98 protein-coding genes and 1 pseudogene (2 of these 99 cut by a window edge) are annotated in these 113,461 nt (G+C 69.6%); 65 read left to right on the forward strand and 34 right to left on the reverse strand.

The window, feature by feature from the left end; genetic code table 11:
• The 3 genes in view from ubiU to ubiT are tightly spaced (each overlapping or abutting the next) and all read left to right on the forward strand, a layout consistent with a single transcriptional unit that may run on beyond the window.
• Nucleotides 1–470, forward strand: the 3' end of a protein-coding gene (gene ubiU / locus I6I07_RS22720) for a ubiquinone anaerobic biosynthesis protein UbiU (protein WP_198483815.1). 547 nt of this gene lie to the left of the window's left edge; the window shows 470 of its 1,017 coding nt (coding positions 548–1,017); its start codon lies off the left edge, out of view; it ends in the stop codon at nt 468–470.
• A complete protein-coding gene (locus tag I6I07_RS22725) occupies nt 467–1,357 on the forward strand; it encodes a U32 family peptidase (protein WP_061074307.1) in 891 nt (296 codons plus the stop codon). Before ubiU ends, I6I07_RS22725 begins: the two co-directional genes overlap by 4 nt.
• Nucleotides 1,354–1,788: a ubiquinone anaerobic biosynthesis accessory factor UbiT gene (gene ubiT / locus I6I07_RS22730; protein ID WP_198483816.1), complete on the forward strand. Its 435-nt coding sequence runs from the start codon at nt 1,354–1,356 to the stop codon at nt 1,786–1,788. Before I6I07_RS22725 ends, ubiT begins: the two co-directional genes overlap by 4 nt.
• Nucleotides 1,789–1,809: 21 nt before the next feature.
• Here ubiT and I6I07_RS22735 read toward each other — a convergent pair whose 3' ends face one another.
• Together I6I07_RS22735 and I6I07_RS22740 are read right to left on the reverse strand one after the other, a co-directional pair.
• Entirely contained in the window at nt 1,810–3,969 is a 2,160-nt protein-coding gene (locus I6I07_RS22735) for an ABC transporter permease subunit (RefSeq protein WP_198483817.1), read from the reverse strand.
• Between the two features lie 95 nt (nt 3,970–4,064).
• On the reverse strand, nt 4,065–5,090 hold the full coding sequence (locus tag I6I07_RS22740; RefSeq protein ID WP_198483818.1) for an amino acid ABC transporter substrate-binding protein: 1,026 nt from the start codon (nt 5,088–5,090) through the stop codon (nt 4,065–4,067).
• 169 nt (nt 5,091–5,259) lie between these two features.
• Here I6I07_RS22740 and I6I07_RS22745 point away from each other — a divergent pair, with 169 nt between their 5' ends.
• The 3 genes from I6I07_RS22745 to I6I07_RS22755 are packed head-to-tail and all read left to right on the forward strand — an operon-like array spanning nt 5,260 to nt 8,557.
• Nucleotides 5,260–6,399 carry an aminotransferase class V-fold PLP-dependent enzyme gene (locus tag I6I07_RS22745; protein WP_198483819.1) on the forward strand — a complete coding sequence of 380 codons (1,140 nt, stop codon included), beginning with the start codon at nt 5,260–5,262 and terminating at the stop codon, nt 6,397–6,399.
• Nucleotides 6,400–6,437: 38 nt separating this feature from the next.
• Nucleotides 6,438–7,733, forward strand: coding sequence for an O-acetylhomoserine aminocarboxypropyltransferase/cysteine synthase family protein (locus I6I07_RS22750; RefSeq protein ID WP_006395225.1), 1,296 nt, complete (start codon nt 6,438–6,440; stop codon nt 7,731–7,733).
• Nucleotides 7,734–7,738: 5 nt separating this feature from the next.
• Entirely contained in the window at nt 7,739–8,557 is an 819-nt protein-coding gene (locus tag I6I07_RS22755; protein ID WP_232625689.1) for an alpha/beta fold hydrolase, read from the forward strand.
• Nucleotides 8,558–8,584: 27 nt separating this feature from the next.
• Here I6I07_RS22755 and I6I07_RS22760 read toward each other — a convergent pair whose 3' ends face one another.
• Nucleotides 8,585–9,508: an AraC family transcriptional regulator gene (locus tag I6I07_RS22760; protein WP_198483820.1), complete on the reverse strand. Its 924-nt coding sequence runs from the start codon at nt 9,506–9,508 to the stop codon at nt 8,585–8,587.
• A 209-nt stretch (nt 9,509–9,717) separates the two neighbouring features.
• Between I6I07_RS22760 and I6I07_RS22765 the strand changes: the two genes are divergently transcribed.
• Genes I6I07_RS22765 through I6I07_RS22785 form a run of 5 tightly spaced genes read left to right on the forward strand, consistent with a single transcriptional unit; the run spans nt 9,718 to nt 14,203 of the window.
• A complete protein-coding gene (locus I6I07_RS22765) occupies nt 9,718–10,275 on the forward strand; it encodes a carboxymuconolactone decarboxylase family protein (RefSeq protein ID WP_198483821.1) in 558 nt (185 codons plus the stop codon).
• Complete coding sequence (locus tag I6I07_RS22770; RefSeq protein ID WP_198483822.1) at nt 10,272–11,384, forward strand: acyl-CoA dehydrogenase family protein; 1,113 nt, start codon at nt 10,272–10,274, stop codon at nt 11,382–11,384. The genes I6I07_RS22765 and I6I07_RS22770 overlap by 4 nt, the downstream gene beginning before the upstream one ends.
• Entirely contained in the window at nt 11,381–12,193 is an 813-nt protein-coding gene (locus I6I07_RS22775) for an ABC transporter ATP-binding protein (RefSeq protein WP_198483823.1), read from the forward strand. Before I6I07_RS22770 ends, I6I07_RS22775 begins: the two co-directional genes overlap by 4 nt.
• On the forward strand, nt 12,183–13,373 hold the full coding sequence (locus tag I6I07_RS22780) for an ABC transporter substrate-binding protein (RefSeq protein ID WP_198483824.1): 1,191 nt from the start codon (nt 12,183–12,185) through the stop codon (nt 13,371–13,373). Before I6I07_RS22775 ends, I6I07_RS22780 begins: the two co-directional genes overlap by 11 nt.
• Nucleotides 13,370–14,203 (forward strand): ABC transporter permease, encoded by an 834-nt coding sequence (locus I6I07_RS22785; RefSeq protein ID WP_198483825.1) that lies wholly within the window; start codon nt 13,370–13,372, stop codon nt 14,201–14,203. The genes I6I07_RS22780 and I6I07_RS22785 overlap by 4 nt, the downstream gene beginning before the upstream one ends.
• A gap of 18 nt (nt 14,204–14,221) precedes the next feature.
• Here the strand turns inward: I6I07_RS22785 and I6I07_RS22790 are convergent, their stop codons facing one another.
• Complete coding sequence (locus I6I07_RS22790) at nt 14,222–14,794, reverse strand: surface-adhesin E family protein (protein WP_198483826.1); 573 nt, start codon at nt 14,792–14,794, stop codon at nt 14,222–14,224.
• Between the two features lie 173 nt (nt 14,795–14,967).
• On the opposite strand from I6I07_RS22790, the gene I6I07_RS22795 reads away from it, so the two are divergent.
• Nucleotides 14,968–16,344 carry a hypothetical protein gene (locus I6I07_RS22795; protein WP_198483827.1) on the forward strand — a complete coding sequence of 459 codons (1,377 nt, stop codon included), beginning with the start codon at nt 14,968–14,970 and terminating at the stop codon, nt 16,342–16,344.
• A gap of 40 nt (nt 16,345–16,384) precedes the next feature.
• Here I6I07_RS22795 and I6I07_RS22800 read toward each other — a convergent pair whose 3' ends face one another.
• Entirely contained in the window at nt 16,385–17,074 is a 690-nt protein-coding gene (locus I6I07_RS22800) for a GntR family transcriptional regulator (protein ID WP_198483828.1), read from the reverse strand.
• 156 nt (nt 17,075–17,230) lie between these two features.
• On the opposite strand from I6I07_RS22800, the gene araD reads away from it, so the two are divergent.
• The 3 genes from araD (at nt 17,231) to I6I07_RS22815 (ending at nt 20,773) form a co-directional block, all read left to right on the forward strand.
• Nucleotides 17,231–18,961, forward strand: coding sequence for an L-arabinonate dehydratase (gene araD, locus I6I07_RS22805; RefSeq protein WP_198483829.1), 1,731 nt, complete (start codon nt 17,231–17,233; stop codon nt 18,959–18,961).
• A gap of 47 nt (nt 18,962–19,008) precedes the next feature.
• Nucleotides 19,009–19,719, forward strand: coding sequence for a ribonuclease activity regulator RraA (locus I6I07_RS22810; protein ID WP_198487631.1), 711 nt, complete (start codon nt 19,009–19,011; stop codon nt 19,717–19,719).
• 64 nt (nt 19,720–19,783) lie between these two features.
• On the forward strand, nt 19,784–20,773 hold the full coding sequence (locus tag I6I07_RS22815) for a Bug family tripartite tricarboxylate transporter substrate binding protein (protein ID WP_198483830.1): 990 nt from the start codon (nt 19,784–19,786) through the stop codon (nt 20,771–20,773).
• Between the two features lie 77 nt (nt 20,774–20,850).
• On the opposite strand, the gene I6I07_RS22820 is transcribed toward I6I07_RS22815, so the two are convergent.
• The 3 genes from I6I07_RS22820 to I6I07_RS22830 form a co-directional block, all read right to left on the reverse strand.
• Nucleotides 20,851–21,438, reverse strand: coding sequence for a hypothetical protein (locus I6I07_RS22820; RefSeq protein WP_232625690.1), 588 nt, complete (start codon nt 21,436–21,438; stop codon nt 20,851–20,853).
• A gap of 218 nt (nt 21,439–21,656) precedes the next feature.
• Complete coding sequence (locus I6I07_RS22825; protein ID WP_054416944.1) at nt 21,657–22,631, reverse strand: tripartite tricarboxylate transporter substrate binding protein; 975 nt, start codon at nt 22,629–22,631, stop codon at nt 21,657–21,659.
• Nucleotides 22,632–22,644: 13 nt separating this feature from the next.
• Nucleotides 22,645–23,547, reverse strand: a complete 903-nt coding sequence (locus tag I6I07_RS22830; protein ID WP_198483831.1) for a dihydrodipicolinate synthase family protein — start codon at nt 23,545–23,547, stop codon at nt 22,645–22,647.
• 279 nt (nt 23,548–23,826) lie between these two features.
• Here I6I07_RS22830 and I6I07_RS22835 point away from each other — a divergent pair, with 279 nt between their 5' ends.
• Entirely contained in the window at nt 23,827–24,549 is a 723-nt protein-coding gene (locus tag I6I07_RS22835) for a GntR family transcriptional regulator (protein ID WP_232625691.1), read from the forward strand.
• 1 nt (nt 24,550) lies between these two features.
• Here I6I07_RS22835 and I6I07_RS22840 read toward each other — a convergent pair whose 3' ends face one another.
• Both I6I07_RS22840 and I6I07_RS22845 read right to left on the reverse strand, forming a co-directional pair.
• Entirely contained in the window at nt 24,551–25,537 is a 987-nt protein-coding gene (locus tag I6I07_RS22840) for a tripartite tricarboxylate transporter substrate binding protein (RefSeq protein ID WP_198483832.1), read from the reverse strand.
• Between the two features lie 82 nt (nt 25,538–25,619).
• Nucleotides 25,620–26,744 carry a muconate/chloromuconate family cycloisomerase gene (locus I6I07_RS22845; RefSeq protein ID WP_198483833.1) on the reverse strand — a complete coding sequence of 375 codons (1,125 nt, stop codon included), beginning with the start codon at nt 26,742–26,744 and terminating at the stop codon, nt 25,620–25,622.
• Between the two features lie 107 nt (nt 26,745–26,851).
• Here I6I07_RS22845 and I6I07_RS22850 point away from each other — a divergent pair, with 107 nt between their 5' ends.
• Both I6I07_RS22850 and I6I07_RS22855 read left to right on the forward strand, forming a co-directional pair.
• Nucleotides 26,852–27,736 (forward strand): LysR family transcriptional regulator, encoded by an 885-nt coding sequence (locus tag I6I07_RS22850; protein ID WP_198483834.1) that lies wholly within the window; start codon nt 26,852–26,854, stop codon nt 27,734–27,736.
• A 99-nt stretch (nt 27,737–27,835) separates the two neighbouring features.
• Nucleotides 27,836–28,333, forward strand: a complete 498-nt coding sequence (locus tag I6I07_RS22855) for a hypothetical protein (protein ID WP_061071109.1) — start codon at nt 27,836–27,838, stop codon at nt 28,331–28,333.
• Between the two features lie 52 nt (nt 28,334–28,385).
• On the opposite strand, the gene I6I07_RS22860 is transcribed toward I6I07_RS22855, so the two are convergent.
• From I6I07_RS22860 to I6I07_RS22880, 5 genes are all read right to left on the reverse strand, one after another.
• Nucleotides 28,386–29,054, reverse strand: coding sequence for a class I SAM-dependent methyltransferase (locus tag I6I07_RS22860; RefSeq protein WP_198483835.1), 669 nt, complete (start codon nt 29,052–29,054; stop codon nt 28,386–28,388).
• A 124-nt stretch (nt 29,055–29,178) separates the two neighbouring features.
• Entirely contained in the window at nt 29,179–30,360 is a 1,182-nt protein-coding gene (locus I6I07_RS22865) for a hypothetical protein (RefSeq protein ID WP_198483836.1), read from the reverse strand.
• Between the two features lie 235 nt (nt 30,361–30,595).
• Entirely contained in the window at nt 30,596–31,714 is a 1,119-nt protein-coding gene (locus tag I6I07_RS22870; protein ID WP_198483837.1) for a siderophore-interacting protein, read from the reverse strand.
• A gap of 3 nt (nt 31,715–31,717) precedes the next feature.
• Nucleotides 31,718–32,833 carry an ABC transporter substrate-binding protein gene (locus tag I6I07_RS22875; protein WP_232625692.1) on the reverse strand — a complete coding sequence of 372 codons (1,116 nt, stop codon included), beginning with the start codon at nt 32,831–32,833 and terminating at the stop codon, nt 31,718–31,720.
• Between the two features lie 10 nt (nt 32,834–32,843).
• Nucleotides 32,844–34,994, reverse strand: coding sequence for a TonB-dependent siderophore receptor (locus I6I07_RS22880; RefSeq protein ID WP_232625693.1), 2,151 nt, complete (start codon nt 34,992–34,994; stop codon nt 32,844–32,846).
• A 210-nt stretch (nt 34,995–35,204) separates the two neighbouring features.
• Between I6I07_RS22880 and I6I07_RS22885 the strand changes: the two genes are divergently transcribed.
• The gene (locus I6I07_RS22885; RefSeq protein ID WP_198483838.1) at nt 35,205–35,906 is read left to right on the forward strand and encodes a TetR/AcrR family transcriptional regulator; all 702 of its coding nucleotides are present in this window, start codon (nt 35,205–35,207) and stop codon (nt 35,904–35,906) included.
• Nucleotides 35,907–35,910: 4 nt separating this feature from the next.
• A complete protein-coding gene (locus tag I6I07_RS22890) occupies nt 35,911–36,519 on the forward strand; it encodes a class I SAM-dependent DNA methyltransferase (RefSeq protein WP_232625694.1) in 609 nt (202 codons plus the stop codon).
• Nucleotides 36,520–36,545: 26 nt separating this feature from the next.
• On the opposite strand, the gene I6I07_RS22895 is transcribed toward I6I07_RS22890, so the two are convergent.
• On the reverse strand, nt 36,546–37,121 hold the full coding sequence (locus tag I6I07_RS22895; protein ID WP_198483839.1) for a hypothetical protein: 576 nt from the start codon (nt 37,119–37,121) through the stop codon (nt 36,546–36,548).
• 57 nt (nt 37,122–37,178) lie between these two features.
• Nucleotides 37,179–38,138 (reverse strand): LysR family transcriptional regulator, encoded by a 960-nt coding sequence (locus I6I07_RS22900; RefSeq protein ID WP_198483840.1) that lies wholly within the window; start codon nt 38,136–38,138, stop codon nt 37,179–37,181.
• 137 nt (nt 38,139–38,275) lie between these two features.
• On the opposite strand from I6I07_RS22900, the gene I6I07_RS22905 reads away from it, so the two are divergent.
• Nucleotides 38,276–38,674: a RidA family protein gene (locus I6I07_RS22905; protein WP_006395193.1), complete on the forward strand. Its 399-nt coding sequence runs from the start codon at nt 38,276–38,278 to the stop codon at nt 38,672–38,674.
• Between the two features lie 83 nt (nt 38,675–38,757).
• On the opposite strand, the gene I6I07_RS22910 is transcribed toward I6I07_RS22905, so the two are convergent.
• The gene (locus I6I07_RS22910) at nt 38,758–40,299 is read right to left on the reverse strand and encodes a hypothetical protein (protein ID WP_198483841.1); all 1,542 of its coding nucleotides are present in this window, start codon (nt 40,297–40,299) and stop codon (nt 38,758–38,760) included.
• A 252-nt stretch (nt 40,300–40,551) separates the two neighbouring features.
• Nucleotides 40,552–41,118: a hypothetical protein gene (locus tag I6I07_RS22915; RefSeq protein WP_198483842.1), complete on the reverse strand. Its 567-nt coding sequence runs from the start codon at nt 41,116–41,118 to the stop codon at nt 40,552–40,554.
• A 307-nt stretch (nt 41,119–41,425) separates the two neighbouring features.
• On the opposite strand from I6I07_RS22915, the gene I6I07_RS22920 reads away from it, so the two are divergent.
• Nucleotides 41,426–42,259 carry a DUF4189 domain-containing protein gene (locus I6I07_RS22920; protein ID WP_198483843.1) on the forward strand — a complete coding sequence of 278 codons (834 nt, stop codon included), beginning with the start codon at nt 41,426–41,428 and terminating at the stop codon, nt 42,257–42,259.
• Between the two features lie 84 nt (nt 42,260–42,343).
• Here the strand turns inward: I6I07_RS22920 and I6I07_RS22925 are convergent, their stop codons facing one another.
• Nucleotides 42,344–43,270, reverse strand: coding sequence for a LysR family transcriptional regulator (locus tag I6I07_RS22925; RefSeq protein WP_198483844.1), 927 nt, complete (start codon nt 43,268–43,270; stop codon nt 42,344–42,346).
• Nucleotides 43,271–43,363: 93 nt separating this feature from the next.
• Here I6I07_RS22925 and pcp point away from each other — a divergent pair, with 93 nt between their 5' ends.
• The 20 genes and pseudogenes from pcp (at nt 43,364) to I6I07_RS23020 (ending at nt 63,900) form a co-directional block, all read left to right on the forward strand.
• Nucleotides 43,364–44,011 carry a pyroglutamyl-peptidase I gene (gene pcp, locus I6I07_RS22930; RefSeq protein WP_198483845.1) on the forward strand — a complete coding sequence of 216 codons (648 nt, stop codon included), beginning with the start codon at nt 43,364–43,366 and terminating at the stop codon, nt 44,009–44,011.
• 13 nt (nt 44,012–44,024) lie between these two features.
• Nucleotides 44,025–44,912: an alpha/beta fold hydrolase gene (locus tag I6I07_RS22935; protein ID WP_198483846.1), complete on the forward strand. Its 888-nt coding sequence runs from the start codon at nt 44,025–44,027 to the stop codon at nt 44,910–44,912.
• 108 nt (nt 44,913–45,020) lie between these two features.
• Nucleotides 45,021–46,046, forward strand: a complete 1,026-nt coding sequence (locus I6I07_RS22940; protein ID WP_420094517.1) for a Bug family tripartite tricarboxylate transporter substrate binding protein — start codon at nt 45,021–45,023, stop codon at nt 46,044–46,046.
• 105 nt (nt 46,047–46,151) lie between these two features.
• A complete protein-coding gene (locus I6I07_RS22945) occupies nt 46,152–46,991 on the forward strand; it encodes a transporter substrate-binding domain-containing protein (RefSeq protein WP_198483847.1) in 840 nt (279 codons plus the stop codon).
• A 31-nt stretch (nt 46,992–47,022) separates the two neighbouring features.
• Nucleotides 47,023–47,883, forward strand: coding sequence for a transporter substrate-binding domain-containing protein (locus tag I6I07_RS22950; RefSeq protein ID WP_198483848.1), 861 nt, complete (start codon nt 47,023–47,025; stop codon nt 47,881–47,883).
• Nucleotides 47,880–49,301, forward strand: a complete 1,422-nt coding sequence (locus I6I07_RS22955; protein WP_198483849.1) for an FAD-binding oxidoreductase — start codon at nt 47,880–47,882, stop codon at nt 49,299–49,301. The genes I6I07_RS22950 and I6I07_RS22955 overlap by 4 nt, the downstream gene beginning before the upstream one ends.
• On the forward strand, nt 49,298–50,542 hold the full coding sequence (locus I6I07_RS22960) for an aminotransferase class I/II-fold pyridoxal phosphate-dependent enzyme (RefSeq protein WP_198483850.1): 1,245 nt from the start codon (nt 49,298–49,300) through the stop codon (nt 50,540–50,542). The genes I6I07_RS22955 and I6I07_RS22960 overlap by 4 nt, the downstream gene beginning before the upstream one ends.
• On the forward strand, nt 50,539–51,276 hold the full coding sequence (locus I6I07_RS22965; protein ID WP_198483851.1) for an amino acid ABC transporter permease: 738 nt from the start codon (nt 50,539–50,541) through the stop codon (nt 51,274–51,276). The genes I6I07_RS22960 and I6I07_RS22965 overlap by 4 nt, the downstream gene beginning before the upstream one ends.
• 137 nt (nt 51,277–51,413) lie before the next feature.
• A pseudogene (locus I6I07_RS31940) lies at nt 51,414–51,467 on the forward strand (hypothetical protein); the annotation flags it as partial.
• A gap of 23 nt (nt 51,468–51,490) precedes the next feature.
• Nucleotides 51,491–52,084, forward strand: coding sequence for an amino acid ABC transporter permease (locus I6I07_RS22970; RefSeq protein WP_420094594.1), 594 nt, complete (start codon nt 51,491–51,493; stop codon nt 52,082–52,084).
• On the forward strand, nt 52,071–52,922 hold the full coding sequence (locus I6I07_RS22975) for an amino acid ABC transporter ATP-binding protein (RefSeq protein ID WP_198483853.1): 852 nt from the start codon (nt 52,071–52,073) through the stop codon (nt 52,920–52,922). Before I6I07_RS22970 ends, I6I07_RS22975 begins: the two co-directional genes overlap by 14 nt.
• Nucleotides 52,923–52,946: 24 nt before the next feature.
• Nucleotides 52,947–53,573: a cysteine dioxygenase family protein gene (locus I6I07_RS22980; protein WP_198483854.1), complete on the forward strand. Its 627-nt coding sequence runs from the start codon at nt 52,947–52,949 to the stop codon at nt 53,571–53,573.
• Nucleotides 53,570–54,775: a cystathionine beta-lyase gene (gene metC / locus I6I07_RS22985; RefSeq protein ID WP_198483855.1), complete on the forward strand. Its 1,206-nt coding sequence runs from the start codon at nt 53,570–53,572 to the stop codon at nt 54,773–54,775. Before I6I07_RS22980 ends, metC begins: the two co-directional genes overlap by 4 nt.
• Nucleotides 54,776–54,897: 122 nt before the next feature.
• Nucleotides 54,898–55,245 (forward strand): VOC family protein, encoded by a 348-nt coding sequence (locus tag I6I07_RS22990; protein ID WP_198483856.1) that lies wholly within the window; start codon nt 54,898–54,900, stop codon nt 55,243–55,245.
• 40 nt (nt 55,246–55,285) lie between these two features.
• On the forward strand, nt 55,286–56,215 hold the full coding sequence (locus I6I07_RS22995; RefSeq protein ID WP_006395174.1) for a CysB family HTH-type transcriptional regulator: 930 nt from the start codon (nt 55,286–55,288) through the stop codon (nt 56,213–56,215).
• A gap of 140 nt (nt 56,216–56,355) precedes the next feature.
• Nucleotides 56,356–58,563 carry a rhodanese-like domain-containing protein gene (locus tag I6I07_RS23000; RefSeq protein WP_198483857.1) on the forward strand — a complete coding sequence of 736 codons (2,208 nt, stop codon included), beginning with the start codon at nt 56,356–56,358 and terminating at the stop codon, nt 58,561–58,563.
• A 239-nt stretch (nt 58,564–58,802) separates the two neighbouring features.
• Nucleotides 58,803–59,732, forward strand: a complete 930-nt coding sequence (locus I6I07_RS23005; RefSeq protein ID WP_198483858.1) for a sulfurtransferase — start codon at nt 58,803–58,805, stop codon at nt 59,730–59,732.
• Nucleotides 59,733–61,028, forward strand: a complete 1,296-nt coding sequence (locus tag I6I07_RS23010; protein ID WP_232625695.1) for a YeeE/YedE family protein — start codon at nt 59,733–59,735, stop codon at nt 61,026–61,028.
• A 269-nt stretch (nt 61,029–61,297) separates the two neighbouring features.
• Nucleotides 61,298–62,500: a hypothetical protein gene (locus I6I07_RS23015; RefSeq protein WP_198483859.1), complete on the forward strand. Its 1,203-nt coding sequence runs from the start codon at nt 61,298–61,300 to the stop codon at nt 62,498–62,500.
• Complete coding sequence (locus I6I07_RS23020; RefSeq protein WP_198483860.1) at nt 62,500–63,900, forward strand: hypothetical protein; 1,401 nt, start codon at nt 62,500–62,502, stop codon at nt 63,898–63,900. The genes I6I07_RS23015 and I6I07_RS23020 overlap by 1 nt, the downstream gene beginning before the upstream one ends.
• Nucleotides 63,901–63,933: 33 nt before the next feature.
• Here I6I07_RS23020 and I6I07_RS23025 read toward each other — a convergent pair whose 3' ends face one another.
• The 5 genes from I6I07_RS23025 to I6I07_RS23045 all read right to left on the reverse strand — a co-directional run bounded on the left by I6I07_RS23025 (nt 63,934) and on the right by I6I07_RS23045 (nt 69,740).
• A complete protein-coding gene (locus I6I07_RS23025; protein ID WP_198483861.1) occupies nt 63,934–64,596 on the reverse strand; it encodes a PepSY-associated TM helix domain-containing protein in 663 nt (220 codons plus the stop codon).
• Nucleotides 64,593–65,729, reverse strand: a complete 1,137-nt coding sequence (locus I6I07_RS23030) for a YncE family protein (RefSeq protein ID WP_198483862.1) — start codon at nt 65,727–65,729, stop codon at nt 64,593–64,595. Before I6I07_RS23030 ends, I6I07_RS23025 begins: the two co-directional genes overlap by 4 nt.
• Before the next feature lie 2 nt (nt 65,730–65,731).
• The gene (locus tag I6I07_RS23035; RefSeq protein ID WP_198483863.1) at nt 65,732–68,137 is read right to left on the reverse strand and encodes a TonB-dependent siderophore receptor; all 2,406 of its coding nucleotides are present in this window, start codon (nt 68,135–68,137) and stop codon (nt 65,732–65,734) included.
• Between the two features lie 128 nt (nt 68,138–68,265).
• Nucleotides 68,266–69,213: a FecR domain-containing protein gene (locus I6I07_RS23040; RefSeq protein WP_198483864.1), complete on the reverse strand. Its 948-nt coding sequence runs from the start codon at nt 69,211–69,213 to the stop codon at nt 68,266–68,268.
• A gap of 11 nt (nt 69,214–69,224) precedes the next feature.
• Complete coding sequence (locus I6I07_RS23045; protein WP_198483865.1) at nt 69,225–69,740, reverse strand: sigma-70 family RNA polymerase sigma factor; 516 nt, start codon at nt 69,738–69,740, stop codon at nt 69,225–69,227.
• Between the two features lie 272 nt (nt 69,741–70,012).
• On the opposite strand from I6I07_RS23045, the gene I6I07_RS23050 reads away from it, so the two are divergent.
• Both I6I07_RS23050 and I6I07_RS23055 read left to right on the forward strand, forming a co-directional pair.
• Nucleotides 70,013–71,194, forward strand: a complete 1,182-nt coding sequence (locus I6I07_RS23050; RefSeq protein ID WP_198483866.1) for a hypothetical protein — start codon at nt 70,013–70,015, stop codon at nt 71,192–71,194.
• Between the two features lie 162 nt (nt 71,195–71,356).
• The gene (locus I6I07_RS23055; RefSeq protein WP_198483867.1) at nt 71,357–72,706 is read left to right on the forward strand and encodes a hypothetical protein; all 1,350 of its coding nucleotides are present in this window, start codon (nt 71,357–71,359) and stop codon (nt 72,704–72,706) included.
• A 121-nt stretch (nt 72,707–72,827) separates the two neighbouring features.
• Here I6I07_RS23055 and I6I07_RS23060 read toward each other — a convergent pair whose 3' ends face one another.
• The 5 genes from I6I07_RS23060 to I6I07_RS23080 all read right to left on the reverse strand — a co-directional run bounded on the left by I6I07_RS23060 (nt 72,828) and on the right by I6I07_RS23080 (nt 77,274).
• Entirely contained in the window at nt 72,828–73,316 is a 489-nt protein-coding gene (locus tag I6I07_RS23060) for a GlcG/HbpS family heme-binding protein (RefSeq protein WP_198483868.1), read from the reverse strand.
• A gap of 123 nt (nt 73,317–73,439) precedes the next feature.
• Nucleotides 73,440–74,054 carry a response regulator transcription factor gene (locus I6I07_RS23065; protein WP_006395159.1) on the reverse strand — a complete coding sequence of 205 codons (615 nt, stop codon included), beginning with the start codon at nt 74,052–74,054 and terminating at the stop codon, nt 73,440–73,442.
• Nucleotides 74,051–75,490, reverse strand: coding sequence for a sensor histidine kinase (locus tag I6I07_RS23070; protein ID WP_198483869.1), 1,440 nt, complete (start codon nt 75,488–75,490; stop codon nt 74,051–74,053). The genes I6I07_RS23065 and I6I07_RS23070 overlap by 4 nt, the downstream gene beginning before the upstream one ends.
• Before the next feature lie 63 nt (nt 75,491–75,553).
• Nucleotides 75,554–76,714: an HPP family protein gene (locus tag I6I07_RS23075; RefSeq protein ID WP_420094518.1), complete on the reverse strand. Its 1,161-nt coding sequence runs from the start codon at nt 76,712–76,714 to the stop codon at nt 75,554–75,556.
• 107 nt (nt 76,715–76,821) lie between these two features.
• Nucleotides 76,822–77,274 carry a MarR family winged helix-turn-helix transcriptional regulator gene (locus I6I07_RS23080; protein ID WP_198483871.1) on the reverse strand — a complete coding sequence of 151 codons (453 nt, stop codon included), beginning with the start codon at nt 77,272–77,274 and terminating at the stop codon, nt 76,822–76,824.
• Between the two features lie 121 nt (nt 77,275–77,395).
• Between I6I07_RS23080 and I6I07_RS23085 the strand changes: the two genes are divergently transcribed.
• Entirely contained in the window at nt 77,396–79,177 is a 1,782-nt protein-coding gene (locus I6I07_RS23085) for a chloride channel protein (RefSeq protein ID WP_198483872.1), read from the forward strand.
• 94 nt (nt 79,178–79,271) lie between these two features.
• On the opposite strand, the gene I6I07_RS23090 is transcribed toward I6I07_RS23085, so the two are convergent.
• A complete protein-coding gene (locus I6I07_RS23090) occupies nt 79,272–80,168 on the reverse strand; it encodes a LysR family transcriptional regulator (protein WP_198483873.1) in 897 nt (298 codons plus the stop codon).
• A 143-nt stretch (nt 80,169–80,311) separates the two neighbouring features.
• On the opposite strand from I6I07_RS23090, the gene argC reads away from it, so the two are divergent.
• Both argC and I6I07_RS23100 read left to right on the forward strand, forming a co-directional pair.
• Nucleotides 80,312–81,256, forward strand: coding sequence for an N-acetyl-gamma-glutamyl-phosphate reductase (gene argC, locus I6I07_RS23095; protein WP_198483874.1), 945 nt, complete (start codon nt 80,312–80,314; stop codon nt 81,254–81,256).
• Between the two features lie 92 nt (nt 81,257–81,348).
• Entirely contained in the window at nt 81,349–81,867 is a 519-nt protein-coding gene (locus I6I07_RS23100; RefSeq protein ID WP_054430527.1) for a DUF6622 family protein, read from the forward strand.
• Between the two features lie 74 nt (nt 81,868–81,941).
• Here the strand turns inward: I6I07_RS23100 and I6I07_RS23105 are convergent, their stop codons facing one another.
• Nucleotides 81,942–82,823 carry an MBL fold metallo-hydrolase gene (locus I6I07_RS23105; RefSeq protein ID WP_198483875.1) on the reverse strand — a complete coding sequence of 294 codons (882 nt, stop codon included), beginning with the start codon at nt 82,821–82,823 and terminating at the stop codon, nt 81,942–81,944.
• Nucleotides 82,824–82,918: 95 nt separating this feature from the next.
• Complete coding sequence (locus I6I07_RS23110; protein WP_006395150.1) at nt 82,919–83,827, reverse strand: LysR family transcriptional regulator; 909 nt, start codon at nt 83,825–83,827, stop codon at nt 82,919–82,921.
• A 160-nt stretch (nt 83,828–83,987) separates the two neighbouring features.
• Between I6I07_RS23110 and I6I07_RS23115 the strand changes: the two genes are divergently transcribed.
• Genes I6I07_RS23115 through I6I07_RS23130 form a run of 4 tightly spaced genes read left to right on the forward strand, consistent with a single transcriptional unit; the run spans nt 83,988 to nt 88,402 of the window.
• Nucleotides 83,988–85,571: an ATP-dependent acyl-CoA ligase gene (locus tag I6I07_RS23115; protein WP_198483876.1), complete on the forward strand. Its 1,584-nt coding sequence runs from the start codon at nt 83,988–83,990 to the stop codon at nt 85,569–85,571.
• Between the two features lie 31 nt (nt 85,572–85,602).
• On the forward strand, nt 85,603–86,916 hold the full coding sequence (locus I6I07_RS23120; RefSeq protein ID WP_198483877.1) for an MFS transporter: 1,314 nt from the start codon (nt 85,603–85,605) through the stop codon (nt 86,914–86,916).
• Entirely contained in the window at nt 86,913–88,055 is a 1,143-nt protein-coding gene (locus I6I07_RS23125; protein WP_198483878.1) for a thiolase family protein, read from the forward strand. Before I6I07_RS23120 ends, I6I07_RS23125 begins: the two co-directional genes overlap by 4 nt.
• The gene (locus I6I07_RS23130; protein ID WP_198483879.1) at nt 88,052–88,402 is read left to right on the forward strand and encodes a zinc ribbon domain-containing protein; all 351 of its coding nucleotides are present in this window, start codon (nt 88,052–88,054) and stop codon (nt 88,400–88,402) included. The genes I6I07_RS23125 and I6I07_RS23130 overlap by 4 nt, the downstream gene beginning before the upstream one ends.
• A gap of 51 nt (nt 88,403–88,453) precedes the next feature.
• Here the strand turns inward: I6I07_RS23130 and I6I07_RS23135 are convergent, their stop codons facing one another.
• Nucleotides 88,454–89,278, reverse strand: a complete 825-nt coding sequence (locus tag I6I07_RS23135; RefSeq protein ID WP_198483880.1) for a TlpA family protein disulfide reductase — start codon at nt 89,276–89,278, stop codon at nt 88,454–88,456.
• Between the two features lie 142 nt (nt 89,279–89,420).
• On the opposite strand from I6I07_RS23135, the gene I6I07_RS23140 reads away from it, so the two are divergent.
• From I6I07_RS23140 to I6I07_RS23205, 14 genes are all read left to right on the forward strand, one after another.
• Nucleotides 89,421–90,494: an NAD(P)H-dependent flavin oxidoreductase gene (locus tag I6I07_RS23140; RefSeq protein ID WP_198483881.1), complete on the forward strand. Its 1,074-nt coding sequence runs from the start codon at nt 89,421–89,423 to the stop codon at nt 90,492–90,494.
• Between the two features lie 135 nt (nt 90,495–90,629).
• Nucleotides 90,630–91,421, forward strand: coding sequence for an amino acid ABC transporter substrate-binding protein (locus I6I07_RS23145; RefSeq protein WP_006384525.1), 792 nt, complete (start codon nt 90,630–90,632; stop codon nt 91,419–91,421).
• Nucleotides 91,422–91,538: 117 nt separating this feature from the next.
• Nucleotides 91,539–92,192, forward strand: coding sequence for an amino acid ABC transporter permease (locus I6I07_RS23150; RefSeq protein ID WP_198483882.1), 654 nt, complete (start codon nt 91,539–91,541; stop codon nt 92,190–92,192).
• 25 nt (nt 92,193–92,217) lie between these two features.
• On the forward strand, nt 92,218–92,970 hold the full coding sequence (locus I6I07_RS23155) for an amino acid ABC transporter ATP-binding protein (protein WP_026383076.1): 753 nt from the start codon (nt 92,218–92,220) through the stop codon (nt 92,968–92,970).
• A gap of 273 nt (nt 92,971–93,243) precedes the next feature.
• Nucleotides 93,244–93,756: a sigma-70 family RNA polymerase sigma factor gene (locus tag I6I07_RS23160; RefSeq protein ID WP_061071151.1), complete on the forward strand. Its 513-nt coding sequence runs from the start codon at nt 93,244–93,246 to the stop codon at nt 93,754–93,756.
• Nucleotides 93,753–94,742, forward strand: a complete 990-nt coding sequence (locus tag I6I07_RS23165) for a FecR domain-containing protein (protein WP_198483883.1) — start codon at nt 93,753–93,755, stop codon at nt 94,740–94,742. Before I6I07_RS23160 ends, I6I07_RS23165 begins: the two co-directional genes overlap by 4 nt.
• A gap of 123 nt (nt 94,743–94,865) precedes the next feature.
• Complete coding sequence (locus I6I07_RS23170; RefSeq protein ID WP_232625696.1) at nt 94,866–97,250, forward strand: TonB-dependent siderophore receptor; 2,385 nt, start codon at nt 94,866–94,868, stop codon at nt 97,248–97,250.
• Nucleotides 97,251–97,314: 64 nt separating this feature from the next.
• On the forward strand, nt 97,315–97,839 hold the full coding sequence (locus tag I6I07_RS23175; RefSeq protein WP_198483884.1) for a sigma-70 family RNA polymerase sigma factor: 525 nt from the start codon (nt 97,315–97,317) through the stop codon (nt 97,837–97,839).
• Between the two features lie 152 nt (nt 97,840–97,991).
• Nucleotides 97,992–98,219 carry an MbtH family protein gene (locus I6I07_RS23180; protein WP_061071155.1) on the forward strand — a complete coding sequence of 76 codons (228 nt, stop codon included), beginning with the start codon at nt 97,992–97,994 and terminating at the stop codon, nt 98,217–98,219.
• A complete protein-coding gene (locus I6I07_RS23185; protein ID WP_198483885.1) occupies nt 98,216–98,956 on the forward strand; it encodes a thioesterase II family protein in 741 nt (246 codons plus the stop codon). Before I6I07_RS23180 ends, I6I07_RS23185 begins: the two co-directional genes overlap by 4 nt.
• A gap of 254 nt (nt 98,957–99,210) precedes the next feature.
• Nucleotides 99,211–100,227 carry a TauD/TfdA family dioxygenase gene (locus I6I07_RS23190; protein WP_198483886.1) on the forward strand — a complete coding sequence of 339 codons (1,017 nt, stop codon included), beginning with the start codon at nt 99,211–99,213 and terminating at the stop codon, nt 100,225–100,227.
• A gap of 4 nt (nt 100,228–100,231) precedes the next feature.
• Nucleotides 100,232–104,659: a condensation domain-containing protein gene (locus I6I07_RS23195; RefSeq protein WP_198483887.1), complete on the forward strand. Its 4,428-nt coding sequence runs from the start codon at nt 100,232–100,234 to the stop codon at nt 104,657–104,659.
• A gap of 4 nt (nt 104,660–104,663) precedes the next feature.
• Entirely contained in the window at nt 104,664–107,804 is a 3,141-nt protein-coding gene (locus I6I07_RS23200) for an amino acid adenylation domain-containing protein (RefSeq protein ID WP_198483888.1), read from the forward strand.
• Nucleotides 107,801–113,461: the 5' portion of a non-ribosomal peptide synthetase gene (locus I6I07_RS23205; RefSeq protein ID WP_198483889.1), read on the forward strand. 2,205 nt of this gene lie beyond the right edge of the window; the window shows 5,661 of its 7,866 coding nt (coding positions 1–5,661); its start codon is at nt 107,801–107,803; its stop codon lies off the right edge, out of view. The genes I6I07_RS23200 and I6I07_RS23205 overlap by 4 nt, the downstream gene beginning before the upstream one ends.

Below are 113,461 nucleotides of genomic sequence, written 5' to 3' on the forward strand. Positions count from 1 at the left end.
GCCTGCTGTCGTCGTACGCCACCGGCGACTCGCCCAACAACAAGGGCGTCTGTTCGCCCGCCAGCGCGGTGCGCTGGGTCGAGGAAGACGGCCGCCTGGACGCGCGCCTGAACGGCATCCTGATCGACCGCTATGCGCCGGGCGAGGCCGCCGCCTATCCGACGCTGTGCAAGGGCCGCTTCGAGGTCGACGGCGTCGCCGACCACGCGCTGGAGGAGCCCACCAGCCTGAACGCCATCGGCCTGCTGCCCAAGCTGGCCGAGATGGGCGTGTCGGCGATCAAGATAGAAGGGCGCCAGCGCAGCCCGGCCTACGTGACGCAGGTGGTGTCCACGCTGCGCGCCGCGCTCGACAGCGCCCACCTCGACCCCAACCGCTATTCCCCCCGTCCCGAATGGAACGCCACGCTGGCGCGCCATGCCGAGGGTTCCCAAGTCACGCAAGGCGCATTTGAACGTCCATGGAAATGAAACCCAAGGCTTTCCGCATCTCGGTCGGACCGCTGCTGTACTACTGGCCGCGCCAGCACACGCTGGCCTTCTACGCGGAACTGGCCGACAGTCCGGCCGACATCCTCTACATTGGCGAAACCGTCTGTAGCCGGCGCCACGAACTGCGCGCCGACGACTGGCTCGACCTGGCGCGCGACCTCGCGGCCACGGGCAAGGAAGTGGTGCTGTCCGGCCGCACGCTGATCGAGACCGGCGCCGAGGCCTCGGCGCTGAGGCGCCTGTGCGAGCAGCCGGACTTCCTGGTCGAGGCCGGCGAGGCCGGCGCGCTGCGGCACCTGGGCGGCCGGCCGTTCGTGGCCGGGCCGCACATGAACGCCTACCATGGCGGCACGCTGGAGTGGTTGGCCTCGCGCGGCGCGACGCGCTTCGTGGCGCCGCTGGAAATGCACGTCAACACGCTGGCGCGGCTGCTGGCGGAGCGGCCGGCGGGGCTGGAGGCCGAGATCATGGTGTGGGGCCGCATGGCCCTGGCTTTCTCGGCGCGCTGCTTCACGGCGCGCCATTTCCGCCTGAAGAAGGACGACTGCGGCTTTCGCTGCATCGAGCATCCGGACGGCCTGGACATGCGCACCCGCGAATCCCGTGAATTCCTCGCGATCAACGGCATCCAGGTGCAGTCGGCGGCCTGTCTCGACCTGCTGGACCAGGCCGGCTACCTGGCGCAGATGGGCGCCGACGTGTTGCGCGTCAGCCCGCAATCGTCCGGCACGCTGGAGGCCATCGCCGCGCTCGATGCCGCGCGTGGCGGCCGCGCCCAGGAGCCCGTGGCGCCACCCGCCGGCATCGGCCGCTGCAACGGCTACTTCCACGGGCAATCGGGCATCGCCTGGCAGGAGGCGCCATGAGCGCCGCCGGATTCACCGTGCCGGGGCTGGTCGCGCGCCTGGGCCGACGCCTGCCGGCGCCGCTGGTGTCGCTGCACTTCGTGGCCGGGCTGGAACTGGCCCGGCGCCTGAACTGGCTCAGCCCGCCCGCGGAACTGGATGGCCGCAGCTTCGCCATCACCATCGAGGACCTGGGCGTGCGCAGCAGCTTCATGGTGCGCGGCGGCGTCTTCCGCCCGCTCTGGAATGGCCAGGCCTGCGAACTGGAACTGGGCGCCAAGGTCGCCGACCTGCTGGCGCTGATGCGCGCCGAGACCGACGCCGACACGCTGTTCTTCCAACGCCGGTTGCGCATCTCGGGCGACACCGAGCTGGGCCTGATCGTGAAGAACTGGCTGGACGCCGCGCCGCGTCCGGCCTGGCTGGAGCGGCTGGGTGCCCGCGGCCACTAGGCGGCAAGCCCGGTGCGTGCCTCAGGCCGCCGCCGGTCCTTCCATGCGCCGCGCCACCCGCGACAGCGCCAGGCTGGCCGTGAAGTACAGCAGCGCCACCGCCAGGTAGACCTCGACGTGGTAAGGCCGCCAGTCGGTGCCGGCCACCACCGCCTTGGCCGCGCCCAGCACGTCGAACACGCCGATGATGCTGACCAGCGAGGTGTCCTTGACCGCGCCGACGAACACGCCCAGCGCGGCCGGCGCGGCGATGCGGCGCGCCTGCGGCCAGATCACCGTCCAGTACGCCACGGTCGGCCGCATGCCGAGCGCGCGCGCCGCCATCATCTGGCCGGGCGGAATCGCCTGCAACGCGCCGCGCAGCACCTCCGCCAGCAGGCAGGCGGTATGCAGCGTCAGCGCCGCCAGCGCCATGCCGAACTTGGACACGCCGCCGCCCAGCAGCAGCGGCAGCACGAACGACGCGAACAGCAATTGCGTCACCAGCGGCACGCCGCGCACCGCCTCGATCAATGCCGCGGCCGCGAGGGATCCGCCAGGGCTGCCGGAACGGCGCAGCAACGCCAGGCCGAAGGCCAGCGGCAACGCCGCCAGCAGCGCCGCGATCGCCAGGATCAGCGTCACCAGCAGGCCGCTCCAACGCAGCGGACCGATGGCGCCGCCGCCCCAGGGCCAGCCGCCCAGCGCGGCCGCCGTGATGGCCACCATCAGCGCGATCCACGCCAGGCGTGGCCGCGCGGCGAGCCGGCCCAGGCCCAGCGCCACCGCCACGCCGGCCAGCAGGGCGCCGCAGGCGACCAGGGCCTGGGCGCGGTCGGCCTGCGCCATGGCGCCGAACAGCAGCAGCGGCAGGTTCTCGCCCACCGCGGCCCAGCAGGCGCCCGCCGCGGCGGCGCAGGTGGCGGGGCTGCCGCTCCAGACGGCGCGCAGCAGCGCCCAATCGAACAGCGCCCAGCCCGCGGCGGCGAGCAGCAGCGCCATCAGCGCCGAACCCAGCCGGCCGCCGATGCCGCGCGTGTCGCGGTCCAGCAGGCGCAGCGCGGGCCGCTCGCCCAGGCGCGCGCCGTGGCTGTCGCCGGGGCCGTGGCGGGCGTGGCGCGCGTTCCAGGCCGACAGCGTGCCGCCCAGCGCCAGGGCCAGCCCCAGGTAGACGGCCACGGCCAGCGTGATGCCTTCCAGCGCCAGCCCGGTCTGGGTGATGGCGGTATTGATGACGGCCATCAGTTCCTGGTAGCCGATGGCGATGGCCAGGGTGCTGTTCTTGACCAGCGCCAGGCACTGGTTGGCGTAAGGGGGTAGGGCCACGCGCACGGCGTAAGGCGCGACGACGTGGCGCAGCACGCCCCACGGCGTCAGCGCCATGGCCTGGCCGGCTTCCACCAGCCCCACCGGCACCGCCCGCACGGCGGCGCGCACGATGTCGGCGATGTAGGCGGCGTGGAACACCACCAGGCCGATCACCAGCGCGGCGAATTCGATGCTGGGCTGCCAGCCGCCTTGCAGGCCGAGCCCGCGCCTGGCGGGCAGGTCCACGGTCATGCCGGGCAGCAGCGTCCAGGCCAGCGTGGCCAGGCCCAGCGCGGCCCAGGGTGCGGCGCGGCCCAGACGGTGGCGCAGGCGCCAGTAGAGCAGCAGGGCGCCGGCCGCCGCCAGCGCGTAAGGCAGCCAGCCGTGCAACGCCGGCAAGGCCAGGCCGCGGTTGGACAGCAGCACCGAAGGCAATGGCGACCACGCCTGGCGCGCATCCGGCAAGCGCAGCAACAGGCCGTACCAGACGAACAACTGCAGCAGCACCGGCGTGTTGCGCAAGGGCGCGATGACGACGGCGGCGGCGCGCGCGGCCAGCGGCCGTGACGACAGCCGCAGCAGGCCCAGGCCGATGCCCAGCAGCGTCGCCACCGGAATCGCCACCAGCGCCACCGTGAGGGTATTGACCAGGCCGGCGGCGATCGACATCCAGTAGGGATCGTCGGGCGTGACCGGCAGCAGGCTTTCCGAAATGCGGAAGCCCGCCGGCTGTAGCAGGAAGCCGAAGCCGCCGCGGATGCCGCGGGCCGCCTGCGTGGCCTCGATGTGCAACAGCAGCACCGCCGCCAGGGCGCCCAGCCCCAGCGTCCAGGCGGCGGCGGGCCACCAGCGCCGCAGGGCGGCGCTCCAGGGCAAGGGGGAGATGGCGATCATGTCTGTCCTCGCGGACGCCGGGCGCGCCGGCGGCTTCCGAAAAAGGCGCAGGCGGGCCCTCGGCCCGCCTGGCGGTGTGTCACGCGCGTGCCGGTTTACTGGAACGGCGGCGCGTACAGCAGGCCACCCTGGTTCCATTGCCGGCTCAGGCCGCGCTCGAGCTTGAGCGGCGTGGCCGCGCCCAGGTTGCGATCCCAGACCTCGCCGTAGTTGCCGACGGCCTTGATCACGTTGCGGGCCCAGCCTTCATCCAGGCCGAAACCCTTGCCGATGCCGGGGTCCAGGCCCAGCAGGCGGCGCACCTGCGCATCGGTGCTCTGCGCCTGGCTGTCGACGTTCTTCGAGGTGATGCCCAGTTCCTCGGCGGCGACCAGCGCATTCACGGTCCAGCGCACGATCGCGGCCCAGTTCGGATCGTCCTGGCGCACGAAGGGGCCGAGCGGCGACTTGTTGATGCGTTCGGGCAGGATGACGAAGTCGTCCGGATTGGCGGCGCGCGCGGCGCGGCTGGCGGCCAGCGTCGAGGCATCCGACAGATAGACGTCGCAACGGCCGGCGTAGAACGCCTGTTCCAGTTCGACCAGGTTCTCGATCACCACCGGGCGGTAGCTGAGCTTGTGCTTCTTGAAGTAGTCGACCAGGTTCTGTTCGTTGACGGTGCCCGGCTGCACGCAGACCTGCGCGCCGTCCAGTTCGGTGGCGCTTTTCACGCCCAGCTTCTTCGGCACCAGAAAACCCTGGCCGTCGTAGAACACGATGCCGGCCGACACGATGCCCAGGCCCGCGTCGCGGCTGGAGGTGATGGTGGTGTTGCGGTTGAGCACGTCGATCTCGCCGCCTTGCAGGGCGGGGAAGCGCTGCTGCGAACTGAGCGGCACGAAGCGCGTCTTTTCCGGATCGCCCAGCACCGCCGCCGCCAGCGCGCGGCACAGGTCGGCGTCCAGTCCGGTCCAGCGGCCCTGCTTGTCGGCGATCGACAGGCCGGCCGAGCCCTGGCTCACGCCGCACACCAGTTCGCCGCGCTTCTTGATGGCGTCGACCGTGACGCCCGCCGAGGATGCGCCAGCGTAAGCGAGCGCCGCCGCCACGCCGGCGGCCTTGAGTAGAGAGATCAACCGCATGCCGTTCCCGTATTCGATGTATGCAAGAAAGGCATGAATTCTATGGCTGCGCATCGCCATCGTGAGCGACTGTATCGTCATATGGTTATGAGAACTTAGCCTTATCCAAATTCGCGTCATATACCTAGAATCCGTCCATACCAAGTTGCACCATCGAGAAGGTTTGCGCATGAGCTGGCAGGACGAATTCAGGCAGTGGTTTCCCATCACCCGCGACAAGGCCTACGCCAATATCGCCTACACCAGCCCGCTGTCGCCCAAGGTGGCCGACGCCGTGGCCGCCTTCTTCGATGGAATCACGCATGCCCGCAGCGACAAGCCGCAATGGCTGCGCGACGCGGGCGCCTTGCGCACCCGGCTGGCCCGGCTGATCGGCGGCGACGCGCGCCGGCTGGCCTTCACCAAGAACACCACCGAAGGCCTGAACACCGTGGCGCAAGGCCTGGCCTGGCAGGACGGCGACAACCTCGTGGTTGACGACCAGGAACATCCCACCAACGCCTTGCCCTGGCTCAACCTGCGCCGCCGTGGCGTGCAGGTGCGGGTGGCGCCGGCGCGCGCGCACCGCTACACGGTCGACGACCTGTGGCAGCACGTCGATGCGCGCACGCGGCTGGTGGCGGTGTCGTGGGTGCAGTACGGCACCGGCCTGCGCACCGATATCGCGGAACTGGGCCGACGCTGCGCCGAGCGCGGCATCTGGCTCGTGGTCGACGGCATCCAGGGCGCGGGGCTGTTGCGCGCGCAAGTGGACGCGTGGGGCGTGGACGCCTTCGCCAGCGGCGCGCACAAAGGCTTCCTGGGGCCGCTAGGGGTGGGCCTGCTGCACGTGTCGCCGCGCCTGCTGCAGGCGCTGGAGCCGCCGCACATCGGCCCGTCGGAAGTGACCACGCTGGACAAGTCCGGCCTGCAATGGCAGCTGGGCGTGGCCGATGCCGGCGATGCCCGGCGCCTGGAAACGGGCAACCTGAACTATCCCGGCATCGCCGGCTGGGCCGGCGCGCTGGACCTGATCGAATGGGCGCAGCCGGACCGCATCGAACCGTGGGTGCTGGAACTCTCCACGGCGCTGAGCGACGGTTTACGCGCCCAGGGCCTGCAGGTAGTATCGCCGGTCGACGAGGCGTTGCGCAGCACCACCACCGCATTGCGCGTGCCGGATCCGGCCGCGGCGCTGGCGCACCTGACCCGCGAGGGGGTGGTGGCCAGCATCGTGGAGTATGGTTACCTGCGCCTGTCCGTCGGCGCCTATAACAATCACGGGGACATCGACCGCATCCTGCGCGCCACGCGCGGGCTGGCCGCCTGACTCCATCATCGATAACGCATTTCGAGGAGCACTACATCATGACCGAAGCGAAGAAGCCCGAGTGGCGGCTGGAAACCATCGCCGTGCACGGCGGCTACAAGCCGGACCCGACCACGCGCGCGGTGGCCGTGCCGATCTACCAGACCGTGGCCTACGCCTTTGACGACACCCAGCACGGCGCCGACCTGTTCGACCTGAAGGTGGCGGGCAACATCTACACCCGCATCATGAACCCGACCACCGACGTGCTGGAACAGCGCGTGGCGGCGCTGGAAGGCGGCATCGCCGCGCTGGCGCTGGCCTCGGGCCAGGCCGCCGTCACCTACGCCATCCTGACCATCGCCGAGGCGGGCGACAACATCGTCTCGTCCAGTACGCTGTACGGCGGCACCTACAACCTGTTCGCCCACACGCTGCCGCAGTACGGCATCACCACGCGCTTCGCCAACCCCAGCGACCTGGCCGCCTTCGAGGCGCAGATCGACGAGCGCACCAAGGCCATCTTCGCCGAATCGGTCGGCAACCCGCTGGGCAACATCACCGACATCGCCGCGCTGGCCGAGCTGGCCCACCGCCACGGCCTGCCGCTGATCGTCGACAACACCGTGCCGTCGCCGTACCTGCTGCGTCCGATCGAGCACGGCGCCGACATCGTGGTGCAGTCGCTGACCAAGTACCTGGGCGGCCACGGCACCAGCCTGGGCGGCGCCATCATCGACTCGGGCAAGTTCCCGTGGGCCGAGCACAAGGCCCGCTTCAAGCGCCTGAACGAGCCCGACGTCAGCTACCACGGCGTGGTCTACACCGAAGCCTTCGGCCCGGCCGCCTACATCGGCCGCGCCCGCGTGGTGCCGCTGCGCAATACCGGCGCGGCGATCTCGCCGTTCAATTCGTTCCAGATCCTGCAGGGCATCGAGACGCTGGCGCTGCGCGTGGACCGCATCGTCGAGAACGCGGTCAAGGTGGCCAGCTACCTGCGCGAGCATCCCAAGGTCGAGTGGGTCAACTACGCCGGCCTGCCGGATCACCCGGACCACGCGCTGGTGCGCAAGTACCTGGGCGGCAAGGCGCCGGGCCTGTTCACGTTCGGCGTGAAGGGCGGCCGTGAAGCCGGCGCGCGCTTCCAGGACGCGCTGCAGCTGTTCACGCGCCTGGTCAACATCGGCGACGCCAAGTCGCTGGCCACGCACCCGGCGTCCACCACCCACCGCCAGCTCAATCCCGAAGAGCTGCAGAAGGCCGGCGTGCGCGAGGAAACCGTGCGCCTGTCGATCGGCATCGAGCACATCGACGATCTGCTGGCCGATCTGGACCAGGCCCTGGCGCAGGTGTGAGCGGCATGAGCATGCTTTCCCGCAGGACCTTGCTGCAACTGGCCGCCGGGTTGCCCGCCCTGGCGGCGGCGCCCGCCATCGCGGCCAGGCCGGCCGCAGGCCGCGCCAAGACCTACGTGCTGGCGCACGGCTCGTGGCACGGCGGCTGGTGCTGGCGGCCGGTGGCCGACCAGCTGCAGGCCGCCGGCCATCGCGTCTACGCGCCCAGCTTCACCGGCATGGGCGACCGCGCCCACCTGCTGCACAAGGGCATCACCATCGACACCTTCGTCGAGGACCTGGTCCAGGTCATCCAGAGCGAAGAGCTGAACGACGTGATCCTGGTGGGCCACAGCTTCGGCGGCATTCCGATCTCGGGCGTGGCCGACCGCATTCCGGAGCGGCTGGCGCACCTGGTGTACTTCGATTCGATCGTGCTGCAGAACGGCCAGGATGCGTTCTCGGTGTACCCCAAGGCCGACGCCGAGGCGCGCATCGCGGCCGCGTCCAAGGCCACCAATGGCCTGGCCGTGCCGATCCCGGACCCGCTGCCCGCGGCCTGGGGTTTCAAGCCCGGCAGCGCCGACGAGGCCTGGGTCAAGCGCCGCCTGACGCCGCACCCGCTGGCCAGCTACACCACGCCGCTGACGCTCAAGCATCCCATCGGCAACGGCCGGCCGCGCACCTACATCCATTGCACCCAGCCCGAGCTGCCGGTGCTGGAGCAGTCGCGCCAGCTGGTGAAGTCGCAGCCGGGCTGGAACTGGGTCGACATCGCCGCCCCGCACGAAGCCCACATCACCCATCCGCAGTTGCTGGCGGAGTTGTTGCTGGGCCTGTCCTGAGGCGCGGCCTGCCTGGGCGCGCTCCGCTCAGGCGCCGCCGCGGCGCCAGGCCGAGGGCGCCACGCCCTCGGTGCGCTGGAACACCCGGCTGAAGGCCGCCTGCGAGCGATAGCCGACCCGTTCGGCGGCATCCGCGATGGCGGCGCCCTGCGCCAGCAGGCGCCGCGCCACGCGCATGCGCAGCAGCTGCAGCAATTGCGCCGGCGTGGTGCCGCTTTGCAGCGTGAAGCGGCGGTGGAAGGTGGCCTTGGACATGTGCACGTGGCGCGCCATGTCGTCCATGCTCCAGGGATCCGCCGGCCGCGCCAGGATCGCCTGCAGCAATCCCGCCATGGCCGGATCGCGCGCCAGCACGAACAGGCCATGGGCCTGGCGGTCGTGGATCGCCAGGTGGCGCAGCATGAAGAAGATCAGCATGTCGGTGAGCCGTTCCAGCACCACCTCGGAGGCGCCGCCGTCGCGCGCGGTCTCGCCCAGGATCAGGTCGAACACGCCGCGCGCGCTGGCGTAGCGGGCATCGTCGGCGCGCAGCACCAGCACGTCGGGCAGGGTCTCGGCCACCAGGTCGGCCAGGCCCGGGCGGAACTGGAAGAAGCCGCAGGCCAGTCCGGTGCCGTCGGCCTGGCGCGGCAGCAGCGGGCGCATGTCCCGACACTCCGGCGCGGCCGGCGCAGGCGCGTCCAGCGGCGTCAGCGTGTGCGGCAGGTCGCGCAGGAAGAACACGCCGTCGCCGGCCGCCAGGGTCAGCGGCGCCTGGCCCGGCCCCAGGTCGACGCGGCAGCGGCCATGCAGGATCAGGTGGAAGCTGGCGCGGGCGCGGCCGCTGGTGCTGGCCGACCAATTGCCGCAATACTGTCCCAGGTGATACAAGCTGGATTGCACCTCCAGGCTCGACAGCAGCAGGGCGTCGACGGCGGCTTGATCGGCGTTCGGGGCGGGCGAGGGCGGCATGGCAAAGGCGGTTCGGCAGGGGCCGGGCCGCGCTGGTATGGCGGCACGACCGGATCAGTTTGGCGCGATGATACGCGGGGCGTCCTGGTTATAAGCGCATAGCTGAAAGTCGATAAGATCGAGCATCAGCTTGCGATCCCCGTGCATTGTCGCGCGGGGCCGGGCGCCCGCACAATCGAGTTTTCGTTGATCGTCTTCTGGAGACCTTCATGGCCCGTTTGCCCGTCCATACCGCGCAGAGCGCTCCCGAACCCACCCGCGCCGCCCTGTCGGCCGCCGAACAAGGCGCGGGCTACCTGTCCAACCTGCTGGGCGTGCTGGCCAATGCGCCGGTCGCGCTCGAGGCCTACCAGACGCTGTCGCAGATCAACGCCCGCGCCGGGCTGACGCTGCAGGAGCGCGAGGTGGTGCAACTGGTGGCCGGCACCCGCCACGGCTGCACCTTCTGCGTGGCCGGCCATACCGCGCTGGCGCGCAACAAGGCCAGGCTGTCGCCCGAAGTGGTGGACGCGCTGCGGGCCCAGGGCACGCTGCCCGACGCGCGCCTGCAGGCGCTGGCCGCCTTCACCGAAGCCGTGATCCGCAGCCGTGGCCGCGTCAGCGACGCCGAATTGCAGGCGCTGCGCGAGGCCGGCTACAGCGACGGCAACGCGTTGGAAGTGATCGTCGGCGTGGGCCTGGCGACCATCTGCAATTTCGGCAACAACCTGGCGCAGACGCCGCTGAACGAGCAACTGGGCGCCTACGCCTGGAGCGGCGCGCAATGACGGCGGGACAACCGGACCCGCGCCTGACGCCCGGATTGACCGCCTGGCTCGACGCCCACGCCGGCGCGCTGGACGATGGCAGCCATGACGCCGCCGAGGTCCTGCCGCAATTGGCCGCGGCGGGCGTCTTCCGCCTGGGCGTGCCGGCCGCGCAGGGCGGTACGCCGGGCTCCGACATCGGCGATGCCATCGAGGCCGTGTCGCAGGTGGCCGAGCATTCCGTGGCCGCGGCCTTCGTGGCCTGGGGCCAGCGCGTCTTCATCGAATACCTGCTGCGCAGCCCCAACACGGCCTTGTCGCAGGCCTGGCTGGCGCCCTTGCTGGCGGGCGAGGTGGCCGGCGCCACCGCGCTGTCGAACGCCATGAAATTCCTCAGCGGCATCGAGTCGCTGCAGATCGGCGCGCGCCAGGACGGCGCCGATTGGCTGCTGGACGGCCGCATGCCGTGGGTGACGAACCTGCGCAAGCAGGGCTTCCTGGTGGCCGCGGCCGTCTCGGCCCCCGATGGCACGCCGGCCGTGGTGGCCCTGCCGCATGATATCGACGGCCTGACGCGCAGCGCCGACCTGGACCTGCTGGCGCTGCAGTCCAGCAACACCGCGGCGCTGGACGTGCGCGGCGTGCGTATCGATCCGCAATGGCTGATCCACCCGGATGCGCGCCAGTACCTGCCGCAGGCGCGGCCGGCCTTCGCCGGGCTGCAATGCGGCCTGTCCATCGGCCTGGCGCGACGGGCGCTGCGCGCCGCGGGCGAAGCCGGGCAGGGCCAGGCCTCGCGCGGCATCCTGGCCGAACCCTTGCAGGCGCTGGCGCGGCAACTCGACGATGCCACCGCCGGCCTGGTCGGCGGCGTGCGCAGCGCGCGTTTCGTCGCCGAACCCTGGCTGCTGTTCGAGCACCGCATCGCGCTGGCCGAGATCGCCAGCCAGGCGGTGCAACTGGAATTGCAGGCCAGCGGCGGCGCGGCCTACTTGCGACCCGCCGGCGACGGTTTCGCGCGGCGCTGGCGCGAGGCGGCCTTCCTGCCGATCGTCACGCCCAGCCTGGTGCAGCTCAAGACCGAGCTGGCCAAGCGCCAGGCGCGGCTGGCGGCCGAGGCCGCCGCATGAGCGCGCCGCCGCGTCCAGTGTTGCAGGCGCATGGCCTGGCGCTGCGCTACGCGCAGGCGCCGGCCGATGTGTTCCAGGACGTGGACCTGGTGCTGGACCGTGGCGAGGTGGTGGCGGTGCTGGGCGCCAGCGGCGCCGGCAAGTCGAGCCTGCTGCGGGTGCTGGCCGGGCTGCAGCCGGCCAGCGCCGGCACGCTGCTGATGGAAGGCGCGCCGCTGACCGGCGTGCATCCGCGCGTGGCGGTGGCGTTCCAGGATCCCGGCCTGCTGCCGTGGCTGTCGCTGGAGCGCAATGTGGCCTTCGGCCTGGATTTCACCCACCAGCCCAGGCTGACCGCCGCCGAACGCCGGTTGCGGATCGACCAGGCCATCGACGAGGTCGGCCTGTCGCACGCGCGGCACCTGCGGCCGGCGCAGCTGTCCGGCGGCATGGCGCAGCGCACCGCATTGGCGCGTTGCCTGGCGCGCCAGCCGGCGGTGCTGCTGCTGGACGAGCCGTTCGGCGCGCTCGACGAAGTCACGCGCGGCGAAATGCAGGCGCTGCTGCGCAAGGTGGTGGCCGACTTCCATACCGCCGCCGTCCTCATCACCCACGATATCGACGAAGCGCTGCTGCTGGCGGACCGCATCGTGCTGCTGGGCGGCGCGCCGGGACGCATCCTGGGCGTGTGGCCGGTGGACCTGCCGCAGCCGCGCGCCGACCTGTTGCCGGAAATGGGCGCGTTGCGCCTGGAAATCCTGACCCGCCTGCGCGCCGCGCTGCGGGTCGCACGCGGCGAAGCCGCCAAGGAGTCTATCGATGTGCCTTGAACACATGTCGCGTCGCGACTGGTTGAAACTCTCGGCCCTGCTGACGGCGGGCGGCGCCGCGCCGCTGCTGGCGGCCTTCAATGCGCGGGCGCAGAGCGAGCCCGACGCGCCGGTGCGCATCGGCTACCTGCCGATCACCGACGCGGCGCCGCTGCTGGTGGCGCACAACAACGGCCTGTTCGACAAGGCCGGCGTCAAGGCCGAAAAGCCGACGCTGTTGCGCAGCTGGGCCCAGGTGATCGAAGCCTTCATTTCCGGCCAGGTCAACGTGGTGCACCTGCTGTCGCCGATGACGGTGTGGGCGCGCTTCGGCAGCCAGGTGCCGGCCAAGGTGGTGGCCTGGAACCACGTCGGCGGCTCCGGCCTGACGGTGGCGCCGGCCGTCAATAGCGTCAAGGAACTGGGCGGCAAGACCGTGGCGATCCCGTTCTGGTATTCGATCCACAACGTGATGCTGCAGTACCTGCTGCGCGAGAACGGCCTGACGCCGGTGTCGCGCAAGGACGGCGCGCCGGCCGCCAACGAGGTCAATCTGGTGGTGATGGCGCCGGCCGACATGCCGCCGGCGCTGGCGCAGAACCGCATCGCCGGCTACATCGTGGCCGAGCCCTTCAACGCCGTGGCCGAGACGCTGGGCGTGGGCAAGGTGCTGCGCTTTACCGGCGACATCTGGCGCAACCACGCCTGCTGCGTGGTGTTCATGCACGAGCGCGACCTGCAGCAGCGGCCCGAGTGGTCGCAGAAGGTGGTCGACGCCATCGTCCAGGCGCAGCTGTGGATCCGCGACAACCGCGAAGAGACCGCCAAACTGCTGTCCAAGGAAGGCATCAACCGCTACACCCCGCATGGCCTGCCGGCCTTGAGCAAGGTGCTGGCGCCGCCGGCGTCGGACCGCGAGCAGTACCTGGCCAGCGGCGCGATCCGCCACGCCGACTGGGACGAACGCCGCATCGACTTCCAGCCGTATCCGTTCCCCAGCTACACCGAGGAACTGGTGCGGCGCCTGCGCGACACGCTGATCGAGGCCGATCGCGGCTTCCTGGCCGGGCTGGATCCCGCCCGCGCCGCGGCCGAACTGGTCGATGACCGCTACGTCAAGCGCGCCATCGAAGCCGCGGGCGGCCTGCAGCGCTTCGGTTTTTCCGACGCCTACACCCGGACCGAGACGGTGCAGGCGTGACGGCGCGCGAGTCTGTCGCCGCGGCGGGCGCGCGCGCCGTGGCGCCCGCCGTCGGTCCGGCCCGCGCGCGGCCGCCGCGCCACGGGCTGGCGGCGCGGTGCGCGCTGGGCCTGGCCGGCCTGGCGGCGTTGCTGGCGCTGTGGTGGCTCGGCACCGATGTGCTGGCGCCCGCCGGCGGCATGGCAAGGCGCTTCGCGCCGGGGGCCACCTTTGTCAGCCTGTGGCAACTGCTGACGGACTCCGATCTGCCGCTGCACGTGCTGGTGAGCCTGCGCCGGGTGGCGGTGGGCCTGGGGCTGGCGCTGGCGATCGGCGTGCCGCTGGGCCTGGCCATCGGCAGCTACCGGCGGCTGGAGGCGGCGCTGTCGCCCGCCATGCAGTTCCTGCGCATGATCTCGCCGTTGTCGTGGATGCCGATCGCGGTGATGGTGTTCGGCGTCGGTGACGACCCGGTGTATTTCCTGCTGGCCTTCGCCGCGGTCTGGCCGATCGTGCTGAACACCGCCGCCGGCGTGCAGCAGCTGGACGCGCGCTGGCTGCTGTTGGCGCAAAGCGTGGCCGCGACCCGCTGGGAGACCCTGCGCCACGTGATCCTGCCGGGCGTGCTCGGCCATATCCTGACGGGCGTGCGGTTGGCCATCGGCATCCTCTGGATCGTGCTGGTGCCGTGCGAAATGCTGGGCGTGTCGGCCGGCATGGGCTACTTCATCCTCGACACCCGCGACCGCCTGGCCTATTCGGAACTGATGGCCATGGTGCTGTTGATCGGCGCGCTGGGCTTCCTGCTGGACGCCGCGGCGCGTGGGCTGTACCGCTGCTGGCGCGGGTAGGCCGGCGCCGCGCCGCCGCTATTTGCGCGAGGACTTGCCGGCCGGGCAGATCACGCTGCGCAGTTGCCGTTGCACCGGGTCGCGCGCCACCGGCGCGTTGGAAATCCCGGCCACCGGCAGCGATTCCACCAGCTCGCCGGTGGCGTCCGGGCCGGCATAGTGCTGGGTTTCGGTAATCGTGTAGGTGTTGTTGCTGCAGTTGATGGTCACGGGCTGGGTCACCGAGCCATAGGGCTGGCCGTTGGCCTCGGAGACCCGCGGCTGCGCATAGAACCAGGCGACCGTTGCCAGCATCACCAGCGGCCGTTCGGTCAGTTGCACGATCGAGTCGCGGTCGTAGAACACCCCCGGCATGGTCTGCGGCGCCAGCGGCTGCCAGGCGGGGCCGCCGAAGACGATGCCGCGGGTATCCGGCGTGGCCGGCACGATGCTGACGGCGCAGGCGTCGAGCGGCACCGGATCGCCCTCGCGCACGGTCACCACCGCGCAGGTATCGGCCGGGGTGGCCGGCGCCGCGCTGCCCGCCTGCGCCCAGGCAGGTCCCGCCAGTACAGCCAGGACGAGGGTGAGTTGCGCTTGCCTTGCTGTCATGGGGCCTTCCCTGTGGGACATCGGTATGGAGTCACCCCAGTATAGAGAAAGATTTCGTGACGGCCGGAACCCGGCGGCGAGCGCGGCGCGGGGGTATAGTCTCGTCCGTTCGACAAGCGATGCCGACGCCGCGCCACGGGGCGCCGGCCGGGGTCGGAGGAGAGGCGACGACGATGAATATCAGGGTGCTCGCCGGTGCGGCGGCCATCGCCGTGACCGGGGTGCTGGCTTACGGGTTCTACCAGCTCGTGCCGGAAGGCGAGCCGCTGGCCCGCAGCGAAGTCATCGGCGAGCTCGACGGCCCGCCGCTGGCCGGCTATTCGCGCACGCGGCTGTACCGCTACGGCGAGCATCAGTTCCTGGTCGGGCAACTGATCGCCGGCGACAAGGATATCGCCGGCCTGATCAAGGCGCCGGTGCTGGACGCATTGCGGCCCATCGCCTCGGACTGCTGCCAGCCGGACGGCGCCGCACGCGCGGAGGCCGCCTCGGCCGATCCGGCGCAGGGCATGCTGCAGGCCGCCGCGACGGCTCGCGACGTGCGCAACCTGGTCTATGGCGGCCGCGACAATGGCCGCTACGCGCTGCTCGGCTCGATCGGCGGCGATACCGGCGTCACGCTCCTCGGCGGGCCGCAGGGGCAGGCCATCTACCTGGTGGGCGGCAGCCAGCGCCGCGGCCGTGACGGCGACGCGTCCACCGGATGGGACGTCTGGCGTTCCGACGACCAGGGCGCCAATTGGCACTACGCGCCTGATTTGCAGCTGGGCGCGCCACGCCGGTTCACCGTGTTCCTGACCGATGAGCGGGCCATGGCGCTGACCGACGGCAGCAATGGCGCCGGGGATGAACGTCTGCTGGTCAGCGAGGACGGCGCGCGCCACTGGTCGGCGCTGTCCTTGCGCGAGCAGGTCTGGCCCGACGCCGATAGCTACGGCAAGGCGTTCCAGGAGCATCTGGGCCAGGTCCGCGCCACGGCGGACCAGCTGGTGTACGGCTGGTCGCTTTACCCGCTGGCCGCCGACCGCGCGGTGGGCTGGAGCTGGCGCGACCGGGTCACGGCCGGCACGGTGCGCCGCATCGAGACCCGGCGCTTCGAGGTGCGGTTCCAGGACGGCGCTTCGCCCGCATTCCGCATCACGCATGACGTGGCGGCCGTGCCGCCGCAGGACCCTCGCTCGCAGCCGCGGGTGGGGCAGCCCGAGTACGCCACGGCCGACAACCGCATCTACCGGCTCGATCCGGCCGACAGCAACTGGCACGAGCTGGCGACCCTGCCCGCGGTGCGCGGCCAGCGCACCTGGATCGGCCAGGCCTGGTTCGGCCGCAACGGCTGGGTGGTGCAGACCTATGCCGACCACCTGTTCTCGTTCAACGACTACACCCGCACCTATTTCCACACGCGCGACCAGGGCCGCACCTGGCGGCCGTTCCAGCTGTCGCCCGACCAGGAGCGCGGCCTGCTCGGGCTGGACGCGGCGGGCGGGGGCCTGCTGGTGCACGTCGACCGGGGCGGCAAGACCATCATCGTGCGCTATGCGCTGGAGTGAGGCGTGGCGCTGACGATACGCGCGGCGGACGCCGCCGGCCTCAATCGGCCTGCACGTAGTCCGGATAGCGCTTGCAGATCTCTGCCACCTGGCTGAGCGTGCCCGACAGGTGTTCGCGCAGCGCCTGTTGCGCACGCGGCGCATCGCCCGCGGCGATGGCGTCCAGCACCCGCTGGTGGTCGTCCATGATGCGCTCGGCCTTGCCGGCTTCGGGCAGATGCAGGCGGCGCAGGCGGTCGACGTGGCCGCTATAGCGCTGCTCCATGTCCCACAGCGCGGTGACGCCGGCGGCCCCGTGCATGTCGCGGTGGAAGGCCTGGTCGGCCTCCATGAACTGCTGGTATTGGCCGGCGGCGTGGCAGACGCGCTGGCGGTCGATGCTGGCCTGCAGCCGCTGGACCAGCAGCGGATCGGGCGCCTGCGCCAACAGGTGCACGATTTCCAGCTCGATCGAGCGCCGCAGGAAGTGCGCCTGGCGCGCCGCGGCGATGTCGATGCGGCTGACCACGGTGGTGTGCTGCGGGTAGATCTCGACCAGCGCTTCCTCGGCCAGCTTCATGAGCGCGTCGCGGATCGGCGTCTGGCTCAGGCCGTAGGCTTCGGCCAGCGTCACGCGCGACAGCGGCGCCCCGGGCGCCAGTTCGAGGGACATGATCTGTTCGCGCAGATGTTCGAAGACCTGCGGCGCGGCGTGCCGCGAGCGGTCCAGTCGGAGCTTGTGGCTGGGCATCGGAGCGAAGTTCGGTAAAGGGTCGGAACGGTCGGGGGTGGAAGCGGAGTGTAGCGGGTTTTCACCTAGCTGACGCACTAATGTATTAGTGTTTAAATGGTCCGGTCAATGATTTCGTCTCTTTCATTTCACCGCATCCCAGGATCCGCTTCCCCCATGAAACGCACCTACGAAAGCCTGCGCAGCGCCGCCTGGATGGCCAAGGACGACCTGCGTTCGTTCGGCCATCGTTCCCGCATGATGCAGATGGGCTACGGCCCGGACGACTGGGTCGGCCGCCCGATCATCGCCATCATCAACACCTGGTCCGACCTGAACCCCTGTCACAGCCACTTCAAGCAGCGCGTCGAGGACGTCAAGCGCGGCGTGTTCCAGGCCGGCGGCTTTCCGGTGGAACTGCCGGCGATCTCGGTGTCCGAATCCTTCGTCAAGCCCACCACCATGCTGTACCGGAACATGCTGGCGATGGAAGCCGAGGAACTGCTGCGCAGCCACCCGGTGGATGGCGCGGTGCTGCTGGGCGGCTGCGACAAGACCACGCCGGGCCTGCTGATGGGCGCCATCAGCGCCGGGTTGCCCTGTGTCTACGTGCCCGCCGGCCCGATGCTGCGCGGCAACTGGAAGGGCAAGATCCTGGGCTCCGGCTCGGATGCCTGGAAGCTGTGGGACGAGCGCCGCGCCGGCAAGATCACGCAGGAACAATGGACCGAAGTCGAAGGCGGCATCGCCCGCAGCTACGGCACCTGCATGACCATGGGCACGGCCAGCACCATGACCGCCATCGCCGAGGCCATCGGCATGACGCTGCCGGGCGCCTCGTCGATCCCGGCGGCCGACGTCAACCACATGCGCATGTCGGCCGAGTGCGGCCGCCGCGTGGTCGAGATGGTGTGGGACGACCTGACGCCGCAGCGCATCCTGAGCCCGGCCTCGTTCCACAACGCCATCAACGTGGCCATGGCCATGGGCTGCTCCACCAACGCCATCATCCACCTGGTGGCCATGTCGCGCCGCGCGGGCCACCCGGTGGGCCTGGACGACTTCGACGCCGCCAGCCGCAAGGTGCCGGTCATCGCCAACATCCGGCCCAGCGGCGACAAGTACCTGATGGAAGACTTCTTCTACGCCGGCGGCCTGCCGGCGCTGATGTCGCGCCTGGAAGGGCACCTGGACCTGTCGGCCATGACCGTCACCGGCAAGACGCTGGGCGAGAACATCGCCGGCGCCGAGGTCTACAACGACGACGTCATCCGCAAGCTCGACACCGCCATCTACGACGAGGGCGCGCTGGCGGTGCTGCGCGGCAATATCGCGCCGGGCGGCTGCGTCATCAAGCCCAGCGCCTGCGCGCCGCAATACCTGCAACACACCGGCCCGGCGCTGGTGTTCGATGACTATCCCAGCATGAAGGCCGCGGTCGACGACGAGAACCTGGACGTCACCGCCGACCACATCATGATCCTGCGCAACGCCGGCCCGCAGGGCGGCCCCGGCATGCCGGAATGGGGCATGCTGCCGATCCCCACCAAGCTGGTCAAGCAGGGCGTGCGCGACATGCTGCGCCTGTCCGACGCCCGCATGAGCGGCACCAGCTACGGCGCCTGCATCCTGCACGCCGCGCCCGAGGCCTACATCGGCGGCCCGCTGGCGCTGGTCAAGACCGGCGACCTGATCACCGTCGACGTGCCGGCCCGCAGCATCCACCTGAACGTCAGCGACGAGGAACTGGCCGCGCGCCGCGCCGCCTGGACGCCGCCGCCCAAGCGCTACGAGCGCGGCTACGGCTGGATGTACTCGCAACACATCCTGCAGGCCGACGAGGGCTGCGACTTCGACTTCCTCGAGACCAGCTTCGGCGCGCCCGTGCCGGAACCGGAAATCTTCTGAACCCGCCATCCCCTGAATCGCTTTCCCTGGAGTTTTCCGTGTCAGACATGAATCCCGCCACCCGCGCCAAGCTGGGCGGCATCAGCACCGCCACGCTGTGCACCGCCTTGTTCAAGCGCGGCCTGCGCAATCAGTTCATCCAGGACGTGCGGCCGCTGAACGCGACGCTGCCCAACATGGTCGGCCCGGCCTTCACGCTGCGCTACATCCCGGCGCGCGAGGACCTGAACACCATCAAGGTGTTCGAGGACCGCGCCCACCCGCAGCGCGCCGCGGTCGAGACCTGCCCGCCGGGCGCGGTGCTGGTGATGGACAGCCGCAAGGACCCGCGCGCCGCCTCGGCCGGTTCGATCCTGGTGACCCGTCTGATGAAGCGCGGCGTGGCCGGCGTGGTCACCGACGGCGGTTTCCGCGACTCGCCCGAGATCGCCGAGCTCGGCTATCCCGCGTACCACAACCGTCCGTCCGCGCCGACCAACCTGACGCTGCACCAGGCGCTGGACATCAACGCGCCCATCGGCTGCGGCGACGTGGCCGTGTTCCCGGGCGACATCGTGGTGGGCGACCGCGAGGGCGTGGTGGTGATCCCCGCGCACCTGGCCGACGAGATCGCGGCCGAAGCGGTGGAGATGACCGCGTTCGAGGACTTCGTCACCAGCCAGGTGCAGGCCGGCGCGTCGATCCTGGGCCTGTATCCGCCCACCGACCCCGGCACCAAGGACAAATTCGCCGCCTGGCGCAAAGAACAGGGCCGTTGAGCCTTGGCGCCGGCCGTCCGGCCGGCGACCCATGCCTATAAAACACAGAGGGCAGGAGACAAGCATGAACAAGCAACGTCGCAGCGCGCTGGCCGCGCTGCTGGCAGGACCGCTGCTGGGCGCGTGGGCGCTGCCGGCCGCGGCCGCCGAGTGGCCGGCGCAGAAGCCGATTTCCTACGTGGTGCCGTTCACCGTGGGCGGCTCCACCGACGTGGTCGGCCGCGTGCTGGCGCAGAAGCTGGGCGACCGGCTGCACCAGAACGTCATCGTCGAGAACAAGCCCGGCGCCGCCGGCGGCATCGGCGCCACCTACGTGGCCAAGGCCGCGCCCGACGGCTACACGCTGTTCGGCGGCACCATCAGCACCCACGCCATCAACGCCAGCCTCTACAAGAACCTGAAGTACGACCCGGTCAAGGACTTCGAGCCGGTCTCGCTGATCGCCTACCTGCCCAACGTGCTGCTGGTCGATCCGAACCTGGGCGTGAACTCGGTGGCCGACCTGATCGCGCTGCTCAAGAAGGATCCGTCCAAGCGCACCTTCGCGTCGTCCGGCGCCGGCACCTCCACCCACCTGGCCGGCGAACTGTTCTCCAGCATGATCGGCGTGCCGCTGACGCACGTGCCGTACAAGGGCACGCCGCCCGCGATGGTCGACGTGTCCTCGGGCGCGGTGACCTTCATGTTCGACCAGATGACCGCCGCCTTGCCGCTGCTGCAGACCGGCAAGCTCAAGCTGCTGGCCGTCACCACCAAGGACCGCATCTCGCTGGCCCCCGACGTGCCCACCATGCAGGAGGCCGGCGTGCCCGGCTTCCAGATGGCGTCGTGGCAGGCGGTGTACGCGCCCAAGGGCACGCCCAAGCTCATCCTCGACAAGCTCGCCGCCGAGATCGCCGTGATCGTGAAGGAACCCGACGTGCAGGAAAAGCTCGGCAAGACCATGGGCATGGAACTGGTCGGCAGCACCCCCGACGAACTGCGCGCCCTGATGGCCACGGAGATTCCGCGCTGGGCGGAGGTGGTGAAGAAATCGGGGGCGACGGTGGAGTAGCGCGTCGTCGCAATGGTGAATAGCCCTTCCGGGGAACGTTGGATGCGATCCCCGGGGCTAGCTTCAGTGGGGCAGGATCAGGAATCGCCGTCGCCGCCGACCCGAACGCATGCCCGCCGCGCGGCTTGCGGCAATCCATTGGCTTGCAATACCCGCAGCGCGTCGGTTTCAGTCGAAACGCCATAACGCTTCCAGATTGGTTCGTGGTGGGACAGGCGATTGCGGAAGTCCCGCAAGGTCGAGACGAGACGACGGGCATGATCCAGCACAACGCCCGCCCGAGGGGCTGGCCACTGTCCGCGGAAGACCTGGGGCATGTGCTTGGGCCACACCAGGCCTCGTCCCCGGAATTCGCGGTCCAGGATGAACTCCCATGTCGAGAATGCCGTCTTGGCAATGACGCCGCTGTGCGGGATGGCCTGCGCGCGCTGCGTCTCGGGACGCCGGCGTTGTTCCGCGAGGTGGGCCCGGGTAGCCAAGGCGAAGTTCTCTCGCAGTGCCTTGACGGCATGGGGCGCTTGCGCCTGGGTGACGAATGAGCGGTAGTGCAGTTTGTTGCTTGTCCACCAGAAGCGTCCCAGGCTGGCCACGAACGCATGGTCGATTGCGTTGCGTAGTGTGACCTCGGCGGCACTGAATGCGTTCGTTGCTGATGAGCGTATCAATCAGGATGGGCCGGTACGGCAGCGTGTGGGGCATGTCGCAGAAGCGCGTAAATGACAGACTGATCGTCCTTTGACCGCGCTGGTTCCAAGCGTCTAGAATAGCGACTAGGTTGGTGATGGCTGCCAATGGGCGCAAGCCTACGCCCCATCATGTAAGACCTGATTCCCACCCCGGCCTGGAGCCGGGGCTTTTGTTTTCCGCGCCCGGATTCGCCGCGTCAGGGTTTCAGGTTCAGCTTCGGCACCAGCGCATTGAAGGCCTGTTCCTGCCGCGCCACGTCGGCCGCGAATTGCGGCTGGTCGGCGTATGACGGCGTCAGGTTCTGCTTGCGCATCAGCGCCTGGAAGTCCTGCGACTGCGCCACCTGGCGCGCGGCGGCGCGCCATTTCTCGATGGCGTCGGCCGGCGCCGACTTCGGCAGGCCGATGCCGCGCCAGACGCTGAACTGCAGGTCGGCGCCGCGTTCCTTCATGGTCGGCACGTCCGGCAGGGTGTCGAGCCGCTTTGGCGCCATCACGGCCAGGGTGCGCAGCTTGCCGGTGTCCACGTGCTGCTGCAACTCGGCATAGGCCACCGTGGTGGCCTGCACGTCGCCGGACAACAGGCCCATGATGGCCGGGGCCGATCCCTGGTAGGGCACGTGCACGAACTTCACGCCGGTCTGCTCGCCCAGCGCCGCGGCCGCCATGTGCGGCACGGTGCCGATGCCGGCGTTGGACACCGCCACCCGTTCCGGATTCTTCCGGGCGTAGTCGAGGAATTCCTCCACCGTCTTCCACGGCGCGTCGGCGCGCACCGTGACCGACGAGGGATCGTCGGTGAAGCGGGCGATGGGCTGGAAGTCCTTGACGGTGGTCTTGCCGATGCCCATCAGCGGCACCACCAGCATTTCCGGCGTCATCAGCACCAGCTTGTAGCCGTCGGGCTGGGCGTTGGCCACATACGACCAGCCGATCGAGCCGCTGGCGCCGGGCTTGTTGATGACCACGGTCGGTTGCGCCAGCAGCGGCGGACGCACCGCCTCGGCGATGGCGCGGGCGGTGTTGTCGCTGCCGCCGCCGGGCTGGTAGGCGACCACCAGCTCCATCGAGCGGCTGGGGTAGTCGGCCGCCATCGCGGCGGGGGCGGCCGCGACGCAGGCCAGGAAGGAGAGGGCGCTGAAGGCCAGCGCGGGCAGGCGGGTGCGGGTCATGGTGGCTCCGGTATCAGTAGCCCAGGGCTGAGAGGTCCGCCAATGTCTGGCGGGTGATGGCAAGGGTGCGTTCGCGTTCGGCGCCGGCCAGGTCCAGGCGCGGCGGCTTGACGGTTTCGGCGCTGCCGGTGATCAGGTGCTCGGCCAGCTTGATGTGCTGCACCAGCTTGACCACGGTGTCCAGGTGGAACAGCGGCGTCAGCGCCGCATACAGCTTGCGGGCTCGCGCGAAATCGCCCTCGGCCGCCAGCCGCAGCAGGTCGACCGAGGCCTTGGGCACGGCGTTGGCCATGCCCGAGACCCAGGCGGTCACGCCCAGCGCGGCGCTTTCCAGCACCAGGTCGTCGACGCCGCAGACCACCGCCAGGCGGTCGCCGAAGCGCGTGATCAGGTCGGTGACGCGGGTGGTGTCGTAGGACTCCTCCTTGATGGCGACGATGGTCGGCTCCTCCAGCAACTGCGCCACCAGGTCAGGCGTCAGGTCGACGCCGTAGCCGCGCGGGTTGTTGTACAGCAGGATCGGCAGGGGGCTGGCCTGCGCCACGCTGCGGTAGAACGCCACCGTCTCGCGCTCGTCCGACTTGTACGTCAGGCCGGGGAACACCATCAGGCCATCGACGCCGATCTGCGCGGCCTGCCGCGCGAAGGCCGCGGCGCGCGCGGTGCCGGTCTCGGCCACGCCCGACACCACCGGCACGCGGCCGCGCACGGTCTGGACCGCGGTGCGCAGCACCTCCAGTTTTTCTTCCGGGGCGAGTTGGGCGTTCTCGCCCACCATGCCCATCATCACCACGCCGCCCACGCCGTTGGCGATCAGGCGCTCCAGGCCCTGGCGGATGGCGTCCAGGTCGAGGGAGAAATCGGGCTTCAGTTTGGTGGTGACCGCGGGAAATACGCCTTGCCATTGAATGCTCATGCTGCCGCTCCTGTTGCGTGATCCGTCCGGTCCGTACCGTCGGAGTATTGATTGGATATTGGATCCAAAATAAAAACACCAGAAAAACGAGGCGCGAGGCCTCGGCCCGCCGCCCGTGTAACGGCGGCGATATCTGCTGGATCATGGATCCAATATACTCACATTAAACGGGCTGTGGATGCCGGCTGTCTCTCGGGGTTTTCCTGGGCGTGCAGCGCGGTGGTCGCGGACCCGCCGCCGTCCGGCGTCCGCCGGGCGGGATTTCCCACCGGATGTGACGTGTCCCAGAATTCCTCTCCCGCCAGCGCCGCCCAACCCCGTCCCGCCGCCGGCGCCACCGGCCGCCTGGTGCGCAAGACCGCCGTCGACCTGGTGGTCGACGCCTTGCGCGACCGCATCCTGTCCGGCGCGATTCCGCCGGGCTCCGCCTTGCGCCAGGAACTGCTGGCCGAGGAACTGGGCGTGAGCCGGCTGCCGGTGCGCGAGGCCATCCGCCAGCTCAGCGCCGAAGGCCTGGTCGACATGATCGCGCACCGCGGCGCATACGTCTCGATGCTGTCGCGCGCCGAAGTGCAGGAGTTCTTCGATATCCGCCTGCGGCTCGAACCCTGGCTGCTGCGCCTGGCGGTCTCGCAGCATGCGCCCGAGGACCTGGACGAGGCCGCGCGCATCGTGGCGCAGATGGACAGCGCCGAACCACAGCAGTGGGGCCGGCTCAACTGGCAGTTGCATGAACTGCTGTACCGCGCCGCGCAGCGGCCGGCGGCGCTGGCCATGGTGCGGGCGCTGCATGAAAAATCCGAGCGCTACTTCCGCTTCCAGATCGTCAACGCGCCGATCCGCCAGCAGGCCCACGACGAGCACAGCGCGCTGATCGCGTTCTGTCGACAGGGCCGCGCCGGCGAGGCCGAGGCGGCGCTGGAATGCCATATCGCCGAGGCCGCCGAACAGATCCTGGGCATCGTCGATCACCTGCTGGATACGACCGCTGCGCCGGCGTAACTCAGTTGATCTTGATGTTGCGTTCCTTGACCAGCACCTTCCACTGCGCGGTTTCCTTGGCCAGGTAGTCGCGCAGTTCGTCGGGCGTGCCGCCGATGGATTCGGCGCCGATCGAGTCCAGCGTCGCCTTGACCTTGGGCTCGTTCAGGGCCTGGCGCATGGCGGCGTTGAGCTTGGCCACGACCTCGGGCGGCGTGCCGGCCGGCGCGAAGGCGGCGAACCAGGGCATCAGCTCGTAGCCGGGCAGGCCGCTTTCGGCCACGGTGGGCACGTTGGGCAGCGCGGCCGAGCGCTTGGCGGTGGTCACGGCCAGTGCGCGCAGCTTGCCGGCCTCGATGTGCGGCTTGGCCGAGGTGACGCTGTCGAACATGTAGTCCACCTGGCCGCCCAGCAGGTCGGCGATGGCCGGGCCGCTGCCCTTGTACGGCACGTGCAGCATGTCGATCTTGGCCATCGACACGAACAGCTCGCCCGCCAGGTGGATCGAGGTGCCGACGCCGGCCGAGGCGTAGGTGTAGTGGTTGGGCTGCGCCTTGGCCTTGGCGATGACTTCGTCCACGCTCTTGACGTCATTGCGCGCGGGGTTGGTGACCAGCACGTTCGGCACCACCGCCAGCAGCGAGATCGGCGCGAAGTCCTTGATCGGGTCGTAGTTCAGGTCGGCGTACAGCGCGGGGTTGACCGCCATGCCGTTGGCCACGATCAGGATGGTGTAGCCGTCCGGCTTGGAGCGCGCCACGCTGGCCGCGCCGATGTTGCCGCCGGCGCCGGCGCGGTTCTCGACGATGAACGAGGTGTTCAGTTGCTTGCCCATCGACTCGCCCAGCGTGCGGGCGATGCTGTCCATGGCGCCGCCCGGCGGGAACGGCACGATCCACTTGACGGGCCGGTCGGGGTAGCCGTCGGCCAGGGCGGCGCCGGCGGCGCCGAGCAGGGCCAGGCCCATGCAGGCCCGGGCGAGGTGTTTGAAAGCGTGGCGCAAAGGCATGGTGTGTCTCCGTGTGCTTGAATTATTTTTCCGCGCGCCGATGCGTGGCCGGCGCGCGGGAACAACCGTGGGGCAGGGCGCGTCAGCGGTCCCTGCGGTAGAAAGCCAGTTTGTCTTCGTCCAGTTCCAGGCCCAGGCCCGGACCGGTGGGAATCTGCATCTCGAAATCGCGGTAGCTGGGCGGGTTGGCGACGATGTCGTCCTTGAGCAGCAGCGGGCCGAACAGCTCGGTGCCCCACGACAGCCGCGGCAGGCAGGCGAAGCCGTGGGCCGAGGCGATCGAGCCGACCGAGCCTTCCAGCATGGTGCCGCCGTACAGCGACATGCCGGCGGCGTCGCCGACCGCGGCGGTGCGCAGCATTTCGTGAATGCCGCCCGACTTGGCGATCTTCAGCGCCAGCACGTCGGCCGCGCCCAGGCGCGCGATGGCCAGCGCGTCCTCGGGGCCGTTGACGGCTTCGTCGGCCATGATGGGCACCACGAAGCGCGCCGCCAGCCGCGCCATGCCGGCGAGGTTGGCGCGCGGGATCGGTTGTTCGATCAGGTCGACGCCGGCCGCTTCCAGGCGCGCGATGGCGCCGGCCGCGTCGGCCTCGTTCCAGGCCTGGTTCACGTCCACCGTGACGCGGGCGCGGTCGCCCAGCGCCTGCTTGATGCGCGACACGTGGGCCACGTCGTCGGCCACCGCGCGGCGGCCGACCTTGAGCTTGAAGGTGTTGTGGCGGCGGCTGGCGAGCAGCGACTCGGCTTCCTCGATGTCGCGCGCGGTGTCGCCGCTGGCCAGGGTCCACAGCACCGGCAGGCTGGCGCGCACGGCGCCGCCCAGCAGGGTCGAGACCGACACGCCCAGGCGCTTGCCCTGGGCATCGAGCAGCGCGCTTTCCAGCGCCGACTTGGCGAAACGGTTGCCGCGCGCCACGCTTTCCAGGCGCCGCATGGCGGCGTGGATGTTGGCGGCGTCCAGGCCGGCCAGCGCCGGCGCCAGGTAGGTGTCGATGGCCAGCTTGATGCCTTCCGGGCTTTCCTCGCCGTAAGACAGGCCGCCGATGGTGGTGGCCTCGCCGATGCCCTCGATGCCGTCGCTGCAGCGCAGGCGCACGATCACCAGCGTCTGGCGCTGCATCACGGCCATGGCGAGCTGGTGGGCGCGGATGGTCGGCAGGTCCACCAGGATCGCCTCGACCGAGTTTATCGTTACCGGATTCATACTTTCCAAAGCAGGTTCTTCAGGTGAAGCGCAGTATCGCTTGCGTTACGCCGCCAAGTCCAAGACTATATGGGTCTCCATTGATACCTTTAAGGTTTGAATCAGCCATGGAACTCAGGCACCTGCGGTACTTCCAGGCGGTGGCGCGCGAGGGCAGCTTCACCCGCGCCGCCGAAGCGCTGCACATGGCGCAGCCGCCGCTCAGCCGCCAGATCCGCCAGTTGGAAGAGGAACTGGGCGTGGCGCTGTTCGAGCGCACCACCCGAGCGCTGCGGTTGACCGAGGCCGGGCGCTTCCTGCTGGAACAGTCGCGCCTGCTGACCGCGCGGCTGGACGAGGTGCTGGAAGGCACGCGCCGGCTGGGCCAGGCGCGGCGCCGCTGGTTCGGCATCGGCTTCGTACCGTCGACGTTGTACGGCTTCGTGCCCGAACTGATCCGGCAACTGCGCGGGGCCGACGCGCAGGTCGAGGTCGGCTTGATGGAGATGACCACGCTGCCGCAGCTGGAGGCGCTCAAGGCCGGCCGCATCGACCTGGGCATCGGCCGCATCCTGCTGGATGATCCGGCGATCGAGCGCCGCGTGCTCATGACCGAGCCGCTGATGGCGGCGGTGCCGTTGCATCATCCGCTGGCCGCCTGCGCCAGCGTCTCGGTCGACCGGCTGGCGCAGGAGCCGTTCCTGCTGTATCCGGCCCGGCCGCGGCCCAACTTCGCCGACCACGTGCTGGACCTGTTCCGCGCCGCCGGCCATGCGCCGCAGGTGGCGCAGGAAGCCAACGAACTGCAGACCGCGATCGGCCTGGTGGCGGCCGGCCTGGGGGTGACGGTGGTGCCGGCGTCGGTGCAGCGCCTGCAGCGGCGCGACGTGGCCCACGTGCGCATCGACGCCGAGGCCTTCGTGTCGCCGGTGATCGCCAGCTATCGCAAGGACGACGCTTCGCCGTTCCTGGCGCAGGCGCTGGCCCTGGCTGCGCAACTGGCGAAGGGGTAACAAAGCGTAGACATGGCGGTTGCGGCGAGCCGGCTTGCGGCACACTACGCGCGTGCCAATCCCGTGCTTCCAATAACAATCGTCATAGGGACCCTAGCAATGCTGATCGTCAACATCCAGAACAAGGCCAAATGGCTGTTTTCCCAACTGGGGCAGCTGGTCATCGCCGTGGGCCTGCTGTCGCTGGTCTTCAACTACGCCTACCGCTACACGGTCGATCGCCATATCGATACGCCGGTCTTCTACGTGGCGACCGTGGCGCTCGGCCTGATCACGTTCCTGCTGATCCGCAAGGACTACGTGTTCGTGAACCGCTATGCCTTCAGCGACAGTGAGATCCAGGTCAGCACGTTGCTGGGCGTGAAGAAGAACTACCCCACGTCGCGCTATGAATTCGTGCCGTCGCTGCACAAGGCGATCAACCTGCCCGAGCAGAAGGCGTCGCTGTCGTTCTACGTGCGCGACGCGCAGAGCAAGAAGAACGTCCGCAATTATTCGTGGGCCGGTTTCTCGCCCGAGGATTTCCAGGCCGTCTCGCGCCTGTACGGTTATCGCGGCGAGACCGATTTCAAGCAGAAGGATTTCGGCAAGCGCTAGGGGCCTTTCACACGCAAAGGCGCCTGGCAGAGGTCGCCAGGCCGCGGGCGCCTTATGCCTTGCGGCAGACCCAGCCCTTGAACGTCAGCGCCGCGTAGAACAGTTCGACGTCGGTGAAGCCGGCCTCGCGCAGCAGGGCTTCATCCGCTTCGGGCGCCAGCACGGGCAGTTTTTCCTTCATCGCCTGCATGCCGCTTCGCGCCTGTTCGGCCGGCACGCCCGCCGCCACCACGAAGGCGGCATTGCGCGCCAGCCAGGCGTCGCGCCGTTCGAGCGGAAAGCTGTGGTGCGCGACGATGAACGGGGCGCCGGGCCTGAGCCGGCGCGCGACCTCGCGGACGGTCCTGAGCCGTTCGGCGGCCGGCAGGAAATGCAGCGTCAGCAGGCAGGTGGCGCCGTCGAAAGGGCCTTCGGGCGCGTCGTCGATATAGCCCTGGTGCAACGTCGCGCGCGAGGCCAGCTCGCCCAGCGTGGCGCTGGCCTGGCGCAGCATGTCGGCCGAGGGATCGACGCCGTCCAGCCGCCAGCCCGGCCGCGTCCCGGCCAGGGCCTTCAGCTCCAGCCCGCCGCCGGCGCCCAGCACCAGCAGGCGGCCATCGTCCGGCGCCTGCTCGGCCATCAGCACGCCGATCATGCGGTGCAGGTCGCGCAGCCCGGGGACATGGCGCGCGACGCGTTCGGCGTAGTCTTCCGAGGCGCCGGGCGTATTGGTGAAGGACATGGGATCTCCGGGGCGGGGGCGCCAAGGGGCGCGCCATTATCAAGAAACATATGATGTTGCATGATGGCCCGGCCGTCAAGCGGCGCGCCGTGCCGGCCGCCCGCAAGGGGAGATCAGGGGAGACTCAGGCCGCGATGGACAGCGCCCGCGCCGCGCCGGGAAAATCCGGCAGCACGATGTCGCAATGGCCGGGACGGACCCAGCGCACCCGTTCGCGGGTGGCGTCGATGCAGCCGCCCGCGGCGTACACGCCCTGCGGGTCGCGGATCCGCATCATGCGTTCGAGGATGACGGCCGTGGCCTCGGGATCGGCCAGGGTGGCGTGCACGTGTTCCTTGACGATCTGCTCGTCGATGTAGCGCTTGCCGGCGGCATCGGTGCGCAGGCCGTGCCGCCAGTGGTAGATCTCGACGCACTTGGACGTCAGCGTGTACGGCACGCCGCGTTCCCAGAAATTGTTGAACAGGCCGCCGCCCAGGTAGAACACCCAGGACCCCTCGTAGCCTTCGACGTCCGACGATTCGGCGTCGGGGTTGCGGAACCAGAGCCGGTCGCCGGGCACGTAGAAGCGCTGCGGCAAGGGCGCGTCGAGCGCGCCGTACTCGTGCAGGAAGGTGTCGTGGAAGCTGCCGGACATGACGGCGCGCGTTTCCCACTGGCGTTGCAGCCGGCGGCCCAGCTCGGGGTTGGCCGCCTGCAGTTCCTGCGCGATGCCGAGCACGGTGACGTATTCGGTGGCGCGATAGCACGAGAACGAATACAGCTGGCCCGAGGCCTCGGGCTGGGTGGCCTTGCGCAGTCCGTCGATCAGCGAGCGGCCCGGCAGCACGGTGAAGCCGCGCGCCTCGTCGTAGGTCCAGTAATCCTCGGGCCGTTCGGCGTGTTCGGTGTCGAAGGCCAGGGCCGTCTTGCCGGCGGCCTGCACGATGTAGCGGCGGATGCGCACCGCCGACGCCAGTTCCGCGACGCTGGGGAAGTCGAAGGCGACCGGACTGGCCAGCATCGCCAGGACGATTTCGCGGTCCAGGTCGGCCTCGTTGGCATCGGGGCGCAGGCTCAGCGCGCGCGCCACGCGGGTCGTGTCGTGATCGGGCAGGTAGCTGGCGGCGAAGCCGCGATTGAGCGTGGCGTGCGCGCCGGGCGCGGCGTCCTTGAGCAGGTCGCAGCGGGCGGCGGCGCGCAGGCCGAGGTCGGACAGGAATTGTTGCGTGGCCTCGAGCACGGCGCCGGCCTGGCCGGCGTCGGCGGCGAGGATGCGGATCCCGCCCTGATCGGGATGATTCGGTGACTGCTGGGAAGACGGCATGGGAAGCGAATCGGTAGCGGCGGACAGGGTATGGATAGGCGCGAGGCGGGGTGAGTTCCCGTCAAGCTGCAAGAGGGGGTGAAGAACTATTTCAGCCCCTCTGGCGCCTTGCGGCCGGCCCCTGGCGAACCCTTGTGGGGCCCGCCGGATTGTAGGGGCGCTTCCTTAATAATAGCTGTACGAAACGGGCCGCAACGGTCACCGTTCTGTCATCCCGCTGTCATGCCGGCCGGGCTTATTCGGCCAGATAGGCGGGCGCGCCGATCTCGATGATCTGCTCTTCGCTCAGCGTGCGGTGCCAGTACGAATACAGCACCTGCCGGTCGGCGGGCAGGCCCAGATCGTGGCGCAGATAGCGGTGGATGGCGCGGAACGCCTTGTGCTCGCACCCGCCCCAGAAGAAGGCGTCGTCGAGCGCGTTTGGCCATGACACCGCGCGCACCGCGTCCGGCAGCAGCGTGGTGGCGCCAGCGGGCGCGCCATCGCGGTGCAGCCAGCGCAATGCGATGCCGGCGGGCGCGGCCAGCGGCAGTTCCTCGCTGGCGTCGCGCACTTCGATGAAGGCGTGGCCGCGCGTGTCGGCCGGCAGCGATTCAAGGATGCGGGCGATGCCGGGCAGACCGGTTTCGTCGCCCGCCAGCACATGGAACGAGGCCGGCTTGGGGCCGCCGGCCGCGGGGCCGACGACGCCGACGCGGTCGCCCGGCACGGCCGCCTGCGCCCACCGCGTGGCGGGCCCGGCATCGGCGTGCAGCGCGAAATCGATGGTCAGCGCGCCCGCGGCCGGATCGATGGCGCGGATGGTGTAGACGCGGGTCGGCATCTTGCCGCCGGGCCAGGTGACGCGGCCGTGGCCGTCCAGCATCGGCCAGGCGACGTCGGCGTCGCCCTTGGGCGCGAAGATCAGGCGGCAATGCAGCTGGTCGGCGCGATCCAGATGGGCCAGGTCGACGCCTTGCAGCACGATGCGGCGCAAGTGCGGCGTCAGGTCGCGCACCGAGGCCACGCGCAGGATGCGCAGATCGTCCAGCGGCGTCAGGCCGCCGGCGTCGCCGCGCCACTGGATGTCGAGCCGCTCCTGCGCGGCGATGAAGCCGATCGGGCCGGCCAGCGCGTGCTTCATGCGGTTCAGGGCGGCGGGGTTTTCGGCCTCGACCTGGATGTGCAGCGCGCCCGGGCGGGCTTGCAGGGTGGCGTGCCCGAAGGGCGCGGTGACGATGTGCTGGTCGTGGTCGGCCTGCACGCTCATGTCGTGCGTGGCGATGGCCGCCAGGATCGGCTCGAGATAGTCGGCCAGCTTGGGAAAGGCGATGATGGCCGACGCCGTACAGGACGGCGTGGAGGGCTTGGACAAGATTTACTCCTGGAGGGAGACCCACAGCGGGCCGTCGATCGGCTCCTGCAAAAAGCGGCGATTGATCGTCGCCAGGGTCTCGGCGGGGTCGAAGTCGGCAAAGCGGTCGGGATGCAGCCACTTGGCGGCGGCCTCGACGAAAAGCGGATTGAACGGCGCGACCGTGATGAGGCCGGTCCAGATGCCGTGCACGCGCCCCTGGCGCACGCTGGGCAGCGCGGAAAAACCGGTGCGGGCCACCAGGCGCCGCAGGCCGGCGCGGCCCTGGGCCGGGTCGATGCCGGGACCGATGGCCGGGCGTCCGCCCGAGACCCAGCCGCCGCCCGAGGCGATGTAGACATCGTGTGGCGTGGCCAGCAGGTATTCGAGCTGCAGCTTCTGGTACCAGGGCGCGGTCACGCCAGGCAGGCTCTGGCCGCCGGCCAACGCCAGCAGCTCGCCCCAGACCTGCTTGCCGGCAGCCCAGCAGCAGTCGTCGGGCGTGGATTGCACTTCCAGGTAGGTGGTCACCGGTTTGGCGCCGGCCAGCCGCCGCGCCACCTCGGCCAGGCGTTCGTCGGCGAAGGCCGAATAGGCCGCGGCCCGGTCGCCGGCATCGAGGATGTCGCCCCACATGCCCAGGTTGCGGTGCAGCGTGTCGATCGGGCCGGCCCCGGCGGGCGCGACGGCGTTGCTGGCGACATCGCTGAAGGCCACCGGGATGCCCAGCGCGGCCAGGCGCTGGAGCAGGCCGCTGGCGCCGTCCTGGGGCGCCATGAAGGCGCTGGCCACCACCAGGTCGGGCGCCAGGTTGACGATGCCTTCCAGCGAGATCGTGGTGGGCGCCTGCTTGCCGATCACGGCGATCGGCCGCTTGCGCTCGAAGCGCGCCTGCAGCGCGTCGCTGTCGATGCGGTCGGCGGCGGCCCAGCCCACCACCAGTGACGCCGGATCGGGGTGCAGCAGCGCCATGGTGAGGATGTCGCGCGCCTCCAGTAGCACGATGCGGCGCGGCGCGGCGGGCAGCCGCAAGGTGCGTCCGGACATGTCGGTCAGCGTGCGCGGTTGGCTGGCAAGGGCGGGCAGGGCGCCGCCCAGTCCGGCCAATGCGAGTCCCGCGCAGAAGCGGCGTCGATCCATGGTCAGGTCCTTACCAGCGGTAGCTCAGGCCGGCGATGATCTGGCGGCCGTTGCCGTACTGGCAGAAATAGTCGGAGCTGCAGCTGGAATAGTAGGTCTTGTCGAACAGGTTGTTGATGTTCAGGCGGCCTTCCAGCCCCTTCAGGCTGGGGATGGTGGCGCCGAAGTCGTAGCGCAGCGCGGCGTCGATCAGGGTGTAGCCATCGGCCTTCACCTTGTTGGCGTTGTCGGCGTAGCTCGAGCCCACCGTGCGCACGCCGGCGCCGACCTTCAGGCCTTCCAGCGCGCCGGAACCGAAGCGGTAGTTGGCCCACACCGAACCGTAATAGGTGGGCACCGCCTGCGGCCGCTTGTCGTTGTTGGCCTCGACCGCGGCCTGCGTGACTTTGGTGTCCAGCAGCGTCAGGGCGGCGATCAGCTCCAGGTTGGAGGTGACCTGTCCGCGCGCCTCGAATTCCAGGCCGCGCGAGCGGATGCGGCCGTCCTGGGTATTGAAGCCGAAGGTGTCCGGCACCAGCGCGGCGCGCTGGCGGATGTCGAACGCCGACACCGTGAACAGCGCATCCACGCCGGTCGGCTGGTACTTCAGGCCGACCTCGTATTGGCTCGCCTTGCTCGGCACGAACGGCGCGCCGCTCGAATTGACGCCGACATTGGGCTCGAACGAGGTGGCGTAGCTGACGTAGGGCGCGAGGCCGTTGTCGAACAGGTACAGCAGGCCGGCGCGGTAGCTGGTCGCTTCGCTGGACTGGTTGGTGCTGGACCTGGCCAGGCGGTTGTCGGAATCCTGTTCGGTCCAGTCGTGGCGCACGCCCAGCAGCGCCCGGAAGCCGCCGAAGCGGAACTGATCCTGCACGTAGGCGCCGGTCTGGCGCAGCGTCTGGCCGCTGTCGATGATGGTCATCAGCGGGCCGATCGGCTGGCCGTACTGCGGATTGGTGACATTGAGGGACGGCGCCGGCCCCCAGTTGTATTGCCAGTTGCTGCGGGTGTGCTGGTAGTCGATGCCGGTCAGCACGGTGTGCTGCACCGCGCCGGTGGCGAAGTCGATCTGGGCCTGGTTGTCGAGCGCGACGCCCTTGACGTCCTCGATCGAGCGCAGCGCCTGGCGCGCGATGGTGCCGTCGGCGGCCAGCGGCGCGGCCATCTGCAGCGAACGGAAATCGACGTCGACGTCCGAGTAGCGCAGGCGCGAGCGCAGCGTCAGCGCCGGGCTGACGCGGTGCTCCAGCTGGTAGCCGATGCCGTGCTGTTCGCGCTCGAAGGCGTCGAACTTGGGGTCGCCCACGTTGAAGCGGCGGCCAAGATCGTCCTTGTACCGGGACGGCGCCAGGAACTTGGGATAGACCGAGTTGAAGTAGCCGCCGTCCGGATCCTTCTGGTAGTACGCGGACAGCGTGAAGGTGGTGTCGGCGTTGGGCCGCCAGGTCAACGACGGGGCCACCGCGTAGCGGCTTTCGTGCACGCCGTCGTAGCGACTGTCGGCGTAGCGGCCGACCCCGGTCAGGCTGTACTGCAGCGTGCCGGCCTCGTTGACGGCGCCCTGGCTGCTGAAGCCGGCGCGGGCGCGGCCATCGTTGCCGCCTTCGAGCAGGATCTCGTGCGTGGCCTGGTCGGACGGCCGGCGGCTCACCTGGTTCACCAGGCCGCCGGGGCTGACCTGCCCGTACAGCAGCGCCGACGGCCCCTTGAGCACGTCGATGCGGTCGAGCAGATAGGGGGCGATGGCCGCTTGCGCGAAGGCCTGGCCGCGCGGCAGCTTGAGGCCGTCGAGGAAGTTGACGTAGTTGGTGGCGGTGCCGAAGGCGCCGAAGCCGCGCAGGAAGACCGAGTCGTAGCGTGAGTTGGTGTCGCGGTCGGACAGCACGCCGGCGGTGTAGCGCAGGGCTTCGCTGACGGTCTGCGGCGCCTGGTCGTCAAGCTGCTTGCGGGTGATGGTGGAGATCGACTGGGCCGTCTCGAGCACCGGGGTGCCGGTCTTGGTGGCCGACGTGGTGGTCGGGAGCAGGATGCGGTCGCTGCTGTCGGCCGGGTCGGCGGACTCGCCCTTGACCACCACCGGACTGAGTTGCACTGCTTCCTGCTGCGCCTGGGCCGCGCCGGCCGCCAGCAAACCAGAAACCGCCCCGAGGATCACGGCTTCCCGGACATCAATCGCCATTTCAACACCTGTTGCAAATGAAAAGAAATCTCAATTGCAATCATCATCACATAAACGGGACGGTAACGTCCAGTTAATTTGGAAAAAATAAAACCCTTGACGCCCGTCTCTGCGGGGTGATAACGGGACTTTTGCGTTTGGTTGTTTGCCGTGCGGCGCCCGCTGGGGGACAATGGCGGCCATCAAGACTGCCACCCACGGACCGATTGGATGACCACCACCCAGCCCAGCAAGACCGCCACCCCCGCCCGCCGCATCGCCGCGCCGTCGCCCGCCGGCGAGACGGCGCGCAAGGCGCCGGGCGGGCGGCCGACCCGGGAAGCGGCGGCGCAGCTGGAGCGCCGCATCCTCGAGGTCGCGGCCGAGCTGTTCGCCGCGCAGGGCTACGCCGCGACGTCGATGGAGCAGGTGGCCGAGATCTGCAAGGCGGGCAAGGACACGCTGTATCGCCGCTACGCCTCCAAGGCCGCGCTGTTCGGCGCGTTGATGGACACGTTCCGCGGCGCGATCGTCGAGGAACTGAACGCCTGTATGGCTGAAGCGGGCGCGCCCGAGCAGCGCCTGCGCCGCTACGCGCGCGCCTTGCTGGACATCAACCTGCGTCCGCAACTGGTGGCGCTGAACCGCGTGGCGCTGGGCGAGGCCTTGCCGGCCAAGGGCGTGCAGCCCACCCCCGGCGCCGACGATCCCTTCCTGCGGCGCCTGGCCGATATGGTGACCGAGGCGCAGGCGGCCGGGACGCTGGGCGGCGGCGACGCCGCGTTCATCGCCGAGCAGCTGCTGTACGCCACCTCGATCAAGCCGCTGGTCGCCACCATGCTGGGCGAGACGCGCTTTGCCGATCCGGCGGCGCAGCAGGATTACTTCGACCGCGCATGGGACCTGTTCATGCGCGGCGCCGCGCCGGGTTGAGGCCGTGTCCAATCCCTTGTCCCGCGACGTGATGGCGCTGTACCAGGCGCATGCGGCAGCGTTCGAGCGCGACCGCGGCGCCGCGTTGATCGAGCGCGCCTGGCTGGCCGATTTCCTGGCGGCGTTGCCGACGGCCGCGCCGCGGGTGCTGGACATCGGCTGCGGCACCGGCGTGCCGATCGCCGGCCACCTGATCGAACACGGCTGCCGGATTACCGGCGTCGATAGTTCGACCGCATTGCTGGCGCGCGCCGCGGCGCGCTTTCCCGAGCAGGCGTGGATCGCCGCCGACATGCGCCAGCTGCCTTGCGCCGGGCCGTTCGACGGCCTGATCGCGTGGCACAGCTTCTTCCATCTGTCGCCCGAGGACCAGCGGCCCATGTTCGCGCAGTTCCGGCGCCTGGCCGCGCCGGGCGCGGCGCTGATGTTCACCAGCGGCACGACGCTGGGCGAGGCCATCGGCCAGCTCGACGGCCAGCCGCTTTATCACGGCAGCCTGGACAGCGCCGAATACCGCGAGCTGCTCGCCGCCAACGGCTTCGAGGTATTGCGCCACGTCGAATGGGACGCCGCTTGCGGCAACGCGACGGTGTGGCTGGCCAGGCGGACCTGAGCCAGGCGGTGCGACGGGCCGTCAGGTCATAGATGCGGATCGCGCAGGATCGCCCGGATCCTGAGGAAGGCGTAGGCGGCGCAGCCCAGCGCGATCAGCACCACGAGCCAGGCATACGCGTTCTTGCGCTGCTTGGTGGACCAGGCTCTATCGTAGGTGGCCACCGGATCCCACAACACCTTGCCGTCCATCTGGCGCAGCCCATAAACCCTGATGGGCACGTGCACGCTGAACATCTGGCCCTCGTAGACGTTCTTCAGGTCGTCCGGCTCGCGGTCGGTCAGCAGTTCCAGGGTCCGTGGCAGGACGAGGCCGGTCACAACGGCGCCCGCCTCGAACGCCACGTCGGGATAGTCGTTCGAGAAATAGCAAAGGGGCCTGTAGCCGCTGTTCTGCCGGGAGCCGGCGGTCCGCGAGTAGGGGCATACGGCCAACTTGTCCACGCGCACGGCGATGGCGTGCAGCGTGGCGGGATCGGGCGGCAGGTACGCCCTGTTCGCGGCGTCGAAGAGATCGCGGGACAAAATCAGTAGCATCAGGCAGAGGAACAGCGCACTTAGCGGGCGCTTGAAGCGCGCCTTGATCTCGCTCCATTCGCTCATCGGTGTGGCCTCGTAGCGCGGGGGGTTGCGGTAGTCATGCACATCCTTGGTTCAGGCTCAAGGCCTCTTCGATTGCCGTATTGTAGGTGGCGGGTGTATGCGAGCGAATTCGGGCGGCGCATGCAGCGCCATCAGTTCCGCCACCCAGTCGATGAACACCCGCAGCTTGGCGCTGACGTGGCGGTTGGGCGGAAAGGCGATGTACAGCGGCATCGAATCCAGCCGCCAATCCTCGAACAACGGCGTGAGCTCGCCGCGCGCGGCATGCTCGCGCGCCATGTAGTCGGGTAGCCACAACACGCCCATGCCCGCCAGGCCCGCCGCCAGATAGGCGTTGCCGTCATCCACCGCGACCACGTAGCGGCCGTGCACATGGACGCGCTCGTCGCCGCGCCGCATGGCGTAGGGCAGGGGCTTGCCGCTGCGCGACCAGAGGAAGCCGACGATGCGGTGGTGGCTGTCCTCGAGATCGCGCGGATGGCCGGGCGCGCCGGCCCGCTGCAGGTAGGCGGGCGCGGCATAGACGCGCAATTGCAGGTCGCCGACGCGCCGCGCCATCAGTGATTGGTCGGTCAGCTCGCCGCCGCGCACCACGCAGTCGACGTTCTCGCCGATCACGTCGACGATGCGGTCGCTCACGCCCATATCCAGCTGGATGTCCGGGTAGCGCGCATGGAAGGCGGGCAGGGCGGGCACCAGGATCATGCGCGCCAGCGGGCTGGGCACGTCGACCCGCAGGCGGCCGCGCGGCACGGACGCGGCGCCGGACAGGCTGGTCTCGGCGTCGTCCATGTCGGCCAGCAGCCGCAGCACGCGTTCGTAGTACACAGCGCCGTCGGCGGTGACGTTGACCTTGCGGGTGGTGCGGTTGAGCAGGCGCACGCGCAGCCGCGCCTCGAGCTGCTGCACCAGCTGGGTGACGCTGGTCTTGCTCATGTGCAGCGTGTCGGCCGCCTTGGTGAAGCTGCCGGTTTCCACCACCCGGGCGAAGGCCTGCATTGCGTCGAAACGGTCCATCGCCACTCCAGGGATCAGGGGATTGTTTGCATTTTACAAACAGTGATGGACAGGCTTGCCCGTTTATCGGCGGCGGCGCCGTCCGTACAGTGACTGCATCATCAATACGGGCCGAGGCCCGGGACAGGAGTACTTGAATGGCAACGCGTGATGTGGTTTTTCCGGCCGGGCGCCAGGCGCTGTACGAGCGCAACCGCTATTCGCCGGCGGTGCGGTCGAACGGCTTTCTGTTCGTGTCGGGCCAGGTGGGCAGCCGCGAGGACGGGTCGCCCGAACCCGATCTGGAGGCACAGGTGCGGCAGGCGTTCGACAACCTGAACGCGATCCTGAAGGCGGCGGGCGGCAGCTTCGAGGACGTGGTCGACGTGACCGTGTTCATGGTGGATCCCGCGGCCAAGTTCGAAACCATCTGGAAGGTGGTGCCGGAATACTGGGGCCAGGCGCCGCATCCGACCCTGACGGCGGTCGGCGTGACCTGGCTGTACGGCTTCGATTTCGAGATCAAGGTGATCGCGAAGCTGCCGCAGGACGGCTAGCCGCGCCTGGAGACGGCCCAAAAAGCGACGGGGCAGGCCGGCATAAGCGCCGGACCTGCCCCGTTGTACGTGCAGAGGCGGGATCAGCCGCGCAGGCGGGCCACGGCCTGGGCCAGGTCTTCCTGCTTGCGGACCAGGGTGGCCTCGACCTGGTCGCGCGGGGTGCGCGCGTCTTCGCGTGCCGAGTTCAGGTCGGCGGCGCGCAACAGGCCCATCAGGTCCTCGGAGCGCGTCTGGGTCGTGGGGGTGATGCTGCTCTGGTCGACCAGCTTGCCCTTGATGAACTTGGTCACCAGGGTGGACATCGTGCTGGATTCGGTGAACGAGGCCTTGGCCAGTTCGCCGTCTTCGTAGGCGATGTCGGTGCGACTGCTGTGGTCGTCGCGGATCTGGTAGAACGCGTAGTTCTGCGACTCGGGATCCGTGGTCAGGTTCAGCTTCTGATCGGGCGTGAGCGCGCGGTGGAAGCTGGCGTTCAGCGACGATTGCTGCTGTTGCGAGATCGCCAGGTCGAGTTGCGGCCGGCCGCTGGACGTGGTGTTCTGCGACGTCTCGTACGAGAAGGTGTCGAGCTCGCGCGCCTGCAGCGGATTGGACGCGACCGGCGCCTGGTTGATCGAGGCGGAAAAGTCGGCCAGGCCCGACAGCATGGTGCGATGCACCTCGGCCGGCATGCCCAGGCGCGTCGTGGTCTTGCCTTCCGGGGCCCACTCGCCGTAGCTCTTGTGCAGGTCCGAGAAGCCCGACTTGAACAGCGTCATGAGCGCGGCATCGCCCTGGCCGCGGTTCTGGGCGCTGTCGAACTTGGTCAGGTAGCTGTTGATGGCGGCCGTCTGCTGCTGGGCGCTGCCGAACTGGCTGGGCTTGCTGGCGTCGACGTTGATCTGGGCCGAGCCGGCCACGGTCTTGATCGTCAGCGAGCGTTGGCCCGCGTCGGCCTGGAAGTTGAAGCTGACGCGGTCGGGGCCTTCGGCGCCGACCGTGGCTTCGAGCGAGACCGACGACAGCACGCTGCTGTTGAACTTGGCCAGCGCGCCCAGCGCCAGCTTGGGCGGCACGGCGGCCAGGCCGTCGACGGCTTCCTGGAACGATTTGGACAAGCCGGCGATGGCGGTGCGTTCTTCCTCGGTGAGCTTGGCGTCGCCCACGTCGATCTGCACGCCCAGGCCCTTTTCGTTGCTTTCCAGCGTGACCGTGACCTTGGCGCCGCTGGCGGTGGTGATGCGCAGCGCGACCGAATTGTCAGCCACGGCCGGACCCTGGGGCGCGGCGACGCCGTCCACCGGCGCGGCGGCGCGGGCCAGGGGCATCGATAGCGAGTAATTGCCGCCATCGTTCTGCATGCGGCCCAGCAGGGCCGCGGCCAGGCCCTTGAACTGGCCGGTCAGCGACGAGGCGCGGACGTTGTCGGACATCAGCGAGGACAGGGCGTCGGGTTCCTGCACCTGGCCAGCGGCGACGGATTCGGGCGAATAGGTCAGCACGTTGGCCGGCTGGCCCAGCGTCACCGAAGTGGACGCGGGGATGTCGGGACTGCGGTTGACGGTGGTGACGCGGGACACCCCGGTCGCCGGCGCCTGCGGGGCGATGACGAGCGGCGGGGTGTAGCTGGAGATCGTGGTCATGTCAGTGGTATTCCTGGCGGGCAACAGCTGCCCATGAGGCTTGCCGGGGAGTATCACCACCACTAACGGCACAGGCGCCGGGAAATTAATCGACCAACGATATTTATTTTTTCTTTTTCGTAATTAAGGCTTTTTCATTCAGCTTGATGGCAGTCTTGGAGCAGGATTGATAATAATGTCGACAAAATGAATATCCCCGCCGCCATTATCTGCCTGCATGGGCGGCGTGTTTCACACGGCCGCCCGGGGCCCTTATTTCACGACATAATTCTTGGCTTCGTTTTCACCGGCCCATTTGCGCAAGGCGGCGATGAATTCCGGGCAGACGTTGCCGTCGACGGTGGAATCGACGATGACGCTGTCCTTCATGCGCATCAGCACCTTGCATTCGTAAATACGGCTGCGGCCCTGGTAATAACCGCTGCTGCTTTGCTGGAATACCGGCGTCGCCGCGGTCGTGTTGGTGGCCGGGATCATGCCGACCACCTGCTGGCTGGTGCCGGTCGTGACCCATTCCTGGTACGGCGCCGACTGGTAGTCGGACCACTCCAGTTCCATGGTGTTGCCGATCGCGCGCTTCTTGGAAGGCTCGCCCAGCGCCGCGATGGCGTCGTCGATCGAGCGGCCCTGCATGTTGCGGGCGACGTTGACGCTGGGAGAGAACGACAGGCCTTCCGAGAAAACCCGGCTCAGCGACGGCAGCGACGAACTGCCGCCGGAGGGCATCGGCGCGCACCCGGCCAGGCTGGCGGCGGCGATCAGGCTGGCGGCCAGGCGCAGCGGCGGGCGGCGGGCGGAAAGGGGCAGGGGGAACGTCATGGCGTGCGGTCGGTGCTCCGTGGCGGCCGGGCGCGGCGGCTGCGATCGCAGGCCGGGCGCGCCGGGCGTTTTGTGTCTCTTCGTGACAGGCCGGATCTGCACGGCATGTGACGGGAGAGTGATTGCAGACTGACAGCCTGCTTACGAAATGTCCGCCATTTTCACCGGAAAACGGGGCCAGCTTCCCCCTGTCAGCTGTGAAATTTGTTACTCAATATGCCTGGGCGGCGTCGGCAAAGGGGACGGACCGGGGAAACCGCTTGCTAAGATCGTGGCCGCTGAATCCACCCGATCCGGAACCCGAACGATGATATTTGCCCGATTTTCTCCGATTATCCGCGCCGCGCTCGGCGCGCTGGCGTTGATGGCGGGCCTGTTCGCGCCGCAGGCGCATGCCGACAAACTGTACGGCGGCATCGCGACGGATGGAAAACACGCCAAGATCTATTGGGCGCTGCCGGAGGATTCCGAAAAGGCGGCCGAATCGGCGGCGCTGGCGGCGTGCCGCAAGGGCGGCGGCAAGGACTGCAAATCGCTCAGCTGGTTTTCGGACAGCTGCATGACCTATGCCCGCAACACCTCGAACGACCTGTTCCCGGGCAACAGCGTGTCGCCGGAAATGGCGGCCAAGAAGGCGATCCGACGCTGCACCGCCGGCAGTCCCAACGGCAAATGCTGGCTGACCACGATGCCGCTGTGCGTGGGACCCGGCTACAGCGCGCAGGACGTGGCCGCGGCCAGGCAGGCCACGCCGGCCGAGCTGGAGGCGCTGTCCGCCAAGCTGAACGACCGCGAGTACTGGGGCGCCGTCGCCGAAATGGAGTCGGGCGACCTGACCTACGCGGATGGCTATCCCAACGAGAAGGACGCCATCAGCAAGCTGCTGGATTGGGAAGAGTGCGTCGGCTGCACCAAGGTGCTGACCTACCGCGACAGCTGCGTCGGCCTGGCCTGGATCAAGGGCGTGAAGGGCCGTGGCACCAGCTACACCGCGCTCGATCCCGATCCGAAGGCGGCGCGCGACGCGGCGCGCAACACCTGCAGCGCCAAGAGCGGCCTGCCCAATTGCGTGGCGATGGTGCGCTGCTCGGGCCGTCCCTACATCAGCGGCTATGCCGGCGAGGACGAAAAAGCCAATTGATTTCGCCATGAGGCGGCAGCGCGCCGCGTGGCACGGCGAGCCGGCACCCGGGAACGGGGCCGGCTTTTTTCATGCCGGCCCGGTTCATTCCCGCAAGCGCGCGGCGGCGTCCCGGACCACCTGCTGCAGCCACGCCAGCGCCGCGTCGCCGGGCGCGCGCCGGCTGCACACCATGTCGATATCGAAAGGGCCCGGGTCGACTTCGGGCGGCAGCGGCCGCAGGGTCAGGCCGTCGCCCGCCAGCCGCAACGCGGCGCGCCGCGCCAGCGTGGCGATCAGGTCGGTGCCTTGCACCGCATGCGGCAGCGCGACGATGTGGGCGAAGGTGCAGGCCACCCGGCGCCGCTGCCCCAGCCGCGCCAGGCTGGCATCCACCACCCCGCGCGCCGAGCCATCGTCGCTGGGCGTGAACAGCGCATGCGGTAGCGCCACGTAGCGCGCCAGGTCCAGCTTGCGGCCACGCAGCGCGGGGTGATGCTTGTCCGCGATGCAGACGAAATGCTCCTGGTACAGGCGTTCGCGCAGCATGCGCTTGGGCGGCGCCAGGTGGCCACCGATCGCCAGGTCGACGCTGCCGTTGTCCAGCTGTTCATACAGGGCGGCGCGGTCGAGCCGCGCGATGCGCAGGTCGATGCCGGGGGCGTCGCGCCGCAGCGCCGCGACGATGTGCGGCACGATCACCACGTCGGCGTAGTCGCTGGCCGCCACGGTGAAGCGGCGGCCGGCCGCGGCCTGGGGATCGAAGCCGGCGCCTTGCGCCAGCGCCTGGCGGATCTGGTCCAGCGCTGCGCTCACGGCCGGCATCAGCGCGACGGCCTTGGGCGTGGGCTGCATGCCGTCGGCGGTGCGCAGGAACAGTTCGTCCTGGAACAGCAGGCGCAGGCGCCCCAGCGCGCTGCTGACCGACGGCTGGGCGCGGTTGATGCGCTGGCCGGCCAGGGTCACGTTGCGGGTGTCGTAGAGCGCCTCGAAGGCGACCAGCAGGTTCAGGTCGACGGCGGAAAGATTCATGCCATCAATAATACGAATAGCGATTATGGATTTCAACAATTCCATGGCGCGGTCCTACCATGGCTGGCAGCAATTGAATCGAAGGACTGCGCAATGACGACCGTATTGATTACCGGCATCGAACCGTTCGATGGCGAAACCCTGAACCCGTCGTGGGAAGCCGTGCGGCGGCTGGATGGCACCCAGGTGGCCGGCGCCACCCTGGTGGCGCGCCAGCTGCCATGCGTGATCGGCAAGGTGGTGGGCGTGTTGCGCCAGGCCATCGAGGACACGCAGCCGGACCTGGTGATCTGCCTGGGCCAGGCCGGCGGGCGCAGCGACATCTCGATCGAGCGCGTCGCGATCAACGTGGTCGACGCCCGCATCCCCGACAACGAAGGCCGCCAGCCGATCGACGAGCCGGTGGTCGCGGGCGGCCCGGCCGCCTATTTCTCGACCCTGCCGATCAAGGCCATCGTGCGCGATCTGCGCCGCGCGGGCGTGCCGGCGTCGGTGTCGTCGACGGCGGGCACCTACAACTGCAACACCATCTTCTATGGCCTGGCGCACTACATCGCCACCGAGCGCCCGGCGTTGCGCGGCGGCTTCGTGCACGTGCCGTACCTGCCGGAGATGGCGGCCCATCACCCCGGCCAGCCCAGCCTGGCGCTGGAGACGCTGATCGAGGGCGTGAAGGTGATGGTGGCGACCTCGCTGGCGGTGACGGCGGACATCAAGACCAGCGGCGGCGCGCTGCATTGAACGGAGACGGACGATGGATACTTTCAAGGACGCCGACGCCTTCGCGCTGGACGGCGTGCCGTTCCGCCACCGGCAGGTGCGGGTGGACGGCCTGGGCTATCACGTGGTGGAAGGCGGCGCCGGGCCGGCGCTGATCCTGCTGGCGGGGTTTCCGCAGAGCTGGTACGCGTGGCGCCGGGTCATGCCGCTGCTGGCGCCGCATTTCCGCCTCTATGCGGTGGACCTGCCCGGGCAGGGCGACTCGGACAAGCCGCTGGACGGCTACGACACCCGCACGGCGGGCGAGCGCCTGCGGGCGCTGTTCCACACGCTGGGGCTGACGCGCTACGCGCTGGCCGGGCACGACATCGGCGCCTGGATCGCCTATCCGTACGCGACGCGCCACGCCGACGAGGTCGAGCGGCTGGTGCTGTTGGACGCGAACATCCCCGGCGTGACGCTGCCCGCCAGCTTCGAGCTGGGACCGGACAACTGGAAGCGCTGGCATTTCCTCTTCAATACCGTGCCGGACCTGCCCGAAGCGCTGCTGCAGGGCCGCGAGCGGGTGCTGATCGAGTGGTTCTTCAGCCGCAAGACCGCCAATAAGCCGGGCGTGTTCAGCCGCGCCGACCTGGATGAGTACGAGCGGGTCTACCAGACGCTGGGCGGCTTGCGCGGCATGCTCGGCTATTACCGCGCGGCGCACCAGTCGGCCGAGCAGAACCGGGCGCTGCGCGAGACGCCGTTGACGCTGCCGGTGCTGGCGCTGGGCGGCGAGCACGGCAGCGCGCCCGACCTGCACCAGGCGCTGGGGCCGCTGGCGCGCGACTTGCGCGGCGGGGTGCTGGCCGATTGCGGCCACTATCTGCCGGAAGAGCAGCCGCGCGAACTGGCGCGGCGCATGCTGGCGTTCCTGGCGTAGCCGCCGCAGCATACGGCTGCCCCAGCATTTCCACATTGCGTATCGGTATTTGTCCGGCGCACGGCGCGCTCCTATCCTGGCCTGCTTGGAATTTCCGCAGGGAGCAGGATGATGGGCAATCGACGCAGGTCCCTCTTGAAGGCCGCGTTCGGCCTGGCCGGTGGCGTGGTGGTGGGCGCGGGCCTGTTGAGCAACATGACCGGCGCCGCGCCGGCCGCCACGGACGACGCCACGCGCTATCCGAGCCGGCCGGTCAAGCTGATCGTGCCGATCGCGGCCGGCGGCAGCGCCGACAAGCTGGCGCGCACCGTGGCGCAGAAACTGAGCGAGAAGTGGGGGCAGAGCGTGGTGGTGGAGAACCAGCCGGGCGCCAGCAGCGCCATCGGCAATGCCGCGGTGGCGCATGCGCGCGGCGACGGCTACACGCTGCTGCTGGGCGGCGATGCCTTGTCGCTGAACGCGCTGCAACCCGCCAAGCCGCTGTACGACCCGTTGCGCGACCTGCGCGGCGTGACCAAGGCGGTGGTGAATCCGCAGCTGCTGGTGGTGCGTCCGGGACTGGGCGTGAAGACCTTCCAGGAATTCGTGGCGCTGGTGCGCAGCCGGCCCGGCGAGATCTCGCTGGCGCTGCCTGGCGGCAACGGCAGCCTGCAGCACCTGGCGGTGGAACTGCTCAACGAACGCATCGGCGCCAAGACCAACCAGATTCCCTATCCGGGCGGCGGGCCGGCCACGCTCGACGTACTGGGCGGCCACGTGGATGCCATGCTGATCACGCTGGCCGCGGCCACCGAGAACGTGCGCTCGGGCAAGCTGGTGGCGCTGGCGGTGACCACGCCGTACCGCTCCAAGGCGCTGCCGGAGGTGCCGACCATGCAGGAGGCGGGCCTGGCCGATTACGCGGTCGAGAGCTGGCAGGGCTTCGTGGTGCCGGCCTCGACCCCGGCGGCGTTGGTCGAGCGCATCCATCGCGATGTGGTGGCCGTGCTGCGCGAACCGGAGACCGCCACGCTGCTGGAGAACCTGGGGTTCGCCATCGCCGCCAGCACGCCCGAGGCGGTGGACCAGACCGTGCGCGACGACATCGCGACCTATCGGCGCGTGATCGCCACCGCCGACGTCAAGCTCCAGTAGGCGCGCCGCAACAGGGGTTTCATATTCATATCTGAAAGTCTTCTTTGTGTTGTGCGGCGGCGGACCGCAGCATAGAACTCCGTTCAATGCCTACGACACAACAACATGAAGACTCGCAATATCTCCGGCCGTATCCTGCAGGCGGCCGTCGCGCTGGCCCTGGCGGCCGGCGCCGCCGGCGCCCATGCCGATGCCACGCTGAACAAGATCAAGGAACGCGGCACCGTCACCATCGGCGTGCTGGCCAACGGCGGCGTGTTCGGCTCGATCGACCCGGCCACGCAGCAGCTGGTCGGCTGGAATCCCGACCTGGCGCGTGAACTGGCCAAGGGCCTGGGCGTGAAGGCCGAGCTGGTGCAGGTGCAGACCGCCACCCGCACGCAGTTCCTGATCTCGGGCAAGGTCGACCTGCTGATCGCGTCGATGGAGCTGAACCCCGAACGCGCCGAGATCCTCGGCTACGCGCCGACGCCGTTCTTCCGAGTGGGCGGCGCGGCCGCCACCCGCAAGGACAGCGGCATCGCCAAGTGGGAAGACCTGCGCGGCAAGCCGGTCTGCGTGTCGCAGGGCAGCAGCTTCGCGCGGCCCCTGCAGGCCGACTACGGCGCGGTGGTCAAGGGCTACAAGAGTTCTTCGGACTCCCTGCTGGCGCTGCGCGGCGGCCAGTGCGTGGCCGCGGTGCACGATTCGACCCTGATCCATCCGCTGCTGCGCAGCAATCCCGAATGGGCCGACTATCACGCGCCCATCGCCACGGAAGTGCTGCCGGCCAATTCGGTGGTCTGGACCCGCAAGGGCGAGGCCGACACCATCGCCGCCGTCGACAAGGTGATCCAGGGCTGGCACCGCAGCGGCTGGCTGATCGCCACCGAGAAGCGCCTGGACATCCAGCCGCCGCAGCCGCTGCTGCAGGAACTGCACGACAAGTACAAGCAGGGCAGCTGAGCCTCGCGCCCGCCCGTGTTGGAAAAGACCGATGAATAGACAAGCAATCAAGTGGGCCGCCGCGCTGGCGCTGGCGTCCCTGGCGACGGCGGCGCACGCCGACGCCACCCTGGACCGCGTCAAGCAGCGCGGCAAGCTGGTGGTGGGCGTGGACGGCGCCAGCCCGCCGTTCGGCCTGCTCGATCCGGCCACCGGCAAGGTGGGCGGCTTCCAGACCGAGCTGGGCCGCGATATCGCCCAGCGGCTGGGCGTGACGCTGGAAACGGTGCCGGTGACGGCCTCGACCCGGGTGCAGTTCCTGCAGGCCGGCAAGGTCGATCTGCTGATCGCCAACATCCAGTGGACCCAGGAGCGCAGCGAGATCCTGAGCTACGCGCCGACGCCCTACAACCTGGTCGGCGGCGCCGCCATGGTGTCCAAGCGCAGCGGCATCAAGCGCTGGGAGGACCTGAAGGGCAAGGTGGCCTGCGTGTCGCAAGGCAGCAATTTCGCCAAGCCGCTGCAGGACACCTATGGCGCGGTGGTCAAGGGCCTGCGCAACATCCCGGAATCGCTGCTGGCGCTCAAGGGCGGCAGCTGCGACGCCTCGGTGCACATCCAGCCGGCGCTGTACGAGACGCTGCACGGGCCCAATGGCAAGGAATGGGAGGGCTTCGAACTGGCCACCCCGGACCAGCTGATCCCGTCGCCCACGGTGATCTGGACCCGTCGCAACGAGGCCGATACGCGCGCCTTCGTCGATGGCGTGATCCGCGACTGGCACAAGTCCGGGCTGCTGGTGCGGCAGGCCGACAAGTTCGGCGTGCCGGCCGACTACCTGCGGCAGGCCAACCGCGACGCGCAGGCCGGCAAGTTCGACAGCGCGCCGCCCGAGGCGCAGGCCAAGCCATGACCACGGCCGCCGACGACACCTTGCTGGCCGCGCTGCGAGCGCGGCTGGGCGCGGACTGGGTGCTGACCGGCGCGGAGGCGGCGCCGTTCCTGACCGACCAGCGCCGCGTGCTGCACGGACAGGCGCTGGCGGTGGCGCGCCCGGCCGATGCCGACGGCGTGGCGGCGGTGCTGCGGTTGTGCAATGCCGCGCGCGTGCCGGTGGTGCCGCAGGGCGGCAATACCGGCCTGATGGGCGGCGCCACGCCGGACGCCAGCGGCCAGGCCGTGGTGCTGTCGCTGGGCCGCCTGAACCGGGTGCTGGGCATCGATACCGACAACGACACCATCACGGTGCAGGCCGGCTGTGTGCTGGCGCAGGTGCAGGAGGCGGCCAGCCAGGCCGGCCGCCTGTTTCCGCTGAGTCTGGGATCGGAAGGCAGCTGCACCATCGGCGGCAATCTCGCGACCAACGCCGGCGGCACGCAGGTGCTGCGCTATGGCAACGCGCGCGAGCTGACGCTGGGGCTGGAGGTGGTGACGGCCGAGGGCGAGGTCTGGAACGGCCTGCGCGGATTGCGCAAGGACAACACCGGCTATTCGCTGCGCGACCTGTATATCGGTAGCGAGGGCACCCTCGGCGTGATCACCGCGGCCACGCTCAAGCTGTATCCGAAGCCGGCCGAGCAGGGCAGCGCCCTGGCCGGGCTGCCGTCGATCGAGGCGGCGCTGGGGTTCCTGTCGCTGGCGCGGCGGCGCCTGGGCGCGCAGCTGACGGCGTTCGAACTGATCGGCCGGCCGGTGCTGGAACTGGTGGCGCGCCACGTGCCGGACCAGCCGCAGCCGCTGCCGGCGCTGGCGCAACCCTGGTACGCCTTGCTGGAGGTCTCCGCCAACGAGGCCGGCGCGGCGGACGCCTTGCAGCGCCTGGCCGAGGCGGCGCTGGGCGAGGGCTTGCTGGAGGACGCGGCCATCGCCCACAGCCTGCAGCAGGCCGCGGCGTTCTGGCGGCTGCGCGACGAGGCCATCGGCCTGGCGCAGGCGCGTGACGGCGGCAACGTCAAGCACGATATTTCGGTGCCGGTCTCGCGGATTCCGGCCTTCCTGCAGGGGGCCGCGCAGGCGCTGCGCGCGCTCGACCCGGGCCTGCGGCCGATGGCGTTCGGCCACCTGGGCGACGGCAACCTGCACTACAACGTGTCGCACGACCCCGCCGGCCCGGTGGCGCGCCTGTTCGCCAACGAGGCCCGCATCCATGACCTGGTGCACGCCCAGGCCCATGCGCAGGGCGGCTCGATCAGCGCCGAGCATGGCATCGGCCAGGTCAAGCGCGACGCCTTGCCCCATTTCAAGAGCCCGCTGGAACTGGCGCTGATGCGCCGCGTCAAGCAGGCGCTCGATCCCCTGAACCTGATGAATCCCGGAAAGGTCCTGTCATGACTGAATCCCTGTTTCCCGGCGTGTTCTCGCGCCGCGCCCGCGGCGTCGAATTGTCGCCCATCGCCGCGGCCGGCGCGCGCGCCGCGCGGCTGGCGGCCGAGGGCCGCTCGATCGTGGTGCTGACCTCGGGCGAGCCCGATTTCGACACGCCCCAGGCCATCAAGGACGCCGCCGCGCTGGCGCTGGCGCAAGGCCAGACCAAGTACACGCCGACCGCCGGCACCGCCGCGCTGCGGCGCGCCGTGGCCGATGGCTACCGCCAGCGCCATGGCCTGCCGACCGAGGCGGCCAACGTCATCATCTCCAACGGCGGCAAGCAGGTGATCTACCTGGCGCTGGCCGCCACGCTGGACGAGGGCGACGAGGTGATCGTGCCGACGCCGTACTGGCCCACCTTCCTCGATTCGGTGCGGGTCAACGGCGGCACGCCGGTGCTGGCGCCGACCGCCGAGGCCGATGGCTTCAAGCTGACGCCGCAGGGCCTGCGCCAGGCGCTGACCGCGCGCACCAAGTGGCTGATCCTGAATTCGCCCGGCAATCCGTCGGGCGCCGTCTACAGCGAGGCCGAACTGGCGGCGCTGGCGGCGGTGCTGCGCGAGCATCCGTCGGTGCTGGTGCTGTGGGACGAGATGTACGAACAGATCTGGTTCGAGCAGGCGCCGGCGCACCTGCTGCGCGCCGCGCCGGACCTGGCTGGACGCACGCTGGCGGTGAACGGCGTGTCCAAGGCCTACGCCATGACCGGTTGGCGCATCGGCTGGGGCGTGGGCCCGGCGGCGCTGATCGGGGTGCTGGAGGCGGTGCAGTCGCAGGTGTCGTCGGGCCCCAGTTCGCTGGGCCAGGCCGCCGCGCTGGTGGCGCTGCAGGGCGTGGCCGACGATTTTGTCGATAACGCGCGGCTGGCCTATGCGCGCCGGGCGCGGCTGATCGTGGACGGCCTGGGCGCGGTGCCTGGCTTGAGCGTGGCGGCGCCGCGCGGCTCGTTCTTCGCCTGGATCGGCGTGGCCGGCCTGATCGGCCAGGTCCGGCCCGATGGCGGCGTCATCGCCGACGATGGCGACGTGGTCGACTGGCTGCTGGAGGCCGAAGGGGTCGCGGTGGTGCGGGGCGCGGCCTACGGCCTGTCGCCGTATTTGCGGCTGTCGTTCGCCGCGTCGGACGCCAAGCTGGCCGAAGCCGTGACGCGTATCGGCCGCGCGGTGGCGGCCCTGCGGCCGGCGGCATTGGAGGCGGCCGCATGATCGAACAGGCATTGCAGGCCTGGGTGCATTTCTTCAAGCCCCTGGGCCTGAACTACAGCTTCGTGCTGGACCCGGGCGAATTGTCGGCCTTCGGCCACGGCCTGCTGGTGACGCTGCAATTGTGCGCCTGGACCATTCCCGTCAGCCTGCTGTTCGGCGTGCTGATCGCGGCCGGGCTCACCAGCGGCCGCGGCTGGCTGGCGCGGCCGCTGCAGGCGTTCGTCGAACTGACCCGCAACACGCCGACGCTGGTGCAACTGTATTGCGCCTTCCTGGTGCTGAACATGCTGATCACGCAGAAGCTGGGCGGCGGCAGTCCGATCACGCCATTCATGTGGGTGGTGATCGTGGTGGCGCTGCACAAGGGCGTGTTCCATGCCGAGGCGCTGCGCGCCGGCATCGAGGCGGTGCCGTCGGTGACGCTGGAGGCGGCGCGCTCGCTGGCCTTTTCGCGCCGCCAGATCCTGGCGCAGGTGCAGTTGCCGCTGGCGCTGCGCTTCGCGCTGCCGGCGCTGGTCAACAACCTGGTGGACCTGGTGAAGATGACCGCGATCGCCTCGGCCATCGCGGTGGGGGATGTGACCTACGAGTCCATCATGATCTGGTCGCACCGCGACAACGTGCTGGAGCTGCTGCTCCTGATCCTGCTGTATTTCGGCCTGCTGACCTGGCTGGTGAGCGTGGGCGGACGCTGGCTGGAAACGCGCTTGAGGATGCCCGGCTATGGCCAATGAACTGGCATTGAATGGCGCTAACGCGCGCCGCGCGGGCGGCGGCTGGCTGGCGCTGCTGCGCGATCCGTGGGTGGTGCTGCTGCTGGCGCTGGTCGCGCTGGGCGTCGCCTGGGCGCTGACCGACAGCGCGCCGGCCGCGGTGCGGCACCTGTGGCATTGGTCGCCGGCGCTGCTGCGCGGCCTGGGCATGAACGTGCAGATCAGCGTGCTGGCCATGGCGCTGGGCACGGCCGCGGGGCTGGTGGTGGGCGCGCTGTCGCTGTCGCCGTCGGCGCTGCTGCGGCGGTTGACGCGCGTCTACGTGCTGGCGTTTCGCAACGCGCCGATCCTGGTGCTGGTGTACTTCACCACCTATGTGTTCCCGTTCGAACTCAACCTGGGCGGCTGGAACCTGCCGTTCCCGGACTGGATCAAGGTGGTGATCGGGCTGGGCCTGCCGGCCAGCGCCAATGTCGCCGAGATCTTCCGCGGGGCGATCCAGTCGATCCCCGAGGCGCAATGGGAAGCGGCGCAGTCGCTGGCGTTCCGGCGTTCGCAGATCTTCCGCATGATCGTGCTGCCGCAGTGCGTGCGGCGCATGTTGCCGTCGTGGATGAACCTGTACGCCAGCATCACCATGAGCACCTCACTGGCCTCGCTGGTCGGCGTGCACGACCTGGTCGACACGGCCACGGTGGCCAGCAACACGGTGGCGCGCAGCGACTTCACCATCCTGGTCTATTTCACGCTATTGGCGCTGTTCTTCGCCTATTGCTATCCCATCGCGCGCTGGACGCGCCATCTGGAACGACGCTATGCGCATCACTGACCGCGGCGGCCACGCCGCCACCGACACCCCGCTGGTGCGCCTGCGGGACGTGCACCTGGCATTCGGCCAGACCGAAGTCCTGAAGGGCATCGACGTCGAGGTCCGGCCCGGCAACGCCGTGTCCATCATCGGTCCGTCGGGCTCGGGCAAGTCCACCATCCTGCGCTGCATCACCGGCCTGTTGCGGCCACAGCGCGGCGAGATCGAGGTCGGCGGCGTGCGCGTCGACGGCCTCAAGACCGAGTCCGAGCTGATCGCCTTGCGCAAGCGGGTGGGCTTCGTGTTCCAGCAATACAACCTGTTCCCGCACCTGAGCGTGCTGGAGAACCTGGTGATCTCGCCCATCAAGGTCAACGGCCAGCCGCGGGCCCAGGCCCAGGCGCTGGCGCGCGAGCTGCTGGCCAAGGTGCGCATGGACCACAAGGAAAACGCCTATCCGGGCGAGCTGTCGGGCGGCCAGCAGCAGCGCGTGGCCATCGCCCGCGCGCTGGCCCTGCGGCCCGAACTGATCCTGTTCGACGAAGTGACCTCGGCCCTGGATCCGGAAATGGTGGGCGAGGTGCTGACCGTGATCCGCGACCTGGTGCAGGACGGCCTGACCTGCGTGCTGGTGACGCACGAGATGCGCTTCGCCCAGGAGGTGAGCGACACGGTGTACTTCACCGAGGCCGGCCGCATCGTCGAGCATGGCCCGCCGGCCCGCATCTTCGGCCAGCCCGACAGCGAGCGCACCCGCGCCTTCCTGCAGCGCGCCTCGGCCGAACCGCCGGTGCGGCGCGCGCAAGCCGATCCGATCGATGCCTACCTGACCTTTGACCCGCTGCGCCTTGCAGTGTGACGCCTTTCCGACCCCGGAGCCGACATGACCACCGAATCTTCCGTTTCCCTCGAACGCCGCCAGCGGGTGCAGGACGCCCTGGCCGACATCCGCGGCCTGCTGGCCGCCGCGCCGCTGACCCGCGACCTGCTGGCGCAGGTCACCACCCGCCTGGAACAGCTGGCGCAGCAGCGCGCGCTGTTTCCCGCGGCCGAATTCGCGCCGCCGGCGCCGGGGCAGGGCGTGGGCGCCTCGACCCGTTATCGCCTGAACCCGGACGACGCCGCTGGCGAGCCCGCGCTCTACCTGAATTCGATCAACCCGGGCAAGACCACCTTGCCGCACAACCACACCACCTGGGCGGTGATCGTGGCGTTGTCGGGCCAGGAACTGAACCGCGTCTACCGCCGCAGCGACGATGGCTCGCAGGCGGGCCGCGCCACGCTGGAGCAGGTGCGCGAAGTGGTGGTGCAGCCGGGTCAGTCGGTGTCGTTCCTGCCGGACGACATCCACAGCATCCACGTCACCGGCGACGAGCCGACCCTGCATTTCCACCTGTACGGCCAAGCGCTGGAGACGCTGTCGGGCCGCATCGGCATCGACCTGGCCACCGGCGAGATCGTCAACTACAACGCCACCCAGATGAAGCCCGGCCAGGAGCAGCGCGCATGAGCCTCGATCACGCCCACGTGCAGACCCGGCTGGTCCACGCCGGCAGTCCCGACCTGAAGCAGGGCGCCGGCCCGGTCAACGTGCCGGTGGTGCGCACCAGCACCGTGCGCTTTGCCGACACCGCCACCCAGGCGGCGCTGAGCAGCCAGCGCGCCGCCGGCGAACGCGTCGCCACCTATGGCCGCCACGGCCTGGACACGCACCAGGCGCTGGAGGCGGCGGTGGCCTCGCTGGAAGGCGGGCATCGCAGCATCCTGGCGCCGTCCGGCCTGTCGGCCATCGTGCTGGTGCTGCTGGCCACGCTGGCCCCGGGCGAGCACGCGCTGGTGTCGGACAGCGTCTATTCGCCGGTGCGCCGCGTCGACAAGGCGCTACTGCAGCGCTACGGCATCGAGGTCGAGTACTTCTCGCCCGGCCGCGACGACCTGGCCGAACGCTTCCGGCCCAACACGCGGCTGCTGTACCTAGAGTCGCCCAGCTCGCTGCTGTTCGAGGTGCTGGACCTGCCGGCGCTGGCGTCCGAGGCGCGCAGCCGCGGCGTGGTGGTGGCCACCGACAACACCTGGAGCGGCGGCCTCTACTACCAGCCGCTGGCGCTGGGCGCCAACATCTCGATCCAGGCCGCCACCAAATACCTGGCCGGCCATTCGGACGTGATGATGGGCGTGGTCACGGTCGACAGCCCCGAGCTGGCGCGGCGGGTCGGCGCCACCTACGACGCGCTCGGCCTGGCGGTGGGCGCGGACGACGCTTACCTGACGCTGCGCGGCCTGCGCACGCTGGACGTGCGCCTGGCGCGCCACCACCAGAACGCGTTGAGCGTGGCGGAATACCTGTCGCGCCACGCGGACGTCGAGCGGGTCTATTACCCGGCCTTGCCGCAGGATCCCGGCCATGCGTTGTGGCGGCGCGATTTCAGCGGCGCCAGCGGCCTGGTGTCGTTCGCGTTGCGGGCGGACCAGCCGGGCGCGGCGGCGCGCTTCATCGACGCGCTGCGCTACTTCTCGATCGGCGCGTCGTGGGGCGGCTACGAGAGCCTGGCGCTGGAGGCGGCGCCGGAGCGGCTGGCCGAGCACAGCGTGTGGCAGGGCGGCCATGAAGTGGTGCGCCTGCACATCGGCCTGGAGCATCCGCTGGACCTGGTGGAGGACCTCGACCGGGCCTTCGGCGTGGTCCGCGACGGCCTGCGCCGCAGCGCCTGACGCATATGCAAATGACTGCATTTCCTTAGGGATTCTGATTATGTAGAAGCAATTACAACCTCTTTGTCCGGTTGGACCCCCGGGGTCTAGAATTTGCCTTGTTCCAAGGTTGGCGGCAGGGCATGTCCTCTATTTCTTCGATCGGATCGGTACAGCTTTCCTTCGCGGCGCGGCAGCTGGACGCCGTGCGCGAGTTCTACCGCGGCACCCTGGGGCTGGATGAAATGCCGGTCCCGGACGGGCGCCTGCTATTCGCGCTGGGCGACGCGACCCTGTCGCTGTCGCCCGTGGCCGAGGTGAACCGCGAGGTCAGGGCCGACTACCTGGCCATCCGCACTGGCGCCTACGACGACATCCTGCTGCGCCTGCGCGACGCCGGCTATCACCCGGTCTGTTCGCTGCCCGACGCCTCGCCGCGCGTCATGTACGTCAAAGATCCCAGCGGCAACCAGCTGGCCTTTCTCGGCTAGGCCTCGTGCTCGGCTCCCTCACACAGGCCTCGGCGATTCCATGAACTTCCAGCAACTGCGTTCCGTGCGCGAAACCGTGCGCCGCGACTTCAACCTGACCGATGTGTCGGAAAGCCTGCACACTTCGCAGCCCGGCGTCAGCCGCCAGATCCGCGAACTCGAGGAAGAGGTCGGCGTCGATATCTTCGTGCGCTCGGGCAAGCGCCTGATCGGCCTGACGCCGCCAGGCGAGCAAATCCTGCCGCTGGTCGAGCAGATCCTGCAATGCGCCGACAACATCCGTCATGCCGGCGCCGAATACGCCGACAGCCGCAAGGGCGTGCTGTCGATCGCCGCGACCCATTCGCAGGCGCGCTATGCCTTGCCGCCGGTCATCAAGGAATTCCGCCAGCGCTATCCCGAGGTGGTGCTGCACCTGCACCAGGGCTCGCCGCGGCAGGTCTCGGAAATGCTGCTCGAAGGCGAGGCCGACATCGGCGTCGCGACCGAGGCGGTGGCCGACTATCCCGGCCTGCTGAACCTGCCGTGCTACCGCTGGAGCCACAGCATCATCGTGCCCAAGGGGCATCCGCTCGCCGCGGTGGAAGGCGGCATCAGCCTGTCGCAGCTGTCGCGCTATCCCATCATCACCTACGGCCGCGGCTACACCGGCCGGGCCCACATCGACGAAGCCTTCGCGCGCGCCGGCATCACGCCGGACATCGTCATGACCGCGATGGACGCGGACGTCATCAAGACCTACGTCGAGCTGGAACTGGGGGTGGGCATCGTGGCCGCCGTGGCCTGGGACGCCGAGCGCGACACGCGCCTGTGCGCCATCGACGCGCGCCACCTGTTCGAGATCAACCTGACGCGGCTGGCCATCCGCCGCGGCGCCTGGCTGCGGGGCTACGCCTTCCATTTCATCGAGATGTTCGTGCCGACGCTGACGCGCGCGGTGGTGGACCAGGCGCTCAAGGGCGAGGCCTGACCACGGCGGGCGCGCCGTCGGCCACGCGCCATCGCGCGCCGCGCAGCCGCCGCATATCCATAGACGCATTTCTACGTTGTCCGCGCCGGGCCGCGGACGTAGGCTGATCCGGTTATTCAACCCCAGGAATTCCGGATCCCATGAGCACCCATTCCGACGCGGCCGCCGCCGCTTTCCGCCACGATACCGAACGCGCCCGGGCCGTGCGCGACTTCATCGCGCAGGTCAAGGCGCTGGTGCCGGACCCCGCGCGCGCCACGCCCGATCAATTGGCGCCGGTCGCCCGCCTGCTCGAAGCGCTCGGCCGCCGCGCGGAACTGTTTCCCGCGCAGGCCTTCGAGGTGGTGCCGGGCCGGCCCACCGCGATCTACCGCCTGGCCGAAGACGCCGACGGCGGCTATGCGCTGTACCTGTCGCTGGGCGAGTCGGGCAAGGCCCAGCCGCCGCACGACCACACCACCTGGGCCATCATCGCCGGCGTGTCGGGCAAGGAACGCAACGAGGTCTATGCGCGCAGCGTCGGCGCCAAGCCGGGCCGCGACGTGCTGACCCATGTGCGGCGCGTCGACGTGGCGGCGGGCGATTCGATCGTGCTGGGGTCGACCGACGTGCACACCATCGAGCTGGTGGACGGCACGCCCGGCGCGCACCTGCATTTCTATGGCCTGGCGCTCGACCGCCTGCATGGCCGGGTGGTGTTCGAGAGCACCGCCGGCGGTTCCTATCGCACGTTCTCGCCGCCCGCCGCGATCTACCACGCGCGCCTGTCGCCCGCCGGCTTGCAGGAGGCGCTGCGCGGCGAGGCCGAGATCGCCGTGCTCGACGTGCGCGAGGCCGGTCGCTACGCCCGTCGCCACCTGCTGTATGCGGTGCCGGCGCCGCTGTGGCGCCTGGAGGCGCTGGCCGACCGCCTGGTGCCGCGCCGCGACACGCGCATCGTGCTGGTGGATGACGACGAGACGCTGGCCCACCAGGCCGCCGCCAAGCTGACGCGCCTGGGCTGGACCGACATCTCGGTGCTGGCGGGCGGCACCGACGGCTGGGAGCGCGAGGGGCGCGAGCTGTTCTCCGGCACCAACGTGCCGAGCAAGGCCTTCGGCGAAGTCATCGAGCACGAGAAGCACACGCCCTGGATCGACGTCGACGACCTGCACGAGCGCGTCGCGCGCGGCGACGACATCGTGGTGGTCGACAGCCGCACGCCGGAGGAATTCCACAACTTCACGCTGCCGTTCTCGCACAGCCTGCCGGGCGCCGAGCTGGTGTACCGCATCCGCGAACTGGCGCCGGATCCCAAGACCTTCGTGGTGGTGAACTGTGCCGGCCGTACGCGCAGCATCGTCGGCGCGCAGACGCTGATCGACGCCGGCATCCCGAACCGCGTGGCGTCGCTGCGCAACGGCACCATGGAATGGTTGCTGTCCGGGCGCGAACTGGCCTACGGCCGCCAGGCGGCCTTACCGGAACCGTCCGCCGACAGCGCCGCCGCGGCGCGCGAGCAGGCGCGCGGCCTGGCCGCGCGTGCCGGCATCGGCCATATCGATACCGCCACCTTGCGCGCCTTCGAGGCCGAGCAGGGCGCGCGCACGCTGTACAAGTTCGACGTGCGCACCCGCGAGGAATACGAAACCGGCCACCTGCCGGGCTGGCGCTGGGCCCCCGGCGGCCAGCTGGTGCAGGCGACCGACGAATACCTGGCGACGCGCCGTGCGCGGGTGGTGCTGGTCGACTGGGACGGCGTGCGCGCGCAGACCACCGGCGCCTGGCTGGCGCAGCTGGGCGCGGTCGAGGTCTACCTGTACCAGCCGCCGGCGCTGGCGGCGCTGGAACGCGGCGCCGAGCCGCGCCGCGTGTTGCGCCACCGGCCCGACGCGCCGGCGCTGCGGGCCCAGGCCCTGCAGGCGGCCATCGACGCGGGCAGTGCCGAGGTGTTCGATATCGAATCGCGGCTGGCCTACGAGCGCGGCCACGTGCCGGGCGCGCGCTATGCCGCGCCGGATCGCCTGCAGGAGTTCCTGCCGGCCGATGCACAGCGGACGATCGTGCTGACCTCGCCCGACGGCGTGCTGGCGGCGGTCGCGGCGGCCGAGCTGGCGTGGCGCACCGGTCGTCCGGTGCACTACCTGCTGGGCGGCACGCGCGCCTGGCAGGCGCAGGGCCTGCCGTTGGACCGGGGCGCGGATGGCGTGCTGACGGGCGATGACGACCAGAGCATCAGTCCGTATCTGTTCGATGACCTGTCGGCGCGCGACCAGGGGTTCCGCGATTATCTCGACTGGGAGCTGGGCCTGGTGGCGCAGCTGGAGCGCGATGGCAGCGCGGATATCCGGTTGATCGCGGCGGCATAGACAGGGTGTGGCGGGCGGCGCCCAGTCAGGGCGTCCGCATCGCGGCGCAACGGCGTCGGCCCTTCGTGAAGGCAGGCGTCGCGCCGGCCTCGCGCCCGGAATCCGCGGGCGCGGGTCGCGTTCGATCACGAACTGCGCATTCCGGTAATCAGGATATGACCAGTAAATTGTTCCTGACTGTAAGCTGAACAAATATGCTCCGGATTTCCAGGTGCGCATTGCGCCTGCTTCCGGAGAGCATGATGTCCCTTTCGAAACTGCTGGCGGGCGCCTTCGCCACGCTGGCCAGCCTGATGGCCTTTCCCGCCACGGCGCAGCACGCCAAGTACCTGGTCACCACCGAGTGGCTGGAGAAGAACCTGAACGACCCCAAGGTGCGCGTCATCGAGGTGAGCGTCAATCCCGGCCTGTTCGAGCGCGGCCACATCCCCGGCGCCAGCAACGTCAACTGGCACACCGACCTGGTCGACACCGTCAACCGCGACATCGCGCCGCCCAAGCAATTCCAGGCGCTGCTGGCGCGTTCCGGCGTCAACACCGACAGCACCGTGGTGCTGTACGGCGACAACAACAACTGGTTCGCCGCCTGGGGCGCGTGGATCTTCGACATCTACGGCATCGACAACGTCAAGATCCTCGATGGCGGCCGCAAGAAATGGGAGGCCGAGGGCCGTCCGCAGTCCAACAGCGTCAAGGCGCAGCCCGCCGGCAACGCGCGGCCGAAGGACGCCAACCCGGCGCTGCGCGCCCACCTGCAGGACGTGTTGGCAGTGGCGCGCAAGGACAAGGCCGGCGTGCTGGTCGACATCCGTTCGGCCGACGAATACAACGGCAAGATCTTCGCGCCCAACGGCGTGCCGGAACTGGCGGTGCGCGCCGGCCACGTGCCGGGCGCGGTCAACGTCACCTGGAGCAAGCTGGTGGCGGAAGACGGCACCTTCAAGTCGGCCGACGAGCTGCGCGCCATCTACCAGGCGGCTGGCGTGGATGGCAGCAAGCCCATCATCACCTATTGCCGCATTGGCGAGCGCTCCAGCCATTCCTGGTTCGCGCTGCGCAAGCTGCTGGGCTACGACGTGCGCAACTACGACGGTTCGTGGACCGAGTACGGCAACAGCGTCGGTTCGCCGATCAGCAATCCCTCGGGCACCGTGTGGGGCAAGACCTGAGTGAGCGCCCTGGAAACCCGCGCGCCGCTGCAGCGCGCGCAGACCGGCGCGCCGCTGCGCTACACGCTGGCCGCCGCGCTGCTGGCCCTGGTCGGCGTGGCCGCCTGGCGGCTGGCGCCGCTGCCGGACGGCGGCCGCGACCTGTCCTTGTCGTTGCTGTTGGGCGCGGCGTTCGGCATCGTGCTGCAGCGTTCGCGTTTCTGCTTCTACTGCATCGCGCGTGACGCCATCGAGCGCCGCGACCCGCGTGGCGCCTACGCGGTGCTGGTGGCGCTGGCGGTCGGCACCTTGGGCTATCACGCGGTGTTCGGCGCCTTCCTGCCGGTGCCCGGAGCCGAACGGCTGCCGCCGGGCGCGCACATCGGGCCGGTCAGCCTGGCGCTGGGGGCCGGGGCGTTCGTGTTCGGCGTGGGCATGCGGATCTCGGGGTCCTGCATCAGCGCGCATTTCTACCGGCTGGGCGAGGGCGCGTTGGCGTCGCCGTTCGCATTGCTGGGCGCGGGCGCCGGCTTCGTGCTGGGCTTCGCGTCCTGGAACACGCTGTACCTGGCGATGATCCAGCCGGCGCCGGTGGTGTGGCTGCCGCATCATCTGGGGTACGGCGGCACGGTGTTGCTGCAAGGCGCGGCGTTGGGGTTGCTGGCGTTGGGCCTGAGCCGGCTCGGCCGCGGCGGGCGCGAACCCGCCTCGCGCTTGCCCGTAGGCGCTCGGGACGCCGCCGGCCAAGGCCCGGACGGTACTCGCGTCGACCCCCTTGCGAGGGACGTTTCGCCACCCGTCGCCACGGCCCCGCCGCCATGGCGCGCGCTGCTGCAAGACCGCTGGTCGCCCGCCGTGGGCGGCCTGCTGGTGGCCTTCATAGGCGTCATCGCCTACTTGCGCATCGCGCCGCTGGGCGTGACCGCCGAACTGGGCAGCGTGGCGCGCACGGCGGCTTCCGCCGCGGGCATGCTGCCGTCGCGGCTCGAAGGGCTGGACACCTTCGCCGGCTGCGCCACCGCCGTCAAGAATGCGCTGCTGTCGAACAATGGCGCGTTCGTGCTGGCGCTGGTCGCCGGCGCCTGGGCCGCCGCGCTGACCGCGAACGCCTTCCGGCCGCGCCTGCCGACCGGCCGCGAGATCGTTCGCAACTTCACCGGCGGCGTGCTGATGGGGTGGGGCGGCATGACCGCGCTGGGCTGTACCGTCGGCACCTTGCTGTCCGGCGTGATGGCGGGCGCGGCGTCGGGCTGGATCTTCGGCGTGGCGTGCGTGGCGGGGATCTGGGTGGCGTTGAAGCTGCGGCCGACGCGCTGAGCATCCGTCCGCTTTCCACCGACAACCGCTTCCGCTCGACCGTTTTCGCCGATACGTTATCGCAGATCGGCAATAACGGCTCCGTGCGTGGGCCACTCAAGGCGGGCGGCGCGCCTCGTGCGGCGCCAGGGACGTTCGGTTGCCGGATGGCGGCGTGGAGGCGGCGGTGGTGCGGCATCGGAAATACGGGGCGGGGTGTTCGGCGTTGTCGCTGAAATCCAGTTATTGCATCTGTGGGTCAGACTCGGCGCTGAGATGAGGCGACGGCGATGAAGCGACATCAATCACGTCTGCTCGTGATCGCGTCGGTACTGGGGATGCTCCTGCTGGTGCCGTTGTCATGGTTGCTGCCGTTCCCGCACGGGTTCTCCAAGCCACCCGTCAAGCCGGACGAGTGGGTACAGGAGACGCCAACGATACGGACGCCGTTCTCCCCACCTAATGGCGGCCGGGAGATCCGTTCGCTTAGCGTGCATCCCGAGGGCAACGATTGGCTGTTCGTGGAGTGCGCCCGGACCGGCGACAACCGGTGCGACGTCATGCGCTATCAATGGAAGACGGGAAAGCTGTATCGCTACGGTCTGCCCACAGGGTACACCTATCCCTACGCCCACTATTCACCGCAGGGCAACTACATCGTGATGTCGCGGCGGCGGATCTCCGGGCACTCCGACGATGAACAGCGCCGTTCGCTCGATGCCATGCAGATCCTGCTGATGCGCAGCGATGGCGGGGGCCTGGAGGTCCTTCCATTGGCGCGGGGCAACAAGCTCTCGCCTTTCATGTCGCGGGACGAGAGCCGGATTGCATTCTGGAGGACGGGACGCATCCTTCCGCCCGGCCAACGCCTGGGCCTGCTCGATTTCGATATCTGGGAGTTCGATCGGGCTCACGCGACAGAACGGCCTTTCGCGGGCATCTTCAAATTCGTTTCCGGCGGCCAGGCGCAGTATCTCTCGGGTGACGAGATCCTGTTTCGAACGTTCGGGCCAGCGGGACATCTCTGGAGCTACGAGCCCCTGTATGGTGGAAGTCGCATTCATCGCATGCGGCGTGGAGATACGCGGCTACCCGAACCGCATGTCTTCAGCGGCATCAAGTACGCCGAGATGCCGACGATGGACCGCGCGGGGAACCTGTATCTCTGGGGGCAGACACCGCGGTATGGCCTGAGCGTGATCCGTATTGAAACTGGAGGGCAGCGCAGCGCATGGCAGCCGGGCGTGCGATTCGTTCCGCAGGAGCTGATCTGCGATCCGGCTGGCACGTATCTCGCGACGATCTATTGGGACCAGCCGATGGATGTCACGAACCGTCCGGGCGGGTTGGCCATGCTGGATATCGCGACGGATACCTGGACCGCGATTTCCCTGCCGTTGTGGCGGGATGCGGAAACCATTCCGGTGAGCACAAGTGCGTGCGGCATGCATAACGGCGCGCAGGGCTGTTCGATAAATTCGAGGAGCGACTGATGGCAATGGAGCATGACGCAATAGGATTGGTGGATCTGGATTTCTGGAGTCCAACAAGCTACATGCCCGTGTATGGTCTTTGGTGCGGGCCAAATTGGTCCGCGGGGGAGAGAGGCGGGGAGAAAACCAGGGCGCAGTTGGTCGAGAGCGAGGTGCTGACGCGCATCGGTATCGACGGGGTGACACCAGAGATCAGCCCCGTCGATTCGTTCTGCAAGGACCATGACATTGCCTATTTCGATGCGCGGGGGCAGCCGGATGAAGCCATGCGGAAGCTGGAAGCGGACCTTGTCTTGATGGCCAGGCTCGAACAGCTTGATTTCGACCAGCTTCCGGAGACCGAGCGCCTGTATGGCCGCCTGATGTCGTTTGCATTCTTCGAGAAAATCCTATGCGTTGATCTGCCCAACGCTTCGAGCGAGTGGATGGGGAACCGCATTCTCGAACTCTCCAAGTCCTTCGAAAGGCTCTTTCAGAAAATCGATGGTCTGACCTACACCGATCAGTTCGGTACCAAGATGACAGGCGTGGCCCTCGATGGCAAAGTTGGAGGACTCTCCTATCAAATGTACTGGGTGACCGACAGGCAGGCGGACGGATCAAGCCGTATGTGGAGCTATTACAAGGATGCATTCGAAGAGGCCCATGGCGTTAGTTCTATCATGAATGAAGAGATCTTCGGAGAATCTCTAATAGAGATCACTGTCATGCGCGATGGTTCGGTCTCGGAACAAGTGGGGGACTCAGAGCCCATTACCCTGATTACGCCTGGCTACCATCCTGCTCCGGAGTGGGCCGTGGCGTCAAATAACCCGTTGGCGCCGCACGAATCCGGGCAACTGTCCTCGGGGGGAGGATTCGGGATGCCGCCAGATGGCTTGGGAGGGGGGGCATACGATTCCTATTTGCCCTTCTGGATGTCTGTGCCACCAGAAGGGCAGGCGGATGCGCCGGTGCTAGCAGAGAGCCCAGAGGTGTCCACGCCACCAGATTCCGGGACGAGGTATTTCGCCGAGGTCGTGGAGCCGTCGGGCCCGGGCGATCTGATGGGCCGGCCATCTCCACCGATCAAGGTGGTGAGCGATGACCCCATGGTCGCATGGACGCCATCCCCTTGGGATCCCGACCCCTTCGGGTGCCTTTCATGGGAAGGCTCGCCCGAGTTTGATGACTGCTGGAGGCTTTTTTCTCGGAGCCTGTTCGCCGTATCGGGGCCAGATCCAATAAACGGATTCGAACTTGTGGCCATTCAAAGCGGCGAGCCTGGAGGGGTTGAGGACTCTATGTATCGCCATGAACTCAACAACGAGCAAGAGGCGCACGATCTCGTCTATGCGCCGGTTCTGGGATTGTCATTGCCTCAACCCGGCGATGTCCTGGTTGGGCAGGACATGTATTGAACTCGCCCGCACTGCAGCCCGCCTTATCCCTCGTCAGCCCCACGACTGCGCCACCGCCGCCAGGCACGCGACCACCGACGCGAACGCGATGCCCAGCCCGATCAGCTTGCGTTTTTCCAGTTCGGTCCAGAGCAGCACCCCGGTCAGGCACAGCGCGATCAGCGCGCCGCCGATGGTGTCCGACAGCAGCACCCAGGCCACGCCGGTGCCATTGGCGCGATGGAAGTTCTGGATCACGCCCCACCAGCTGGCGCTGCTGCGGCGCGCGCTGGCGGCGCCGCTTTGCGGCCAGAACTCCACCTGCACCTGATAGCCCGGCGCGCGGAACAGCGCCTGCCAGCGCTCGGGCTGGCGCGCGGTGACGTCGCCCCAGCGCACGTCCTGCGCGGCTTCCTTGCGGATGCGTTCGACCGGTTTGTCCAGGTTCAGGGCCTGCTGCAGCCACTGGCCGACCGCCGCGTCGGTGCGCGGCAGGCCGGCCGGGGCCTGCAATTGCAGGGTCTCGACCACCGGGCCCGGCATGTCGATCTTGAGCACGGCGCGATGGTTCTGCAGGATGCCGCTGGCGCCGAACAGCAACCCCAGCAGCGCGCCCCACAGGCCGAGCCAGCCGTGGGCCTTGCGCAGCGCCTTCAGGTACTGCCCGCGTCGGGCTGGCGGGCGCGGCCGGGCCGTGGCGGACGCGGTGGCGGTCATGGCCGCGCCTCGCGCAGGCGCAGCGCGGTGATGGTGAAACTGTTGGCGGCGAAGTGGCGTTGCGCCTCGCCGCCGCCCGCCGGATAGACCTCGGTGTCATCCATGCTGGGCAGGTAGGCGACGCCGCGGCCGGCGTCGTAGGCCATGTTGTGGGCCCAGGGCCGGGTGCCGATGGCGGCCAGGCGGCGCAGTTGGCCGGCGGGGCTGGCGTCGTGGATCGACAGCCGGGCGTCGGCGCCGCTGGGCGCCAGCAGCCAATCGCGGCGGGCGTCGTAGGCCAGGGCGTTGATGTCGCGGCCGGCGGCGACGCTGGCCAGGACCGCGCCGCTGTCCGCGTCCAGGCTCAGCAGGCGCGGTTCGGCGCCGCGGCAGGCGACGAACAGCCGCTTGCCGGCGGGATCGGCGGCCAGGGCGCTGGGGCGCGGGCATTGCGCGGGCTGCCACAGGCGGGTCAGGGTCAGGCGGCGCAGGTCGATGACGGCGATGCGGCCCTCGTCGCGCAGCGGCAGCGCCACCATGCCCGGGCCCAGCAACACCGGCGCATCGAGCTTGGCCGCGGGCAGGTCGAGGCTGGCCCGCACGCAATCGCAGGCCGGATCGAGGCGGTAGACGCGCGACACGGCGCCGCGCCGGCCGCTGGTCACCAGCACCTGGCCGCTGTCGGGGTCGTACAGCACGTTGTTGAGATTGCCGATGTCGAGCGGCACGTGCTTGAGTACCTGCCGATCGGAGGCTCGCACGACGATCACGCTGCCGTCCATGCTGGCCACGTAGAACCGGTCGGCCGACGGCACGGCGACGACGGCGTTGGCGCCCTCGGTGCCGGGTATCCGGGCCAGCGCCTGGCGATTGGCGGTGTCGTAGACGGTCAGGCCGTTCTCGCGGCGCGCCAGCAGCAGTTCGCCGCCGTCCCGCGCCAGGGCGGCGAAGCCCCAGCTGTGGCCGCTGCCGGGCAGCACGGTGGCGCTGCGCTCGGCCACGATGGGATCGCGGGCGGCGGCCGTTTCGGCGCCGGCCGGGGCCTGGGCGATCAGGGCCGCGGCGGCGCAGGCGGCGGACAAGGCGGCGCGCAGGCGCGGCGCGGCTCGGCGCGGGAACGCGGCCGGCGCGGAGGCGGTGATAGGGGGTTGCATGCTCAGAATTCCATCCGCGTCGACAGCACGAACTGGCGCGCGTCGCCCATGGAAATGAAGTACTGGTTGGCGCTGGAGGTGTAGTAGGTGCGGTCGAACAGGTTGTTGACGTTCAGCTGGAACTGCACCTTGCGGCCGGCGATGCGGGTGTCGTAGGTGGCGAAGGCGTTGACCACGGTATAGGCCGGCAGCACGAACGAGTTGGCCGAGTCGCCGGGGCGCGTGCCGACGTAGCGCGCCGCGGTGCCCAGGCGCAGGCGGCCTTCGCCGATCTGGCCGGCGTTGTAGACCAGCGCCAGCGACCCGGTGTGCTGGGCCACGTTCCACAACCGGTTGCCCTGGTATTGCGGGTCGTCGGTGGTGCGGGCGTCGAGATAGGCGTAGCTGGCCATGAAGTCCCAGCGCGCCGACAGCGAGCCGCTCACGTCCAGTTCCACGCCGCGCGAGCGCGCCGCGCCGCTGGTGCGCCAGTCGGTCAGCTTGGTGACGTCGTTGTACTGCGACACCAGTACGTTGCGTTTGCGGATGTCGAACAACGCCAGCGTGCCGGTGGTCTGCCCCGGCATGTCCCATTTCAGGCCCAGCTCCCACGACTTGGCCTGTTCCGGCGCCACGCCGGAATCGATCACCGTGCCGCTGGTCAGCGGCGCGATGGTCGAGGTGGGCTTGAGCGATTCGGTGTAGCTGCCGTACAGCGACACCTCGGGCGTCCACTTGTAGACCAGGCCGGCGCGCGGCAGCCACTTGCCGCCCTCGATGTCGGTGTTGGTCTTGAGCGGCCGGCCGCGCCCGGCCAGCTGTTCGTAATGCTGGTAGCGCAGGCCGCCGACCAGGATCCAGCGCTCGCCCAGGTGCAGCGAGTCCTGCAGGAAGAACGAGGTGGCGCGCAGCTTGTCGGTCTGGTCGCTGTCGCTGGCGACCACGGTGTTGCCGGGGTCCTGCTGGTCGTAGACCGGATTGACGTAGCTGAAGGGCTTGGACAGGTTCTGCCGGATCAGGTCGGAACGGAAGATCTTGCGGCGTTCGTAGTCGGCGCCGACCTGCAGGTCGTTGCGCAGGCCGCCGATATCGACGCGGCCGTCGACGTAGCCGATCACGTAGTGGTCGGTGGACAGCGCGCCGCGGGTGCCGTCGTTGCTGCGCTTGAGCGTGCCTGCCACCGGATCGATGGCGGTCACGCGCACCTGGTTGGCGTCGTAGCGTTCCTGGTTCCAGCTGTAGCCCAGGTGCGCCTTCCAGTTGTCGGTGACGCGCTGGTCCACCGTCACCTGGGCCAGCTCGGTGCTGCCCCACATGTTGTTGTAGGGCTCGTCCAGGCGGCGGCGCGACGGGATGTCGAGCGGCTTGCCGGTGGTGGGATCGAGCGCGGTGCCGCGATCGAACGGGTACAGGTAGTCGCGGTGTTCGTAGGACGCCACGATCTGCGTGTCCTGCCCGTACCAGGCCAGCGACGGCGCCACCAGCGTGTCGCGGCGGCGGCCGAAGTCGCGCCAGTAGTCTTCATTCATGGTGTCGACCACCAGGCGGTAGGCCAGCCGCGAGTCGCCGATCGGCCCGGTGCTGTCGAGCGTGGCGCCGACGCCGTCGCGGCCCTGGGCGTAGCTCGAACCCGTCAGCGTGAGGGCGTGGTACGGCGTCAGCTGCGGCCGCTTGCTGACGATGTTGATGACGCCGCCCGGGTCCATGATGCCGTACAGTAGCGACGCCGGGCCCTTCAGGACTTCGACGCTGTCGGCGGCGGCGTTCAGGCCGCGGCCCTGCACCAGCGGCATGCCGTTGTGCATGATCGAGCCGTCGCGGTTGGCGCCGAAGCCGCGCTTCATCAGCGTGTCCTGGGTGCCGGCGAGCGTGTTGCCCTGGGTAATGCCGCTGACGTTGGCCAGCGCGTCATCCAGGTTGCGCGGGCGCTGGTCGCGCAGTACCTGGGCCGGCACCACGTTGACGGCTTGCGGCTGGTCCAGCACCGCCAGCGGCGAGCGTGTCACCGAGGCCACCGGTTCCGGCTGGTAGGCGCCTTCGGCCGTCGACGCGCCCACGACGGTCACCGGCTCCAGCTGGGCGGCGCTGTCGCCGCTGGTCAACGGGCGCACCGTGTAGACGTTGTCCGAGCGCCGTTCGGCGCGCAGGCCGGTGCCGTCCAGCAGCCGGCCGAAGCCCTGGTCCACGCTGTAGGCGCCGGACAACCCGGGACTCTGCTTGCCGGCGACCAGGCGGCCGTCCAGGGACAGCGTCACGCCGGCCTGGCTGGCGAACTGGCTGAGCGCCTGCGACAGCGGGCCGGGCGCGACCTGGAAGCCGACGGGCGCCTGGGCCTGCGCCGGCGCGGCGGCCAGCAGGGCCGCGGGCGCGGTCAGTGCGGTGGCCAGCGCGCGGGCCAGGAGCGGATAACGGAAGGGACGGACGTGCATGGGTTTCCTTGGCGGCGGACGCGCGAAACGCGTCGTACATCTGCCATGCCAAGCGAAAAGGAAAAAGGGGAACTGGAAATCCGCGGCTGTTACAAAATAGTCCTGACACATGCCCGCGCCGGGCGGCGCTAGGCGGCCTCCAGCCTGACCCAGCCGGGCAGCACGCGCCGCACGCGCACCGGCAGGGTGGCTTCAAGCGCGCGCAGGATGCGGTCGGTATCGGCCAGCGGAAATACGCCCACCAGCGGCAACTGCGCCACCTCCGGCGTACAGGTGACGAAGCCGCGGCGGTAGCGCGCCAGCTCGGCCGCAAAGCGCGCCAGCGGCTGGCCGTCGGCCACCAGTTCGCCGCGGGTCCAGGCATCGCGGGCGCGGTCGAGCGGTTCGGCCGCATCGATGGCGCCGCCGCTGAAGCCGGTGCGGGTGCCGGCCTGAGCGACACGGGCAGGCGCGGCGTCGGGGCGGATCTCGACCGCGCCGGCATAGACGTCGAGCCAGGCGCGGCCGCCGTCGCGCAGCACGGCAAAGCGGGTGCCCAGCGCCCGCAGTTGCGCATAGCCCACGTCCAGCAGGAACGGCCGGGCCGGCGCGCGGGAATCGGGATGGGTGTCGATCAGGGTTTCGCCGTCCACCAGCACGACCCGGCGGGCCTGCGCGTCGAACCGCAGGTTGACCGCGCTGGCGGTGTTCAGCCACAGCCGCGAGCCGTCCTCCAGCGTGGCCTGGCGAGTCTGGCCGACGTCGGTGCGCAAATCGGCCAGCTGGCGACGGGTGGCCGGCTGGTTCCAGGCGGCGGCGCCCAATCCGCCGGCGCCGGCCAGCAGCATCAGCGTGCGCAGCGCGCGGCGGCGGCCCTGTCCGGCGCCGGTCAGCGCTTCCAGCGCCGGCTGGCCGGCCACGGATTCGAAGCGCGCGCTGATGGCGGCCACGGCGTCCCAGGCGCGGCGGTGTTCCGGCCGGGCGTCGAGCCAGGCCTGCCATTGACGGGTGTCGTCGGCGCTGGCGCGTTCGTCGCCCAGGCGCGCGAACCAGTCGGCCGCGGCTTCCAGCACGCGGCGGTCGGGCAGGGCTGGCATCGCGGCCGGCCTCACCAGACGCCGTCCGCGATCAGCAGGCATTGCAGCATCACCTGCGCCATGTATTTCTTTACCATGCGCTCGGACACGTCCAGGCGCTGGCCGATCTCGGCATAGGTGTAGCCGCCCAACTGCGCCAGCAGGAAGGCCTCGCGGGCGCGGGCCGGCAGGCGCTGCAGCATGGCATCGATCTCGACCAGCGCCTCCAGCACCAGCGCGCGCCGCTCGGGCGAGGGCGCGCAGGCCTCGGGGCGCTGGGCCAGGGCTTGCAGATAGGCGTGTTCGAGATCGCGGCGGCGCCACAGGTTGACCACCAGGCCATGGGCGATGCGGGTCAGGAAGGCGCGCGGTTCGCGCAACCCCGGCGTGTCGCGGGCGGCGATCAGGCGCACGAAGGTGTCCTGGGCCAGGTCGGCGGCGTCATGGTCGTCGCGCAGGCGACGCCGCAGCCACGCCGTCAGCCAGGCGTGGTGCGAGCGGTAGAGCGTGTCGACGGCGTGGGGAGCCGGGATGTCGCCGGGCGGCACGGAGAGTCCAAACCTGAAAGAATAATGGGAATGGTTCCTATTATAGCTATTCGGGCCTGGAGTTCCAGGGGGGAATGTGCTTAGCCGTTGTGTTGGGCGCAGGAACCGTCGCTGTTCCGCGCGCGGCGGAAGGCTGTCGACGCGCCTGGCCATTTCCTGAGTATTCGTCCGCTTTCGCCGAGCAGCTTCTTTCGCCGCCAGGATCATCCATATACGTTGTCGAACATTGCTCCGCTGCCTTGGCGGGCTTCTGAACGTATGCGGAAGCGACGATGAAGCGAAATCGCGCGTGGATCTTCGTGGCAACGGTGGCGCTGATTTGCGCGCTGCCGTTGTGGTGGTCGCTATGGACTTCGGCCTCCCCGGTCGCGAACGAGAAAAGGGCGCCCGTCGCTGTGGTGGAAACGCCGACCACGCGGACGCCGTTTTCTCCTCCGAACGGTGGCAGGGATATCCGCTCGCTGAGCCTGCATCCGAATGGCGTGGATTGGCTGTTCGTCGAATGCGCCCAAAGCGGCGATAACCGGTGCGACGTCATGCGCTACCAACTCGATTCCGGCCGGCTGTATCGCTATGGGCTGCCGCAAGCCTATTCCTATACCTACGCGCACTATTCACCCAAAGGCAATTTCATCGTGATGTCGCGCAGGCCTGTCTATGGCGGGTCGGAAGACGCCTTGGAGTGCTCGCTCCATGACAGTGAAATCGTGTTGATGCACCAGGACGGCCGCGGGCTGGAGGTCATCCCGACAGCGCCCGGCAACAAGCTGTGGCCGTTCATGTCACTGGACGAGACGCGCATCGCGTTCTGGCGAGCCGCTCGTCTGGTGCCGCCTGGCAAGCGCATCCGCCTGTTCGATTTCGATATCCGGGAATTTGATCGACGCGACAGAGTGGAACGGCCCTTTGCCAGCGTCTTTCATTTTGTCGACGGTGGGCAGGCGCAATACATCTCGGACGACGAGATCTTGTTTGAATCTTATGGGCCGATAGATCATTTCTCGGAATACCACCGTCGCTATGACGGCAATGAAATCTATCGAATGAAGCGAGGGGTCGACACGGTGCCGACTCCTGATGTGTTCGATGGAATCGAACATATCAGGATGCCGTCCATGGATCGTGCAGGCAGTCTGTGCCTGTGGGGCCAGACGCCCCGTTATGGCCTGACGATTATTCGTATTGCGGCCGACGGTGAGCGCAATGGATGGCTGCAAGAAGACGGGTCGGAGGCGTCGTTCGATCCCAGGGAAGTGGTCTGCGATCCGAACGGTAAATATATCGCGTCCATTTATCGGGATCATCCCCTACGTTTTGGTGGCGGGGCAGGGGGGCTCGCCATGCTCGACATTGCTGCCAACAAATGGGTCACATTGCCGTTGCCGCCACGGGCGGAGGCTGAGGAAATTCCGGTGGTCATCTCCAACGAGGAGATGCATCGAGTCGCAGAGTAGTTTTCAAAAGCAGTGCATTGACGAGTGGGAAATGACATGGCAACAGATGATGGCAGCATCAGTGTGCAAAACCCGAGTTGGAATCCCTCCAGCTGGCTTCCGGTATACGGTCGATGGTGCGGGCCGGATTGGTCCGCGGGAGCGCGCGGAGTAACGAAGACTGTGGAAGAGCTTCTTCGAGAGCCCGTATTCAAGCGTGTCGGCCCCGGTGGAGGGGTGAAGGTGGACAGTCCGCTGGATGAGCTCTGCAGGGCGCATGATATTGCCTACGTTAAGGCCATGGATCATCCGGACCACGAGGCAGCGCAGAAATTTCATGCGGATCTGGATCTGTTAAACGACCTCGTGGCGCTGGACCAGACCAAGCTCACGAAAGATGAGAAAACCTACAGCAAACTGATGGCGGTCGCTTTCGCCGAGAAGATCTTCAACGTCGATGTCCCTGCGCTTGGCTACGAGGTGGTCATGACGGCTATGAAAGATCTGATGCTATCGCTCGCAAGCCTCTTCGACAAGATTGAGGGGCTCTCCTATATGGATCAGTTCGGCGCCATGATGTGGGGGGCGGTCAATGAAGGAGACCTCCACGGCGGATTCGGTGATCAGGAGTTCTGGGACATCCCGTTCACACGATTCACGCTGATCGCGACCGATACGGCTGGGGCCGGTGCGGTAATTTCGTATTACAAAGATCCGTATCGGGAAGCGCACGGTATCGCAGCCGTTGTCGCGGGCGAAATAGTCGAAGAATCGTCCCGAATGATCACCATCTATGACGGGGGCTTTGTCACTGCGCAATCCGGTCTGCAGGACCCTGTCGTGCTGGCGGAGCCTCCAACCATGGCCTGGCCTGGGCTGTATCTCGACGATTTTCAGGTCTTCCCTGACCTGATCCCTGGCAGGCCGCCTGCGGCGGCATCGGCGCCTCCAGCAAGCCATCCGGATCCGGATATGGCGAGTATGCCGATACCTTCGATCATCGGCATCGGGCCGATAACCTCATATCCCTTGCCGTCGGTCCCGTTACCGTCTTTACCCGAACCCACCGCTCCTTCCGGGGAGCAGTCGGCGCCGCCCGGCAGCACTGATGGCGGTCCGTTTTACGCAGTGTTGGTGGACCCTCCGTTTCCCGACGACGGAACGGGATTGAAGGGGCCTCCGTCGCCGCCCATCGTGGTCCAGGGCAGTCCCGTCAATGACTGGATCAACGCGACCTGGGATCTGTTCCAATGCAACAGCCCCGATTTTTTCACGAAGACTTTCTGCGATGGCCTGCTGCGCGACGCACATCCCATGGCGATCGACCGGGCCGCTGACCTCCTGATAAGGCAGGACCTCAATCAGCTCGTTACAGCCGATTCCGGTGTGACGGCGACGCTGGCGCAGGGAGATTTTCAGTCCAGTGCGCTGCTGTCCGATACGGGCAATGCGTGGCTGTTCGAAGAAGGTTGGGCGGTCGCGGATACCGGTTGCGCCTTGGTGGGCAATAACCTCGATGATGTGGGTTGGTGATTCGCATTTGCGAGCCCCGCAGGCCGGCAAGCGCGGACAATCCACCTTTGAGTCAGAGCGCGGAGCCGGCCCTTGATTGGCCGATATGCGGCGGCAGTCAGAGGCCGGCTCCGCTCGCCGCTTACTTGAACAGCGCCGCGTTCTCTTCCAGCACCGCATCCGCGCACTGCGCGTCCAGGTTGCCGCCGGGCGCGCCGGCCACGCCGATGGCGCCGATGACACTGTTGCCGGCCTTGATCGGCACGCCGCCGCCCAGCAGCAGGTAGCCGGGGATGTCGGTCAGGTTGGCGGCGCCGGGGTTCTTCTGCGCGTTCTCCATGATGGCCAGCGTCGGCGCCTTGGCGGAGGCCGAAGTGAAGGCCTTGGCGCGGCTCGCCTCGATGGTGTGCGGGCCGGCGTTGTCGGCGCGCACGAAGGCCTTGAGCAGGCCGGCGCGGTCGACCACCGAGGCGCTGACGTTGTAGCCCTTGGCCTGGCAGGCGGCGACGGCGGCGGTGGCCAGCTTCTGGGCGTCGGCGGTCGAGATATTGCTTTCGGTGAGCACGGCGGCGTGGGCGGCGCCGCTGACGGCGAGCGTGGCAACCAGGGCGGCGAGCGTGTGGCGGGTCATGGTCTGCGTCCTATTTTCGTGTGGGGATCAGGAGCAGTCAGTGTGGCCAAAAGGCCCGTGGCGCGGTATACGCCCGATTACCCACGCGCCTCCGTAGCGCTACGGAGGCGGCCGGGCGATGCCTCAGTCGAGCAGCGTGGCGTACTGGCGGATCAGCTGCGCCAGCGAGTCGGCCTCGAGCTTGGCGAAGACGTTGGCGCGGTAGGTCTCGACGGTGCGGGGCGACAGGTCGAACTCGCGCGCGATCTCCTTGTTGCTCAGGCCCTGCACGATGCGTTCGAAGACCTCGTGTTCGCGCGTCGACAGGCGCGCCAGGCGTTCGGCGGCGGCCTGCGTCACGGCCAGCCGCTCGCGGCTGGCGATGTGGCCGCGCACGGCGGTCTGCACCGCGTCCAGGAAGATGTCGTCGTCCACCGGCTTTTGCAGGAATTCCATGGCGCCGCCCTTGAAGGCGCGCCGGCACAGGTCGACGTTGGCATGGCCGGTCAGCATCACCACCGGCAGGTCGGACGCCTCGGCCAGCCGCGCCAGCACGTCGAGCCCGCTGATGCCGGGCATGCGGATGTCGAGCACCACGCAGCCGATGGTCTGCGGCGCCAGCTGCGCCAGGAACTGCTGGGGATCGCCGAAGCCCGCGCTGCGCAGGCCGACGCTGCGCAGCAGCAGCGCCAGCGCGTCGCGCACGGCGTCGTCGTCGTCCACCAGGTAGACCAGCGGCGATTGGTCGGGCAGGTTCATGCGGGGCCTCCAGCCAGGGGCAGGGTCAGGCTGAGGCAGGCGCCCGACGGTTGCAGGTTGCGCGCGGCCAGCCGGCCATCCATCGCGCCGGCCAGCGTCTCGCACAGCGCCAGTCCCAGGCCCATGCCCTGCGCGCGGGTGGTGTAGAACGGGGTGAACAGCCGTGGCAGCGCGTCGGCGGCGATGCCCGGCCCGTTGTCGCTGACGCTGAAGACGTAGTGGGCGCCGTCGGCGCGGCCTTCGAGGGTGATCTGGCGCGGCCCCGCGGTGTTGGCCAACGCGTCGGCGGCGTTCTGCACCAGGTTGTGCAGGATCTGTTCCAGCGCCACCCGCTCGGCCAGCGGCCGCGCCTGCGGGCTGGCGTTGTGCCAGTGCAGGCGGATGCCCAGGCGCGCCAGTTCGGGTTCGCGCAGGAAGCGCAGCGAGGCCGCCAGGGCGTCCGGGTCCAGCGCCTCGCGCCGGCCGGGCGCACTGGGCTGCACCAGCGCCCGCATGCGGCTGATGATGTCGGCGGCGCGCTTGGCCTGTTCGGCGCTGGCCATCAGGGCGCGGCGCACGCTGGGGCGTTCCTCCTCGTCGTCCAGCAGCCGTTGGGCGGCGCGGGTCTGCGCCAGGATCGCGGTCAGCGGCTGGTTCAGTTCGTGGGCGATGCCGGCGGCCATTTCGCCCAGCGTGCTCAGCCGCGCCATGGCTGCCAGCCGCGCCTGTTCCTGCTGGCGCCGGGCTTCGGCGCGCGAGCGCCGCGTGGCGGCCACGCCGGCCACCAGCAGCGCGCTGGTCAGGCCCCACAGCCCCCACGTCAGCCACGGCCAGGACGCGGGCGTGAGGGTGCGGGTGCTGCGCAGCACGAACGGCTGGCTGGCCGCGCCCAACGGTTTGGCGAGCGCGAGCGGCCATCCCGGCCCGGTCGGCGCCGGCTGCCGTTGCAGCAGGGCCAGCGGCTGCTGGCCGATGGCGAGGGTCAGGTTGGCCAGGCTGGCGGGGAAATCGGTGGCGGCGATGAAGTCGCGGGCGTCCACCAGCAGGCTCCAGCTGGAGGGCGCCACCAGCCAATAGCGGGCGGCGTCCAGCGGCAGCGCCACCGGGCGGCCGAGCGTGCGGGCCTGCTCGACCGCGGCGCGCAGGCCGGGCGGTTCGGCGGCGCTGCCGGCCCAGACGCCGTCGGGCAGGTAGCCGAGCGCCTGCAGTTGCGGCATGGCCGGCCGCAGGCTGGGAAACAGCCGTTCGGGCGCGGGCGGATGCGACAGCGCCGACAGCGTCGCCAGCACGGCTTCGTGCTGCACCGTCTTCTGGCTCAGCATGCGCTGCGCCACGCTGGTGTCCTGGAAGAAGCGGTCGTACTGGTCGACGTAATGCTGACGCCCGATCCAGAGGGCGCCCAGGCAGAACAGGACCAGCCAGGCGAGGAGGGCGCGGTGGCGCAGGGGCGGATTCACGCTGGGATTATGCCCCGCGGCCGCGCCCCGGCGGAATCCGTAGGGCTACGGAGGCGCCGCGGTTCACGCCGCCAGGCGGCTGTCGTGGCCGGGCGCGGCCTGCGCGGCGGCCGACAGCGCCATCTGGTGCAGGGCGGCCACCAGGTCCGACTGGGTCACCAGGCCGGCCAGCACGCGGCCTTCGGCCAGCACCGGCACGCAGTGCAGGCTGTCGGCCATGGGCCGCGCCAGCTCGATCGCGGGCAGGTCGGGCGTGGCGAACGGCACCTCGGAACGCATGCAGTCGGCCACCAGCAGGTCGGCGGGCGCGCCGCCCGCGGCCGCCACCTGGGCGGGTCGGTTCCTGCGGGCCAGCGCGTCGGCCTGCGCCAGCATGCCGACATAGTGGCCGGAGGAATCGAGCACCGGCAGCCATTGCAGGCGGTGCTTGTCGAACAGGCGCACGGCGTAGTCCAGCGGATCCTGCTGCTGCACCACGACCACGTCGCGCGACATGATGTCGGCGCAGCGCACGTCGCCGAAGCGCCGCCGGCTGGCGCGCAGTTCGGCGGCCAGCACGATTTCCTCGAGGTCATCCTTGCTGATGTCGAGCAGCTCGCCGCGCTGCGCCAGGGCCTCGTCCAGATCGGCGCGCGAGAAGCCCAGGCGGGCACTGGGCGCCGGGTCGCGGGTCTGGTGGCCGGGCGCGGCTTCGACGTGGCGGCGCGGATAGTTGCGCCGGAGCAGGCCATTGAAGACCACGGCGATGCACAGCAGGATGGCGGAATTCAGCGCCACCGGCCACAGCACGAAGCCATAGCCCAGCGCCGCGACCTGCGGCCCGCCCAGCACCGCGGTCAGCGCCACCGCGCCACTGGGCGGATGCAGGCAGCGCAACGAGAACATGGCGGCGATGGCGAGCGCCGCCGCCGTGGCCGCGGCCACGCCGGGATCGTATATCGCCTGCGCGCAGAACACGCCGATCAACGCCGACACCAGGTTGCCCGCCATGATCGACCAGGGTTGCGCCAGCGGGCTGGCCGGCGCGGCGAACAGCAGCACGGCGGATGCCCCCATCGGCGCGATGAACCAGGGATTGGCGTTGCCCAGCGCGTGGTGGCCGACCCATTCGGTGCAGAACAGCCCGACCAGCGCGCCCAATGCGCCATAGAGCTTTTCGCGCATGTTGACGCCGACCGGCGCCGGCGCGAACGCACCGAGCCAGCGCTTGATAGCCACAGCCAAAACCTTTACCTCGCCGCTTCAAATATATCGGGGGACGACAATTTATCACGCGGCGCACCGGTTGGCGGCATGAGCTTATGCCCAGCGGTAATGAAGAGGGGGCCGGATCAGCGCTCGCCGGCGTCGTCGTCGATGCGCGCCAGCAGCCGGGTCAGCAGCGGGCGCATGGCGCGCAGCTCTTCCAGGTGCGAGGCCGACAGGCTGGCCAGGATGCGCTCGGCCTTGTCGGTCAGCACCACCTCGACGCGGCGGCCGTCTTCGGGATCGGGCTCGCGGCTGACGAGGTCGAGCCGCTCCAGGCGGTTGACCAGTTCGGCGGCGGTGTGCGGACGCACCAGCAGGCGCTCGGCGATCTCGCCGACGTACAGGCCGCGGCGGCCGGGTGCGCCGGGCCGGCTGCCCTTGATGGCCAGCAGCGCCTGGTGCTGTTGCGGCATCAGGTCGAGGCCGGCGGCGGCGTTTTCGCTGAAGGCGGCGAACTTGCGCAGCGCGTAGCGGAAATCGGCCAGCAGTTCGTAGTCGGTGGCGGACGGCAGGTCGGGGGCAGGGGAACGTTTCACCCGGCCGATTCTAATATATGTCGTGATACGATATATTTGATTTTTCGCAAACACCGGCCTGTCGCCGTCCCCCGTGGACGCGTTGGCCGCGGGTTCCGTTCCCACCTTTTCTCCTCGTACCATGCCTCCCGTTTCCTCTTCCGTGCGCGCCTTGCGGCTGGGCGACTTCACCACCGACAAGCGTGTCGTGCTGCTGATGGCGCTGGCCGTGCCGACCGGCCTGGCCAGCGTGGCCGCCGCCTGGGCCCTGTTGCGCCTGATCGCGCTGTGCACCAACCTGGCCTACCACGGCCTGTTCTCGTTCGCCGACCTGCCCATCACCACTGGCCGCCTCGGGCCGGCCTCGATCTTCATTCCGGTCATCGGCTGCCTCATCATCGGCCTGATGGCACGCTACGGTTCCGAGAAGATCCGCGGCCACGGCATCCCGGAGGCAATGGAAGCCATCCTGATCGGCAAGAGCCGCATCGCGCCCAAGGTGGCGGTGCTCAAGCCGGTGTCGTCGGCCATCTCGATCGGCACCGGCGGCCCCTTCGGCGCCGAAGGCCCGATCATCATGACCGGCGGCGCCATCGGCTCGCTGCTGGCGCAGACCATCCACCTGAACGACGGCGAGCGCAAGACGCTGCTGGTGGCCGGCGCGGCCGCGGGCATGACGGCGATCTTCGCCACGCCGTTGGCGGCGGTGCTGCTGGCGGTGGAACTGCTGCTGTTCGAATGGAAGCCGCGCAGCTTCCTGCCGGTGGCCACCGCGGCGCTGGTGGCGGCCGTGGCGCGCGCCTTCGCGCTCGATGCCGGGCCGGTCTTCAGCTACGCCGGCGTGATCTCATTCACCCCGTGGCACCTGCTGGCATGCGCCGCCGTGGGGGTGCTGGCGGGGTTGGGCTCGGGCGTGCTGACGGCGCTGGTGTACGCGGCCGAGGACCTGTTCGAGAAACTGCCGCTGCACTGGATGTGGTGGCCGGCGCTGGGCGGCCTGGCCATCGGCATCGGCGGCCTGATCGAGCCGGCCGCGCTGGGCGTGGGCTACGACAACATCCGCCATCTGCTGGCGGGCGACCTGGTCTTGCAGGCGGTGTTGCTGCTGCTGGTGGTCAAGGTGGCGATCTGGTCGATCGCGTTGGGCTCGGGCACCTCGGGCGGGGTGCTGGCGCCCTTGCTGATCTTCGGCGGCGCGCTGGGCGCGCTGGCCACGCCGCTGTTGCCGCCGGCCGCGCCGGGCTTCTGGGCGCTGGTGGGCATGGCGGCGATGATGGGCGGCACCATGCGCGCGCCGCTGACGGCGACGCTGTTCGCGGTCGAGCTGACCGGCAACCTGGGGGCCTTGCTGCCGGTGCTGGCGGCCTGCGTGTTCGCCTACGGCGTCACGGTGCTGCTGCTGCGCCGCTCGATCCTGACCGAAAAGATCGCGCGCCGCGGCCACCACATCAGCCGCGAGTACCGCGTCGATCCGTTCGACTTGCTGCGCGCCAGCCAGGTGATGACCACGCCGGTGCAGACGCTGCCCGACAGCCTGACGGTGGCGCAGGCGATCGCGCATTTCACCACCGCGCAGCCGGTCCACACCAGCTATCCCGTGGTCGATGAGGCCGGCGTGGCGGTGGGCGAGGTGACGCGCGCCGACAGCCTGGCCTGGGCCCTGGAACCGGCGTTGCACGGGCAGACCCTGGCGCAGGCGCTGCAGGGGCGCGAGCTGGTCTACGGCTTTCCGGAGGAACTGGCCAGCCAGATCGCCGACCGCATGGCGCTGTCCGGCGCCGGCCGCGTGCCGATCCTGGACCGCGCCAGCGGCCGGGTGCTGGGCATCGTCGGCCGCAAGGACCTGTTCCGCAGCCGCGCCCGGCGCCTGCGCGAGGAAGCCGAGCGCGCGGCGTTCCTGCGGCGGGCGTCGTCTTCGAGGTGATGCGCGAAGGCCCGCGTCCGGCGCCGGGCGGCGTGCGGGGGGCTGGCCGCGGTCAGTCCCCGCGAGCGGGCCTGGCCTGGCGCGGTGGGCGGGATCAGGCCTGTCCGCCGGCCGCGCGCAGCAGCCACAAGGCATCCAGCACGTGCTGGGTGGCGCGTTCGACCTGGCCGTCGCGATGGGCGATGCCCAGCGGCCGCCACAGCGCCGGGCGCAGCGGCCGCATGGCGATGCGCGGGTCGGCCTGCGGCGCTGTGGCTTCGTGCGGCAGGAGCGTGGCGCCATAGCCGGCCGCCACCAGGCTCTTGATGGCGTCGTTGTAGTTCAGCTGGATGCGCGGCCGCGGCTGCAGCCCGGCGGCGGCGAACCATTCGCCGGTCTGGCGCGACAGCCGCGTGCTGGCGTCGTTCAGGATCAGCGGCCGTTCGCCCAGCCAGGCCGGCGTGACGCGCGCCGGCGGATTCCAGGCGGCGGGCAAGAAGGCCATGATGGGGTCGCGCCGCCAGGGCCGCAGCACCAGGCCCGGCACGGGCGGCTGCGGCAGCGCGACCAGGCCCACGTCGAGCGTGCCGTCGCCCAGCTGTTGCAGGGTCTCCTGCGAGGTCAGCACGGCCACCTGGACGTCGATGCCCGGGTGTTCGCGGCCCAGCGCTTCCAGTGCCTGCGGCAGCAGGTGGGCGATGGCGCCGGTCGACGCCCCCAGCCGCACCCGGCCGGCCAGGCCCTGCACCTGCCGCTGCACGTCGTCCAGAGCCTGATCGGCCTCGGCCAGGAGGCGGCGCGCGCGTTCCAGCAGGGTGTCGCCGATGGGCGTGGGCCGGACCTGGCCGCGCTTGCGCGTCAGCAGCGGCGCGCCGACGCGCGCCTCCAGGTCGGCCACGTGCAGGCTGACGGTGGGCGGCGCCAGGTGCAGCGCGCGGGCGGCGTCGGCGAAGGAACCGAGGTCGGCGATGGCGACCAGGGTGCGCAGGCGGTCGAGGTTGATTTCACGCATGGCGGTTTCGTTCAGGATTTCTGAATCTCGTCGTCATGATATTCGACTTTTCGTATGTGGCGCGATGGGCAATGATGGACGCCTGGATCCACTTTCGATCCCATCCGCCGGCGCCGCGCCGGCTCTTTCGCAAGGCCACGCACATGACGCATCCCCTAGTATTCATCGACGGCGACCAGGGCACCACCGGTCTGCAGATCCACGAACGGCTGCGCGGCCGCGCCGACCTGCGCCTGCTGACGCTGGCCGAGGGCGACCGCAAGGACCCGCAACGGCGCGCCGAGGCCATCAACGCCAGCGACATCGCCATCCTGTGCCTGCCCGACGAGCCGGCGCGCCAGGTGGTGGCATCGATCGTCAATCCGGACGTGCGGGTGATCGACGCCAGTTCGGCGCACCGCACCACCGCGGGCTGGGTCTACGGCTTTCCGGAAATGGCGGCCGGGCAGGCCGAGCGCATCGCCCAGGCCAAGCGCGTCAGCAATCCGGGCTGCTACCCCACGGGCGCCATCGCCTTGCTGCGCCCCCTGGTGCGGGCCGGCCTGGTGCCGGCCGACTATCCGCTCAGCGTGCACGCGGTGTCCGGCTATTCGGGCGGCGGCCGCGCCAGCGTCGACGCCTACGAGGGCCCGGGCGCCACCGGCGGGCTGGCCTTCCAGGTCTACGGCCTGGGCCTGGCGCACAAGCACACCCCGGAAATCGAACGCCACGCGGGCCTGACGCAGCGGCCGGTGTTCGTGCCGTCGTACGGCGCGTTCCGCCAGGGCATCGTGCTGACCGTGCCGTTGCAGCTGCGCCTGTTGCCCGCCGGCGTCAGCGCCGCGCAACTGCAGGCATGCCTGGCCCGGCACTATGCCGGCGCCCGCCACGTGCAAGTGGTGGCCCCGCAGGACGCGGCGGCGCACACGTCGCTGGATCCGCAGGCGCTCAACGGCACCAATGACCTGCGGCTGGCCGTTTACGGCAACGCCGATCATGGCCAGGTGCTGCTGAGCGCGGTGTTCGACAACCTGGGCAAGGGCGCGTCGGGCGCGGCGGTGCAGAACCTGGACCTGATGCTGGAAGCGCTGGCCCTGGCCGAGGCCTGAACCGCCAGCGATCTGTCAGGAGATTTCTGCTCAACTGGGCAGGCGCTGCCGTTCCGGTCGCGCCTGCCCGGAATCCCTTGCCTGGAATCTTCATGAGCCTGGAAATCCTGCATCGCACGCCGCTTTGGGTATGGGCGCTGTTCGCGCTGTTGCTGTATCGCGGCATCCGCGCGCTGCGGCCGCGCCAGCTGTCGGTGTCGCGCACTTTCCTGTTGCCGGTGCTGTTCCTGGTCTGGGTGCTGGTGTCGATCCACGGCGAAGTCACCGACCTGCGCGCCGCCTACGAGGCGTTCGCCGCCAGCATGGTGGCGGGCGGCGTGCTGGGCTGGATGCTGTGGTCGCGGGCCGGCCGCGCCACCTATCACCCGCAGACGCGCATGATCGAGCGGCCGGGGTCGCCGATCACGCTCGTCCTGCTGGTGCTGGCCTTCGCGTCCAAGTTCGTGCTGATGACCATGTTGGCGCGCGATCACGGGCTGGCCGCCGACGCGGCGTTCTCGGCGGCATTCGGCGGCGTGTCCGGGCTGATCGACGGCATGTTCTGGGGCGGCACGCTGTCGCAGGTGTGGCACCTGCGGCATCTGGCGCTGCCGCCGCTGGCGCGGCGCTGACAGGGCGGGCGCCCGCCGAACGCGTTGTCCGGCGGGACCGGCCGTGATGCTTGTGCGCGGCGGCTACCGCCGCATCACCACTTCATTTCACCCTTGGCGACCTTGGCGCTGATCTCCAGCGAGGCGGCCGCGCCGGCCTGCGGGTAGCGGGCGCGCATGGCCTGGATCAGCGCGGCGCTGTCCGGCGCGCGGGCGGCCTCGGCCTCGAAGGCGCGCAGGTAGCCCTGAGTGTAACGCACCGATTCCAGCGTCAGCGGCGCGCCGGGCGCGTAATGGCCGGGCACCACCGTGGCCGGCTTCAGGGCATCGATGCGGGCCAGCGTGGCGAGCCAGTCGGCGCGCGATTGCGGCGACTGCGTGTCGGCGGTCCAGACGTGCAGGTTGCCGAACACCACCACGCCGCCGACCACCGCCTGGCGCGACGGGATCCAGACGAAGGTGCGGTCGGGTTGCGGGCCGTCCAGGCCGGTGATTTTCAAGGCCTGGCCTTCGAGCGTCAGCGTGTCGCCTTCCAGCACTTGCGGCACGACGGCCTTGCGCGGCGCGTCGGCGCCCAGCTTGGGGCCCCAGAACGCCAGCTTGGCGTCGACCGTTTCGCGGATGTGGCGCACGGTGGGCGCGGTGGCCACGACCTTGGCGTCGGGGAACGCCGCCTGGAGGGTATCGAGGCCGAAGTAGAAATCGGGATCGCCGTGGCTGATATAGATGGTGGTCAGGCGCTTGCCGCTGGCGCGCACCATGGCCACGACCTGGTCGGCCTGGGACTTGCCGAATTGCGCGTCGACCAGGATGGCGTCGCGTTCGCCGCTGACCAGCACCGAGGCGACCTGGAAGATGGCGTCGTTGCCGGGGTTGTAGGGGGTGATCGTCAGTTCGGTGGCGGCGAGGGCGGGCGCGGCGGCCAGGGCCAGCGCGAGGGCGGGAATCAGGCGGCGCAGGGCGGGCAGGGTGGGCATGGCGGTGTCCTGGAAAAGAGGGAGTGACGGCAGTCTAGTTGCGTCATCCGGCCAGATAAACCGGCATCCATGCGTGAGTCTGTTGCTTGATTCGATCAAATCAGGGCGCCAGCCGCCGTTCCGCCCGCGTCCCGGTCCGCCAGGGTGTCCACCACCAGCGTGCGCAGCCAGCGCGTGCCGGGGTCGCTCTCGAAGCGCGGATGCCAGTGCACCGTGACGCTCAGCGGCGGCAGCGTCAGCGGCAGCGGCCGGATCTCGAAGGCGTTGTCGCGGTTGAACCAGACCGCCGCGCGGTGCGGCAGGGTGACGGTCAGGTCGGTGCGCCGCACGATCTCGGCGGCGGCCGAGAAATGCGGCAGGGTCAGATACGGCTGGCGATGCAGCCCGGCCTCGCCGAGCACGTCGTCCAGCAGCCGGTGGGCACTGGCGCGCGAGGCCACCAGGATGTGGTCGAGCCGCTTGAACTGGCCGCGCGTCAGGCCGGCCGACAGCACCGGGTGGCCGCGCCGGCCCATGCAGGCATAGCGCTCGCTGAACAGATCGGCGTGGCGCGTGTGGCGGCCCAGGCCGGCCAGGTTGCCGATCGCCAGGTCGATGTCGCCGTCCTTGAGCGCCTGCGCCAGCTGTTCCAGCGGCACCTCCACCACCTCGACCTGCAGGCGCGGCGCCAGCGCGTGCACGCGTTCCATCAGGCTGGGCAGGAACACCATTTCGCCGATATCCGACATCGACAGCCGGAACCGCCGCGTGCTGCTGGCCGGCTCGAAATGCTGCCGCAGGCTGACCGCCTCGGCGAAGCTGTTCATGCCGCGCTCGATCGGGCCGGCCAGGGCGAAGGCCACCGGCGTGGGCCGCATCCCCGACGGCGTGCGCACGAACAGCGGATCGTCGAATTTCTCGCGCAGCCGGGCCAGGGCATAGCTGACCGCGGGCTGCGTCAGCTGCAGCCGTTGCGCGGCGCGGGTGACGCTGCGCTCATGCAGCACGGTCAGGAAAACCCGCATGAGATTCAAGTCGAAGTCCACGTCCGCCCTTGTTATCAGTCTGGTTTATGCAATGAATAATACCCATAAATTTGACACATAAATAGTTGATTCCTAGACTAATTTTCACGAGCCGCGGCAGTGACCAGGCGGCCGCCGACAACAAGGGGAAGAGCACGTCATGCATGCATTGACTTTGCCGTCGCTGTTGCGCGACCAGGCGGCACGCCAGGGAACGCGGCCGTGGATCCAGGCGCCGGGCGGCGCGTTGCGCTATGCCGAGGCGCCCGGCCAGGCGGCCCGCTGGGCGGCGCTGCTGGCGCAGGCCGGCGTGGCCCGCGGCGACCGCGTCGGCCTGATGGCGGGCAACCGCATCGAATTCATGTCGCTGGTGCTGGGCTGTGGCTGGCTGGGCGCGGTGGTGGTGCCGATCAACACCGCCTCGCGCGGCATGCAGTTGCAGCACATCCTGGCCAACAGCGGGTGCGTGCTGCTGGTGGCCGACCGGGCCTCCTGTCCGGCCCTGGCCGGGGTCGACGCCGCCGGCCTGGCGCTGCGGCAGATCTGGCTGCTGGAGGACGGCGCGAACGACACGGCCGCGGTCCCGTCCGGCCTGCCGGCGCCGGCCGCCGCGCTGCCGGCCTTGCCGGACACGCCCGCGCCCGAGGCCGACCTCGGCCCCGGCGATACGCTCGCGATCCTCTATACCTCTGGTACCTCGGGCCTGTCCAAGGGGGTGTGCTGCCCCCATGCACAGTTCCACTGGTGGGGCGTCATCGCCGCCCGCAATCTGGAGATCGGCGCCGACGACGTGCTCTACACCAGCCTGCCGCTGTTCCATACCAACGCCCTGAATGCCTGCTTCCAGGCGCTGGTGACCGGCGCGTCGATCGTGTGCGACGAACGCTTTTCCGTCAGCCGCTATTTCGAGCAGTTGCAGGCCACCGGCGCCACCGTCACTTACCTGCTGGGCGCGATGGTGCCGATGCTGCTGGCGCGCGAACCTGCGGCGGCCGAGCGCGGCCACCGCGCCCGCATCGCGCTGGCGCCGGGCGTGCCCGAACGTTTCCACGGAGTGTTCACCGAGCGCACCGGCATCGCGCTGCTGGAAGGCTACGGCTCCACGGAAACCAACTTCGCGCTCGGCGGCACGCTGGCCGAGCAGCGCCCCGGCAGCATGGGCCGCGTCGCGCCCGAGTTCGACGCCATCGTGGCCGACGCGGACGATGCGCCGCTGCCCGATGGCCAGGCCGGCGAGCTGCTGCTGCGCGCGCGGCCGCCGTTCGCCATCGCCACCGGCTACTTCGGCATGGCCGACAAGACGGTCGAGGCCTGGCGCAACCTGTGGTTCCACACCGGCGACCGCGTGGTGCGCGACGCCGACGGCTATTTCCGCTTCCTGGACCGCATGAAGGACGCGATCCGCCGGCGGGGCGAGAACATCTCGTCATACGAGGTCGAGCAGGTGCTGCTGGCGCATCCCTCGGTGGCGGTCGCGGCGGTCTACGCGGTGCGGTCGGAACTGGCCGAGGACGAGGTCATGGCGGCGCTGGTCTACAAGCCGGGCTGCGTGCTCACGCCGCAGGCCCTGCTGGATTTCTGCCAGCCGCGCATGCCGTATTTCGCCGTGCCGCGCTATCTGCGCGTGCTGGACGACCTGCCGCGCACCGAGAACGGCAAGGTCCGCAAGTTCCGGTTGCGCGATGAGGGCGTGACGGGCGACACCTGGGATCGCGACGCCGCCGGCTACCGCGTGGCGCGCTGAATCCCGTCCATATAAAACAAGGGGCAAGAGCATGACAATGGCATACCAGGGCGCGGCGCAGAGCGCCGACGAGCAGGCCCGGCGCAAGCGCACGCGGCGGGTGGTGATGGCGTCCGTCGCCGGCAACGCGATGGAGTGGTACGACTTTTTCATCTACGGCACGGCGGCGGCGCTGGTGTTCGGCGAACTGTTCTTTCCCAAGGGCACCGATCCGCTGCTGGGCACCATGGGGGCCTTCGCCGGCTTTGCCGTGGGCTTCCTGGCGCGGCCGCTGGGCGGCGTGATCTTCGGCCATATCGGCGACCGCTATGGCCGCAAGCTGGCGCTGGAATGGACGCTGGGCATCATGGGCGCGGCCACCTTCCTGATCGGGCTGCTGCCAACCTATGAGCAGATCGGCATCTGGGCGCCGGTGGCGATGGTGGTGCTGCGCGTGATGCAGGGCGCGGCGGCCGGCGGCGAATGGGGCGGCGGCGTGCTGCTCATCAGCGAGGCGGTGGACGGCAAGCGCCGCGGCTATTTCTCGTCGTTCAGCCAGCTGGGCGTGGCCGGCGGCTTCGTGCTGTCGTCCGGCGTCTTCATGCTGGCGCAGCAACTGCCGCAGGAGGCCTTCATGAGCTGGGGCTGGCGCCTGCCGTTCCTCCTGAGCGTGCTGATCTTCGGCATCGGCCTGTACATCCGCAAGCACATCCCGGAAAGCGACGAGTTCGTGCAGGCCAAGAAGACCGCCAAGCGCGGCATGCCGGCGGTGGAAGTGTTCCGCCGCTATCCGCGCCAGGTGTTCACCGCCATGGGGCTGCGGGTGGCGGAGAACGGCGGCTCGTACATCTTCCTGGCGTTCGCGCTGGCCTATGGCAAGTTCCTGGGCATTCCCAACGACGTGATGCTGGGCGGGGTGCTGGCCTCCATGTTCATCGAACTGGGCACGCTGGTGTGGTTCGGCCACCTGTCGGACCGCATCGGCCGGCGCACCGTCTACCTGATCGGCTCGGCCGGATTGATGCTGGCGGCGTTTCCGTTCTTCTGGCTGGTGCAGACCAAGGACCCGATGTGGATCTTCCTGGCGTTCTTCCTGGGCAACACGATCTGCCACGCCGCCATGATCGGCACGCAGCCGGCGTATTTCGCCGAGCTGTTCCCGGCCGAGGTGCGCTACACCGGCCTGGCGCTGGGCCACGAGCTGGCCTCGGTGTTCGCCGGCGGCCTGTCGCCGCTGATCGCCATGGCGCTGCTGCGCAAGTATGAATCGGCCACGCCGGTGGCGTGGTTCCTGGTGGGGATGGCGGCGATCACGGTCATCACCTTGCTGCTGACGCGCGAGCCGCCGCGGCAGGAATCGGCATGAGCGCCGGGCCCGGCATCGTCGGCGTGGGCGAGACGCCCGCGCTGCGCCATCCCGAGCCCGGCTGCGACACGGCCACGCTGATCGCCCAGGCGGTGCGCCTGGCGCTGGATGACGCCGGGCTGCGGCCGGCGGACGTCGACGGCCTGGGCCTGGCCTCGTTCACGCTGCGCCCCGACCGCGCCATCGACATGGCGTGGCGGCTCGGCCTGACGCTGGGCTGGTGCATGCAGGACGAGATGGGCGGCGCCAGCGCCATCAACCTGCTGCGCCACGCCTGGCTGGCGCTGCGGGCCGGGCAGGCGCGCACCATCGTGCTGGTGGCCGGCGACCATTTCGCCGGCGCCGATTTCGCCGCGCTGGTGGGGCGCTACAACCGCAGCGCGCAGGATTACCTGAGCCCGCTGGGCTGCGTCGGGCCGAATCCGCTGTTCGCCATGCTGACGCAGCGGCAGATGGCGCGGACCGGCCTGCGACGCGAGGATTACGGCGCGCTGTGCGTGGCGCAGCGGGCCTGGGCCGGCGCCAATCCCAACGCCGCCTACCGCCAGCCGCTGACGCTGGCGCAATACCTGGACGCGCCGATGGTGGCCGAGCCGCTGGGCCGGCTCGACTGCGTGCCGGTGGTCAGCGGCGCCTGCGCGCTGGTGCTGCAGGCGCGGCCGCAAGGCGTGCACGTCACGCTGCGGGCCAGCGGCGCGCGCTACAACTTCGATCATCAGGAGGGGGATGGCCTGGTGACGGGCATTGCCGGCTTCGCGTCCGCGCTGTGGGCCGAGGCCGGCCTGGGGCCCGACGATATGGACGTGGTCGGCGTGTACGACGATTATCCGGCGATGGCGGTGGCGCAGCTGTGCGACCTGGGCCTGGCGCCGGCAAATGACCTGCCGGGCTTCATCGCGCGCCGCATCGCCACCCGCGAGCTGCCGGTCAACACGGCGGGCGGGCAACTGTCGGCGGGGCAGGCGGGCACGGCCGGCGGCATGCACGGGCTGGCGGAAGTGGCGCGCCAGCTGCTGGGCCGGGCCGGCGCGCGCCAGGTGGCGCATGCGCGCCATGGCGTGGCGACCGGCTACGGCATGGTGCAGCTGCGCTACGGCATGTGCGCCAACGCCGCGGTGCTGGCCAGGGAGGACGCATGAGTTTCAACGTGAGGGAATGCGCGCAGTGCGGGCATCGGGTCTATCCGGCGCGGCTGTGGTGCCCGGCCTGCGGCCACGACCGGGCCGTCGAGGCGCCTGTGGAGGAGGCCGAGCTGCTGGCGTGGACCCAGGTGCCCGGCAAGGCGGCCGGCGGCGGCAGCATCATCGCCACCGTCAACGCGCTGCCGCGCGGACCGCTGCTGGTGGTGCGCCTGCCTGACGTGCCGCGGGCGGTGGGGCAGCGTCTGCGATTGCTGGCGCGAATGGAGCAGGAAACGGAACAAGGGGTGGCGCTGCCTTGGGCGCAAGCGCTGCCCGGCAGCGGCGGGGCTGGCGGCGAGGCTTGAGGGCCGCGGGCGCGGCGGGACGGCGCCGGTGACACCGTTCAGTTCCGCCGTTCAGCGCGGCGCGTCGGCCGCCCGGATCGATTCCAGCCGCTGCGCCAGCGTGGCGCTGGACAGTTCGCCGACGCGCACGTCGATCAACCGACCCTGGGCATCGAGGAACAGCGTCGCGGGCAAGCCTCGGTTGCTCATCTGGCGCGAGGCCTCGCCGGCCGGATCGAGCAGGGCGTTGGCCAGCGACGGCGCGTGCTCGTCCAGGTATTGACGGACGGTGGCCGCCGCCTCGCCCTGGTTGAGAAAGACGAAATGGATGTCGGGGTTGGCCGCCTGCGCCTGCTCGAACGCCGGCATCTCGCGGCGGCACGGCGGGCACCAGCTGGCCCACAGGTTCACCACCGTGGGTTTGCCGTGAAAGGCGGCCAGCGCGGCCGGCGCGCCATCCAGCTGTTGCAGCGACAGGCCCGCCAGTTGCGGCTGCGTCTGGGTCGAGGGCGCCAGCAGGCGGCCGCCGCCGAGCCAGACGGCCGTGCTCAGCGCCATCGCGACCAGCAGGGCGCGGCGCGGGGCGCGGTTGCGCAGCACGGCGTAGGCGCCATAGAGCAGCGCCGCGGCCAGCCCGGCAAGGCCGGTCCAGCCGCCGTCGCGCAGGTCCAGGATCTTGAGCGGATCCTGCAGGAAGTGATCGCGGTATTGCCAGACGAAGGCGAGCCGGGCCACCAGCAGGCCCAGCAGCAGGCAGCGCCACAGGACGCGGCCGGCGTCCTCGGCGCGCGTGCCGGCCAGCAGGCGGCCGGCGAGCAGGCCGACGGCGGCGGTGGCCACCAGCAGGGCGAGTTCGATGGGAAAGACCAGGGGGCCAAGACGCAAGGCTGGACTCATGCGGCGCGCTCCCGGCGCGCGGCCAGATCGGGGCGGCCGTTGCTGCGAAATTCCATGGCGTGAGACGAGTAGGGGGAAGGCCCAAGCCTAGCATGCCGTTGCGATATGCTCGGGTGTCCTCCATTGCCGTCGTGTGCCCGAGATGAAATCGCTGCCTTCGCTGTTGCCCCTGATCCAAGCGCCGATGGTCGGCTCCTTCAGTCCGCTGGCGATTGCCGCCTGCCGCGCTGGCGCCCTCGGGTCGCTGGCTTGCGCCGCGCTTGGCCCGGACGCGCTGCGCGAACAGATTGCCGCGATCCGCGCCGAGACCGACGCGCCGTTCAACCTGAATTTCTTCAGTCACACGCCGCCCGCGCCCGACGAGGCGGCCCAGGCCCGCTGGCGCGAGACGCTGGCGCCGTACTACCGCGAGGCCGGGCTGAACCTGTCGGCCGCGGGCAGCGGCCCGGGCCGCGCGCCGTTCGACGAGGCCATGTGCCAGGTGGTCGAGGAATCGCGGCCGGCGGTGGTCAGCTTCCATTTCGGGCTGCCCGACGACGCGCTGCTGGAGCGCGTGCGCCGCGCCGGCGCCATGGTGCTGTCGTCCGCCACCACGGTCGAAGAGGCGCGCTGGCTCGACGCCCGCGGCGTGGATGCCATCATTGCCCAGGGGGTGGAGGCCGGCGGCCATCGCGGCATGTTCCTGACCGACGACATCGGCGCCCAGCCGGGCCTGTACGCCTTGCTGCCGCAGGTGGTGGACGCCGTGGGCGTGCCGGTGATCGCGGCCGGCGGCATTGCCGACGGGCGCGGGATCGCCGCGGCCTTCGCGCTGGGCGCGGCGGCCGCGCAACTGGGCACCGCTTATCTGCTGACGCCGCAGGCGGGGCGTTCTGCCATTCACCGGCAGGCGGTGCGCGCGGCGCGCGACGACGCCACGCGTCTGACCAATCTGTACACGGGCCGCCCGGCGCGCGGGCTGCTGACGCGCTTCATGCGCGAACAGGGCCCGATGAGCGCGGTGGCGCCCGCGTTTCCGCTGGCGACCGGCGCGGTCGATCCGTTGCGAGTCGCGGTGGAAAAGACCGGCAGCGGCGATTTCTCGCTGCTGTGGTCGGGCGAGGCCGCCGCGATGGCCCGCGAGACCGACGCCGAGGCGCTGACGCGCCAGCTGTGGGACGACGCGCTCGACTGCGCGGCCGGCCTGCGCGCGGGCATGGCGGCGCGGGCCGGCTAGCGCGCGGCCCTGCTGTTGGCCCTATATATGTCCTTCATGAAACACATATTTCCAGGAACGCTAAAATAACCGGCTCGCGGCTTTCGTCGAGCCCTCCGGCCTTCTTCATTCCTGCGCCTCGCGCCCTCGATAAATATGAAAAAACTGACTGCTGTTCTTCTCGTGTCCGCAACCACGATGCTGACCGCTTGCGGCCCGTCCGACAACGCGCCCGCCGCCAGTGCGCAGGCGCCGGCCGCCGCCCGCAAGGTCGTCGTCGGCCTGGATGACAACTTCCCGCCCATGGGTTTCCGCGACGCCAACAACCAGATCGTCGGTTTCGACGTCGACATGGCCAAGGAAGCCAGCAAGCGCCTGGGCCTGGAAGTCGAATTCAAGCCGATCGACTGGAGCGCCAAGGAAGCCGAGCTGAATGGCAAGCGCGTTGACGTGCTCTGGAACGGCCTGACCATCACCGAAGAACGCAAGAAGAACATCAGCTTCACCGCGCCCTACATGGCCAACCACCAGATCATCATCGTCGGCAACGCCTCGCCGGTGAAGGCCAAGGCCGATCTGGCCGGCAAGGTGGTCGGCGCCCAGGATGGCAGCAGCGCCACCGACGCCATCGCCAAGGACCCGGTCGCCGGCAGCATCAAGGAAGTCAAGAAGTTCGGCGACAACGTCACCGCGCTGATGGACCTGGCCGCCGGCCGCCTCGACGCCATCGTGGTCGACGAAGTGGTGGGCCGCTACCTGATCAGCAAGCGCGCCGGTGAATACCGCGTGCTGGACGACAACTTCGGCACCGAAGACTACGGCGTCGGCGTGCGCAAGGACGACACCGAGCTGCTGGGCAAGCTCGACAAGACGCTGGACTCGATGAAGCAGGACGGCACCGCCGGCCGCATCGCGACCCAGTGGTTCGGCGCCAACATCGTCAAGTAATCTCCCGGGAAACGCCCGGACCGCGGCGCGGTCCGGGCGTTTTTCAGTCCGGCGATCCTTCGCGCCGGCGCCCCGGCCCCTGATTCCTCCCGCCACCCACGGCGCACTCCCATCCGCATGGACTACGTACTCTCCCTCCTGGGACCCCTGGCGCAAGGCGCGAAAGTGACCTTGACGCTGTTCTTCATCACGCTGGCGCTGGCCGTGCCGCTGGGCCTGGTGCTGGCGCTGCTGCGGATCTCCAAATGGGGCTTCGTCAGCCAGCTGGTCAATGGCTACATCTGGCTGATGCGCGGCACGCCGCTGATGCTGCAGATGCTGTTCATCTACTTCGCGCTGCCGTTCGTGCCGGTGGTGGGGGTCCGCCTGCCCGACTTCCCGGCGGCGGTGGTGGCCTTCGCGCTGAACTACGCGGCGTATTTCGCCGAGATCTTCCGCGCCGGCATCCAGTCGGTCGACCGCGGCCAGTACGAAGGCAGCAAGGTGCTGGGCATGACCTACCTGCAGACGCTGCGCCGCATCGTGCTGCCGCAGATGGTGCAGCGGGTGCTGCCGCCCATGAGCAACGAGACCATCACCCTGGTCAAGGACACTTCCCTGATCTACGTGCTGGCGCTCAACGACATCCTGCGCACCGCGCGCGGCATCGTGCAGCGCGACTTCACGACCACGCCGTTCCTGGTCGCGGCCGCCTTCTATCTCCTCATGACGCTGGTGTTGACGTGGTTCTTCCAGCGTATGGAAAAGCGCTATGCCAAATACGACCAGTAATCCGTCCGCCGGCGGTCGCGGCGCCATGATCTCGGCCCGCGGCATCGTCAAGTCGTTCGGCGCCAACCGGGTGCTGGACCAGGTCTCGCTGGAGCTGGGCAAGGGCGAAGTGGTGGCGGTCATCGGCCCGTCGGGCTCGGGTAAGAGCACCTTCCTGCGCTGCCTGAACCACCTGGAAACCATCGACGACGGCACCATCGAGATCGAGGGCGAAGCCCTGGCCACGGCGGTGCCGGGCGGCCAGAGCCGCTACGCCAGCGACGGCGACGTGCGCCGCATCTGCCGCAAGATGGGCATGGTGTTCCAGTCGTTCAACCTGTTCCCGCACATGACGGTGCTGCAGAACATCATCGAAGCGCCCATGATCGTCAAGGGCATGCCGCGCGCCGCCATCGTGCCCAAGGCCGAGGAACTGCTGCGCAAGGTCGGCCTGCTGAACAAGCGCGACAACTATCCGACGCGCCTGTCGGGCGGCCAGAAGCAGCGCGTGGCGATCGCCCGGGCGCTGGCGATGGAGCCGGACATCATGCTGTTCGACGAGCCGACCTCGGCGCTCGACCCGGAGCTGACCGGCGAAGTGCTGCGCACCATGCGCCAGCTGGCCGACGAGCACATGACCATGCTGGTGGTGACCCACGAAATGGGCTTCGCCCGCGAAGTGGCGCACCGCGTCATCTTCATGGACGAAGGCCGCATCGTCGAAGAGGCGCCGTCGGCGGACTTCTTCCGCGCGCCGCAGCATCCGCGCAGCCGCGAGTTCCTGGCGCACATGCTGTAATGAAAAGGGCGGGGGCCGGCTCGGACCCGCCCGTTTGGGGCAGGGCGCTACCCGCTGTGCCTGCCTTGCCCGGGCCTGGTGGGCCCGCGGCAGGGCGGCATGAGAAACAAATAAGGGTTTTCCCTTGGTTTCATGACGCCGCGGATGTATCAGGCTTGGCGGTCACATCCTTGATGTAAACAAGAATTCAACTCGGATGTAGTCCTAGTCGGCAAAATAGATAATGGTTATCATTACCGTCGATTGTCCGGGTCAACATTGCGGGAGACGTCCATGTCCAGCGAAGCGGGGTTACGAGAGCGTACGGCGGTGCTGTATGCCGAGCATCATTCGTGGCTCGCGCGCTGGCTGCGCTATCGCACCGCCAACTCCGACTGCGCCGCCGACCTGGCGCACGACACCTTCATGCGGGTCCTGACCGCCAAGGAAATCCCGCCGCTGTCCGAGCCGCGCGCGTTTCTCGCCACCATCGCTCGCCGGCTGCTGTCCAACCACTATCGGCGCGAAATGATCGAGCGGGCCTATCTCGAGGCCCTGGCCAATCTGCCCGAGCCCGTGGAACCCAGCCCTGAATCACGGCACATCGTCATCGAGACGCTGCTCGCCATCGATCGCGCGCTCGATTCGTTGCCGGGAAAGGTGCGCGAGGCGTTCCTGCTGGCGCAACTCGAAGGGCTCAGGCATGAAGATATCGCGGCGCGGCTGGGGGTGACCACCCGCACGGTGAGCAACTACATGGTGCGCGCGGTCCAGGCCTGCTTCTTCGCGCAGGACGGTTTCGCGTGACGCGGGTGAATGCGACGCCCGCCGCCTACGCTGGCGGACTGCCGCTACCGGCGCATGTGGCCGAGCAGGCGTCGCGCTGGTACGTGCTGTTGACGAGTGGCGCCGACACCGTGCAGGACCGGCTGGCCTGGGAACGCTGGCGCCAGGCGGATCCCGACCATGAGCGGGCCTGGGCCCACCTGATGCGCGTCGATGGCCGCATGCGCGAACTGGGGGGCAGTCCCGCCTATCAGGCGCTGACGGTCGATCGGCGCAATGGCCGCCGCCGCGCGCTCATCGCCATGCTGGGGCTGGCCACCTGTACCGGCGGCCTGGTCTGGACGGCCGACCGCATGCGCTGGGTACGACTCTCGCCCGACTACGTGGCGGCAGTGGGGGAGCAACGGTCGGTGACCCTGGTCGACGGCACCGAGGTCCTGCTCAATACCGACAGCGCGATCGACGTGCTCTATGACGGACGGACACGCCGCCTGCGCCTGCGACGCGGCGAAATCCAGATCCGTACCGGGCACGCGGCCGGCTATGCCGGCCTGCCGTTCCGGGTCGACACCCCTTCCGGGGGCGTGCGCGCGCTGGGCACGCGCTTCATGGTGCGCCTGGACGGAGACCAGACCCGCGTGGCGCTGCTCGAGGGGCACGTGGAGATCGAGCCGGCGGCCGGCGGCAGCCCGCTGTTGCTGCAGCCGGGGCAGGCCACCCGCTACGGCGCGCACGGTATCGAGCCCGTCCGTCCGGTGGCGCTGGCCGATACGGCCTGGATCAATGCCGAGTTGGCGGCCGATGACATGCCGCTGGACCGGTTCCTGGCCGAACTGAGCCGTTACCGGCACGGGTTGATTTCCTGTGACGCGCCGGCGGCGAAGTTGCGGATCTCTGGATTGTTTCCCTTGAACGACACCGACAGGGCGCTACAGGCGGTGGCCCGCCTGCTGCCTGTCACGGTGACCCGGCGCAGCCCTTATTGGGTTCGCGTTTCGGCTCGGTAACAGCCCCGATTTCTCCATTCGCCCGGATTCCGGGTTTTTTTTTGTCGATACCTTTCCGGTTTCCGGTTTTGGCGTGTCCTTTCAATCAAGAGGACTCAATTGCACGGAAAAAAGCCGGAATCCATGGTTATCGGAGCAGCCGATCAACGTCTCGTACGCGCCCCTGGCCCCATGGCGGGCGGGCGGCTGTGCGCGCGGATGCTGCTGCTGGGCGCGCTCGCGGCCATGCCGTTGGCCGGGGCTCAGCCCGGGCCGCAGGCGGCCACCACGCGCAGCTTTCACGTCGCGCCCGGGCCGCTGACCCAGGTGCTGCAGCAGATCGCCAGCCAGGCGCATGTGCTGGTCTACTTCGATCCCGCGGTCACCCGTGACCTGAGCAGCGACGGCCTGGACGGCGCCTACGCGCCCGCGCTCGCCTTCGAGGCGGTCTTGCGCGGCCACGGCCTGGAAGTCTACGAAGACCTGTCGGGCGGTTTCCGCGTGCGTCGAACCTGGATGCCCGCCGTCGCGATCCTGCCGATCACACAGGTCGAAGGCATGGCGCGGGGCTTCACGCAGCTCGAGGATCGCGCCGCCACCAAGACGCTGGCCCCCCTGGTCTCGGTGCCGCAGTCGGTGTCGGTGGTGACGGCCGCCGACATGCAGGCGCGGGGCGCCCGTTCGGTCACGCAGGCGCTGCAGTACACGCCGGGCGTGCAGATCGACAACTATGGCGGCACCGAGGTCCGCAATGACTGGGTCGTGTTGCGCGGTTTCGATGCCAAGCTGACCGGGGATTACCGCGACGGCCTGAGCCAGATGCCCTATGACCAGATCCGGGCGCGGGTGCCGACCTATGCGCTGGAACAGATCGAGGTCGTGCGCGGGCCGGTATCGGCGCTGTATGGGCAGGCCGCGCCCGGCGGGATCGTCAACCGCGTCACCAAGCGTCCCCCCGAGACGCCGCTGCGCGAAGCCGCGCTGCAGTTCGGGTCGTTCGAGCACAAGCAGGCCTACCTGGACCTGGGAGGGCCTTTCAACGAAAGCGGGCAGGCCCGCTTCCGCCTGACCGCGACCGCCAAGGAATCCGGCACGCAGGACAAGTACGACAGCGACCATCGCTACCGCGACAACCTGGCCTATGTGGCGCCCGCCTTCGGCTGGCGTGACGCGGACACCTCGTTCACGTTGCTGATGCACTACCAGCATGATCGCAACGACGGCGAATCGCGCGCCTACTATCCGACGCGGGTGCTGGTGGGCGACTACGACTACGACCGCAACGACCGCGATTTCTTCAGCCTGGGGTACCAGCTCGAGCATCGCCTGAACGCGCAATGGCGGGTGCGCCAGAATGCGCGCTACCAGCAAGGCGACATGCTGCTGCGCAATCTGTATGCGGGGGCGCTGGCCCGCGATGGCCGTACGCTGGCGCGCGCCCAGCTGCAGGCGCGCGAACGTGCCGAAGGGCTGGCGGTGGACAGCCAGATCGAAGGCGACCTCGAAGCGGGCGGCCTGCGCCATACGGTGCTGGCCGGGCTGGATGCCAGGCGCCTGTCGGGGCGCCAGCACTATCAGCAGGCGGCCGCGCCCAGCCTGGATCTGCTGGATCCGCGCTACGGGCAGGGCATCGCGCTGCCGTCCGGCGCGCCGTCGATCATCAAGGTGCGGCAGGTCAGCGAGCAGTGGGGGCTCTATCTCCAGGACAAGGTGCAGGCGGGGGACTGGACCGTGCTGCTCGGCGTGCGGCGCGACGACTACCGCGACGTAACCGACAACCTGCTCGCCGGTACTCGTACGCGTGGCCGTGGCGATGTCTACACGGGACGAGTAGGGGTGTCGTATGCGGCGGGGGCGGGGGTCGCGCCCTATGTGGGCTATGCGACCTCGTTCGTGCCCCAGGCCGGCGCCTCGTACGAGGGCAAGCCGTTCGATCCGTCCCGGGCCGAGCAGTTCGAGGTGGGCGTGAAGTTCCAGCCGCCGCAATCGCAAAGCCTGTACACGCTGGCGCTGTTCGACCTGCGGCAGCGCAACGTGCTGACCGCCGATCCCGATCCGGCGCACCCCGGCTTCAGCGTCACCACCGGCCGCGTGCGCGCGCGCGGCGTCGAACTCGAGGCCAAGGTCAGCCTGGCGCGAGGGTGGGACGTGCTGGCCGCCTATACCTTCAACGATGTGAAGAATCAGCAGGCCAACGACGGCACGACCGGAAAAATGCCCATCGTGACGCCGCGCCAGATGGCTTCTCTCTGGCTGAACCGCTCGCTTGAGGGCTGGTTGGCCGGATGGACCGCGGGCGTAGGGGTGCGCCATATCGGCTCCACCTACGTGGACGCCGCCAACACCATGAAGAACGAGGCCGCCACCGTCGTGGACGCCGCGCTCGCCTACGACGCAGGCGCCTGGCGCCTGGCGCTGGATGCCAGCAATGTTTTCAACCGGCAGACCGTGGTCTGCCGGGGAGATCGCAGCAATTGCCGCTATGGCGTGGACCGCACGGTACTCGCCACTGTCACTTACCGCTATTGACGCCGCGCCATCACGGGGCGGTGTCGGACTATGACGTGGGCGCCCGGCGCCCGAGGAGGTACACATGGTTACGAGCACTGCGCCGACGATGGAAACACTGACCACGCTATACGAGGCGAACCGGCGGCAGCTGGTTCGCGCGGCGATGCGCATCCTCGATTCACGGGAGTTGGCTGACGACGTGGTGCAGGATGCCTATGTCAAGCTGCTCGAGGGCGCGGTGCCGCAAGGCGTGCGCGAGCCGGCGGCCTATCTGTACCAGACCGTGCGCCATCTGGCGATCGATTGCCATCGGCGCCGCGCGCTGGAACAACGCCTTTTCGCGGACGAGGAGGCCGGCCGCCACGCGGTCTCGGCCTCGGTGGCCGAAGACGCCGCGGTGAGCAGCCAGGCGCTCAGGATGGCGACCACCGCGCTGACGCAGATGTCGGCCCGCACCCGCCGGGCGTTCGAACTGCATCGGTTCGAAGGCTGCACGCAGCGCGACGTGGCGCGCGAACTGGGGGTCTCGACGGCGCTGGTCAATTTCATGATCCGCGATGCCCACCTGGCGCTCAGTTCCTGCCACGAATGCCTGCAGCCCGGTTGAGGCGGCCGCGCGGCGGCAAGCCGTCACCCATGCGGGTCGCGCCCCGAAAAAAGCGCGAATGAAATCCTGAATTTCCAACTGGCTGGTTCGTCATTCTAAATAAGAGTCAATCTCGTATCGGGATGACGTTTTCTTTTCAGGGATACGACACTATGAACTGTTTCGACCGCGAGGACGCGGAGCTGCGCGTGTTGGTCAACGACGAAGACCAGTACTCCCTCTGGCCCGATTTCAAGCCGACCCCGGCGGGCTGGCGTGACACCGGCGTCAAGGGCGACAAGCAGACCTGCCTGGCGTTCGTGGAGCGCGTCTGGACCGACATGCGGCCGGCGTCGCTGCGCCGTTTCATGGAAAGCCAGACCGAGACCGCGCCGCAATGAGTCTTGCGCCTGTCGCCCTGTTGTGCCTGCCATGCGCCGGCGCCAGCGCCACCATGTACTTGCGGTGGCGCCGCGCGCTGCCTGCATGGTTGCGGCTGGTGCCGGTGGAATTGCCGGGGCGCGGCGCACGCATCGGCGAGGCATACGCACAGGATTTCGACACCCTGGTGGCGCAATTGTGCGAGGCGCATGCCGCCGACCTGGCTTTGCCGCACGTGTTGTTCGGGCACAGCATGGGAGCCTTGCTGGCCTATGCCATGGCGGCCCGCCAACGGCAGGCCGGCGCCCGGTTGCCGGCGCTGTTGATCGCGTCCGGCAGTCCGGCGCCGGCGCGCCGCGATCCGCATCGATTCGATGGCCTGGACAACGACGCCGCGCTGATCGACGACATGCGCAAGCAGGGCGGGACGCCCGAGGCGGTCTTCGACAGCCCCGAGCTGCTGCGCCTGGCGCTGGGCACGCTGGCCGCCGACTATGCCCTGTGCCGGGGTTACCGGTATCAGCCCGTGCCGCGCCTGCCATTGCCGATCGAGGTGCTGGCGGGCAGGCAGGATGATATCGAGGCCCCGTTCATCGAGGCCTGGCGCGACGAGACGCTGGCGCCGGGGCGCACGACCTGGTTCGACGGCGGCCATTTCTTCATCCGCCACCACGAGGCCATCGTGGTGGACGCCGTGGTCAATCGCATCGCCGAACATTGCCGGCCGGAACACCATGCAGCGCTTGCGCCTATCTGACCGGGTCCCGCCCGACATCGAGGCATGGCAGGCGATGTGGCCCGAATCGCCGGACTTGCCTGGCCTGGCGGGCCTGGGCACGCAGGTCGCCGATGGCGCCGCGCCACCCTCGGCCTGTGCGTTGCCGGCGCCGGCGGGCGGTCTCGCCGCGTTGGCGTGGTTCCGCACGGAAACGGCCGGTATGCCCGCCTGAGGCGCAGTTCCCCTGCGCCGCGCGGTGCGGTCCGGCACCCCTCATCTACGGATTTGAAGCTATGGAACGATTCGAGCGTGTTGCACCGCCCGGCAGCGAGTTGCCGCTATTGTTGACGCCGGCTGCCGTGGGCGAGTCACTGTCCGCCGCCCAGGGCCGGCTGCGGGCGCAGATCGATTCGGCGCTGCTGACCATCGGCGGCGTGCTGCTGCGAGGCTTCGAGGTGCCTTCGGTCGATGTATTCCGCGGCTTTGCCGCCGGCTTTGGCCATGAACTGCTGGCCTACGAGTTTGGCTCGACCCCGCGCAGCGCGGTCCAGTCAGGGGTGTACACCAGCACCGAATACCCCGCGCACCAGCACATCCCGCTGCACAACGAACAGGCCTACACCCGGGAATGGCCGATGCGCATCTGGTTCCACTGCGTGACCGCCGCGCAGTCGGGCGGGGAAACACCCATCGCGGACAGTCGCGCGGTCTATCGGCGGATGCCCGCGGCCATCCGTCGGCGCTTCGCGCGCGGCCTGGTCTACGTGCGCAATTTCGGCGATTTCGACCTGCCATGGCAGACGGTCTTCAATACCGACGACCGCGCCCGGGTCGAGGCCTATTGCCGCCAGGCCGGCATCGAATGGGAATGGCTGGAGGACGACGGCCTGCGCACGCGCCAGCGCTGCCAGGGCGTGGAGCGTCATCCGCACACCGGCGAGTTGGTGTGGTTCAACCAGGCGCATCTCTTCCACGTGTCGTCCCTGCAGGCCGACGTGCGCGAATCGCTGGAGGAGGCCTTCGGCATCGAGAACGTGCCGCGCAACGTGTACGACGCCGACGGCAGGACCATCGCCGACGAGGTCTTCGACGAGATCCGCGCGGTCCTTGACGAAGAGACGGTGCGCTTTGCCTGGCAGGCGGGCGACGTGATGATGCTGGACAACATGCTGGTGGCCCACGCCCGCACGCCGTTCGCCGGTCCGCGCAAGGTGGTGGTGGCCATGGCCGACCCCCATGGCAATGTCGAGGCGGCCGATCCCACGGCGCTGCGCCTGGCGGACGTCGACGACCTGTCGTGCGTGGGTTGATGTCATGAACGATATCGTTTCCTTCACCTCGCGGGCCGGCAGCATCGCCGAGCGCCTGCGTGAAAGCGTGGCGCTCGCGCCCGATCAGGCCGCCCTGACGGTGTTCGACGCCGCCGGTGAGCGCGCCTATACGCATCGGACGCTGGATCAGCGGGTGCGCGCCCTGGCGGCGCGCCTGCAGCAGGAATTCGCGGCCGGCACCCGCATGCTGCTGCTGCTCGACAATGACGAGCATTACGTGGTGGCGTTCTTTGCCTGCATGTATGCGGGCATGACGTCGGTGCCGGCCTTTCCGCCCGAATCGGCGCGCGACCAGCATCTGGGACGCCTGCACGCGATGGCGCGCGACTGCGAGGCCGGCGCCGTGCTGACCACGGCCGCGGTGGCGCAATGGCTGTCGCGCGAGGCCGGCGTGTTCTCGCAGGCGCGCATCCTGGCGGCGGACGAACTGGACCTGGCCTGGGCGGAACAATGGCAGGCCTTCACGCCGGATCCGGCCTCGGTGGCGTTCCTGCAGTACACCTCCGGTTCGACCTCGTCGCCCAAGGGCGTCATGGTCACGCACGCGAACCTGATGGCCAACGAGCACGCCATCCATGGCGCCATGGCCACCGATCGGACCGACCGGTTCGTCTCCTGGTTGCCGCTGTATCACGACATGGGCCTGATCGGCGGCCTGTTGCAGCCATTCCATATCGGCTGCGAAGTGATCCTGACCTCGCCCAAGTATTTCCTGGAACGTCCGTTGCGCTGGCTGCAGGCCGTGTCGCGGTTCCGCGCCACGGTCAGCGGCGGCCCCGACTTCGCCTTCCGGTTGTGCCTGGAGCGGATCCGGCCCGAACAGCTCGAGGGACTGGACCTGTCGGGTTGGCGGGTCGCGTTCTCGGGCGCCGAACCGGTGCAGCCGGAGACGCTGGCGGCGTTCGCGCGGTTGTGCGCGCCGGCGGGGTTTGCCGCCGAGGCGCTCTATCCCTGCTACGGCCTGGCCGAGGTCACCTTGTTCGTGACCGGCACGTCGCCGGGGCGGGGCGGGCGGGTGCGCCATTTTGACGAGATGGCGCTGGCGCGCGCGGCGGTGCGGCCGCAGGAAGCCGGCCTGGCGCTGGTGTCCTGCGGGCGGCCCCAGCCGGGTAACCGGCTGATGATCGCCGACACCGTGACCGGCGAGCCGGTGGCGCCCGGCGTGCTGGGCGAGATCTGGACCTCGGGACCGAGCGTGGCCGCCGGCTATTGGAACAATCCGCAGGCCACCCGCGAGGCGTTCGTCGACCGGGATGGCGAGCGCTGGCTGCGTAGCGGCGATCTGGGGTTCATGCACGAGGATGAGCTGTATGTGCATGGGCGCCTCAAGGACCTGATCATCGTGCGCGGACAGAATATCTATCCGCAGGATGTCGAACGCGTGGTGGAGGCCGAAGTGGCGGCCGTACGCAAAGGACGGATCGCGGCGTTCCGGGTGGACGGGCCGCAAGGCGAAGGCATCGGGCTGGCCGTGGAAGTGGGGCGCCTGCAGCGCAAGCGCCATGCCGCGGCCGAGATCGTGCGGGCGCTGCATCGGGCGGTGGGCATGGCGACCGGTGAGTCGCTGGCCGTGGCCGTGCTGCTGGAACCCGGCGCGTTGCCCAAGACTTCCAGTGGCAAGCTGCAGCGCGCGGCGACGCGCAAGGGCTGGCAGGACGGCAGCCTGTCGGCTTATGCGCTATGGCGGCACGGCGCGTTCGAATTCGGCGGCGAGTCCGCGGCGCTGGCGGAGCCTCCCCGCGAAGGCGCCGAAACGATACTGGCCTCGCTGTGGGCCGAGGTGCTGGCCGGTCCGGTATCGGACCGGCGGGCGAATTTCTTCGAAATGGGCGGAAATTCCCTGGACGCGGCGCAATTGCTGACCCGCATCCGCGCACGCCTGGGCGTGTCGTTGCCGTTGCGCGCCCTGTTCACCCATGCCGAACTGGCGGATTGCGCTGCCCTGATCGAGACGCAGGCGGATGCCACTGCTTCGGTCGGACTGGACGATGGCCCGCGCGCCGACCTGGCGGCGCCTGACGGCGCAGCGGCCCTCGCGTCGTTGTCCCTGGCGCAGCAGCGCCTGTGGCTGGTCGACCGCCTGGCGCCGGCCGCGCGGCGTTCGGCCTACAACCTGAGCGCGGCTTATCGCCTGGAGGGCGAACTCGACATCGCACGGCTCGAACGCGCGCTGGCGATCGTGGTGTCGCGTCATGACAGTCTGCGTGCCGCGTTCGTCGAGGACGAGCAGGGCAATCCCCGCGTGCGGGTGCGCGCCGACGCGGCCGTGTCCTTGCCGCTGATCGAGGTGGCGCAGGCCGAGGTGCCGGCCAGCCTCGAACGGCTGGCGGCCGCGCCGTTCGACCTGGCGCAAGGGGCGCCGCTGCGCGCGGCCTTGCTGCGGGTCGGGCCGCGCGACCACGTGCTTGCCCTGGTGGTCCATCACATCGTGTTCGACGGCTGGTCGCAAGGGGTGATGTTGCGGGAACTGGCGGCGGCGTATGCCGGGTTGGCGCTGCCATCCCTGCCGCTGCAATACGGCCATTACGCCGCCTGGACGCACGCCCGCGCCGCGACGCCGGCGTTCCGCAAAAGCACGGACTACTGGCGCGAGCGCCTGGCCGGCGCGCCGGCACTCAGCACTTTGCCGGCCGACCCGCAGGTGGCGGCGGGCGCGGATGCCACGGCGGGCTGCCAGCGGGTGGCGATCGAGCCACGCCTGGCGCGGCGCCTGCAAGACCTGGCCCGGCGCCAGGGCGCCACGCTTTTCCAGGTGCTGCTGGCGGCGTTCACGCTGGTGCTGGCCCGCCATGCCAACCAGCGTGACCTGGTGGTGGGCACCGATCTGGCCGGGCGCGATCACGCCGACCTGGAGCCGTTGATCGGCTTCTTCGTCAACGTGCTGCCGATCCGGCTCCATGTTCCCGAGGCGGGTTCTTTCACGGACTGGCTGGCGCGGGTTCGGGACACCCTGCTGGCGGATCACGAACACCGCGAAGTGCCATTCGACCGCATCGTCGAGGCGGCGGGCGTACCGCGCGAGCGCGGCCGCAATCCGCTGGCGCAGGTGCTGTTCGTCATGCAGAACACGCCCGCTTGGCCGTTGGCGCTGCCGCAATTGCAGGTGACCACGCTGCCGGCGCCGTTGCCCGAAGCCAAATTCGACCTCGCGGTATTCGTCCACGAGCGCGAGGACGCCTTCGAGGTCGAGTGGATCCATGCCCGCGCCCGCTATCAGCAGGCCACGGTGGCCGCCGTTGCCGAAGAATGGACATCCCTGTTGCGCCAGCTTGGCCGGCAAGCCGACCTGGCACTCTCTTTTCGCCCTGAACCCCTTTCCAAGGAGGCCGGCATGTCGATGACCCCAGCTCCTGCGGCCAACAAGCAGGAAAAACTGAAGAAATTCGCCGCTCGCGCGCCGCTGGCGGGCGCGCCGGCGCCGCGCCCACTGGTGCGCACCTCGTTCCTGTCCAGCGAGCGGCAGTTCCCGCTGGTGGTCCAGGCGCTGGATCCGACGCTGGATGCGGTGGCCTGGGCGTCTGCCCAGCGCGACCAGATCGAGGCGTGGATCGCCCAGCATGGGGGCATCCTGTTCCGCGACTTCGCGATCGCCTCGCCCCAGCAATTCGAGGCCTTTGCCGAATCGGTCGAACCGACGCTGTTCGGTGGCTACGGCGACCTGCCGAAGAAGGAGGGCGGACGCAACACCTATCGGTCGACGCCGTATCCGGAAAAGCAGATGATCCTGTACCACAACGAGAGCGCCCACCTCGACAGCTGGCCTCGCAAGCAATTGTTCTACTGCGAATTGCCGTCCCGGGTCGGCGGCGCCACGCCCATCGTGGACTGCCGCGAAATGCTGCGGCGCCTGCCGGCCGATCTGGTCGCCGAATTCGAGCGCAAGGAACTGCTTTACGTACGCACCTTCACCGAACGCTTCGACGTGAGCTGGCAATCGTTCTTCAAGACCGACGCGCGGGCGGACGTCCAGGCGCGCCTGGATGAACGGGGCGTGGCCTACCGTTGGCTGGACGACGACACGCTGCAGACCCGCACGCGCTGCCCGGCGGTCATCACGCATCCCGTGACGGGCGAGCGGGTGTTCTTCAACCAGGTGCAACTGCATCATCTCCATTGTCTCGAGCCGGAGGTGCGGGAGCACATCATGGAGACGATCGGCCTGGAGCGGGCGCCGCGCCACGTCACCTTTGGCGACGGTTCGCCCATTCCGGATGCCGCCATGGACCTGATCGGCGCCGCCTACGAGGCTTGCGCGGTCCGTTTCGACTGGCGCCGGGGCGACGTCGTCATGCTGGACAACATGCTGGCCGCGCACGCGCGGGATCCCTACGAGGAACCGCGCAAGGTCGTCGTCGCGATGGGGGCCATGTTCGATCGCGCGGACCTGGCGCCGCGCGCCGCGGGGGAGTGAGCGGATGCAACCGAATCCCGTACTGCGGTCGGACAGCGCCCTGGCGCTGAGCATGGAACAGCGCGCGCACGAAGGCGCGGCGCAACCGGTGACATTGTTGGTTCGCCTGCCGGCGGGCTGGGACGAGCCGGCGTTACGCCGCGCGCACGCCACGGTCCTGGACCGGCTGCCGGCCGCGCGGCTGGTGTTCGGCGAGGTGGCGGGCTTTCACGGCCTGCGGCAGGCGAGCGGCGCCGCGCCGGAAGGTTCCTGGCGCACATACGAGGCGGATATGGCCGATCCGGACGCGCGTCCGCAAGCCTACGCAGCCTGGCAAGCCGACCTGGCGCTGGCGCTGCGTTCCGGTCGCCACGCCGGCCTGCATGCGGCCTGGTTCGATGCCCCCGAGGGAGGCTGGCTCGCGCTGGGGGCATCGCCGCTGGTGGCCGATGGCGGCTCGCTGCATGCCCTGGCCGAATCGCTGCTGGGCACGGCCCGCGGTCTCGCCACCGGGGACGACGAACCGTTCGACTACCTCAACTACGTGCTTTGGCGACAGGACATCGAGGCCGATGACGCCGCGCCGGCCCAGGCCTACTGGGCCGCCCATGCCACGGCAACGGCTGTCGTGCCGCGCCTGGCGTTGCGGCGCGACGAGGCTGTCGCGGACGAGGAATCCCCGGCCATTCAGGTTGCGCTGGATGAAGCGCTGGCGCGGGCCGTGGATGCGGTCGCGGCGCGGCTGGCGCGCTCGCACGAAGAAGTGCTGCATGCCGCATGGTTGGCATTGCTCGGACGTCTGCAAGGGGATGGGCCGCTGGTATCGGGTTGGCAGCACGATTGCCGGGATGACTACGAGATGCTGGCGGGCGCGGTCGGAGCGTACGAGAAACGCCTGCCGCTGCATCTGTCCTGGAGCGGCGAACAGTCCTTCGAGGACTGGACACGGGCATTGGCGGATCTGCGGACGACGCATCGCGAAGTCCAGGAGCACTGGCACGGTTGCGGCCAGGCGGCGCACACGGCGTTCGGCTTTGCCAGCCGTCGTGCCGGCACAGGTTTTGAAGGGGTTACGGTGGCCGACGCGCCGCTGCCGACGGCATTCGAGCTGGGCTTGAGCGCCATTGGCGATGCCGCGGGACGGCCGGTTCAACTGTGGCTGAACGCTTGGCCCGGGGCGTACGAGGCCGCCGCGCTGCGGACACTGGCTGCCCACTATCGTGATGTCCTGACCGCCTTGGGCGCGGATCCGCGATTGCCGCTGGCGCGGGTATTGGAACCGGCCGAGCCTGCGTGCCTCCAAGGGCCGGCGCTCGATGTCGGCGCAAATTCGCTCTATGAACGCATTGCGCAATGGGCGCGCGATACCCCGCAGGCGCCGGCCGTGGTCGATGTCGAGCAAGGTATCACCCTGGATTACGCAACCTTGTTCGAGCGGGTGGAATCGTTGGCGGGCGCACTGCAGGCGCGCGGCGTGCGGCCGGGGACGGTCGTGGCCTTGCACCTGCCGCGCAGTGCCACGCTGGTGGCGGCGATGCTGGCGGCATGGCGTTGCGGCGCGGCCTATCTTCCCCTGGATCCGGCCTGGCCGGCGGCCCGCACCGAGACCATCCTGCGTGACGCGAACGCCGCGGCCGTGGTGGCGCCGGCTGCCGGAACCTTGCGGTATCCCGTGCCGGCGGTGACGCCCGAGACGGACGCCACGCAGGCGCAAGCGGCCGCGTTCGACCCGGAGTCGGCGCGGGGCGGCCACGCCTACATCTTGTACACGTCGGGGTCGACGGGGACGCCCAAAGGCGTGCCCGTCGGCCAGCGCCAGCTGCTCAATTACGTGGTGGCGGCGAGCCAGGCCATGGCGCTGGGGCGGTGGCGCCGCTGGGCCATGACGGCTACCATCGCCGCCGACCTCGGCAACACGGCGGTGTACGCCGCGTTGCTGCATGGCGCCGCGCTGGTGATCGCGCCGGAGCCGGCCCTGCACGACGCCAAGGCCTATGCCCGGTTCGTCCGGCAGCAGGGCATCGATGCCGTGAAAATGGTGCCTTCGCACCTGGCCGCATTGCTGGAGGACGAGGCGAGCGCCGTGCCGGCGTGCGTCGTGCTCGGTGGCGAGGCCACTTCGGGCGCGTTGTTGCGGCGCATCCTCGCCTTGGCGCCGGCGTGCGAAATCCATAACCACTATGGCCCGACAGAGACCACGGTGGGGGTACTGGTGCACCGTGTCGCCGGCCCGGACGATACCCGGGGCGGCATCGTGCCGCTGAGCCAGCCGCTGGCCAATTGCCGCGTCTACCTGCTCGATGGCGAGGGCCGGCCGGCGCCGGTCGGGGCGCTGGGTGAACTGCATGTGGGCGGGGCCCAGGTCGTGGAGGGCTATCTCGGCCAGCCGGAACACCGCGCTTTCGTGGCCGATCCGCGGGTGCCGGGCCAACGCTGCTACCGCACGGGCGATCTGGCCTATTTGCTGCCCGGGGGCCGCTTGCGGCTGGCGGGGCGCGTCGATCACCAGTTGAAAGTGCGCGGATTCCGGGTCGAGCCCGCGGAGATCGAGGCGGCGTTGCTGGCGCAGCCCGGCGTCCTGCAGGCGGTGGTGCTTGCCCACGACGTCGCGCAGTCGGTGCAACTGGTCGCTTTCGTCGCGGCGCGGGTCGAACCGGCCGAGCTCGAGGCGCGACGCGAATCCCTGCTGCGGGCGTTGGCCGAGGCGCTGCCCGAGCCCATGGTGCCGGCCCGCATCGTTTTCCTGCCGGTGCTGCCTCGACTGGCCAACGGCAAGATCGACCGGCTGGCGCTGGCGCCGCAACTGGATCAGGCGGCCGAACCGCTCGACCTGCCGCGCGACGCGCTGGAGGCCGTCATCGCCGACAGCGTGGCGACCCTGCTGCAGCGCGACCGCATCGGCGTGCATGACGATTTCTTTGAACTGGGCGGGCATTCGCTGCTGGTCATCAAGCTGGTGACGCGCCTGCGCAAGCAATTGCGCGAGGAGGTGGAGCCGGGCCTGGTGTTCGATCATCCGACCGTGGCCCGGTTGGCCGCCGCGCTGCGCGCCCAGGCCGCCGATGCCGCCGCGCTGGATGAAGTGGCGGCGGCGCGTATGCAACTGGCGGCCCTGGCGCCGCAGGAACGGGCGGCCCTGGTCGCCACTCTCTCGGAGTCCGCATGAGTTCTGTCAATCCGTCCCTCCTGAAAGCGCTGCTCGACGAGGATCAGGACGATGCGCCTGCGGACCTGGACGTGCCCGCGTATCCGGACGACCTGGACGCGCCGTTGTCGTTCATGCAGGAACAGTTGTGGTTCCTGGGCCGGCTGGACCCGACGTCGACCGCCTACCACCTGCCGCGGGCCGTGCGATTGAAGGGCCCGCTGGATGTCGCCGCGTTGCGCGAGGCGTTCGCGGCCCTGGTCGCGCGCCACGACATCCTGCGCACGACCTTCCATGACGACGACGGGCAGCCGCGCCAGCGCGTGCTGCCGGCCGGGCGCTTCGCGCTGCCGTTGCATGACCTGGGACCGCTCACCCCCGCGCTGCGGGAAGCCGCCGTGCGCGAAATGTGCGAGCGCCTGGCCGGACATGCCTTCCAGCTGGATCGCGAACCCGCGCTGGTCGCGTCGGTGGCGCGGCTGGGGCCGCGCGAGCACGTGCTGGCCTGGTGCATGCACCACATCGTCTCCGACGCCTGGTCCAATCCCATCTTCATGCGCGACCTGGCGGACGCGTACCAGCAAGCGACGCAGGGCCAGCCCCCGGCGCTGCCGCCGTTGCGCCGCCAGTATCGTGATTTTGCCGCCTGGCAACGGGGCCAGGCCGAGGCCGGACGCTACGCGGCCAGGCTCGATCATTGGGATGCCCATCTTGGCGACGACCTGGTCGACCTGGACCTGCCGACCGATCACGCCCGTCCCGCCGTGCTGGAGACGCGCGGCGCGACGCACTATTTCGAGGTGCCGGCCGGGCTGGCGGGCGAGATCAAGGCGCTGTGCGCGCAATTGCGCTGCACGCCTTTCGTGGCGCTGTTCGCGGCATGGCAGATCCTGCTGGCGCGCCTGAGCGGCCAGCGCGGTTTCGCCGTGGGCGTGCCCAGCGGCAATCGCACGCGGGCCGAATTGCAGGATGCGATCGGCTTTTTCGTCACCACGCAGGTGTTTCGCGTCGACGTGGCGGCGGATCAGACCTTGCGGCAGGTGTGCGAGCGCGTGCGCGCGGATGCGCGGGCCGCCCTGGCGCATGCCGATCTTCCCCTGGATCTGTTGATGGCGCGGCGCGGCGTGGCGCGCGATCCCGCGCGTACGCCGCTCTATCAAACCCTGTTTGGCCTCCAGGTTGGCAGCATCGGCCCCGGCCTGTCGCTGCCTGGCCTGGAAGTGGCGCGCGAGCCCATGCCGGAGGGCGGCGCGAAGATGGAGTGGTCGCTGGACATGCTGTGGGATGAGGCGAAGCAGGGGCCGGTGCTGCATGGACGTCTCGAGTTCAACACCGCGTTGTATTCGGCCGACACGGCGGGTCGCATGGCCGAACGTTACCTGCGGGTGCTGCGCTGCCTGGCCAGCACGCCGGACACCCGCGTCGGCGCGCTCGATCTGGTGGCGCCGGACGAGCATGCCCGGCTCCAGGCCTGGAGCCAGGGCCCGCTGGGCGCCGCTTTCGACGAGCCGGTGCATGCGTGGATCGCCCGTCAGGCCGCGGCCACGCCCGCGGCCGTGGCGGTGGTCAGCGGCGCGGACAGCCTGACCTACGCGGAATTGATGGCGCGGGCCGACGATTGGGCCGCGGCGTTGCAGGCGTGCGAGGCCGGGCCGGACGCGCCGGTGGCCATCGCCATGGAACGCTCGCTGGAAATGGTGGTCGGGATCCTGGCCGTGCTGCGCGCCGGGGCGGCCTACGTGCCGCTGGATCTCGACTATCCGGCCGAGCGCCTGGGCTACACCCTGCGCAGCAGTGGCGCCCGCATCCTGCTGGTGGCGGGAGGCCTGCCCGAGGTATTGCGCCAGGCGGCGCCCGAACAGGTGCTGGACCTGCGCCAAGCTCCGCCCGCCGGCGGCGACTGGACGCCGGTTCCCATGCATGGGGAGCATATCGCCTACATCATCTATACCTCGGGATCGACCGGCAGACCCAAGGGGGTGGCGAATCGGCACGCCGGGCTGGCGAACCGCCTGCGCTGGATGCAGGACGCCTACGGCCTGGAGCCGGGCGATGTGGTGCTGCAGAAGACGCCATTCGGCTTCGACGTGTCGGTCTGGGAATTCCTGTGGCCGCTCATGGTCGGCGCGCGCCTGGTCATGGCCGCGCCGGGCGACCACCGTGATCCGGAGAAGCTGGCGGATCTGATCGTGCGCCATGGCGTGACCACGCTGCACTTCGTGCCGTCGATGCTGCAGGCGTTCCTGGCCTGCGGCGAGGCGGCGCGCTGCGCGTCGCCGCGGCGCATCCTGTGCAGCGGCGAAGCCTTGCCCGCCGACGTGCGTGATGCCGCGCTGGAAGCCTGGCCCGGCGCGGGCCTGTACAACCTGTATGGGCCGACCGAGGCCGCGATCGACGTGACCGCGACGGCTTGCGCCCGGGAGGACGGCGGCCGCGTTCCGATCGGCGCACCCATCCAGGCCACCCAGGCCTGGGTCCTGGATGCGGACCTGAACCTGACGCCGCCAGGCGCGGCGGGCGAACTGTATCTGGGCGGCGTGCAGCTGGCGCGCGGCTATGTGGGCGCGGCCGGTCTCACGGCGGACCGCTTCGTCGCGGACCCACGGGGCGACGGGGCGCGGCTGTACCGCACCGGCGACCTGGCCGCGTGGCGCGATGATGGCATGCTGCTGTACCTGGGGCGCACCGATCACCAGATCAAGATTCGCGGCTTCCGTGTCGAACTCGGCGAGATCGAGGCGCGTCTGGCCGCCCGGCCTGAAGTGGGCGCCGCCGTGGTGGTGGCCCAGTCCACGCCCCAGGGGGCAAGACTGGTGGCGTATGTGAGCGGCTCGGACGAGGCCGCCGGCGCGCCGGACGCGGCGGTATTGCGCGCCGCGCTGGGCATGGCGCTGCCGGACTACATGGTCCCGGCCGCGATCGTGGTGCTGCCGGCGCTGCCTCTGAGCGACAACGGCAAGATCGACCGCAAGGCCTTGCCCGCCGTGAACTTTGCGCAGGCGGGAGGGCAGGCGGCGCCCGAGGGCGCGATGGAGGTCATGCTCGCCGGCATCTGGCAGGAAGTGCTGGGCGTGGAGCGCGTGGGCCGCGACGACAACTTCTTCGAGCTTGGCGGCGATTCGATCCTGACGCTCAAGATCGTGGCCGCCGTGCGCAAGCAGGGCTGGCGCGTCTCGCCGCGCGATGTCATGGAGCGGCAGACGATCGCGGCGCTGGCCCGCGCGGCAAGCCCGCTGCGGGAAGCGACGGGCGCGCAGGCGCCGGCGCAGGGCGAGGCGCCTTTCACGCCGGCCCAGCGCGGCTTTTTCCAGCTCGATCCGGCGTCGCGCGATCATTGGAACCAGTCCGTCGTGTTGCGGCCGGAAGGCGCCGTCGATGCCGCGCGGCTGGAACGCGCGATGAATGCGGTGCTGGCGGCGCACGACGCGTTCCGCCTGCGCTTCGAGGCCTCGGGTGAGGGCTGGCGGCAACGGTACGAAGCGGCCCCTGTCGCGCCGAGGTTGGTCCGCACCGCGCTGCGTCCGGACGAAGACCGCGAGGCGCGGCTGGCCGCGCTGTCGCGGTCGATGCAGGGCGGCCTGGACCTGGCGCGTGGCCCGGTGGTGGCGGCAACCTGGCTGGACGAGGGCGAGGCGGGCGCCGGCACCCTGCTGTGGGTGGCGCATCACCTGGTGGTGGACGGCGTGTCGTGGCGGGTGCTGGTCGACGATCTGCAGCGCGCCTACCAGGATCCCGAGGCCGCGCTGCCCCAAGGGCCTTCCCTGAAGGCATGGGGCCAGGCGTTGCGCATCTACGGCGAACGTCCCGAAACCTTGGCGCAGCTCGACCATTGGAAGCAGGCCTGCGGCCAGGAGCCCGCGCGCTTGCCGCTGCGCCGTCCCGACGGCGCCAACCGTGTCAGCGATCAGCGCAGCGTGGTGCTGAGCCTGCCGGCCGCGCGGGCGCAGGCCTTGTTCGCCGCCGCCGCGCGCAGCTTGCGCGCCCAGGCGCACGAGGTGCTGTTGAGCGCGGTCGCGCATGCGCTGGGACAATGGATGGGCCAGGACAGCGTGCGGATCGAACTGGAAGGACACGGACGCGAGGAAGGCGCGACCCACCTGGCCGCCGACCGCATCGTGGGCTGGCTCACGGCGCTGTATCCGGCGTGCCTGCCGGCCGGCGCGGCCGATCCGGGCGAGGCGCTGGCGCAGGTCAAGGTCGCGCTGCGCGGCATACCGGACAAGGGCCTGGGGTACGGCGTGCTGCGCCATCTGGCGCCAGAGGGCGCGGTATTGGCGGATCTGCCGTACCCGGCGATCACCTTCAATTACCTCGGCCGGGTCGACATGGCCGGTAGCGGCTGGCGCTGGACCGGTGAAAGCGCCGGCGCGGACCGCGCCGGTGACGGCTGGCGCCGCAACCTCATCGACATCGGCGTATCCCTGCGGGAAGACGAGCTGCGCTTCGTCTGGACATACAGCGCGGCAATGCTGGACGAGGCCGATGTGCGCGCGCCGGCCCAGGCGTGCCTGGACCGCCTGCTTGCCCTGGCGCAAGCCCTCGACCGGCCTGGGGCCGGCCGGATGGCGCCGGAGGATTTCCCGCTGGCCGCCGTGACGCAGGCGCAGCTGGACAGGCTCGCCGTGCGCGCGGATGACGTCCAGGACATCTATCCGCCCACGCCGTTGCAGGAAGGGCTGCTGCTGCATACCCTCATGACCCCGGGATCCGGCATGTACCTGATGCAGGATCGCTACCGCTACGGCGAACGGGTGGATCCGCCGGCGGTGGCGAACGCCTGGCAGGCCGTGGCGCGCCGCCACGAAGCCCTGCGCGCCGGCTTTGCCTGGCACAGCGGCGAGCGACCGGTGCAGGTGATCCTGCGCGAGATCGAGGTGCCGGTATTGGTGCACGATTGGCGCGCGCTGCCACAGGCCGCGGGGCTGGCAAGCCTGGAGCGGTTGCTGGCCGAGGAACGCGACAGCGGCTTCGACATGGCGCGCGCCCCCTTGTGGCGGATTCACCTGGCCCGCACCGCCGAGGCCGACCTGATGATCGTGAGCTATCACCACATCCTGATGGACGCGTGGTGCCGCTCGCTGTTGCTGGCGGATTTCTTCGCCGCCTGCGAAGCCCAGGCACGGGGCGTCGAACCGCCCCGGGCGGCCAGCGTGCCGTTCCGCGACTACATCGCCTGGCTCGGGCGTCAGGACCTGGCGGTGTCGCGCCAGTACTGGCGCGACACCCTGCGCGGTTTCAACGACATCACGCCACTGCCGCTCTCGATGCGTGCCGAGGTCCGCGCCGATGCCGCGCGGGCGGCGGATGCGGTGCTGGCGCTGACGCCCGCCCAGACCGCCGCGCTGCAACAGATGGCGCAGCGCCATCAGCTGACGATGAATACGTGCGCGCAGGGGGCCTGGGCCTTGTGGCTGGCGCGTTGCGCGGGTGTGGACGAGGTCGTGTTCGGCGTCACCGTGGCCGGCCGCCCGACCGAGCTGGATGGCATCCAGCAGACCATCGGCCTGTTCATCAACACCCTGCCGCTGCGAGTGGCGGTGCCTTGCGCCACCGGCGCCAGCCGGTTGGGCGTGGCGCAGTGGCTGCGCCAGGTGCAGGATCGCAACGCCGGGCTGCGCGAGCACGAGCAGGTCTCGCTGGCCGAGATCCAGGCCGATGCGGACGTCCCGCGTGGCTCG

Source organism: Achromobacter deleyi (genome assembly GCF_016127315.1).
Classification (GTDB): domain Bacteria; phylum Pseudomonadota; class Gammaproteobacteria; order Burkholderiales; family Burkholderiaceae_B; genus Achromobacter; species Achromobacter insuavis_A.

Excerpts from the sequence above, each read along its gene's own strand:
- I6I07_RS22910 (WP_198483841.1), bottom strand. The coding sequence starts at position 40,299 with ATGACCACGATCTCCAGCTACACCCCGCCGCTCGTCATCGCCCCGCAG.
- I6I07_RS22740 (WP_198483818.1), bottom strand. The coding sequence starts at position 5,090 with ATGCGGTTGATCTCTCTACTCAAGGCCGCCGGCGTGGCGGCGGCGCTC.
- I6I07_RS22970 (WP_420094594.1), top strand. The coding sequence starts at position 51,491 with ATGGCGCTGGGCACGGCCGCGGGGCTGGTGGTGGGCGCGCTGTCGCTG.
- I6I07_RS23000 (WP_198483857.1), top strand. The coding sequence starts at position 56,356 with ATGAGCACCCATTCCGACGCGGCCGCCGCCGCTTTCCGCCACGATACC.
- I6I07_RS22830 (WP_198483831.1), bottom strand. The coding sequence starts at position 23,547 with ATGAGCATTCAATGGCAAGGCGTATTTCCCGCGGTCACCACCAAACTG.
- I6I07_RS22825 (WP_054416944.1), bottom strand. The coding sequence starts at position 22,631 with ATGACCCGCACCCGCCTGCCCGCGCTGGCCTTCAGCGCCCTCTCCTTC.
- I6I07_RS23035 (WP_198483863.1), bottom strand. The coding sequence starts at position 68,137 with ATGCACGTCCGTCCCTTCCGTTATCCGCTCCTGGCCCGCGCGCTGGCC.
- I6I07_RS23090 (WP_198483873.1), bottom strand. The coding sequence starts at position 80,168 with ATGCGTGAAATCAACCTCGACCGCCTGCGCACCCTGGTCGCCATCGCC.
- I6I07_RS23030 (WP_198483862.1), bottom strand. The coding sequence starts at position 65,729 with ATGCAACCCCCTATCACCGCCTCCGCGCCGGCCGCGTTCCCGCGCCGA.
- I6I07_RS23175 (WP_198483884.1), top strand. The coding sequence starts at position 97,315 with ATGGTTACGAGCACTGCGCCGACGATGGAAACACTGACCACGCTATAC.
- I6I07_RS23025 (WP_198483861.1), bottom strand. The coding sequence starts at position 64,596 with ATGACCGCCACCGCGTCCGCCACGGCCCGGCCGCGCCCGCCAGCCCGA.
- I6I07_RS23185 (WP_198483885.1), top strand. The coding sequence starts at position 98,216 with ATGAGTCTTGCGCCTGTCGCCCTGTTGTGCCTGCCATGCGCCGGCGCC.
- I6I07_RS23040 (WP_198483864.1), bottom strand. The coding sequence starts at position 69,213 with ATGCCAGCCCTGCCCGACCGCCGCGTGCTGGAAGCCGCGGCCGACTGG.
- I6I07_RS23015 (WP_198483859.1), top strand. The coding sequence starts at position 61,298 with ATGAAGCGACATCAATCACGTCTGCTCGTGATCGCGTCGGTACTGGGG.
- I6I07_RS23150 (WP_198483882.1), top strand. The coding sequence starts at position 91,539 with ATGGACTACGTACTCTCCCTCCTGGGACCCCTGGCGCAAGGCGCGAAA.
- I6I07_RS22845 (WP_198483833.1), bottom strand. The coding sequence starts at position 26,744 with ATGAATCCGGTAACGATAAACTCGGTCGAGGCGATCCTGGTGGACCTG.
- I6I07_RS23105 (WP_198483875.1), bottom strand. The coding sequence starts at position 82,823 with ATGCCCACCCTGCCCGCCCTGCGCCGCCTGATTCCCGCCCTCGCGCTG.
- I6I07_RS22810 (WP_198487631.1), top strand. The coding sequence starts at position 19,009 with ATGAATCCCGCCACCCGCGCCAAGCTGGGCGGCATCAGCACCGCCACG.
- I6I07_RS23005 (WP_198483858.1), top strand. The coding sequence starts at position 58,803 with ATGATGTCCCTTTCGAAACTGCTGGCGGGCGCCTTCGCCACGCTGGCC.
- I6I07_RS22945 (WP_198483847.1), top strand. The coding sequence starts at position 46,152 with ATGAAGACTCGCAATATCTCCGGCCGTATCCTGCAGGCGGCCGTCGCG.
- I6I07_RS22725 (WP_061074307.1), top strand. The coding sequence starts at position 467 with ATGAAACCCAAGGCTTTCCGCATCTCGGTCGGACCGCTGCTGTACTAC.
- I6I07_RS23065 (WP_006395159.1), bottom strand. The coding sequence starts at position 74,054 with ATGAACCTGCCCGACCAATCGCCGCTGGTCTACCTGGTGGACGACGAC.
- I6I07_RS22770 (WP_198483822.1), top strand. The coding sequence starts at position 10,272 with ATGACGGCGGGACAACCGGACCCGCGCCTGACGCCCGGATTGACCGCC.
- I6I07_RS22850 (WP_198483834.1), top strand. The coding sequence starts at position 26,852 with ATGGAACTCAGGCACCTGCGGTACTTCCAGGCGGTGGCGCGCGAGGGC.
- argC (WP_198483874.1), top strand. The coding sequence starts at position 80,312 with ATGACGCATCCCCTAGTATTCATCGACGGCGACCAGGGCACCACCGGT.
- I6I07_RS22925 (WP_198483844.1), bottom strand. The coding sequence starts at position 43,270 with ATGAATCTTTCCGCCGTCGACCTGAACCTGCTGGTCGCCTTCGAGGCG.
- I6I07_RS22895 (WP_198483839.1), bottom strand. The coding sequence starts at position 37,121 with ATGAGCGAATGGAGCGAGATCAAGGCGCGCTTCAAGCGCCCGCTAAGT.
- I6I07_RS23140 (WP_198483881.1), top strand. The coding sequence starts at position 89,421 with ATGAAATCGCTGCCTTCGCTGTTGCCCCTGATCCAAGCGCCGATGGTC.
- I6I07_RS22920 (WP_198483843.1), top strand. The coding sequence starts at position 41,426 with ATGATATTTGCCCGATTTTCTCCGATTATCCGCGCCGCGCTCGGCGCG.
- I6I07_RS23110 (WP_006395150.1), bottom strand. The coding sequence starts at position 83,827 with ATGCGGGTTTTCCTGACCGTGCTGCATGAGCGCAGCGTCACCCGCGCC.
- I6I07_RS23160 (WP_061071151.1), top strand. The coding sequence starts at position 93,244 with ATGTCCAGCGAAGCGGGGTTACGAGAGCGTACGGCGGTGCTGTATGCC.
- I6I07_RS22800 (WP_198483828.1), bottom strand. The coding sequence starts at position 17,074 with ATGCCCAGCCACAAGCTCCGACTGGACCGCTCGCGGCACGCCGCGCCG.
- I6I07_RS22750 (WP_006395225.1), top strand. The coding sequence starts at position 6,438 with ATGACCGAAGCGAAGAAGCCCGAGTGGCGGCTGGAAACCATCGCCGTG.
- I6I07_RS23190 (WP_198483886.1), top strand. The coding sequence starts at position 99,211 with ATGGAACGATTCGAGCGTGTTGCACCGCCCGGCAGCGAGTTGCCGCTA.
- I6I07_RS23125 (WP_198483878.1), top strand. The coding sequence starts at position 86,913 with ATGAGCGCCGGGCCCGGCATCGTCGGCGTGGGCGAGACGCCCGCGCTG.
- I6I07_RS22940 (WP_420094517.1), top strand. The coding sequence starts at position 45,021 with ATGATGGGCAATCGACGCAGGTCCCTCTTGAAGGCCGCGTTCGGCCTG.
- I6I07_RS22860 (WP_198483835.1), bottom strand. The coding sequence starts at position 29,054 with ATGTCCTTCACCAATACGCCCGGCGCCTCGGAAGACTACGCCGAACGC.
- I6I07_RS23135 (WP_198483880.1), bottom strand. The coding sequence starts at position 89,278 with ATGAGTCCAGCCTTGCGTCTTGGCCCCCTGGTCTTTCCCATCGAACTC.
- I6I07_RS22995 (WP_006395174.1), top strand. The coding sequence starts at position 55,286 with ATGAACTTCCAGCAACTGCGTTCCGTGCGCGAAACCGTGCGCCGCGAC.
- I6I07_RS22815 (WP_198483830.1), top strand. The coding sequence starts at position 19,784 with ATGAACAAGCAACGTCGCAGCGCGCTGGCCGCGCTGCTGGCAGGACCG.
- I6I07_RS22915 (WP_198483842.1), bottom strand. The coding sequence starts at position 41,118 with ATGACGTTCCCCCTGCCCCTTTCCGCCCGCCGCCCGCCGCTGCGCCTG.
- I6I07_RS23195 (WP_198483887.1), top strand. The coding sequence starts at position 100,232 with ATGAACGATATCGTTTCCTTCACCTCGCGGGCCGGCAGCATCGCCGAG.
- I6I07_RS22865 (WP_198483836.1), bottom strand. The coding sequence starts at position 30,360 with ATGCCGTCTTCCCAGCAGTCACCGAATCATCCCGATCAGGGCGGGATC.
- I6I07_RS22735 (WP_198483817.1), bottom strand. The coding sequence starts at position 3,969 with ATGATCGCCATCTCCCCCTTGCCCTGGAGCGCCGCCCTGCGGCGCTGG.
- I6I07_RS22795 (WP_198483827.1), top strand. The coding sequence starts at position 14,968 with ATGAATATCAGGGTGCTCGCCGGTGCGGCGGCCATCGCCGTGACCGGG.
- I6I07_RS23120 (WP_198483877.1), top strand. The coding sequence starts at position 85,603 with ATGACAATGGCATACCAGGGCGCGGCGCAGAGCGCCGACGAGCAGGCC.
- I6I07_RS22950 (WP_198483848.1), top strand. The coding sequence starts at position 47,023 with ATGAATAGACAAGCAATCAAGTGGGCCGCCGCGCTGGCGCTGGCGTCC.
- I6I07_RS22875 (WP_232625692.1), bottom strand. The coding sequence starts at position 32,833 with ATGGATCGACGCCGCTTCTGCGCGGGACTCGCATTGGCCGGACTGGGC.
- I6I07_RS22980 (WP_198483854.1), top strand. The coding sequence starts at position 52,947 with ATGACCACCGAATCTTCCGTTTCCCTCGAACGCCGCCAGCGGGTGCAG.
- I6I07_RS22760 (WP_198483820.1), bottom strand. The coding sequence starts at position 9,508 with ATGCCGCCCTCGCCCGCCCCGAACGCCGATCAAGCCGCCGTCGACGCC.
- I6I07_RS22765 (WP_198483821.1), top strand. The coding sequence starts at position 9,718 with ATGGCCCGTTTGCCCGTCCATACCGCGCAGAGCGCTCCCGAACCCACC.
- I6I07_RS23085 (WP_198483872.1), top strand. The coding sequence starts at position 77,396 with ATGCCTCCCGTTTCCTCTTCCGTGCGCGCCTTGCGGCTGGGCGACTTC.
- I6I07_RS23115 (WP_198483876.1), top strand. The coding sequence starts at position 83,988 with ATGCATGCATTGACTTTGCCGTCGCTGTTGCGCGACCAGGCGGCACGC.
- I6I07_RS23020 (WP_198483860.1), top strand. The coding sequence starts at position 62,500 with ATGGCAATGGAGCATGACGCAATAGGATTGGTGGATCTGGATTTCTGG.
- I6I07_RS23180 (WP_061071155.1), top strand. The coding sequence starts at position 97,992 with ATGAACTGTTTCGACCGCGAGGACGCGGAGCTGCGCGTGTTGGTCAAC.
- I6I07_RS22745 (WP_198483819.1), top strand. The coding sequence starts at position 5,260 with ATGAGCTGGCAGGACGAATTCAGGCAGTGGTTTCCCATCACCCGCGAC.
- I6I07_RS22790 (WP_198483826.1), bottom strand. The coding sequence starts at position 14,794 with ATGACAGCAAGGCAAGCGCAACTCACCCTCGTCCTGGCTGTACTGGCG.
- I6I07_RS22885 (WP_198483838.1), top strand. The coding sequence starts at position 35,205 with ATGACCACCACCCAGCCCAGCAAGACCGCCACCCCCGCCCGCCGCATC.
- I6I07_RS23050 (WP_198483866.1), top strand. The coding sequence starts at position 70,013 with ATGAAGCGAAATCGCGCGTGGATCTTCGTGGCAACGGTGGCGCTGATT.
- I6I07_RS23155 (WP_026383076.1), top strand. The coding sequence starts at position 92,218 with ATGATCTCGGCCCGCGGCATCGTCAAGTCGTTCGGCGCCAACCGGGTG.
- I6I07_RS22905 (WP_006395193.1), top strand. The coding sequence starts at position 38,276 with ATGGCAACGCGTGATGTGGTTTTTCCGGCCGGGCGCCAGGCGCTGTAC.
- ubiT (WP_198483816.1), top strand. The coding sequence starts at position 1,354 with ATGAGCGCCGCCGGATTCACCGTGCCGGGGCTGGTCGCGCGCCTGGGC.
- I6I07_RS22955 (WP_198483849.1), top strand. The coding sequence starts at position 47,880 with ATGACCACGGCCGCCGACGACACCTTGCTGGCCGCGCTGCGAGCGCGG.
- I6I07_RS22965 (WP_198483851.1), top strand. The coding sequence starts at position 50,539 with ATGATCGAACAGGCATTGCAGGCCTGGGTGCATTTCTTCAAGCCCCTG.
- I6I07_RS23130 (WP_198483879.1), top strand. The coding sequence starts at position 88,052 with ATGAGTTTCAACGTGAGGGAATGCGCGCAGTGCGGGCATCGGGTCTAT.
- I6I07_RS22935 (WP_198483846.1), top strand. The coding sequence starts at position 44,025 with ATGGATACTTTCAAGGACGCCGACGCCTTCGCGCTGGACGGCGTGCCG.
- I6I07_RS23170 (WP_232625696.1), top strand. The coding sequence starts at position 94,866 with ATGGTTATCGGAGCAGCCGATCAACGTCTCGTACGCGCCCCTGGCCCC.
- I6I07_RS23060 (WP_198483868.1), bottom strand. The coding sequence starts at position 73,316 with ATGACCCGCCACACGCTCGCCGCCCTGGTTGCCACGCTCGCCGTCAGC.
- I6I07_RS22840 (WP_198483832.1), bottom strand. The coding sequence starts at position 25,537 with ATGCCTTTGCGCCACGCTTTCAAACACCTCGCCCGGGCCTGCATGGGC.
- I6I07_RS23145 (WP_006384525.1), top strand. The coding sequence starts at position 90,630 with ATGAAAAAACTGACTGCTGTTCTTCTCGTGTCCGCAACCACGATGCTG.
- metC (WP_198483855.1), top strand. The coding sequence starts at position 53,570 with ATGAGCCTCGATCACGCCCACGTGCAGACCCGGCTGGTCCACGCCGGC.
- I6I07_RS22900 (WP_198483840.1), bottom strand. The coding sequence starts at position 38,138 with ATGGACCGTTTCGACGCAATGCAGGCCTTCGCCCGGGTGGTGGAAACC.
- I6I07_RS22990 (WP_198483856.1), top strand. The coding sequence starts at position 54,898 with ATGTCCTCTATTTCTTCGATCGGATCGGTACAGCTTTCCTTCGCGGCG.
- I6I07_RS22880 (WP_232625693.1), bottom strand. The coding sequence starts at position 34,994 with ATGGCGATTGATGTCCGGGAAGCCGTGATCCTCGGGGCGGTTTCTGGT.
- araD (WP_198483829.1), top strand. The coding sequence starts at position 17,231 with ATGAAACGCACCTACGAAAGCCTGCGCAGCGCCGCCTGGATGGCCAAG.
- I6I07_RS22975 (WP_198483853.1), top strand. The coding sequence starts at position 52,071 with ATGCGCATCACTGACCGCGGCGGCCACGCCGCCACCGACACCCCGCTG.
- pcp (WP_198483845.1), top strand. The coding sequence starts at position 43,364 with ATGACGACCGTATTGATTACCGGCATCGAACCGTTCGATGGCGAAACC.
- I6I07_RS22855 (WP_061071109.1), top strand. The coding sequence starts at position 27,836 with ATGCTGATCGTCAACATCCAGAACAAGGCCAAATGGCTGTTTTCCCAA.
- I6I07_RS23100 (WP_054430527.1), top strand. The coding sequence starts at position 81,349 with ATGAGCCTGGAAATCCTGCATCGCACGCCGCTTTGGGTATGGGCGCTG.
- I6I07_RS22960 (WP_198483850.1), top strand. The coding sequence starts at position 49,298 with ATGACTGAATCCCTGTTTCCCGGCGTGTTCTCGCGCCGCGCCCGCGGC.
- I6I07_RS22780 (WP_198483824.1), top strand. The coding sequence starts at position 12,183 with ATGTGCCTTGAACACATGTCGCGTCGCGACTGGTTGAAACTCTCGGCC.
- I6I07_RS22775 (WP_198483823.1), top strand. The coding sequence starts at position 11,381 with ATGAGCGCGCCGCCGCGTCCAGTGTTGCAGGCGCATGGCCTGGCGCTG.
- I6I07_RS22755 (WP_232625689.1), top strand. The coding sequence starts at position 7,739 with ATGAGCATGCTTTCCCGCAGGACCTTGCTGCAACTGGCCGCCGGGTTG.
- I6I07_RS23200 (WP_198483888.1), top strand. The coding sequence starts at position 104,664 with ATGCAACCGAATCCCGTACTGCGGTCGGACAGCGCCCTGGCGCTGAGC.